Consider the following 109,205-nt stretch of genomic DNA (forward strand, 5'->3'; position numbering starts at 1 on the left):
CCGGGCGCTACGGTGCGGCCACCGCCTCCGGGCCGAAGACAGTCGCCGTCGTCACAGGCTGGGGCGGCAAGGCAAAGGCCACCCTCGGCAACTGGATCGTCCTCACCGAACGCGACTACGACTGGAACGTTCTGGACATCCAGTCGCGGAAGGTCGATGGCGAGACGATCAAGGCTGACACCTTTTACGCGCTGCGAGGCGGCCAGGTGGTCGAGGCGTGACCTCAGCCCTCAGAACGAGGGATGGTGTAGTTCACGATCTGCCGGAAGCGGAGTACCACGTTGGCCCCGAGTTGTCTTCAACCGGGGCCAAACTGTTGCTCCGTTCCCCCGCCACCTTCCACTACCACCAGTCACATCCACGGAAGGCGAAGCCCGAGTTCGATCTCGGAACAGCTGTCCACTCGAAGGTGCTGGGGGTTGGCGCACAGATTGAGGTCATCCCCACCGAGTACCTTGCCGTCAACGGGGCAACTTCAACGACGGCGGCGAAGGCATTTATCGCGGATGCTCGCTCGGCCGGTCTGATCCCCGTGAAGCAGGACATAGCCGACAACGTGAACGCAATGGCCGAAGCCGTCGTGGCGCACAAGACGGCTCGGCGTCTAGTCGAGTTCGGGCGGGCCGAGGTGTCCGTGTTCGCCACCGATCCCGAGACCGGTGTGCGGATGCGGGCCAGGTTCGACTACCTCGCCGACACCGCCGTGGACCTCAAGTCCATTGGCACCACCGCTGACAGCGAGAACTTCTCCAAGCAGGTGGCGACCATGGGCTACGACGTTCAGGAATCCCACTACCTGCACACCCTCGGGTGCGCGACCGGGGACTTCTCCACCGGAATGCGCTTCATCGTCGTGGAAACCGAACCCCCACACCTTGTGCAAGTCCACGAACTGTCGAACGAGTTCGCCGAGATCGGCGCCGCACGAGCACGCGAAGCGAGACGCAGGTTCAAGGCCGGTTCTGAAACCGGCATCTGGGGCGGGTACGAACCCGAACCCCTCCCCCTTCAACCGCCCTTGTGGCACATCTACGGCAACCAGGAGCTACTGCAATGACTCTGAAGACACGCAAACCGACAGGCAGACCATCCTGGCCCCTCACGGTGCTCGCCGGCCGAGAAGGCGCGGGCAAGACCTGGGCGGCGCTCTCCGCCTCCGCCTCTCCCCTCGTCGGCCGCACTCTCGCCATGACGATCGATGAAGACCAGCCAGACGAGTACGGCGCCATCCCCGGCGCTGACTTCGAGATCGTGGACCACGACGGCACCGCCCGCGGCATCATTGCCACTCTGGATGAGATGGAGAAGGAACCCGATGTGGGCGGGCTCCCCACCCTGTGGGTCATCGACTCGGGCGGCCGCTTCTGGGACCTTCTCTCCACCAACGCGCAGACGAAGGCGAACTCGAAGAAGCAGAACTCGAACCGCACCGACGACTCCCCTGTGTCCGTCGAACTGTGGAACGAAGCCGCGAAGCAGTGGAAGCAGTTCTACGACAAGCTGCGCCGCCACAACGGGCCCGTGATCCTCACCTCCCGCCTTGAGCAGGTAGTTGTGATGGACGGGCACCGTCCGACGACGGAGAGGGAATGGAAGATCCAGGGGTACAAGACCCTCCCGTACGACGCGCAGGTGATCGTGGAAATGCCCGAGCGGGGTGAGTACCTGATCCGCAAGGTGAAGTCCACCCGGTTCACGCTCACGAAGAAGACCCCGAAACCGGACTTCACCATGGATTGGCTGTGGGGCGTTCTGGGCCTCGCAGACGGCGCCGACGCACGCACATACGGGGGGACTGTTCCTGACCCGGACGATGCCCCGTCAGACACGTCTGGGCGCGACTGGATGGCCGAGCTCAAAGAGGCAATCCCGATCGGCACTAGTGCTATCGCCGCGCTCGGTCTGGCAGCGAAGGCTGCACACGCGGACCCGGAGAAGGTCATCGAACCGATCTCGAAAGCGTGGCGTGAGGTCAACGCCAAAGAGAAGGCCGCCACGGCGGCAGAGCAGGAGAACGCAGCATGACCGAATTGATCGAGGACACAGACCGCCTCGAGGCGACTATTGCGCTGGCAACCGCACACAGCGCCGCCTATGCCCAGATGCTCGTCTACGACGAGGGGGTGGGAGGCCTAGGCGTGCGCCATCCCGAGATGTTCGCCGACATGCTGGCCTGGGATGGTTCGACCGAAAATGACCACGCCGACACCGTTCTCTGGCTCGCGGGCCTCGTTGCGCGCGCCTGGGACCAGGGCATGCGTTCGGGGATGAGCCGGGCCATGCGCAAGATGTCGGACGAACCCGGCCTGTCGCTCGAGATCGCGAACCCATATGAGGTGTCCGCATGAGCCGCTCCAAGGCGAGAGGCACGGCTTTCGAGAGGCTGCTCGCAGATGGCTTCGCTGCCGCACTCGATGACGACCGGATCGACCGTGCCGTCATGCGTGGCTCGGCCGACCGCGGCGACCTCACCCCTATTCGATCCCCCCACGGGCTGATCATCATCGAGGCGAAGAACGTGAAGCGTCAGGCCCTCGCCGAGTGGGTGGGTGAAGCGCAGGCCGAGGCGGGCAACGCGGACGCCCTGGCCGGGTTCGTTGTGCACAAACGGCGCGGTAAGGGCCAGTTCCAAGACCAGTACGTGACAGCCACGGTCAGAGAACTCCTGGCGGCCGTTTGGGGCGTGCAGACGGAGGCCCGCCCGTGATTTGCCGAACCTGCAACCACCCCCTGTACGTCCTGTTCACCGACCCGGTGGTGCCCATCTGCCTCCACGGATGCGAGGACGGCAACGAGTGACCATCAGACCGAAGTACGAGACCACCCCGAGGAGACCGCGCCAGGCCCGCCACGTCCCACCCGCGGCTCTCGCAGCACTCACGAACCGCGACGGCCACGTGAGTGCATGGACGGGCCGGGATGTTCCCGAGCTCGTTCCGCAGCACCGTCAGGGTGGGGCGGGTGGCCGGCGCGGGAAGCACCGCCTGTCGAATCTGGTGTGGTTGGAGTCGAGTATCAACGGGCTGATCGAGTCGGACTCTGGGTGGCAGGCGGAAGCCATGCTGCGGGGTATCAAGATCAGCCTCCACGCCGACCCCGAAGCCGTCGCGATCCGGCATGAGGTTCACGGGGCGGTCCTACTCAAAGACACCGGGGAGGTGATTCATGCCGAGAGATCAACGCCTGTACATGACGTTCCCGAACGACTTCTGGATGCACCCGAAAGTTGCCCCGCTCTCCGTTGAGGCGAAGTGGGCGTTCGTGGAAATGAACGGGTATTCGCGCATGCAGGACCTCGACGGGCGCATACCGGAGGTCATGGCTCACCGCCTGTGGGACCCGGCAACGCTCGCGCTCCTCGTGAGCTCGCACCCAGAGAAGCCGCTGGTGGTGGTCTCGGATGGCGCCTATGTGATCCGTGACTACGCCCAGCATCAGCAGACGACGGATGCTCGCGAGAAGTTGTCGCAGGCCCGTTCTGAAGCGGGTAGAGCGGGTCGCGCCAAGCAATTGGCGGGCAAAGGGCAGACACCTGCCGGGCAAGAGTCCGGGCAAGTGCCCGGGCAAAGCTGGGCAGAGTCAGAGTCAGAGACAGAGTTAGAGACAAAGAGATCTCCTTCTAACGAAGGAGATCCTTCTTTGTCCGAACCTGACGGTTCCGACTCGGGATTCTCTGCTGATGTCCATCGACTCTGCGACCTGCTCGCCGACCTGATCCGCCTCAATGGCAACAAGGTCGGGACGGTCGGCAAGGTCTGGTGGACCGCATGCGACCGACTCGTTCGGATCGATGGCTACACCCCGCAGCAGGTCGAGTGGGTGATGCGGTGGTCCCAAGCGAACGAGTTCTGGCAGGGCAATGTGCTGTCGATGCCGAAGCTGCGCGAGAAGTTCGACCAACTCAAGACCCGCGCCATGGCTGAGGCCGCAAGCAAGACCGCTTCAGCTGCTCCCCGGCAGACGGCGGCCCGCCGCAACCTCGGCACCGTCGCGCACTTCCAGGAGAAGAAGAGATTGGAGCTAGACCAGTGATGGATGAAGTGCAGGTCGCGGAGTTCCTGACGGTGGTCTCGATGATCGACAACCGAATTGTGGAGCCCGAGACGGTCACGGCGTGGCACAGGGTCATCGGGCACCTCGACTACGACACCGCCCTAGCAGCGATGGAGATGCACTTCGGTGAGTCCACCGTGTACCTGCTCCCCGCACACATTGCAGGTAACGCCCGCAGGGTGCGGGAGCAACGGCACCCGGCATCCCTGCCCCCTCAACGGGAGTACGAAGCCCACCCGCGCCCGGACAACTACGAAGCGATGGCTGCTGCGGCCGGCGACCCGGTTCGGTTCGCGGCAGAGGTCGCGATCTACAACGACCAGTTGCGTGCTGCGGGGTTCCCGGAAGTGCACCTCAACGAAAGGAGACGGTGATGACAGCCCTGATTGAAGAGCTATCGCCGGTGGTGACGATCTGCCGCGGTCCGGCGATGGAGGAGCGGGTTCGCGATTCGATGGGTGAACGGTGGTGCTTCAAGTGCCGCAAGCGCGCCGAGTTCGTCTGGGTCGTGATGACACCCGTCATCAATCTCGATGACCCGGACAGCCTCTACGCCGCCATGTGGGGTCCTTCAGCATTCAGCAAGTGCGGGAACTGCCATCAACATGACGGGCAACTGTTCCCCGGCTGGTCCTACCGCTGGGAAGACGATTGAGCGAACCGCGGGTGGACTGGGATGAGGTGGCGCGCCTCACCCGGGCCGGGTTTTCCGCCCAACAAATCGCTGTCATCTGCCGGTGCAGCGCCCGCACCGTGGCCCGCATCCGAGTCGAGACCGGAACCAGCAGCCCGCTCCGACCCCACCAGAGCGAACCCATCGACCGGGTGCGTCTCGCCCAAGCACAAACCCTTCTCGAGGACGGCGCCTCGTTCAACGAGATCAGCCGCACCCTCAACATCAGCCTCCACACCCTCCGCAAGTACTTCCCGGGCCGAGCGCTTTCCCGGGATGAGGCTGACGAGCATCGGCGCATGCAAATCGAATTCAACCGAATCCCCAACCACCTGAACAGAAAGGCCGCGTAATGGCAGGCGAAACCAACATCACCGTCGTAGGCAACCTCACCGCAGAGCCAGAACTGAGGTACACGCAGAACGGGCTGGCGGTCGCGAACTTCACGATCGCATCGACCCCCCGTACGTTTGACCGCGCGTCGAACGACTGGAAAGACGGCGAGGCGCTGTTCCTCCGCGCGAGCGTGTGGCGTGAATTCGCCGAGCACGTGGCCGGTTCGCTGACCAAGGGCATGCGCGTAGTCGTCACCGGGGCCCTGAAGCAGCGTAGCTACGAAGACAAGGAAGGGCAGAAGCGCACCTCGATCGAGCTCGAGGTTGACGAGATCGGCCCTTCGCTCCGGTACGCGACCGCGCAGGTGACCCGCACCTCGTCAGGTGGTGGCCGGCCGCAGCAGCAGGCCGCTGAAGAGCCGTGGGCGGCGGCCGAGCCGGGGTCGGGAGAGGTTCCGTTCTGACGACTACGGACTTCCGAACGCCCGAGCGATGGAACTCGGTCCCCGTCCCGGAACGCGTCGCGTACCGAGCAGTGAGCAAGGTTGACGAGTCGCCCGAGGGCTGCTGGATCAGCCGCTATTCCACGGGCTCGCACGGCTACTCGCAGATCGGATGGCAGGAAGGCGGGAAGACGCACATGGTCCTCGGTCATCGCGCCGCTTGGACTTTCGCCTTCGGTCAGGTCCCGCTTGGGATGACGATCGATCACACGTGCAAGACGAGACGATGCGTCAACCCGCTACACCTGCGCCTGCTCCCCAACTACGAGAACGCGCGCCGCGTATTCGGCGAGGACTGGGCGTTGGGCTACTGCAAGCGCGGCCACCCTTCGAGCGAGCTCCGCGAGTATCCGCGGAACGGCCGCATGTCGAAGGAATGCCGCATCTGCCGATCCGAACGCTACGCCCGCAACAACTGGCGCGTACGCCACCCCGGCGAGCCTTTCCCGGGCCGAGCGAACCCCACCCCAAACAACTCCACAGAGAACAGGACACCATGACAGCACCCACCATCACCGTGTACACCAAGTCCAACTGCCGCCAGTGCGAGGCCACGAAGAGATACTTCGGACGCAACGCCCTCACCTACGCCGAAGTGGACCTCGAGCAGTCCCCCGGTGACATGGCCGCCGTGAAAGCCCTCGGCTACCAGGAAGCACCCGTCGTCATCGCCTCCCTCGACGGGGTGCCCGGCAATGAGGTGCACTGGTCCGGGTTCAACCCCGGCCGCATCGACTCTTTGGTGGCCGCGTGATCGGCCGCCGTAAGAAAGTCGAGGCCGACAGGCCGGTCAAATGCGCGACCTGTGGAGGGAGCGGCATCTATCACTTGATCCGCCCTGACTTCGAGCAGTGTTTCACCTGCGGTGGGTGCCAAGGAACTGGGGTGAAACCATGAAGCCCAAGATGCTCGAGTTGTTCTCATGTGCGGGAGGTTCTGCCATGGGATACCACCGCGCGGGGTTTGATGTGTACTGCGTGGACATCGACCCGCAGCCCAACAACCCGTTCCCATTCCATCAGGGCAACGCCCTCGAGGTGATGACTCGCCTTGTGGAAGGGGGCCAATGGAACTTTCACTCTAATTACGACGACCAAGAGTTGGGTACTGTGCAGCACTGGGAATACTTAAGCCTCTCCGACTTCGCTGCCATTCACGCTTCGCCTCCGTGCCAGGGGTACACGAACCTGAATAACCACGACAAGAGCAAGTGGCCGCTGTTGATCCAGCCGGTGCGTGAACTACTTGAGCAGGCCGGCCTCCCGTTCGTGATCGAGAACGTGCAGGGGGCTCCCATCAGGCGCGACCTCACGTTGTGCGGGGAAATGTTTGGTCTGGGTGTAATACGGCACCGCTACTTCGAGCTCGGTGGCTGGTCGATGGAACCACCTGAGCATGTTCCGCATCGCGGTCGTGTGGCTGGGTGGCGTCACGGCGTCTACTACGACGGCCCATATGTCGCCCCGTACGGCAATGGTGGGGGTAAAGGTTCGGTGAAGCAGTGGCAGGACGCAATGGGCATCGACTGGACCGATGACCGCCACGAGCTAGCCGAGGCCATCCCCCCGGCTTACACGGAGCACATCGGCGCCCGGCTTCTTGAGCATGTGCGTCAGGCGGTGCCAGCATGAACGGCTCCGCGGCCGAACGGCTCCGCGCCGGCCTCCGCCTACTCATGGGTTCGGGCGACATCACCCCTCAGGGTGTGCGCGTGCTCGAGCAGATCATTGAGGCGGAGACAGCATGACGGATTCGCGTATCCGCCTGGTGTCGAAGGTGGGCGGTGGGGCCGAGTTGCGTGTGTCTGCGGATGCTGCGGCGGAGCTCGGCCAGGCCGGCATGGTCTCCTACCTGACCGGCCTGGGTATCAGCCCGCTACAGGTTGGCGCCCCAACGTTTCAGAAGACCCGGGGGTTGTGGATCATCCCCATCAGCAAGAAGGACGACTGATGGCAAGCGTGAAGATCGAAGTGACCGTAGGCGCCAGCACCTACGAGGTCACAAAGGTGGTGCCGATTCGGACGACTTACGCCGACCGCGACGAACCGAAACAGCCTGCCATCCGCGCGTTGAACGCGGCCGTCCGCGACATCAAAGCGGCCATCACGGCAGGTGAGGCCGGATGAAGCATCCTCTTGCCCCGCGTGTGAGCGCCCCGAACCCAACAGCGGATCGGGGCGTTTCCCATTCCCGGTGCTGCCGGAAGGCGTGCTGGACCCCGTACGGATGCCGCAACGAGAACTGCCCGTGTCACACGAAGGAGACCAGATGAGAGACCTTGAGGATGCGGTCACCGCCCTCACCCGACCCGTGGTCGAACACTTCCAGCAGACCGCCGATGACGGGAAGCTGATCAAGTTGCATTCGGCTGAACTGCCGTGCCTGTTCGACCAGTTGTACGCAGCTGTAGCACCGGGGGCGGAGACGGCGGCGGGGTCAACATCGTTGGCGTCGACCCGCAACCTGATCGACGGTGACGCCCTGTTTGAGCACGCGAAGATGGCGTCTCAGATCGGCGACTGGTGCCGCATGGTGTTCGTGCGGCCGACCCGGCACCCGGCCCCGGACTTGAAGGCGTGGTTCGACGCCTACAAGCACACCGACTCAGACCCCGACTGGTATGTGAGCACCCTGCGGAGGTGGCGTCATGTCATCGAAGCGATCCTCGACAAACCAAAAAGGTTCGAGGTGAGCTTGTGCCCGGTGTGCAAGTCGACCACGTGGACGGATGAGGCCGGCGCCACGTTCACTCACCCGATTCTGGTGGAGTACAAGGTTCCGAAGGATGGGGCGAAGATCTATCCGAAGGCGACGTGTCGGGCGTGTGATGCGGAGTGGGGTTCGTTCGCCGCGATCGAGGAGCTCGGCAAGGAGCTTGAAGAAGTCGCGCCCTGATGTATACCGACGACGCAGAACGGTGGAGAGATCCAACCCCAGCCCACTGGCACACGAAATACCTGCGGCCGTGGACACGCGAGAAGACGGAGCAACGACAAAGGCTGGTTGCCGAGTATCACCGAGTCCACGCAATCGAACACGCACGAGCCAACTCACTAATCCGGTGTCGCTTCTGTAACGGGTGGCCCGACCAAACGAAAGAACCCATTATGACCAGCAACGAACAGCCCATCACCTACACGATGCCCGAGCTCGAGGCTGCCAGCGATTTGGTCGCTACCCTCGACGCCGCATTCAACACGCTCAAGCACTGAGCCCGTGGATTGGAACGAAGCATGAACGAGAACGAAGAGAGCCAGCGCCGTCTTGCGGAGGTTGTTCGCCTGTTGAAGGAGATGCCGATCGTGTCTGCCTCCTCGGCGAAGGAGCCGCTTGTGGAGTTCCGGATGATCGACTTCACGCAGGCTATAGCGGTCGCTGTGGGCGAAACCAACCCGGCTGACTGGGTAAGCGTGTCATGTCCGAACACCGAGAGCTTCGAACACAGCCCGCACCATTGGAACGAGTACCGCGAAGGCCAGACTCCCCTCCGCGTGCCGCACTACTGCGACGGCATCTTCGCTGAGGGGGTGTCCGCATGACCGCCGAGAACGAGATCGAGCGGGAGCTGTTCCGGCGGGCCCTTATCAAGATCGAAGCCGACTTAGCCGAAGCGCGGTCGGTGACTTGGACTCTCGGCGCGGGAATGGAGCCGGCTCTCGAAGTGCGCCTTGCCAATGGGGCTGAACACCTCATCGCTCGCGTGCGTGGTCTCGAAGTTGACCTTGCCGCTGCTGAGGTCAGGGCGGCAGAAGCGGAAGCCGTCATCACGGAAGCGCCACACGCCATGTATTCGGATGAAACGTATTGCGCGACATTCGCCGGCGAGGACTGCGACTGCTGGAAGTCTCGCTACCGGGCAGGAGCCAACCAGTGAGCGTCACCATCACCCTGCGCCTGTCGGAAGCTGAAGCGAACGCTCTGCTCCGAGTTGAGGGCCGATCTGGCTGGCATGCGAAGCCATCGGTCCCTTTGCAGACCGCTGACATGAAGATAGTGCAGGCCATCGCTGGGGTGCGCGCAGATCGAGAGAGGAACGACCATGAGCAGTGTCCGAGACGACCTCGCGCGCGTGATCCGCACTGGCTTCTTCGGCCTGTTCGACCCCGACGTTGACGAAGAAGACCTCCAGATAGCGGATGCGGTCCTCGCTTCTGACTGGTTTGCCAGGGTCAAGAGGGAAGCGGGAGCCGCATCACTCGAGCAGGCCGCCCAAGAATCCGTGGAATCAGAGTTCAGCGGTGACGAAATCCTCGACCTGCTTCGTGCTTGTGCCGCCAAACTCAGATAGGGAAACGAATGACACCCGCGTAATTCTCGTGATAAGGTGAGAGAGCTTTCCAGGAGTCTGTCAACTTCCGGGAAGACCAAACACTTCAGAAAGGGCCTCTACTTCGGTAGGGGCCCTTTCGCATTTAACCCACGAGGCCAACGCCTCAACTCACAGGGCAAGAGGCCCGAAGAGGTGAACAGCACATGGCGACTCAAACGTTCACCGAAGAAAATCGCGCACGGCTTGTGGCGCTTCATGGTGAGGGCAAGTCTTGTCGGGAGATTGCTACCGCGTTGGGGTTCTCGCCGGCGACGATCTCGAAGCATGCGAAGGCGCTGCAACTGGACTTTGATCGGTCGCAGACGGACCTTGCTACACGGGCGCGGGTCATTGACCTAGCTGAGCAGCGCACCCTGTTGGCGCAGAAGATGCTGGTGGTTGGTCACGAGCTTCTCGACACGGTGGATAAGCCGTTCATTGTCTTCAACTTCGGCGGCAAGTCGAACACGTACCGTGAGCACCTTCTCCCGCGCCCCACACCTGACGCTCAACGGTCGATGGTGACGACGGCGGCTATCGCCTTCGATAAGGCCACACGCATTCTCGAGAAGTCCAATGGTGGGCTCGAGACGGCTGAGGGTGTTCTGGACAAGCTGGCTGAGGGGTTCAAGGCTGCCGCTGAGCAGTACCGGACCCCGGAGATGCCCGTTGAACCTGTCTGATGTTGAGCGGATCGTTTCCCGTAACCAGATCCTCTCCATTGTGGATTCGGCGAAGGCTACGATCGCGCTCTGGTCGGGTGCGGTGTCGGCGGGTAAGACGATTGCTTCGCTGTTTGCGTTCCTGCTGGCCGTTCGGGTGGCGCCGCGTAACGGTCTGATCGTTGTTGTGGGTCGCACCATGAACACGGTGTACCAGAACATTTTCGTGCCCTTGCAGGATGCGGGGCTGTTCGGGTCGCGCATCACGTCGCAGATCTTCTACACGCCTGGCGCCTCGTCAGCGATCGTGTTGGGCCGCGAGGTCATGGTCATCGGTGCGCACAACGCCGAGGCTGTGGGACGCATTCAGGGCGCCACTGTGGGCCTCGCCTACGTGGATGAAGCGGCCCTCCTCCCTGAAGAGTTCTGGAACATGCTCGTGTCGCGTCTTCGCGTCAAGGGTGCCCGCCTGATGGCGACCATGAACCCTGCCTCGCTGAACCACTGGATTCGCAAGAAGTGGATCATGCAGGCCGCCGAGAAATCGGTCATCCACTTCCACTTCACGATGGCCGACAACCCCGGCCTCGAACCCGAGTACATCGAACGCATGAAGCGCTCCTACTCGGGCGTGTTCTTCAACCGGATGATCAAGGGCGAGTGGACGAACGCGGCCGGCGCCGTGTACCCCATGTGGGACCCCGCCAAACATGTGATCCCGTTCGACCAGATGCCGCGCCTGCACGACGTGCTGGGTATCGGCATGGACTACGGAACCACCAACGCCACGACGGCGCTCATGCTGGGGATCACTGCGGAGGAAACGCCGCGGATGATCCTGATGGATGAGTGGGGTTACGACTCGAAGGAGAACGGCATCCGCCTGACGGACGCTGAACTGTCGAAGCGTTTCCGGAAGTGGTTGCCGCTCGAGCACACCCCATACCCGATGGTCGTGAACCCGCGGTTCATCATGCTCGACCCTGCCGCTGCCTCGTTCCACGAGCAGTTGTACGCGGACCTTGCCGGTACCGGTCTTGCGCCGTGGCATGCGAACCATGAGGTCCTGCCTGGTATTGCGACGATCGCGAACCTTCTCGACAACGACAAGCTGCTCGTCACCGACCGGTGCAAGGGCTGGCAGTCGGAAGTCACCGAGTACCAGTGGTCCGAGAAAGCCACCGACAAGGGTGTTGACGAAGTGGTCAAAGAAGACGACCACTACCTTGACGCCGGCCGGTACATCGCCCACTCCACCAAGCACATCTGGGAACACCAGCTTCGCTACTCACTAGCCGCATAGGAGGCACCGTGCCGCTTCCTTCGCCCAACACCGCCTGGCCGCCCGCACCATGGGACACCGCCTACCAGGCCTACCGTGAGAACGAAGCATGGTACCTCGGCGACGTGAAGACCCTCGAGTCGCTGTACGGCAACTCGCAGGCCGTGCGCCCTTCCCATCAGGTGAAGGGCCAGCCGCGTGCTGGTGGTGTGGTTGGTGCCATGTCGCGGTTCTTCTGGGGGCGACCTGTCCCGGATGGTGAGAATCGCACCCGCCTGCACGTGCCTGCCGCGGCCGATCTCGCGTCGATCGCGTCGGATGCGGTGTTCTCGGACCCGCCCGAAGTGCAGCTGCTCGTGGACACGAAGATCCCCAAGGAAGCGCAGGCGCGCCTTGACCTGATCGCGAACTCTGACGCCGCTCACGCCATGTTCAACACCATGGGTGAACTGAAGTCCGTGTTCGGCGCCACAGTCATCGTGTCCGAGTGGGACACCGCGATCGCGGACAACGTGTGGCTGTCCACCTACGGGGTGGACATTGTGATCCCCGAGTTCCGTAAGGGCAAGCTGGTCGCGGCCACCATGTGGACTGAGTACCGCGATGGGAGCGTGTACTGGCGTCACCTTGAGCGTCACGAGCCGGGCATGATCGAACACGCCTTGTACCAGGGGTCTGCTGACAAGCTGGGCCGCCTGGTGCCGTTGCAGGACCGTCCGGAGACGGCGTACCTCGCAGGTGTCGTGAACGCTGAGTCACGCATCCTCACAGGCATTGACCGGTTGACGGTCTCGTACAACCTGAACGCGCCCACGAGGGCGTGGAGGAAGAAAGGCGAGCTCGCGTATGCGGGCCGTTCCGACTTCGCCGGCATGCATCCGCTGTTCGACGCGCTGGATGAAACCATGTCGTCGTGGATGCGTGACCTGAAGCTCGGTGGCGGGCGCGTGATCATGCCCCAGGCGTTCATCGACTCTGGTGCTGCGGGTGAGGGTGGTTCGTTCGACTTCGGTCGTGAAGCGTTCCTCGGAATGCCGGGTCTTCCTGGCACGACGAGTGATGGCCTCACGAAGATGGAGAAGGTGCAGTTCGAGATCCGTGTGGATGACCACGAACGGACCGCGAACTACCTCCTGAAGAAGATCTTCCGGTCAGCCGGTCAAGGCGTCCGCGGTATCGGCAACGATGAGGCCGGCGACGTGACCGCTACGGGTGAGCTCGCGCGTGACAAGCGTGAAGAGATCACCCGGAACAAGAAGATCCTCTACGACAAGCAGGCCATCGCTGAGCAGTCGTCGGTAGCGCTCGAGCTCGACGGGAAGCTCTTCCCGGGCAAGGGTGGCGGCCGGTTCGATCTCCCCATGGTGATCTTCCCGGATGTGTCGCAGGTTGACCCGGAGAAGAACGCCCGCACGATTCAGCTGTTGGATGCGGCTGCGGCTGCGTCGATTCAGCGAAAGGTTGAGTTGGCGAACCCGGATTGGGATGAGAAGCAGGTGGCCGATGAGGTTGCTCTGATCAAGGAGGAGCGTGGCTCGATGAGTCCTGACCCGTCCACGTTCACCGGTGTTGACGAGGCCGCTGATGATGACGAGGTTGTGGTGCCGTGAGGTGTCTCATCCTCGTGACATTGCTCGCATGTCTGGTTTGGGCGGCTTCGCCGTCTGATCCTCGTGTGACCGTTCGCTCACATCAGCGGATGTAACCGTTCGTCCACACATGGAAGCAGGCCGTTTTGGTGTCTCTGGCTGGTAATCAGGCGTGGGCTGAAGCTGTAGCGGATCTCACCAAGTCGGAGCGGGACATCGCGGCGGAGTTCGGGGTTGCTCGTTCCACGGCCCATGACTGGCGTGTGGGGAAGGTGGGCAAGCGGAAGCCTGCCGCCGCACCTGAAAACGTGTCAGACACGCTCACGGGGCGTGCCGAGGTCGGTTCTGATGGTGGCGAGTTCACCGATGTGCAGACCGATAAGCCGGTCACGGACTGGACCGGGATCTTCGAACGGTTCAACCTCGACCCGGCCGTGTTCGAGATCATCGATGACACTGTGCGGATGTCCACGTGGGAGCAGTCGAAGCGGCTCGAGAACGGTGACCGGGACACGGTGCAACTGTTCTCGTACCGGGCCCGGTTCCGGCGCCGCACCCAGGACGCGCAAGAGTTCGCGACCGTGTTGGACCGTATCCGCACCTTCGAGTTCAAGCCCTCAGTGAAAGCCGTACAGGCCGCGTCGCTGGTCGTGATGCCGTCTGATCTTCAGGTAGGCAAGGTCGATTGGAACGGCGGCACCGCGGAGACCAGCGTGCAAGCGCTCGAGTCCTTCGCCCGTGCGGCTGAGTTCGCCCGCGAGTTCCGGCCTGCCGAGATCTGCATTGTGGATGCCGGCGACCCGATCGAGAACATCTACAACACGTCCTCCCAACTGGGGACGAACGATCGTGACCTTCCCGCCCAGGTGGAGGTTGCGCATCACATCTTCCTCACGGGTCTCGAAATTCTGTCACCGTTGGCCCCCAAGGTCCGGTACGCGGCGGTCTCAAGCAACCATGGGGCGCAGCGTCTCGGTCCGAAAGCACCAGCTGGTGATGCTCACGCCGACTACGGCCTTGGTATCGCCAAGATGATCCGTAGGGCGTTGCAGTTGAACCCGGCCGCGTTCGGGCACGTGGAGGTGCAGACGCCGGAACCGTTCATGGAGTCGCTGTACTTCGAAACCTCCGGGTCGCGAATCGGTGTTGTCCACGGTCATCAGGCCGGTAGCGCAGACAAGCTCGGGGAATGGTGGAAGGGTCAGTCGCACGGGCGCATGCCTGTTGCCGAGGCCCGCATCCTCCTCGCCGGCCACTTCCACTCCCTCCGCTACTACCAGTCGGGTGACTCGCGGCATGTGTTCGTGGGGCCTGCCTCGGATCGTGGGTCCTCGTGGTTCACGAACCTGCGGGGTGAGCAGGCGCAGTCGGGGATGCTGATGTTCACCACGGCCGATAACGAGTGGGACGACCTCCGTGTGGTGTGACGATCGAGACCGCGTATATGTGGATCGCCCGATCATGCACGCCGCCTGGCCGGGCCCGTCGTACTGGGACTGGCGATGCCGGGTGTGTCATCAACCCGTCGTAGATCACGCCCCTTGGTGGCTCCTGCTCTGGCATAAGCTCACCGCTTCATATCGCTGAGTATTAGTGCTCGGCTTATCCGTTCCACCCTTCGATGGGCAGAATGTTGCCCGTAATGAGGCACACATCATGCAGCGTCCCTGGGATGGCGAAGGCGAGTGGCAGTTGCCCACCGACGACCACGTGGGAGAAGACGATGAGTAAGCCCTCCGACGAAGAGGTGGCTCGTGCTCTCCACGATCGCATGGCCCACGATTACGTGCACGGCGGGCCTTTCGACTTTTTCGTGATCAAGGACGACGACCTCACGGACGCCTGTGTGGATGGGCATGGCGACCTCGTTGAGCTAGTCCGATTCGTGCGAGCTCATGGCTGACGCGCTGTGGTCGGGTCATAGGGAGCAGAACCCGCACCGCCCCGACTGGGAGACTCCGAAGGGTGCCATCAACGCTGATGTCGCCGCTGTGACTGCTGCCGCTGACGCGATTGAGTGCCGCATCTGTGACCCGTGCCTGTGCAGGTCGGGCCCGCAAACAGACTGAGTGAGGGGTTGGCGTGGCGTTCTACGTACCCGACCCTGACATCACCTCCGAAGACCTCATCGATGATCTCGGGTTCATGCTTTCCGAACGGTACGTGAACGCCGAAGACGCTCTCATTCAAGAGATCGCGCAGCGCGCCTACCGTGATATCGAGTTGCAGGCCAAGCTGGCCCGTGCTGAGGACGCCGACCGTGCAGGCCTTCGCTACGCCATCAACCGCAACCGGGAGTTGGCCGAGCTAGCCGCACACCGCGCCCAATCCATCCGCGACCTCAACTATCTCGCTCAACAGACCGTGGCCCGCATCCGCGAAGAACGCCTCGCACAACAGGTGATCGACGTGGCCGCCCAGCAGGGCGAAGCGGAAGCCGCACACAGGCTCGCGACGGCCCGCAAACTGCCAAAGACCACCACGCTCACGGGCACGTCTTCGCAGGCCGTCGCGCAGGTCACCCTCTCGCTGCAATCCCGGCTCGAGGTGTTGAACGCGCGCATCACCCGGTTCCCGCAGGACGCCTACCAGCGCATCGTATCGATGACCTCCACCAACGTGCTGCTGGGCGCCCAGACCAGGCAGTTGGCGCAACGCCAGGCCGTGCAGTCGTTCCTGACTGAGGGTATTGACGGGTTCGTGGACGCGAAGGGTCGCCGTTGGCGGATCGGTACGTACGCGGAGATGGCCGGCCGCACCTCAGTGGCTCGCGCGTTCAACGATGCGGGCACCTGGCGGATGCAACAGTCCGGCCTGAACATTGTCACCCCTGTGGGTGCGGTGTCGTCGTGCAAACTGTGCGCCCCGTGGGTGGGTAAGAACCTGTCCACGGACGGCACCACGGGCGTTGTGACGCTCCCGCACGCCACGGACGACCGCCAGGTCACTCTGGTCATTGCGGGGACGGTACAGCAGGCGCGTAACGCCGGGTTCGGTCACCCGAACTGCACCCACAAGCTCGTCGCCGTTCTGCCCGGCCTGCGGAACCCCCAGGCCGATTTCAAGTACGACCCGAAGGCCGAAGAGGCGCGGGAACGGCAACGAGAGATTGAGCGCGAGATTCGGGCCGCGAAACGGCGCCTATCCACTGCGGGTGACCCGGTGACGGCACAGCGTGCACGCCGCGACATCAAGGAACTGCAAACCCGCATGCGTGACCATCTCTCGGCCACGGGGCGGAAACGGAATTCCGCCAGGGAGCAATTGAGCTTCGCTGACGGATAGCCACCACGCCCGCGTGGGGCAACTCGGCGCCCATCGCGGCGCCACATATCTGACAGGTGCCGCTCGCCTCACTGCCGGCGGCACCTTCACCAAACGTCCAGGGGCACTCTTCCCCCATTGCCGGGTAGCTCACCCGAAGAGACGACAACGAGCGTTCAAACGCGCGGCCCATGGCTGCGCCCGCCTAGAGCGGGGCCAGGAGTAGAGCCATTCAGTTGGCCCAGCATCGACGGTGAGATGCCGTCCGGCCCCGCTTCTAGTGCCCAACTTCTCTCACGTCATGGGCGGGCCCTGCAACCCCCGTGGCGTGGGACCCAACACTTCCCACCGCAGGGGTGGGGGCACACGAGCAGGAGGCTCACTTGAAGAACCACACCATCCACCCGGCACGCCGTGACGCTGACGGGTTCGCGACCATCGGCCGCACCCTCCACGACCTCCGAGGCATCCGCTTCGAAGACGGAGAGAACGGCAACGCCCCAGCGGCACCTGCCGCACCCGCAGCGCCGGCTGCACCCGCGCCGGCTGCACCCGCGGCTCCCGCCGCACCTGCTCCTGCCGCGCCCGCCCCCATCAACTACAAGGGCGACCCCGACGAGTACGTTCGCGAGCTCCGCGCCGAGAACAAGACCGCCCGAGAAGCCCGCGAAGCCGCCGAGAAAACAGCAGCAGAAGCCCAGGCCGAGCGCGACACTCTCGCAGGCCGCTCCACCTCGCTCGAACGCGAGAACCACCTACTCCGCAACGCCTCCAAATACGGCGCCAACGCGGACCTCCTGCTGGACTCCACCAGCTTCATGAAGACTTTCGCCGACGTTGACCTCTCGAAAGAGGAAGCCGTCAAAGAGGCGATCGAGAAAGCGCTCGAGAAGAACTCGGCGTTCAAGGCAGCACCAGCAATTCCTTCCACAAGCGGTGGTGGGCATCAGGGCGGCCAGGCAGCACGACCCAAACTCACCCTCGACGGGGCCGTAAAAGCGGCTCTCGCCAGCTAGCTCCCTAAGGAGATGAAATGCCCGTAACTATCGCAGAAGGTAAGTCCAACTCGACTACCGATCTGGACCTGACCGTCATTGACGAGTTCCGCAAGGAGTCGGCGATCATCGATTCGCTGATCTTCGATGACGCCGTGAACCCCGCGGGTGGAGGTGCCACGCTCACGTATGGCTACCGTCGCCTGCTCACGCAGCGCAACGCATCGTTCCGTGCGCTGAACACCGAGTACACGCCCGAGCACGTCACCACTGAGCAGAAGACGGTCAACCTGACCCCTCTGGGTGGTTCGTTCGAGGTGGACCGTGTGATCGCGAAGATTGGCCCCTCCGCTTCCGGCGCGGTCACTCTGAACCTGTCGCAGACCATCAAGTCCACGCGGACCAAGTTCCAGGACGCCGTGATCAACGGCGACGTGGCGACTGACGCGAACGGCTTCGACGGCCTCGACAAGGCCCTCACCGGCTCCACCACCGAGATCGGTACCGGGGCTGTGACCGACTGGTCGGACTTCGACACCAACCCGCGTGCGGAGCACAAGGCCCTCGACAAGATCGATGAGTTCCTGTCGCTCCTCGACGGCACCCCCACGGTGATCCTCGGCAACTCGCGTGCACTTGCCCGCGTTCGTGCCGCAGCCCGCCGCGCAGGCCAGTACACCAAGAACCCGGTGGAAGACCTGATCGGCGACAACGGTCGCCCGGTGGAGCGCGAGACCTACGGTGGCGTGATCTTCGCCGACCCGGGCAACAAGCCCGGAACCAACAACCCGATCATCCCGATTCGTTCGGCGACGGTCGGCGGCTCCGCAGCCACGGGCCTCACCGACCTGTACGCCTACCGTGTCGGCATCGATGGCTTCCACGGTGTCTCCATCGTGGGTGGGCAGATCATCCAGACCTGGCTTCCTGACTTCTCCGTCGCCGGGGCGGTCAAGAAGGGTGAGGTCGAGATGGGCCCCGTAGCCGTGGCGCTCAAGGCAACCAAGGCAGCCGCCGTGCTGCGGAACGTGAAGGTGAACTGACCATGGGGAAGCAGAAGATCGAGTCCCCCGTAGAGGGGTTCAACGGTTCCGTCGTCGGCGTGCAGTTCACCGATGGTGTCGGCCACACCGATGACGAGGCGGCGCTGAGCTACTTCGATCGTCAGGGCTACAAGGTGGCCGGTGTGGTCGATGAGGACGTGAAGCGGGACTACCCGCTGGGCGATCCGTCCGACAAGTGGACCGTCAAGGAGCTCACCGCGTACGCGGCTGATCGCAAGATCGATCTCGGCAAGGCGAAGGGCAAGGACGAGATCTGGAACGCGATCAAGCCGGGAGGCACCCCCTACAAGGGTGTGACCACCCCTGAGGGTGAGGCGCTCGTCAATGACAGCACCGACCCGAAGGACGGCGAGGTGAAGGACCAGACGGACCTTCCCCCGAACGCCCGCTAACACCATCCGGGCCAGCCTTCCCACAAGGCGGGCTGGCCCACCAATGCTCTCTAGCTCAGCGGCAGAGCAACCGCCTGTTAAGCGGTCGGTCGCAGGTTCGAATCCTGCGGGAGCAGCAAACCCTAAACGACTCTCAGGAGGCACATCATGGCGCGCATCACCCACCCGAACCCGCAGCCCGGGAAGACCCGCCCGCAGGTGGGGGGTGTCGTGTTCGTTGATGGTGTGGCCGAGGTGAACCTTCACGGCAAGCCGGTCCTGCGGGACTACTACGAGAAGCACGAGTTCGGTATCGAGGAATCGAAGCCGCACAAGTCGAAGGCTGTCGTGGTGCCCGCTGAGGGCATCCTGAAGATCGAGGGCTGAGCATGGCGCAGCGTGTGTACGCGACCGCGAGCGACTACGAGGACCTCGCCGAGGAACCATTCCAGGACCCGGGCGAGAACGATGCGCGTCTCAACAAGCGGCTCCGGTCGGCGTCCATCGAGATAGAGTCCCTGACCCGCCTCGCCCTGTACGCCACCGATGACGACGGCTACCCCACCGACCCCGACATTTCGGACGCCTTCACAGAGGCGACCGTGGCCGTGGCCGAGTACTGGGAGGGCACAGGCGACTCGATGGGCGTGGACGCGAACGCGGGCGCCGTGTCAATCGGTTCCGTGTCTCTCGGCACAACCTCGTCCAGGGTCGCATCCGGTGACGAGACTGCTTCACGCACCGGCCGGAAGGCGCTCACGATCCTGCGTAACGCAGGGTTGTCCAACAGTCTGGGGTACTGATGCCACGCCTTCAGAAACGGCACCTCCCACACCGCGTCAACATCACCCGCCTAGCCGGCGAGGGTGCTGAAGGACCCACCTACTCCGACCCGGATATAGCCGTCCCGGCATATGTCGAGCAGAAAGCGAAGCTCGTCGTGGACCGCCGCGCAACGTCTGGTACCTCCGGTCAGGAAGTCACCTCGAGCACGTTCGTGGTGCTGCTCCCCGGTGATGACACCGCGCCCGGCTCCCTCGTGACTGTGTGGCCGGGGACGCCCCGTGAGCGCACCTCCGAGGTCATCGCCTCCGACTTCTACGACTACCGCCGCACCCCGTCTCACGTGGAGTTGCGTCTCGAATAGGAGACCCCATGGGATACCGGGCGCGAGTGCAGCAAACGGTCTCCATCGGGCAGGTAGCTGACGACATCCTCGTCAGGCTCGTGGTCGGGCAGAACAAGGCCGCCGAACGGCTGCTGGCCTTGTCCTCCGCGAAGGTCCCCTTCCAGGACGGCGATCTCAGCAACTCGGGTCACGTCGATCCCGCTACGGACGCGGACGAGTCCGCAGATGTCGTCTACGACGATGTGAAAGCCGCCCGCTGGCATGAGGACCAACCACTGATCGACTCCCTCGGCCGCAAGTACAAGGGCAACAGCAACTTCCAGAACGGCCGCTCCTCCCACTACCTCTCCGAACCCGCCGAGCAGAACAAAGACGAGCTCGTGGGCATCATCCGAAAGGAAGGCCGCGGTGGCTGACTCGTACCCGGTGCTGCTGAAGAAAGCGATAGCCGCCGATCTGGACGCTAACGGCCTGGGAATCTACCAGCCGACCGCGGCGTACACCAACGCCTCTACGGCCGCCCTGCCGGGCGTGGTGACCGCTGGGCCCGAACTGCCGACCACCTTCGACCGGTGCATTGTGCTGACGACCCTCACCCCCTTCGATGAGGGCCGCGGAAACCGGGTCACCCCCGTGCAGTTCACCACCCGCCTCAAGGGTGGGCGCACGGACGCTGAGAACCAGTTCGAGGAACTCCGGAACCACTATCACGACCGCCACAACGTCATCCTCGGCGGGCTGTCATTCCAGAAGGTGCTCCTCAACTCGTCCCTGTTCATCAGCGCCGACACCCAGGGCCGCACCGGCTACTTCCTCACCTTCCACTTCCACGGCCGACACATCGTCCCCTAAGAACCTCCCAAGCCTGGGATAACCCACGCCCCGTCGCGGGCACCAACCATCACAGAAAGAAGAAATGATGCCGGATACCACCATCATTGATGCGATGGTGCCTACCGATGGCACCCTCGGTAACGCTTTCGAGCGCATCCTTCAGATGAAGCGCAACGGCGTCTACGAGACCATCCTCGGTGACGCCAACAACTTCAACCCCGTCCCCACCCCCGTCACGCAGACCCGCGAGAACTACGGCAACAAGGGCCTCCCCGCCGTCGAGAAGATCGGCGACTCCTGGGTGGTGTCCTTCAACGTGGAGGTTGTCCGCAACCCCGTCACGAAGGCTGTTGCCGCGGCCATGCAGTGGTACGTGGAGCTCCTCAACATCGCCAACTCAAACGGTGCAGGCAACAAGGCCGACTTCCGTTGGTTCGACGCCTACGACTCCGCGCTCCCCGCCCACGAGGGCACCTTCTCCGTGACCGCCGTTGACCAGTTCAACGCCTACAACGAGAAGCTCGGCTCCACCTTCACCCTCACCTCCGATGGTGTCGTGGCCGACATCGTGTCGCCCATCGCAGGCACCGGCGTTCCCCTGATCGAGTCGGTTCTCACCCCGGCCGGTAAGACGGTGGGTGACGTGATCGTGATCCGCGGGTACAAGTTCGGCGGCACCGTGTCTCTCACGATCGACGGGCAGGCGACCCCGAAGTTCCAGGTCATCGACGCCCGCACCCTCACGGCGATCATCCCCACGGGTGTCACTGGTGCGGCGCCGATCGTGATCACGAACGCGGCCGGCGCTTCGACCGCCTTCAACTACGCGGCGGCCTGATCCGCATGATTTCGGTAGCACGGCAGGGGTGCGACCTAGCGATCACCATCGAAGGGCGGGATGACCTACAGCCGTATGTCATCCCCGCCCTCCCTGGGCGCATGGGTAAGCAGTTGACCCTCGAATACATCCGAACGCTCAACCGCGACCTTCCCGCTACGCGCATGGAAGAGATTCTGATGATCTCCGTAGATGGCGGCCGGTGGGAAGGCGATGGCGACGAGGAACGGCTTGTGCCGCTCCCGCCCGAGCAGCGCACGAACTACGCCCGCCTCGAGCGGGAACTGTCCACTAGGGCCGCGCAGGATGTCCTGCACCCGGCGTTCTTCTGGCAGACCGTCCTCGAGATCGACGCCGTGAACATTTACATCGGCGCCGGAGGTGGCTACGAAGGCGGCCTAAAAGCACTGGGGTCACTGGTGCAGACTTTGGGGCTCTCACCACTCGTGACATCGCCCAGTACGGAATCGGTGACCCTGACCCTGAAACAGGCGAATACGTCGCCTACAAGTTCCCCCCAGGATGGGCCGACAGTCGCGAGGCTGCCCTCAAACAAGCAGTCCCGGAAGCCCAAAAAGGGCCGGTAGGACCCGAAGTCCACGACGTGTGGCCGCTCATCATGGGCGAGCTACACGGCGAAGTCGAACTCGACCTCTCGCAAACGGGCCTCATTCGCGACCTCGCGCAGGCACTCGACACTCACACATGGCACTACATCCGCTCCGCCATCCGGCGACTTCTCTCACTCGATGGCACTTGGTTGCGGAAAGAGGTGATGGCGGTTGAACACAGGCGCGATCGTCTACCAAATTCTGATGCAGGGCGCGGCGGTCTTCAAGAAGGACACCGCTGACGCCGAGCAGGCAGTTGAGAAGCTCGGCACCAAAGCCAAGGAGTCCTCCGAGAAGGTCTCCAAGGCTGGTGACGAGGTTGACCAGCTAGGTAAGAAGGCCAAGGAGTCGAAGGCTCCCCTCGACGCCACGGCCAAGTCCGAAGAGGCCATTGGTAAGAAGGCAGACGAGACCAAGCCGAAGGTCAAATCGCTCCGCGAAGAGATTCGTTCCCTCGGGGACGATGGCACCAAGACCGCCGTCTCTGCCACGGATGCGGCGAAGTCGATCGGTGTTGGCCTCCTCGGGATCGGCGCAGCTATCGCCCTCGTTGGCGGCATGGCGATCGGCTCGTACGCGAACTTCGAGCAGGGCATGTCTCGTGTTGCTGCGGCAACCATGGCGACAGCGGAACAGCAGAAGGCCCTCGGCGAATCCGCCGTACAGGCCGGCGCCGATTCGGTGTTCTCCGCACGTGAGGCCGCTGACGCGCAGACCGAGCTCGCTAAGGCGGGTGTCTCGGTCGATGACATCCTCAGCGGCGGGCTGACCGCCTCTCTGGCTTTGGCAGCTGCCGGCGAGCTCGACATTGCTCGTGCCGCCGAGATCGCGGCCACCACCCTGACCGTGTTCAAGCTCAAGGGTGAAGACGCGGGCAAGGTCTCTGACCTTCTCGCCGCTGGTGCGGGCAAAGCGCAGGGCTCCGTCGATGACCTCGCGCTTGCGCTCGAGTACGTTGGTCCGACCTTCGCGCGCCTCAATGTGCCACTCGACCAGACTGTGGGCACCCTTGCCCTGTTTGCCTCGAATGGCATCCTCGGCGAGAAGGCCGGTACCGGCCTCCGAGGGGTTATCTCCTCGATCACCGCCCCGACTGCTAAGGCGTCGGAGACGATGAAGCAGTACGGCATCAACGTGTTTGATGCTCAGGGCAAGTTCATCGGCATGCAGGGGGTAGCCGGTCAGCTTCAGTCAGCCCTCGGCGGGCTGGACGAGGAGACCCGTTCCGCCGCTCTCGGCGCCATCTTCGGTGCTGAGTCGGCTAATGCGGCCGGAGTGCTGTACGCCTCAGGCTCGAAGGGCGTCGCCGAGTGGACGCAGAAGGTGTCCGATCAGGGGTACGCCGCTGAGCAGGCCTGGCGGATGACCGACAACCTGACTGGTGACATTGAGCGTCTCGGTGGTGCTTTCGATTCGGTGCTGATCCAGTCCGGGTCTGGCGCCAACGAGGTGCTCCGCGACATGGTTCAGCTGGTCACGGGCGCGGTTGACTTCTTCGGCCAACTGCCTCAGCCGTTGCAGGAAACCACCCTTTGGGTGGGCCTCGGCGCAGCCGGTCTGACACTGATGGCCGGCGCGTTCCTCGTGCTGTTCCCGAAGGTCATGGACGTTCGCAAGCAACTCGATGTCCTGAACGAGACCGCACCTCGCACGGCCGCTGTGACCCGCCGAATCGCTGTCGGCTTGGGTGTGGCGACGGTTGCGTTCACTGCCGCCATTCTGGTGGTTGGCGCGTTCGCCGCATCCCAGGCGGAGGCAACGGCGAAGGCGAAGACGTACGAGTCGTCGCTTGATGACGTGACGGGTGCGATCACCAACACGACCCGGGCTATGGCCGCGGACAACCTTCAGGCGAAGGGCGGCTGGTGGATCTTCGAGAACACCGACTCCGCTGCATCCGCTGCGAAGAAGCTCGGCCTGTCCCTCGATGTTGTGACCGAGGCTGCTCTTGGAAACAAGAAGGCCCTCGAAGAGGTTCGTAAGGTCACCTACGACCCGTCCTCCACGAACGTGGATAGGGGCGACTTCGACGCAAAGCTGAAGGCTTCGGGCCTCACCATGTCGGAGTACATCCAAGTGAACCGGGACCTCCGCAACGGTCTCGAGGCCGAGGGCGTCGCGGTTGAGGAAGCGACGACTCTGCACGCCGACAAGGCGAAGGTCACCAAGGACGACACCGAGGCGACCGAGCAGAACGCGGTCTCAACCGACACGGCTGCTGCCGCCTACCTGGCTGCCGCTGATGCGTCGAGCTCGCTTCAGGATCAGTTGCAGCAGTTGCTCGACGTGGTGAACAAGTCGAATGATGTCGGCCAGGACGCCGTGTCCTCGAATGCCGCGTACCGGTCGTCTCTTGAGGATGTGCAGAAGACCATTGCCGAGGCTCAGGCTGGGGCGGAGGGCTACTCCACATCGGTGGATGAGTCCACTGCTGCGGGTGCCGCCAACGCGGACATGTTCCGCGGGCTGGCTGCTGATTCTCAGGCGGCAGCCGAGGCGCAGTTCGTGCTCGACCAGAAAACGATGTCCTCGAAGGATGCCACCGATAAGTACATCGGTGCGTTGCAGACCGGCCGCCAGGAGTTGTACGACCAGATCCTTGCCCTCACTGGGAGCGCGGATGCTGCGCAACTGCTGACCGACAAGGTGTACGGCATCCCGGACGCGAAGCAGGTGGAACTGCTGGCCTCGACGGCGGCGGCTTCGGCGGCGATCGATCAGTTCGTGGCGAAATACAACGGCATCAAGATCACTGCTGACCTATTTCTGGATTCGTCCGGGGGCGACAAGGGGTTGGCTGCTTCGGCGGCCAGGTACACCGGTCAGGCGTACGCCCAGCTGGCGCAGGCTGATGGCGGGAAGGTCAACTTCTACGCCAACGGCGGCCGTGAAAACCACATCGCCCAGTTCGCTCGCGCCGGCACCATGCGGGTGTGGGCGGAACCAGAAACGGGCGGGGAGTACTACATCCCCATGGCCCCTTCGAAGCGTGGCCGTTCCACCCAGATTCTTGCGGCTGCGGCTGCGGAGATGGGTTACGGGCTCGCGCCGGCCGGGGCTCAGTCGTTCGCCGATGGTGGGCGTGCTGGGGACACCATCTCGACCGTTGGTGGAGACACCAACGTGAACGTCGAAGTAAAGGTGGACGGCAACGCAGACCCGTACGAGATCGGGTACGAGACCGGCAGGCAGACAGCTAAGCGACTGAGGGGCAAGAAAGCATGACCGTCACTCAGTCTGTGAACAACCGCTGGAAGGCGGTGTCCCAGCCAGCATTCTCGCGCGGATTCAACCTCGAGCGGTTGGCCGGGTGGAAGCCCGGCTCGGTCGGGGTGCGAGGCGAGTCCATCGAAGTAGAAGAGGGACACGGGGAATACGACCTTCCCGTGTACCGTGGACGCCGCATCATCGAATCCTCCGGATATGTGGTGGCGGCGAATAATGCCGAACGCAACCGGATGAGCGACCGCTTCTCTGGTGTTCTCGCGGATGGGTCGCTGGGCCGAGTAACGATCGAAGACGAGGGCGAGCGGCGGTGGGCGCGCGTCCGCCTACAGTCCGCCTCGTTTGAGGACACGTACCCGGCCCGCGCCGATTGGGAGCTTGCTCTTCGCGCACCGGACCCCCGCATCTTCGGGGACTTGGAGGAGTACACGGGCGGCATTGTAGATGTCATCAACCGGGGCTCGTTCCCCTCCTCGCCAGTGATCAAGGTCTCTGGTGCCGGGACGAACACGTACGGCGTCTACGGCCCCAGTGGCCGCCGTTGGCTGGTCGAACAGGACCTCGTTAGCGGACACCCTCACTATCTGAACATTGAGACCGGTGAGTTGATCATCGACAACGTGCTCTTCATCGGTCAGACCCCTGAGGCAGATTCCTGGGTATGTCCGCCCGGCGTGCGTACCCGCCACACAATTGACCCGAATGGCAACAACGCCGTCATGACGGTCCTGAACCGAAACACGTGGATCTGATGTGGTCATGGTGGATAGTTGATGGTTCCTCGGGGCGGAAGCTGTACCGGGCTCGGTGCGTGGCCGACCGTTCATCGCCCAAACTCAACGGGGTAGGTGACGGGTCACACTCGTTCCTTCTCCGAGGGGCAAAGACCAGCCGGGCGCAGAACCAAGACCTGTTCGCGGCCGATTGGCGCCGCCTGGTGGTGAAGTGCTGGGATGGTGTTCCGAAATACGCCGGCTACATCACTGATGCAGAGTGGCGAGGCGATACCGGAATAGTTGATGTCGATACCGTCGAGTTCCGGGCAATGCTCGCGGCGCGCATGCCTTTCGGGATTGGTACGTACGCGGGCGGGACCCTCACCTGTGTGGGCCAGTCACGGCGCGGCATCATGTACCAACTCATCAACCGCGGCACCCGAGGCAACCTATCCCCCGTCTGGGATCTGCCCGTGTACCTACCCGCCGCGTCCGAGGCAGGCCCCCATACGGTCGAGTTCCCGAACTACAAGTTCTACGACATAGAAACGGCCATCACCGAACACCAGAACGTTGCCGGTGACGTGGACTTCCAGCCGCGATGGTCTTCGGCAGGCACCCTCGAGTTCGAGGTGCGGATTGCTCCGGACTGGGCACCGAAACTCTGGGGCAACGCCATTGAGCTCACGAAAGCGGCTTTGGCGCCGTCAGCTATCGGTCTGCGGAAGAAATGGTCGGGAGGTCGAATCCAGACCGGCTCGTTCACCCCAGGTGACGGTGCTGAGGTCAACCGCCCGCATGGTGAGGCCGCGACTGTAGCGGTAGCCGGAGGAATCCCTTCCCGTGACATCGCGAAGGCATTCTCCAAGATCGAGTCCGTTGACGAACTCAACGTTCTCGCGTCCGCAGAGGTTGCCGCATTCAAGGCGCCGACCACGCAGTACACCATCTCGGTTCTCGCCAAGAAGGTGATGCCGCAGCTTCAAAACGGTTCCCCAGTGAGGGTCTATTCGATGGGCGACGAGATGATCGACCCCGGCTGGATCAGTCTCCGCGTGATCGGCTCCACCCACACCACGAAGAACAAGATGGATCTGAGAGTGCAGGTGATCTGAGTTGGGCATCATCCATGACCTCGATACCGACGACCCGATTGCAGAACTGTTTGACCGGGTGAAAGCGCTCGAGCGGAACGCGCCCACCCGTAACTCGTCGGTGACGCAGGGGCTCTTCCAGTTCTACGGCGGCAAGCTGTTGGGCATGGCCGGCGCGGTGCTCGAATGGATCGGAACCATTCTGTTTACCGGGTCGGTCACAACTTCGGGCCCATTCTCGAATACGGGCCCGTTCACCAACTCCGGGCCGTTCTCGAACTCTGGCAAATTCACCAACTCGGGCGAGCTCGAGCAGAACGGACCGACCCGCCTTGTTGGCGGTGTGGACATCGTTGGGTTGACGCGGCTGCTCAACAACCTGCTCGTGGCGCCGGGCGGTTCGATCACCGTGGAAGACGGACCGATCGTCGTTCGCGGCGGCGGCAAAATTGAGGTCGGAAACTTGACGCTCACCCCGGGTGGAGGGTTCGGCGGACAGATCGACGTAGGCGGGGTAGGCGTCCTCTACCTGAACGCCGTCAACGTGGTGTCTGCCGGCGACTTCACGGGCAAGAACATCTACGCATCCGGCGACATCAACTCGATCGGCGATGTGACGGCATTCGGAGACCTGATTGCCAATGACGACGTAGTGGTGGGCGGCCAGATCGTCAACGAAGGCATTCAGTCGAAGAGTGGCGTCGCGGCGAACGTCTACTACGACCCAGCCGACAGCAAATTCAAAGTCGTGATCTAGGAATCATACTCCGGGCAGTATGCCTGAATCGCTGAGATAGTCACGCGCTTGTTATTGAACGCGGCATCCTCGCCATCGCCCTGCACCGCCACAACGGCGTCCCGGGCGGCTCCGGCTTTCAACTGCGAGCACGCCTCAACGCCGGCACCAATCAATTCAGCGTCACTCGGCACGGTCCCTCGCCAAAACGCTTGGACGCTTTTCACGAAGAACTCGTCCTGCGTGTAGTCGCCATAGGGCGATGCCGTCTCGGTGACTTCGGCCGGCGCCTGGGTGATGGGTGCCGCGGTGGGCGCCGCCGTCACAGGCGTTTCGCTACCCGCCACGGCGGTCTGACCGGCGCACCCGCCAAGCATCAAAGCCAAAGCCGTGACCGCGATAAGCCCCATCTTCTTCATGCCCCGAAGCGTAACGCTTCCGCGCCCTATTTAAAACCCCTCACGGAGGCCCCATGCCCACAGTCACCGGCTCATGGAAGGACCTCGGGCTTCAAGTCGTAGATAGCATCTACGCCCCCCGCCTCGCCTTCCGGCTTTCCTCAGCAGCCATCTCCCCGGCAGGGGTGATCATGTTCACCACCCCGAAGTACGTCACGCCAAACCCGACAACGGGAGCGTTCTCTGTAGTCCTCACACGCACAGACAACCTCCGGCCGGGCGACCCAACTCTCTCCGACGTGTGGATCAACGTCTACGCGGACTGGCTCGAGGACTCCTCTGACCCCAACTCTGGGTTCAGTCAGTTCATCGCCAAGATGCGCGTCTACAACACCGACGCCGTGATCACTGACCTCATCCAGGCGCCCGGTACACCGGCGCTTCTGTACGTGGGAACAACGCCGCCTCCAAACGCCACTCCAACCCAACGGTGGATCGACACATCCCCCATCGCCCAGGGCGGCAAGCCCCTTATCAAGAGAGCGATTGCCTGATGGTCACTTGGATCACCGAAAGCGAACTTTCGATCGCGGATGACATCACTACCGCGGGTGCCATCAACGCTGATGGTTCGCTCAGCCGCACAGCGGTCGAGACACGGGTGGATGCGCGCCTAGCGGGCTCGGCAACTGTGGTGGCAGCCGCGGCCGCTGCCGCTACCACCGCCACGGCAGCTGCCGTGCCTCCTGCCGTGAACGCTGCCATCACCCAGGCCGGCGTACCGATCACTGTTGGCGGTTCTGGTGGTGCGGTGTTGTATGACGCCGAGCTCGGTCTCACCTTCGGGGATGGCACCGGGACCTGGCTGCTGTCCCGCGCTGACGGAGGCGTGCCCCGCTACATCGCAGAGAACCTGATCGGCGTCGTGGTTCTCGACTCGCCCGTGTGGGCGTGGGCCCTCTACTACCAGGACTCCGGCACCGTACTGATGGGCGTCATGAAGGACGGCACCCGGTTTGGGTTCGGGACGGCGAGCCCCCGCCAGGCGCGGTTCTTCGCAATCGGCGGCCAGTCCAACGCGGTCGGCAAGGCAGACGAGGCCAACATTTACCTCGACCCGCCGAACTCGCGCGTGTTCATGGCCGACGCGACGGGCAAGATTGTGCCCGCCGCGGACCCGATCATCTCGGCCGACTCCGTGGCGCGCAAGGGGTTCGTGTTCGAGTTCGGCCGGCTGATGGCGGAGAAGTACCCGAACGACGACATCATCCTCTGCCTCTACGCCCTCGGCGGCACCGGCTTCTATCACCCTGACGCCACCCCGGCGCAGCGGTGGAACCCGACCGCTGGCGGGAACCTGTACAACGGGTGGCTGAACAAAATCGGCCTCACTCTCGTGCAGGCCGCCGCGAAGTACCAGTCCGTTGTTATCGACGGCATCCTGTGGCACCAGCTCGAGGCGGACCGCTCGCACCCGTACGCGGAGATCGTCGCGATGCTCGACCCGCTGGTAGACGGTGTGCGCGGCTACCTCGGAGACCAGACCATCCCGTTCATTGCCGGGCAGCCTGCCCGCGAGTACATCGACACGTGGACTGAGAAGACCGGAAACACGGCTCTGATCGACCTTCCGCGACGAAAGACCCGCACCGCGTTCGCGCCCTCCGAGTACGGGTGGGTGGGGCCTGACGGCATTCACTTCAACCGGGCCGGCTACGACCGTCTCGCGCGCTCCTACGTGGCCGCGTACTCGCGGGCCATCCGCAACGTGACCGGGCAGTCCCCGGAGCAGGTGCTTCGCCTCGGCGCGCGCCGGGTCGGCGCCAACGTGCTCGTGTCCTGGGAGGCGCCGATTGGTCGGGTGGAGTCGTACTCCATCGACTGGAACCCGTCCGCGACCGCGACCGACGCTACGTCCGGATGGGTGACCACAGGTGTCACTCAGATCACGGCCCTCGATGTCGCAGCAACCATCACTGCCCCGGTTGCTTCGCCTGTTGGCGGGGCGATCACCGTGCGGGTGCGGGCCGTCAACGCGGCCGGCACGTCCCTCTCCAACACCTACGTCGTCTGAGAAAGGACGCACAATGCCCAGCTTCATGCCCGTTCCCGGCTCCCAGCCCGCGGGGGCGCTGCTCCCGTCTGTCGGGTACTCTCTCGACTCCGTGACGAGCCTCTTCGCGGCGTTCGCCCCTCACCGGCTTCGCAAGGGGTACGCCGGCAAAGCGATGAAGGTCCGGAACTCCTCCGGCGCTCTGCTAGATATTGGGTTCACCACCAATGGCGAGCTCGACCAGACGGCGCTCCTGGCGCACTGCGGGTCCGGCGATGGATCGGTGAACGTCTGGTACGACCAGTCCGGGAACGCTCAGGACATCAGCGACGACACAATTGCTGCGTCACTGTCGATCACGGATGGGTCGATTCAGCCGCGCATCGTTACCGCAGGCGCGGTGGAGAAGATCAACGGCCGACCCGCCGTCCGTTTCCGCGGAACCGATATCCTTCAGCGCGCATCCGTCGCCTTCCCCACGGCCGCATCGGGTGTGCTCTTGCAGCAGCCCGTTGCAGACGCCGGAACCTCCGACCTCTACGTGGTGTCCTGGGGTCACGCCTCGACGCCGCACTACGACCCGTTCCGTCACAACCCGGCGAACCAGTCGCAGCAGTTCAACTACTCCCCGTCCACCGGTTCGGTGACTCTCGTGACCGTTGCTGGCGCCGCCCTCGCTGGGGTTCCTGCTGTGCAGTCGTTCCGCGACGACGGGTCGAGCGTGAAGATCTCCAACAAGGGCGTCCAGATCGGGTCCGGCACCATCACCCGCGCCGGTACCGCCCCGAACCGCCTTCAGATCGGCGGTCACTACACGACGACCATCACCCGAGGACACCTCGGGCTCGTGGGAGCCGTCGTGCTGACCAACAACGACCAGGCGCTCACTAACGTGATCGCTGATCTCATGCTGCGCTCCGGGCTGCTGACCTAGGCAGCACCCCCACCCATCACCTGGCTCGCCATTCGGCGGGCCTTTCGTCGTTCTAGGGAGAACTTATGGGCTCGTACCCCAACGGCCGCGCGCCGTCCCCGCCGCTGGTCGAGATCTTCGGCTGCATCGCCATGCCCGACATGGCCCAGCGCGTCTACGCCACCAAGCGAGACTTCGAGCTCGAGACGCCCGCGAAGCTGATCGTCAACGAGATCTACCGCACCTACGAGCGGCAGATCGAAGAGAAGCAGCGTTGGACCGATCTCGGCCAGCCAGGCAACGCAGCAACGCCGGGCGGCTCCAAGCACGGAGACGACGAGGTGGGCGCCGTTGACTGGGCTTGCCCGGATGCGTGGATACCGGCCCGCCGCAACATCGCGCTCCGCTACGGCCTCCACCACGACATCGCCAACGAGTCGTGGCACGCCACCAACTGGGGCGACGAGACGCACCCGCTCCCGTCCCTCGAAGAGGCGCTGAACAACGGCGCACCCACCCCGATCACCCTCGCAATGCTGGAAGAGAGAGAATTCATGACCATCGCCGAAGACCTGAAGAAGTTCATCGCCCGTGAGGTCGGCCGCGGGGCCGGCGTCCTCTACTGGGACAAGGAGCAGAGCAAGGTGTACCTCGTGTCACCGCGCTTCGCGAAGCACATCGTGGATGAGGCGCGTATCAACGTTGCCCTCCGCGACACCGGCACCATCGACGAGATGGCGATCTCCTCGACCACCGAGGAGATGGTGATCACCTTCTCCAACAACGGCATTGGCGTGACTGCGGCCGACCTCCGCGCGGCCAAGCCTGGCGCCGAGTGGCGCAGCTGACCCTCTCAACCCTGAGAGGGGACGGCATGAACCTGCCACAAATCAACGGAGGGCGCGGCGTCGCCCTCCTAGTAGGCGGCGCGTACTGCTTTGTGCGCGGCATCGCCTACACGCCCCTCGGCGGCCCCCCAGGCGAACTCCCCGGGGGGCTCGCCCTCATCTCCTCCTTCGCCTCCATCGAGGTCTGGGCGGGCATCTGGATCATCGTCGGCATCGGCTGCATCCTGCGAGCATTCTCGAAAGCCGACGCGCTCGCCTGGGGCATGCTCACCGGCATGATGACCGCCTGGGGTGCCGCCTACACGATCGGATGGTTCTTCGACATCGCCGCAGGCGAACCCTCCCGCCAATGGCTCAGCGCATCCACATACCTGCTCCCGGCAGTCATCATCATGATCCTCTCCGCACGCACCCGCAGCCGAGGGAAGCCGACCGAGCCTCAGGAGTAGCCCATGCAGGACTGGCTCCCCCTCCTCGTACCACTGATCGTCTCAGTGATCGGCGGTTCTGCCGCGTACATCACCACCAAGATCAACAAGCGGGGAACGCAAGAGAACACCTTCATCGACCAACTACAGGAACAACAGGCCCGTTCCGACGCGAAAATCGAAGCGCTCGAGAAGAAAGTAGACGACCGAGACGCTGCCGCCCGCAAACGCGAACGCATCCGCGACGACTACATATACGAGCTCCGCGACCACATCGACATGCGCAAACCCCCGCCCCCTCCCCCATGGCCGGAAGGCCTCACCCGATAGGAGCACCATGACCAGCACCCCACCCAACCTCGGCAACGTCATCCCGAGCGGCATCATCCGCCAGACCATATATGGCGTCTATGCCGGTTCCGCCGTTGTCGTCGGTGGTATCGCCGCCTACTTCCTCGGCATCGGCTCCGTCATCCCCGAGGGTGTCACTGGCGCACAGGCAGTCATCGCCTACCTCGCCATCCCCATCGGCGGCCTCGCTCTCGCGAACACCGGCTCGAGCGCCCGCCACGCCTGACCCTCTAAGGGTCACGCAAAACTACTGAAAAACCAACGCCCCGTCTGAGACTTACTGAGTCTTGGGCGGGGCGGTTTCGTCGTTCGTGCGTGCCTTCGCGACCATGCGGAGCACGAACTTCTCAAGCTCCGGATCGGTGTATTGATCACGAATCGCCGACCTGACGCCTGCCCGGATTACGAATGCAAGCACCGCCAACCCGATGACGAACAGAACGATGGAAAGAACAACCCCACCAGCATCCACAACATTTCCCCTGACTGTCGAGGGTGAAAGCCTATCGAATGCTCTCGAGATGCTATAGCGCTTGCAACGCTGGCGGGTCCTATTTCGGGTCCACCTGTTCTTTTGTCCTGTGCGCCCTAAGGGATTCGAACCCCTGGCCTTCTGATCCGTAGTCAGACGCTCTATCCAGCTGAGCTAAGGGCGCATCATGCGGATCACATCACCGCACGAGTATCAGAGCCTAGCATGTGGTTTCGGGTCGTCCAAGTCGGCGGCGTCGCGGGGGCGATGCCGCAGTGTCGGAGCCGGATGAGACGATGGGGACATGCCCCCTTCCCGCCCCTCCGCCGAACGCGGCTGGCGCGCGATCGTGGGGGTTCCCGCGCGCGCCGAAGCCGAAGCGGGCTCGGCGAGCACCTCCATGGGGCTGCAGTTCGAGGTGCGTGAACTCGCTCCACGCACCCACGACCGCTGGCGGGGGCCGACCTCGGTGACCGCCGTCGATCGAGCCGACGCCGACGAATCCGGCGAGCCCGACACCGCCGACCGGCTCGACCACTCCGGCAACACCGCCGAGCGGCCGGCCCGCCGGCTCGCCGTGCGGCCGGTCATCCGCGCTTCGACCGGCGCCTTCGTGAAGGCCAACGTCACCTGGGGCTCGTTCACGCACCAGGTGAACCGCCTCAACCTCGACCCCGAGCACCATCGCTGGTTCGCCCAGTTCGCCGCGCTGCACCGTGCCGGCCGCCCCACCACCGCGGCACCCGAGACCGACTGGCTCACGCTCGACGAGTTCACCAGCCCCCTTCTCTGGCCCCTGCTGTCCGAGGCCGCGCGCATCGGCATCGAGCTCACCTCCTCGGCACGCGGCGGATCGGTCGCGGTGGCGGCGAGCGCCGCCGTCACGCTCGACGCGCAACGGGCGCGCGGCGGTGCGCTCACGATCACGCCCTTGGTCGCCTTCACGGCGGAAGCGCCGGCGGGCACGGGCACGGGCACAAACACGGGTGAGCCTCCGGCGACGGATGCGACGGCCTCCCCCGCCTGGCCCGCTCACGATGCTGGCGCCATCGGCACCCACGGCGTGTACGCCTACCGCCTCGGCACCGGCGCCGGCACCGGCAAGGGCACGAAGGCCCACGGCGGCGCCATCGTGCTCGCCCCGGTACAGCATCCGCTCTCCCCCGAGCAACAGCACCTGCTCGGCTCCCCCGCCACCACCGTGCCCCGCGACGAGACCGAGCAGTTCTTCCACGAGTACTACCCCACGCTGCGCCGCGGCGTCGAGATCACGAGCGCCGACGCCTCGGTGGAGCTGCCCGACGTGCCGCCGCCCACCCTCTCGCTCACCGCGCGCTTCCGCGCCGACGACGTGCTGCACCTCGACTGGGACTGGCTCGGCCACCGCGACCCCGACGCCGAGCGCCGCATCCTGGGCGAGGTCGCCGCCGAACTCGACGCGGTGCTCACGCGGTTCCCGCCCACGGTCGATCCGCTGGCCCCCGGCACCGTGCTGCGCGGCATCGACGCGGCCGCCTTCGCCGAGAAGGCCCTCCCGATGCTCGAGGCCTCGCCCGACGTGCGCGTCGAGGTGATCGGCCCGAAGCCCGCCTACCGCGAGCTCACCGGGCATCCCGACATCACGATCACCACCGTCGAGACCCTCAAACGGGACTGGTTCGACCTCGGATTCGTGATCAACATCAACGGCTACCGCGTTCCGTTCGGCCCCCTGTTCAAGGCCCTGGCGCAGGGCCGCAAGAAGCTGTTGATGGTCGACAAGACCTACCTCTCGCTCGACCACCCCGCCTTCGACCGCCTGCGCGAGCTGCTGGAGGAGGCCGGCACGCTCGACGAGTGGGAGACGGGGCCGCGCATCTCGCGCCACCAGGTGAGCCTCTGGGCCGACTTCGACGACCTCGCCGACCAGAGCGTCGAGGCCGAGAGCTGGCGCGAGGCGGTCCGCGGCCTCCGCGACCGGCAACTCGAGGGAGTAGAGGGCGGCACGGTGCCACCGGTCCCCCTCCCCGACGGCGTCGACGCCACCCTCCGCCCGTACCAGAAGTCCGGTTTCGACTGGCTCGCCCTGCTCTGGCAGCACCGGCTCGGCGGTGTGCTGGCCGACGACATGGGCCTCGGCAAGACCCTGCAGACCCTCGCCCTGTTCACCCACGCCCGGAACTCCGGCGAGACGCGCCCCTTCCTCGTGGTGGCTCCCACGTCGGTCGTCGCCAACTGGGCCGACGAAGGTGCCCGCTTCACGCCGGGGCTGCGGATGCGCACGGTCACCGCCACCCAGGCCAAGGGCCGCAGCACGAGCGCTGGATCACTCGCCGAACTCGCCCGGGGAGCGGATGTGGTGGTCACCAGCTACGCCCTCTTCCGGCTCGACGCCGAGGCCTACCAGAGCATCCGCTGGGCCGGCCTGGTGCTCGACGAGGCCCAGTTCGTGAAGAACCACACCTCGCGCCTGCACGCCTGCGCGCGCGAGCTCGACGTCGACTTCCGGCTGGCCATCACGGGCACCCCGCTGGAGAACACGCTGATGGAACTGTGGGCGCTGTTCGACATCGTGGCGCCCGGCCTCTTTCCGAGCGCCCGGCGTTTCGCCGAGCAGTACCAGCGGCCGATCGAGCGCGGGCTCGACCCGAGCCTGCTGCCCCGGCTGCGGCGTCGCATCCATCCCTTCCTGCTGCGCCGCACGAAGGAGGCGGTGGCGCCCGAACTGCCCGAGAAGCAGGAACAGGTGCTGCAGGTCGAGCTCGCCCCGGCGCACCGGCACCTCTACGACACCGTGCTGCAGCGCGAGCGGCAGAAGCTCTTCGGCCTGATCGAAGACCTCGACCGCAACCGGTTCATCGTGTTCCGGTCACTCACCCTGCTGCGCATGCTGAGCCTGGACGCGACGCTCATCGACGAGGCGCACGAGAACATCCCGTCGTCGAAGCTCGACGTGCTGGTCGAGCACCTCGAGGAGGTCGTGGCCGAGGGTCACCGCTCGCTCGTGTTCAGTCAGTTCACGAGCTACCTGGCCCTGGTGGCCGCCCGGCTCGACGCCGAGGGCATCGCGTACGAGTACCTCGACGGATCCACCCGCCGGCGTCCCGAGGTGATCGAGCGGTTCAAGGCGGGCGAGGCCCCGGTGTTCCTGATCAGCCTCAAGGCCGGCGGGTTCGGGCTCACCCTCACCGAGGCCGACTACGTCTACCTGCTCGACCCGTGGTGGAACCCGGCGAGCGAGGCGCAGGCGATCGACCGCACGCACCGGATCGGCCAGACGCGTCCGGTGAACGTCTACCGGCTGGTCGCCACGAACACCATCGAGGAGAAGGTCATGCAGCTCAAGGAGCACAAGGCCCGGCTCTTCGACGCGGTCTTCGACGACGCCGCCTTCGCCCGCGCGTTCACGGCCGACGACATCCGCGCCCTCCTCGCCTGACGAGGGCACGGATGCGGCGCCCCAGGATGCGGCGCCCCAGGATGCGTCGCCGCAGAAAGCCCCGCCGCAGGAGGCCCCGCCTCAGGAGGCGAGGTCGCGCAGGTGGCGGTACTTGCCCTTGAAGTAGAGCAGCGGCTCCTCCTTGTGCCAGGAGGCGGGGCTCATCTCGTTGACCTTGCCGATGACGATGTAGTGGTCGCCGGCCTCGTGCTCGGCCCAGATGTCGCAGTCCAGCCACATCAGGGTGCCGTCGATCACCGGGTTGCCCGCGGCCGTCGGCGTCCAGTCGATGCCGGCCCACTTGTCCGTTCCCTTGCGGGCGAACTGGTTGGAGATGGAGTCCTGGTCGTGCGCGAGCACGTTCACCACGAACTTCCCCGTCTCGCGAACGCGCGGGTAGGTGGTGGAGTTGGTCATCACCGAGAACGACACCAGCGGCGGCTCGGTCGAGACCGAGTAGAACGACTGGCAGGTGAACCCGATCGGGCCCTCCTCGTCGATGCCGCTGATGATGGTGATCCCGGATGCGTAGTGCCCCAGCGTGTCGCGGAAGACCCGGGGGTCGAACGCGGGGCCCGTGGCGATGTCGGGTGATCCGGATGCGGACGGCGTTTCGATTGTCATCTTCAGCTCCTATTGCGGTTATGCAACCGGCGAGGCGGCGAGCGCAGGGCGGGTGGAGGCGGCGACGGCGGCCAGGCGGCCGAGGTTCGCGCCGTACTCCTGGGCGGCGGACTCCACGATCTCCTCGAGGTGGTCCATCTGCCCGGCGACGAAGTAGAACCCGCGGCCGGGAACGACCGCACCGAGCTCGACGAGCAGCGGTGCGAGGTTCACGGTGGGTCCCATCGAGTGGGTGAGGTCGGCCCCGGTCAGCACCGGGATGGCCGTCACCCCCGCGAGCCCGTTGGCCGGGTAGCGGTCCAGGAACGCCTTGAGCAGGCCGGTGTAGGTCGCCTTGTAGGTGGGCGAGGCGAACACGGCCAGGTCGCTGTCGGCGACCCGGGCGTTCAGGGCCGCCATCTGCTCCGAGGGCCAGGCGAAGATCTCGGCCGTGTGCTCGGCCAGATCGATCACCTCGAGCTCGTAGGAGCCCTCGGCCAGCAGCTTCTCCACGAGGGTTTCAGCCACCTTGAGGGTGCGGGACCTGGGCTTGGGATTGCCCACGACGATCGTCACTTTGAGTGCCATACTGCTTCTCACTTCATACCGGTTGTCAGGAAATGAGGGATGGCGGGGAATCACCCGGAACGGCCGTGCGCACGCAGGCCAGGGCGGAGACTCCGACATCTCTCACACACCACCGAGATTTTGTGGCCCGGTGGGCCCGCAACGGCTTACGTTGCCCCACCAGTATCGCGCTGTCGCGTTTCGGGCGTATTACAGCGGGTCATTTTTCTTCACGGAAGAAGGATGTTGCGTCGTCCGGACTCTTCGGGCTTTCCGGGTTCCCCGGGCTCTCCGGGTTCACCGGACTCCCCGGGGCTCGTCGCTGCGGCTCGCCCGTCAGCGAGTGCGCACCGGCGGGGCGAGCGGGTCGGCGCCCGGGTGCCCCAGGTCGCGCTGCAGCCAGGCCACGTCGAGCCAGCGCCCGTCCTTCCAGCCCACGGCGCGGTAGAGTCCCGCGTCGGTGAAACCGAAGGCGCGGTGGAGCCCGAGACTGGCGTCGTTCGGGAGGGTGACGCCGGCGAACGCCCGGCGGAGGCCGCGCTCGACGAGGCGGTCGAGAAGGGCGCCGTAGAGCATCCGCCCCACCCCGTGCCCACGAGCCGTGGGGGCGAGGTAGATGCTCGTCTCGCACGACCAGTCGTAGGCGGCACGCCCGTTGAAGCGGTGGGCGTAGGCGTAGCCGAGCACTCCGCCATCGCTCTCGGCCACCAGCCACGCGTGCTTCTGCTGCGCGTCGGCGATGCGCTCCGCCATCTGGGTGGCGCTCGGCCGCACCGTCTCGAAGGTGATGACCGACCCGTCGACGTACGGGCCGTAGACCTCGGCGCAGGCAGCGGCGTCGTCGGCGCCGGCCGAGCGGATGAGCAAGGAGGACATCATGCGCCGATAGTAGCGCAATAGCCACTATGATGACACCCATGATGGAGACGACTCGGACGGCGGATGCGACACCATGACGGATGCACTCACCCTCTCCCTCGCGGAATCGCTGCAGTCGATCCGGCTCGCGCGCGGGCTCACGGTCAGCGCCCTCTCCGCGGCCTCCGGCGTCTCCCGCGCCATGATCGCGAAGATCGAGCAGGGCGAGGCGCAACCGACCGCGGCGCTCCTGGCCCGGCTCGCCGGCGCACTCGACGTCACCCTCTCGGAGCTGATCGCGCGAGCGGAGGAGCGCACCGAGCGGGTCGCCCGGGCCGCCGCGCAGCCGGTGTGGATCGACCCCGCGACCGGTTACCGACGCCGTGCGATCTCGCCTCCCGCGGGGGTCGAGCTGCAGCTGATCGAGGTCGAGCTGCCGCCGGGGGCGCGGGTGCCGATGCCGGTCGAGAGCTATCTGGCGATCGATCAGCAGATCTGGGTGTTGTCGGGCATGCTGCGCTTCACCGAGGGGACGGAGGTGCACGAGCTCGCCGAGGGCGACTGTCTTCAGCTCGGCGCACCGCAGCCGTGCGAGTTCGCCAACCCCACGGGCGAGCCGTGCCGCTATCTCGTCGCCCTCCGGAGGCGCTGAGCGAGCAGCGGGCATCGATGCCCCGGCGGCGGCAGCGTCAGCGGATGGGGTGTCCGGGGTTCGCGGAGTCGTAGTCCTGCCGCGCTGCAGCGATCACGGGCCGATGCTCTATCGACCAGTCGGCCAGCGCCTTCACGAGGTGGGTCAGACTGCGGCCCGATTCGGTCAGCGCGTAGGACACCTGCGGCGGGACCGTCGGGTACACGGTGCGCTCCACGAGGCCATCTCGTTCCAGCCGGCGGAGGGTGAGGGTGAGCATCCGTTGAGAGATGCCGTCGATCGCCCGCTGGAGCTCGCGGAATCGCCGGGTGCCGGAGGCGAGTTCGACCACGACGAGCACCGACCACTTGTCGCCCACCCGGTCGAGCACGTCGCGGATGCCGCAATCCGGATGCTCGGCCTTTCCGCACGACTCGAGGCCTGCGGTTACTTCCGTGTGCGTGAGTGACATGAGAGTGCCTTCTTGTGACGGTCGGGGCTGGCAGAACAGGATCAGCCTAGTTACCGAACAGAACCACGAAAGGCGATCAGTTGATCCTCGTCACCGGCAGCACCGGCCAGCTCGGCCACGGCATCCTGACCCATCTCCGCGAGCGCGGCGCCTCCGCCACGGGCAGCAGCCGCAGCGGCGCCGAGGCGTCCCGCGTGCTCGACTTCGACCGGCCCGTGACCCTCTCGCTGGAGGGCGTCGACACCCTGGTGCTCGTGTCCGCCGGCGAGGCGGAGGACGACGTGGTGATCGGCCGCCACGAGGCGGTGATCGCGGCGGCCGAGCGCGACGGGGTCGCTCATGTGGTCTACACCAGCCTGGCGGGCGAGGGCGATCATCTGGCGTTCGCGCTGGCGCACCGGTGGACGGAGCGGCGGCTGCGGCGGAGCGCGGTGTCGTGGACGATCCTCCGGAACGGGTTGTACGCCGAGCTGTTCGGCTCGCTCCTGCAATGGTCGGGGTCGCAGCTGACCTCGGCGTTCGGCGAGGGAGCCCTGGCCGCAGTGACGCGGGACGACCTCGCCGAGGCCGCCGCCGTGGTCGCGACGGCACCGCGCGCGCACGCCGGGCGCACCTACGAGCTCGTCGGCACCCCGATCACGGCCCGCCAGGTCGCCGCGCGAGTTGGAGTGTCGCCGGTCGACATCCCGCTGCACGAGCGACGCACGCAGCTGGATCACGCGGGGCTGAAGCCCTTCCAGCCGGCCATGCTGATGTCGATCCACACCGCGGTGCGGCACGGATTCCTCTCCCGCACCGGCGAGGACCTCGCCCGGCTGCTGGGTCGTCAACCCGCCGACTCGCTCGGCGTCGCGGGGGCGGCGGTACGCGCATCCGCCCCGCAGGGAGTCTTCGACCGGACCCCCGACGGATGCTCGAACAGGACCACGGCCGAGCGCTTGCACGGGTGCCTCGTCGGCGGGTGAATCGGGCGGGCCCGCGCCGATTGGCCGCCTGCGCCTCCGGTGGGCGACGATGGTGTCATGAGCGCTCTTCACGGGATCGACGTCGCGGCCGAACTCCGACAGGTCGAGGCGCACTGGACTCCGCGCGTGGTCGGGCGGGTGAACGACCAGTACGTCAAGGTCGCGAAACTGCTGGGCGAACTGGTCTGGCACGCCCACGACGCCGAGGACGAGATGTTCCTCGTCGTCTCGGGCCGGCTCCGCATCCAGCTCCCCGACGACGAGGAGGTCGTGCTGACGCCGGGACAGTTCTACGTCGTGCCCCGCGGGACGCAGCACAACCCGATCGCCGACGAGGAGGTGGAGATCGTGTTGATCGAGACGGTGACGACCGCCCACACGGGCGACGTCATCGTCGAGGGGACCGTACCGGTCGAGCGCCAGCTCGGCTCCTTCCGCTGACCGGAGCCTCGAGCAGCGGGGTGCGGGGCTGCGGTCGCCGACGGATCGCCTTCGGGCGGGGCGCCCGTGCGACGGGCGGCCCGGCTCTCAGCGCCGGTGGCGCCAGCGGTGGATCCCGGCGCCCACGATGACCACGGCGACACCCGTGGCGAGGAGCGGCGCCGTCGGCGCCAGCGCAGCGGCCGTTCCGGCGAGGCCCGCGAGGATGACCCCGTCCAGTGCCCACGCCAGACGCACGGCGGCCATCGGGTCGCCCATCGCGGTCGGAAGGGGAGTGAGCAGCACGGGTGGGAGCGGGCCTTTCAGCGCGGTGCCGATGCGGTTCGCCACCGCGAGGGTCACGAGCACGAGAGCGCTCGCCGCCGCGGAGCCGGGCAAGGCGCCGGTGACGAGCCCGATCACGGCGATCACGACGGCGATGACGATCAGGGCAACGGCGAGCGGGAAGAGAGCGTGCTGGGCGAGCAGCCGTTCGTCGCTGATGCCGTACAGGGGGAAGTCGGCGGCGACGCTCGCGGCGTGCCGGATGCCGTCGGTGAGCGGGCCGAGGGCGGCGAAGGCGACGATCCCGGCGGCCGCCCCGAGCATCCAGCCCGGAGCCGCGGGGGCAGCGGCGACCGCGACGAGCACGGCGGCGAGGGCGAGCGCCAGGACTCCGGCGATGAACCGGCCGGGTGTCCGCAGCGCTCCGACGGCATCGCGCACGAGGAACGTCCGAGCGAGACCCGCCCCGGGCCGGACGGATCGGGCGGCACGGTCGGGACTGGCGGCACGGACGGGACTGGCGGCACGGACGGATCGGGTGGCACGGACGGGCCCGACGGCCTGGAGGCGACGGCCCACCTGCGGGTGCGCCTGATAGGTGCGGGCGGCGGCGTCGAAGTCCATCCCGGTCGCGAGCGACGTCGCCGAACTCCACCGCGAGGCCTGCGCGACGAGCTCGGTGACGTCGATCCGGTTCATCAGCGACGGCACGGCCGCGACGAGCGCGATCGCCAGGGCCGTCAGGGCGACCAGGGCCACGGATGCGACGGGCACCACGGATGCGACGGGAACGGATGCGACGGGAACGGATGCGACGGGCACGATCGGCGCGGCGGCGATACCGTGCAGAGGGTACGCGAGCCCGACCCACCCCCACGGCGTGACCGCCCGCAGCGAGGGCGACGCGACCGTCGCCGCCCCGAGCACGGCCACCACGAGTGCGATGAGCACCGAGGCGCGCGGCACCGCCTGGCCCGCCAGCCAGCCCACCGTCGTGACGACGCCGACGACCAGCCCGACCGCGGCGAAGGCGACGGCCCCGGGCGCCTGCGTCAGCCCGGCGCTCACGAGACTCGCGCCGACGAGTCCCGCCACGCTCGCACAGACCGCCGCCACCACGGCTCCGGAACGCAGGAATGGCCGGCGGAAGGCCTCGGCGACCGGGACGTCGCTCGTCGCGAGCGCGTGGGCGAGGAACGGGGGCCGGAGCGCCGGTCCGCGTTCCCGGCCGAGAAGCAAGGCACCCGCCCACAGGCAGACCGTCACCACGATCGCGACCGTCGGCGCCGGGGCCGCGGAGAGGACGGCGACACCCTCCGCGCTCGACGCACTCAGCCACACGGCTCGGCCCACCGGGGCGATCGCGACCAGCGCGATCATCAGCCCCAGGTAGACGACGAAAGGGCGGTCCCCGCGCGTCCCGGCCGCGCGGGAGTTCCAGATGGCGATCGCCGCCCGCACCCGGGTGCTCACGCCGCCCCCTGCAGCTCGAGCGTGCGATCGGCCACCGCATCGGCGAGCACCGTGCTGTGGGTGGCCAGCACCACGGTCGCGCCCGCATCGCGGCGTGCGCGAAGCACACGGGCCACCATCGCGAGGTGGTCGGGATCGAGACGCTGCTCCGGCTCGTCGAGCAGGAGCACGTCGAAGGGCCGCGCGAGCACCAGGGCGAGACCGAAGAGCTGCGTCTGCCCCGACGAGAGTTCGTGCGGGAAGCGATCGGCCAGCGCGTCCAGCCCCAGCTCGCCGAGCAGCGCGCGTTCGGACACCGGCCGTTCGCCTTCACCCGGGGTCCAGGTCGCCGCGACCAGCCTGACGTGCTCCAGAACCGTCAGGTCGGGAGCCGTCGGCGGCAGTCCGATCATCGCGGCCACCCGTCGCCGGAACCGGCGGTCCCGGCTGTCGACGATCTCGCCGCCGATCCGCGCCGTACCGTGCGACGGCTTCCGGGCACCGGCCAGCACGCGCAGCAGCGTCGACTTGCCCGTGCCGTTCCGGCCCCGCACGGCCAGCACCTCGCCTGCCCGGAGCGTCACGGAGACAGGATGCAGGAGCGTCACCTCGGCGGAGACGACGTCCACCCGCTCGACCTCGATCATCGTTCCATCCTCTCAAGTCCCGCGTTGAGACTGGAAGTCCCGGCGGCCCGCGGGTTAGCGTCTACAGATGTATTACAACGACTGGACCACCATTCCGTACACCGTTCTCATGATCGCCCTCCTCCTCGGCACCGTGGTGTTGCTGGTCCTCCTGGGCCGACTGATGGTGGTGGCGACCAAGGCCTTGCAGAGCTACCGGCGCGTGCAAGAACTCCGGATCGACCTGCTCATCGCCGACGGCACCGACGACCAGAAGCTCTGACTCCCCTCCCCTCCCCGAACCTCGGCCCGGCGAGTCGCCCCGGCATCCCGTCTCAGAGGCGCTTCTCGTGGTGGACGGGCTTGAGCCGGGCGGGCGCATCGGTGGCCGGCGGGAAGTCGCAGGTGAACCAGCCTTCGTAGCCGAACAGGAAACCGAGCAGCCGGTTGCGCACCTCGAGCGCGACGTGGAACTGGCCCCGCTCCTCGTCCCAGCTCTCGTGCAACTCTGCCGAGCCGGAGAACACCAGCGGGAAGCGGAAGCCGAACGGCCCCTCGTAGAAGCGCTGCTCGGTGGAGCGCAGCACCAGCCCGCCGCGCTCGTCCACGTCGAGATCGAGGTCGACGGCGAGGTGCTGGTGGGTGCCCAGGTAGTCGACGACGGTGCCGCGCCGAGCATCCAGCACCATCGTCGCGTCGAAGCGGGCCGGGCGGCGGCGCACCCGGTACTCGCGCACGAAGGTGATCGTCTCGCGCCCGAACGGGTCGAGGTAGGGGTAGTTCTCGATGGTGAACGGCACCTGGTTCCCCGTGTCGGCGACGAGGATGTGGCGCAGCCGCCCGATCAGCAGGAACGGCACCGTCCACCAAGGCCCGCGCCGGATGCTCTGCATCGTGCCGTGCCCCACGCACGCGTAGCCGGCCTCGAGCGAGACGCCGAAGCGGCGCTGCAGCATCGGGTGCAGCCGGGCGAAGCGCTCCTCGCCCAGCGCGGTCCGGAAGATGGACGCCGTGCGCACGTCGGGCGCGCTCACGACAGCTCTCCGAGCGTCGCCGGTGCACCGGCCATCGCTCCGCCGCGGGGCGGGCGGATGCGGCACCGGGCCGCGCGCGGCCGCTCGGCCCGCCACCAGGCCGGCACGCTCCGAAGCCCCCACCGCTCGGGCGGCGTGCCCGTCTCCGCCCAGATGCGCAGCCGGTCGAAGCTCCACGCGGTCATCCACCGCACGATCGGACGCAGCAGCAGATCGGGCAGTCGGCCGAAGCCCGGGACGTAGTCGTAACCGGTGATGAAGCGCACCCCGTCCGGCGTGGGCACGTACCGCCAGTAGCCTCGTCCGCTGCGCAGGGGCGACAGCCGGTCGTCGGTCTCGAAGGAGAGGGCGGAGGTGCGGGTCCCGTCGGGCCGGCTGCGCTCACCCAACGACACACCGCTGCCGTGGATGCGGTGAAACGGCAGCGAGCGCTCGTACCGGAACCGCATCCGGCCCCGAGCATCCGTGCCCGTGGGGATGATGGCGCTGAACCGCAGATCCCAGCGGGGGTGCAGCGAGGGGTCTTGCGTGAGCCGCCAGACCGTCTCGAGGTCGGCTCGGATGACGGTCTCCACGTACAGCGCCCGCCCCGCCCTCACACCCACCCCATGGGGCCATTATCTCTGCACGGTCGGCACCGGGCCTGATCGCGAACGCACAACACTTATTGCGCAATGTTCGTTGTGCACATATCCTGAGGTCATGGCCGCCGACGAGACCACCCGCTCCACGCTCACGACCGCCGCCTCCATGCGGGTGCTCGCCCACCCGACGAGGCTGCGGCTGCTCGGCCTGCTCCGGGAGCGCGGCCCGCAGACGGCGGCGCTGCTCGGCGATGTGGTGGACGAGGCCCCGGGCACCATCAGCTATCACCTGGGCAAGTTGGCCTCCATCGACCTGATCGAGCCCGCGGATGCGCAGAGCAGCGACCAGCGCGAGCGATGGTGGAAGGCGACGGCCGAGCTGACCAGTTGGGAGCCCGCCGAGCTCTTGGCCGACCCTGCACAGCTCGCCGCGTCATCCGTTCTGCAGAAATCGATCGCCCAGGCCTACGCCGCCCGCTACAGCGACTACATCGACGCGATGCCCGAACTCCCGGTGGAATGGGTCGCCGCGGGGGCGAGCGGCGATCGGATGCTGCGCCTCACGGTCGCCGAGCTGGCGCAGATGCGTTCCGAGCTCGAGGAGCTCGTGGGCCGCTGGGTCGAGACCAGCGCACGTCACGACGGCGCCGGCCAGGATGACGCCGGATTGGACGACGCCGGGCAGGCCGACTCCGATCCCGGCCACGGCGCCGGGCAGGGCACCACGGGCACCACGGGCACCACACGGCACGACCTCGCCGAGCGCGTGGCCGTCGTCTACCAGGCCTACCGCCGGCCATGACCCGGCCGACGGCATCCGAGCCCCAGTCCTCGCCCACCGCCCCGCCGCGGGATCGCCGCGCGCTCGGCTCCCTCTCGGCTCTCCTGACCGCCCACGCCATCTCGCAGACCGGCAACGTCGTCACGGCCTTCGCCATCCCCTTCTACGTTCTCGGCCTCGGCGGTTCGGCCGTGGAGGTGGGCATCGCCGCGTTCTTCGCAACCGCGCCGATCATCATCGGCGGCGCGTTCGGCGGCGTGCTGGTGGACAGGGTGGGCCATCGCCGCGCCGCCATCACCGCCGACATCATCAGCGGCATCACCGTGCTGGCCATCCCGGTGCTCGCCCTCAGCGTGGGACTGCCGTTCTGGGCGCTCCTGCTGCTCGTGTTCGCGAGCGGCCTGCTCGACACCCCGGGCCAGACCGCCCGGCGCGTGATGCTGCCGGAACTCACCGCCCGCGCGGGCGTGCGGCTGGAACAGAGCGTGGGCCTGCTCGACGGCTCGGAACGGCTGGCCAAGCTGATCGGCGCCTCGATCGCGGGGCTGCTCGTGGCCCTGATCGGTCCGATGGCCGCCCTCTTCGTCAACGCGGCCACCTTCGCCGTCTCGGCGCTGGTGACCTGGCTCTTCGTGTCGGCCGCATCCGTTCGCCCGCCCGTCGCGACACCGGATGCCGGTGCGGATGGGGCACCGGATGCGGGCGAGCCGCGCTCCTCCTACTGGGCCGAGCTGCGCGCCGGTCTGCGCTTCGTCGTCCGCGATCCGCTGATGCGCCTGATCGTCGGCCTGGTGCTGATCACCAATCTCTTCGATGCCGCCCGCGGCTCGACCCTGCTCCCGCTCTACGCGCACGACCGCCTCGGCGGGGCGGCGGCGCTCGGCGTGCTGGTCGCCGTGATGGGCGGATGCGCGCTGGCCGGGAACATCGCCTTCGGGTTCGTCGCGCATCGGCTGCCTCGACGGATCACCTTCGTGCTGTGCTTCGCCCTCGCGGGCGGTGCCGCCAACACCGCGTTCGCGTTCGGCGCCCCGTTCCCGGTACTGGTGGCGGTGACGGCCCTGTCGGGCCTCGCGTCGGGCGCCCTCAACCCCATCCTCGGCACCGTCGAGCTGGAGCGCGTACCCGCCCCGATGCGCGGCCGCGTCTTCGGGCTGATCAATGCCGGCGCCTGGGCCGGCGTGCCCTTCGGGGCGCTGCTCGGAGGCATCGGCGCCGAAGCCTTCGGGCTGCCCACGACCTTCGCGCTCATCGCGATCCTGTACACCCTCGTGACGCTCACGCCCCTGACCGGCGGTTCCTGGCGGCTGATGGAGCGCACGCCGCCTGGGGAGTCACGCTCGGAACGCGAACTCGGACGTGAACCCGGAACGCGAGCCCGGCGAGTGAACCCGGAACGCGAATCCGGCGCGCGAGGCGGCACCGATCGGCCGGATAGGCTCCAGGGGTGACACCGGCGATCGAAGCTCTGACGCGACCGTACAATCCCGCGCTTCTGGTCGTCCTCGGAGCGGGCCTCCTCGCCGCCGGTCTGCTGACGCTGATCTTCCCGCGCTTCTTCACGCGGCTCAGGGCACGGCAGTGGCGCGGCGCCGTGCGCCCGACGGAGTTCGACGGCCTGCTCGCTCGCATGGCATCCGTCTGCCTCCTCGTCGCCGGTGCGATCTGCCTGCTCGTGGTGCTGGTGCGAGCCGCCACCTGAGCGACGGCGACCGCGGGCCTGCGGGCGAGGATGCCGCCCGAGAGCCCGGCGAGTCGCACGTCCGGATCCATCCGTCGGAACGCGACTCTCCCCGGCCCCTACAGTGGACGAGTGCGGACGGATAGGCGTAGAGAGGTGACGGCTGCGGTACTCGCCTGGGCACTGACTGCAGCCGGATTCAGCCTGTGGTCGTACGGATGGTTCCACTGGTCGACCCTGAGGCGCCCTGAGTGAGGGGGATGCAGCGCGCCTCGGGAGCCGTGTCGATCGCTATTCTCGCGCTGGCCGCAGCCGGCTGCACCACCGGATATCACGGGTACGACAGCGGGATCGACGGATGGTTCTGGGACCGGATCGCGTTGCACAAAGACCCGCTGTCGCAGAGCATCTACGGGCCCCTGGATGCGACGATCGCGATCAAGCACCGCCTGGCACCGGATCTCTACCCGCCTGCCGTGTCCGATGCCACCGAATACATGGCCGGAGTGGTGGGAACGCGATGGGATGGCTCGGTGAGGTCGATTCCGGGTCTCGGACTCGTCGACGGCGGCGCGATCCTCTACGACGTCGCCACGACACCGTCGGTTGCGAGCTTCTCGGTCTTCATCACCTCGGGCGCTCGTCCGGGAGGTGTCGGGCGGGAGCATCCAGGCCCCAGCGAGGTGTACACGTGCTACTCGGTCGAGGTCGTGTTCGACGGAGCATCCGAACCGCACGCGGCACGGACCGCTCTGGCGGAGTGCCCGTCGCCCCTCGTCGACGATCTCACGGAGGACGCCGCGTTCGCGAGCGTCGAGGTCTTCGACGGCTGACTGGCCTACGGCGGCGGTGCGCGGTTAGCGTGGACGCATGGCCTCGACGCGCTCCCGCAGGATGCTTCTCCTTCCGATCGCTTCCGTCGTGGTGATGATGGCGGGCGTAGTCGGGATCATCGTCGCGACCCCGCAGACCGCCACCTTCGGATGGTTCGCCTACGCGCCCCTCTCCGGCACCGCCTTCAGCCCTGACGGCGCGGTGGTCGTCGGCTGTGGCGCGATCGCGGGGGCCGCTGCCGTGGCACTCGGCGTCGCGGGACTCGCCTTCTGGGCGGGCTTCGCAGTCGCGGTGTTGAGACGACACCGCGCTGAAGCCTGATCGGAGCCGTGACGACGAAAGCGGACTCCCGCCCGCGGTGGCTCAGTGCTGCGGATGCAGGCTCAGGTCGGCGGGCTCGGTGCGCCACGACGTGAAGTGCACCGTGAGGTCGCCGCGCGTCGGGGCGCAGCACATCGGGCCCGCCTGTACGACCACGTCGGGATCGAGCGGCGCCACCCGCACCAGGCGCCACGGCTCGTCGTCGACCCGGGCGCGCACCGTCAGGGCGTTCCCCGACCGGCTGGCGCGGATGGTGACGCCCCTCCCGCTCCAGTCGGGAACCGGGGAGAGCGACCAGTCGGAGACCTCCCGGGTGACGACGGCGCCGAGACTCTCTTCTCCGTCGCTGCGTTCGACCCCGGCCTTGATCCAGGTGCGGTCGTCGACCTTGACGAAGATCCCGGCCTGGTCGAACTGGCCCGAGAAGTCCAGCCGGAACGACACCTCCATCGCGCTGTCCTGCGCGAACGGCGCGAGCAGGGCGTGCTCGGTGTCGTGGATGAAGCCGTAGGAGGTGAGTCGCCAGGCGTCGCTCGTCTCGACGGCGGTGACGCGCAGGCCGTCGTCGGTCAGGGCGACCCGGGCGGGTTCGTTCGTCCAGGATCCCGCGGTCCAGTCGATGTCGGTCATGGTCTCCATGATGGCCGCCCCGCCACCCACTTGCCATATTGGAAAGTACTTGCGAAGATGGAGGAACGGCAAGGAAGGGACACCTCATGGACACCACGCCCACCATCTCCGCCCCCGAGGCGCAACGGCTCCTGGATCGGGCAGACCGCCTGAGCCGATCCGCCCACAACGCCACCCGGTGGCCCTACATCACGTTCATCCTCGCGCTCGGCGTCGCGACCTCGATGGGCACGTTCGCCATGGCACTGGCCACGGGCAGCGCCTTCGGCCTCGCCTACACCGGCACACTGGCGGTGATGTTCGCCCTGCTGATCTTCTTCATGATCAGCATCCAGGGCCGATCCGCCTTCGCACGGAGCCGCCGCTGGACCACCTACATCGCCAGCTGGTTCGTCAGCTATGCCGCCGCCATCGCCGTGGTGATCTGGGCGCACGGATCCGTTCTCCTGGCGGGGCTCGCATCCGGCCTGGTGCTCGTCGTGGCCTTCGTCTGCGCCGCACGGGAAGCCCGCTCATGACGACCACCGAGCACCACCCCCGCCACCGGCTCGACGACCTCCTCCAGAACCCCGTTCGCTTCTCGATCATGGCGGCGCTGGACCGCGCGGCCACCCTGAGCTTCAAAGAGGTGCGTGACGCCGTGGAGATCACCGACTCCGCGCTCAGCAAGCAAGTGTCGGCGCTCGAGACGGCCGGATACCTCGCGGTCGGCAAATCGTTCGCCGGGAAGATGCCGCGCACCTCGCTCACCCTCACGCGCGAGGGCCGCGCGGCGTGGAGAGGCCACCTCGCCACCCTGCGGGAGATCGCGGGCGGGCTCGGCTAGCGCTTCGGCGGCCGCGCCGCCGGCTCGCGATCGCGATGCTCGGCCTCGGCGGCCGCGCCGCCGGCTCGCGATCGTGATGCTCGGCCTCGTCGGCGGCGCCGTCTTCTTCCGCTTCTTCTCCGACTTCGGTATCGGCATGTCGATCGCCGATACGTTCGCGATTTCGGGAGGCGACGGATCCGGGGTCTCCGCGATCCTGCCCTACGTGGGCCAGCTCGCGCTCGCCGGTGCGGCGATCGCCCTCGGCTGGGCCCCGCGCCGCTCGCGCCCTGGAGCCCATCCCCGGTCGACGACCGAAAAGCCCGATGTCGGTGGCTGCTGATTGAATTATTCTCATGAAGCAGTCGAGGGTGGTGTTCACCGAATCCAGTGGCACCCCACCAATCCAGAGGCCTTTACGGGCACTGCGATCTGGCGCGCCTGCGCCTCGGGTTTCGCGTGGACGGGCGTCGGGATTCGGATCGGTCTTCGCGCACCCGTCCCTGCGGGACCGGCTCGACGAGGTGCTCCGGATGCTCCAGAGCGACGAGCGAGACATCGCGGCGATAGAGGCGCGGCGGGCCCGACACCTCGCGGAAGCTGCCGCGATCGCGGACCAGATCGCGTTGGCGGAACCCGGCGACGACGTCGACGGGGCACCCTCACCGCCGGTACGGACCGGTGTCGGCAGGGATTCGACTCTTCTCGACTGGGGCCGCCGCTCTCTCGCCGCGGAGATCGGCTGCGCGCTCCGCCGCCCCGAATCCACCATCACCCGGCTGATCGGTGACGCAGAACACCTCATCGACCTCTTGCCCGCCACCCTCACCGCGCTGGAGGCCGGGGAGATCTCCTACCAGCACGCCCGCAAAATGATCGCCCACGCCCAAACCCTCCCCCGGGACGCTCAGGGCCCATTCGAGCGCGACGTCCTCCCGACCGCCCTGACCGAGACCGCCGCCCGGTTCGACGACCACGCCCGCCGTGTCCGGGAGAACGCCCACCCGGAGTCGATCATCGAACGCGCCACCCGAGCGAGAGACCTCCGCGGGGTGTGGCTGGAACCCGGCCTCGACGGCATGGCCACCCTCCACCACCACCTCCCCGCCGTTGACGCCATCGCGATCGACGACCTCCTCGACCGCATGGCCCGAAACCTCCGCGACCCGCAAGACACCCGCACCCTGGAAGACACTCGCACCTTCCGCACCGCGGAGGACATCCGCACCCTCCGCACCCCGGAAGACACCCGAAACTTCCGCAACCCGGAGGACATCCGCACCCTCCGCACCCCGGAAGACACTCGAAACTTCCGCAACCCGGAGGACATCCGCATCCTCCGCACCCCGGAAGACACCCGAAACCTCCGCAACCCGGAGGACATCCGCACCCTCCGCGCCCCGGAAGACACCCGAAACCTCCGCAACCCGGAGGACATCCGCACCCTCCGCGCCCCGGAAGACACCCGAAACCTCCGCAACCCGGAGGACATCCGCACCCTCCGCGCCCCGGAAGACACCCGAAACCTCCGCAACCCGGAGGACATCCGCACCCTCCGCACCCCGGAAGACACCCGAAACCTCCGCAACCCGGAGGACATCCGCACCCTCTGCGCCGCGGAAGACACCCGCACCCTTGCGCAACGCCGCTGCGACGTCCTCACCGACCTGATCCTCGGCCGCGACGGCAGCGGACCGCGCCTGCAACCCACCGTGATCATCACCGTCCCCGCCCGCACCATCGCCGGCGACAACACCCAGCCCGCCGACCTCCACGGGTACGGGCCCATCGACCCCGACACCGCCCGCGAGTTGGCCGCGACCGCACCGACGTTCCTACGCGCCTTGACCGCGCCCGACACCGGGCAGATCTGTAGCGTCAGCCGTCGCCGCTACCGGCCCACCGCAGAACTGCGCACCGTCCTGGCGATCGACGACCAGACCTGCCGGTTCCCCGGCTGCCGCCGACGCGCCACCGCCTGCGAACTCGATCACACCGTGGACTGGGCCCACGGCGGCCCCACCACCCCCGACAACCTCGCCCACCTCTGCCCCAGACACCACCACCTCAAGCACTCCACCGCCTGGCGCGTCGAACCCGACCCCACCGGCAACCGCACCCTCCACTGGACCAGCCCAGGCGGCACCACCTACACCACCACCCCCACCGGACGAACACCCACCCCACCTGTTGCGCCCGCTGATCGAGCGCCGGCCCCGCCCACCGGACGGAACACCGACCCACCCGCCGGACGGCATCCACGGCCACAGGTCGACATCTTCAGCACACCGGCTGATCTACCGGATGGTGACCCACCTCCCTTCTGATCTCGGTCGCCCGCCGACACCCGAACGATCCGCCGGCGCCCGGGGCGCGTACTGTGCCGCCTTCGCCATCGGGCGCCGTGCACTTGGACACGCCGATCGGCGGCGGCTTCGAGAGGGTCCCCACCAATCTCAGGGCCGGTGTGGAGTCACCCTCGCCCTCGCCCGGGCTTTGATCGCGACGATGACATCGGTCTTCGCATCGGAGTAGGCATTCATGTCGCCCCAGCTCCGAGTGAGCAGGTCGCGTTTGGTGCCCTCGTAGAGGGCCCGGTCGGCCGCATCCGTTCTCAGGTGGTCGCGCAGCAGGAGATACTCGCCGATCGCGGGATCGTGCCGTTGATACACATGCACGTGCACATCGCGCGCGGGCGTGCGCACGAGACGGTGCCCGGGTTCGCGCACCCGCAGCTCGTAGCCGGCCGCCAGAAGCGCGTCGAGGTAGTCCTCCTCGGCAGTGATGTCGTCGACCGCCACCACGATGTCGATGATCGGTTTCGCGGCCAGACCCGGAACCGAGGTGGAGCCGATGTGCTCGATCTCGACCGGCACGGCGACGAGGGCGTTCCGGATGCGCTCCAGATGCTCGCGAAACAGACCCGCCCACCGCTCGTCGAAGTCGCACAACGTCATCTCGCGCACCTCGACGCCGCCCACCAGCTCGACGGTCGTGACGTCGGGCCGGCGTCGCCGACCGCCCAGGCTCGTCCGGCCCTCGTCAGACGGCATCCGGCCCTCCCGGCGCGACGGTGTACTTGAAACCGACGTGGGAGTCGACGAAGCCCAGGCGCGTGTAGAACCGATGCGCGTCCACCCGGGCCGCATCCGAGGTGAGCTGCACGAGCGACGCACCGAGCTCCCGCGCAGCCGTTCCGGTGACCCACCGCATCAGCGCACCTCCGATCCCCGAGGAGCGCTCCGAACTCGCCACCCGCACCGCCTCGACGAGGAGTCGGGTGCTGCCCCGACGGGCCATGCCGGGGATCAGCGTCAGCTGCAACGTGCCCACGACGCCCTTCGTCTCGTCGACCGCCACGAGCAGGTCGTTGCCGGGATCGGCGAGGATCCGGTCCAGACCCGCCGCGTACGCCGGCTCGTCGGCACGGCTCGCGGTGTCGCCGCGCCCGGCACTCACCGGGTCGTCGGCGAGGAGACGCATGATCGCTCCCAGATCGTCCCGGTCCGCGCGACGTATGAGCACGGAGGCGCGCGTCGCCTCGACGGAGACGGGGAGATTCAGCGGATCGAGCACAGCCTATTCTCCCGCGATCCGGCACCCGCCCTGCCCTGCCCTGCCGTGCCCTGCCGCGATCCGGCACCCGCTTTTCCGCGATCCGACGCCCAGCCACCCCGGCGCCCAGCCACCCCGGCACCCCGCCGCCCAGGCACCCAGCCACCCCTGGGCCGCGCGATCAGCGCAGGATCTCCACCATCAGAACCCACGCGTTCACGATCGACACGATGAAGATGGCGATGAAACCCCAGGCCACGTGCACGAGCCCCGCTCCGTCGCCCGTGATCAGCAGGATGCCTCCCACGACCACGCCCGACATCTGGCCGATGTGCAGCACGATGGTGGGGATGGTGCGCGCGAGGCTCGGTCCGTCGTGGCTGCGCAGCATCCGTATCGCCGCATCCACTTGGAAGCCGAGCGCCACGAGCCCGAACAGCAGCAGCTCGATGCCGAGCGACAGGGCGGACTGCTGCGGGATGAGCATCGCCAGTGCCGCGACCAGGATCACCGCGATGGCGGCGACGGTGGACCCGGCCCGGGCGGGCAGCGCCGAGCCGGCGATGATCTGCTTCACGTTCACCGAGATGGCGACGATGAGCAGGCCCGCGAGCGCTCCCGCGGTTCCGGCACTGGCCGCGGCGAAGCCCTGCCACGCCGCGAGGTCGAATCCACCCATGGCCGAATCGTAACGGAGACCGCGACCTGGGCCGAGGCCCGCGCCCGGGTCCGCGCCCAGGCCCGAGTCCGCGCTCAACCCCCGTCTCAGGCGCGGTCGTGCAGGGTGACGTGGTACCCGTCGGGGTCGGCGAAGGTGAAGGTGCGGCCGAACGGACCGTCGATCGGAGCGGAGACGATGACGTGGCGGGCGTCGGCGAGCGCGTCGTGGATGGCCTGTACGTCGGTGGCGTGCAGCCAGATCGCCGCACCGATGCCGGGCTGGGCGACGGATGACAGGTCGGTACCGGGAACGATGTCGCGCAGGGCGAACGCGATCGGCGCGGTCTCGAAGACGACCGCGTGCGGGGGGCCGGCCTGCGAGCGGACGAGACCGAGGTACTGCTCGTAGAACGCCTGCGAGGCGTCGAGGTCGCGAACCTGCAGCGAGATGAAGTCGGGGCCGGTGACGGGCATGATGTTCCTCCTGGATTTCGTGTCAGTTAGCTGACACGAAACAATCTATGTCAGAATACTGACATGAGTCAAGACGACCGCAGCATCGATCTCGAGACGTCACTGGGCTACCTGCTGAAGGAGGCGTCGAGCGCCCTCCGCTTTGCCATGGAGGCCGTGCTGCGCCCCTTGGGCATGACCGTCACGCACTACTCCTGCCTCGAACTGCTCGCGCAACGCCCCGGACTGTCGAACTCCGAGCTGGCCCGGGGCGCCTTCGTGACGCGCCAGTCGATGAACGTGCTGCTGCAGGCGCTCGAACGCGACGGCTTCGTGACGCGCCCGGCCGAGCCCCCCGTCGGCAAGGCCCTGCCGGCTCAGCTCACCCCGAGCGGACGGCGCAGCCTCGCCGAGGCCACCGCCGCGGTGCGAGCGGTCGAACTCCGGATGCTGGGCGGCCTGACACCGGAGGAACAGTCGAGCGCCTTCCGCGTGTTGCGCAGCATGGTCCGCTCGCTGCACGACGACGGCGAGCATCCTGCCCCCGCGGCCGACGCCCCCTCCGCGAGCTGAACTGCACCCGCCGCCCAGGGCATGGGGGCCGGCTCGAGATGCCGGTACGGTCGTGGGCATGGGATTCTTCGATTTCGGTGGCGCCCGCGGCGCCTCGGTGATGACGGCGGATGAGGTCGAGGCGGCGAGGTTCACGCAGACGCGCTTCCGTGAGGGGTACGATCTCGGAGAAGTCGACGCATTCCTCGCCCGGTGCGCCGCCACCATCCGCGGAAAGGAAGGCGGCCCGCAGCCCACCGATCCGGTCTCGGCCGAGGACGTGGTGGCGGTGCGGTTCCGTCCGACGAAGTTCCGGGAGGGTTACGACCAGGATCAGGTCGATGATCTGCTCGACCGCGTGGTCGCGACCCTCCGAGCCGAGCCCGCCGGAGCCTGAACCGGGCCGGGCGATAGGCTCGTCGGGACGGAATGACACCGTGGCCGGCCGGGCGCCCGCCACCAGGATCGCGGGGGGCGATGTGCCGGTACTCAGGCGCGGAACGAGTCAGCGCGCGACGGATCGGCGCGCGACGGATCGGCGGCTAGGTCGTCGGCGCTTGGCCCCGCGGTGGGTGACGGGGTGGGGCCTCGTCCTCGCGGTGGGGGCGCTGCCACTCGCCTCCTCGCCGGCGTTCGCCACGGAGGCACCGCTTAGCGCTCCCGCCCCTGCACTCGCATCCGCGTCTGCACTCGCATCCGCAACCGCACTCGCACCCGCATCCGCACCCGCAGCCACGGTCCCCACCGGCGCCGCGGCCGGCACGACCGCCGTCACCCCGGGCGTCACGCACGCGCAGAACCCGAGCGTGCCCGCCGGGGCCGCGTGGACCGAGGAGTACTTCCCCTCCTCCGTCCCCTCGAACAACGGCGACCCGGTCGAACTGCACGCCGACGTGCTGCGCCCCGCCGGCCTGGCGCCCGGCGAGAAGACCCCGGTGATCATGTCGATCGGGTCGTACTTCTCGCACTCGGGCATGAACAACGACACGCATCCCCCGCACACCGGGCCCTCGCAGCGCTTCACCGACCTCATCGACGGCGCCGGCCTGATGGCGCGCGGCTACACCTTCGTCTACGTCGACCTGCGCGGTTTCGGCGGCAGCACCGGCTGCATCGAGTGGCTCGGAGCCGGCGAGCAGGCCGATGTCGTCAGCGCGGTCGAGTGGGCCGCGCAGCAGTCGTGGTCCACCGGCTCGGTGGGCCTCTACGGCAAGTCGTACGACGGATCGACCGGACTCGTCGGCGTCGACCTCCAGCCCGAGGGCCTGAAGGCCGTCGTCGCGCAGGAGCCCGCCTGGAGCGGATACGACTACCTCATCACGAACGGCGTCTCCCGCCAGAACCAGGTCGACACCCCTCTGGCCTACCTCGGCATCGCCGACCTGCCGGGCGTCGAGCGCACCTACCACCAGGACGGCTACGACATCGCGCCCGACACCGAGCACTATATGCAGAACGCGGCATACGAGACCACGCACCCGGAATGCGCGCAGACCCTGATCGCCGAGACGAAGGAGATGGACCGGCAGAGCGACTTCTGGCGCATCCGCGATCTTCCGGCGAACGTGAACGGATCGACCGTGCCGCTGATGTTCACGCAGGGCCTCACCGAGCAGAACACCAAGCCCGAGAGCATGCAGTTGTTCCTGGCCAACCACGCGGGCGAGCAGCGCGGCTGGCTCGGGCCCTGGGATCACGTGCGCGGCAACGAGGTCGATTCCACCGGCGCGCTGCAGATGGGCCGGGCCGGCTGGTTCGACGAGGTGATGGCGTTCTACGACGCGCACCTGAAGGAGCACACGACCGAGATCTCGTCCTCCTTCTTCGTGCAGGACAACCTCGGCGCGTGGCGGGTTCAGGATGCCTGGGGCACGACCGACAAGACCGCGACGGTCTCGCTGCGGCCCGGCTCCTACCTCGACACCGGACGCGGCACCGTGACCGACGACGACGAACCCGGCCCCGCCAATCCGGGCCTGCTGCCCGACGGCAGCGACGACGGCAGCGGCGACGGCCACGCGCATGAAGTCGGCGATCCGAGCCGAGACGGCGACTCGAGCCGAGACGGTGACGGCGACCCGGAGGGCGACGGCCAGACCGCCGACGCGCCCGACTCGCACGACCCGAGCCTGGGCATCCTGACCCTCTCGCAGCCACTGCGCACCGACGTCCGCCTCACCGGAACCCCGACCGTCGAGCTGCACACGCAGGGCAGCGGCAACGTGGCGGTGCAGCTTTTGGACGTGGCGCCCGACCTCAGCGCCGTGGCCATCAACCACAGCGTCGCCCGGCTCTCCGACGACGGCGTCACCCGCTTCGGCCTGCTCGGCATGGATTGGACCCTGCAGGCCGGCCACCACCTCGCCGTGACCGTCGCCACGATCGACTGGGGCTACTGGGTGCCCGAGCCGAGCGGAACCGAGGTCGTCGTCTCGTCGGGCACGGTGGACATCGCTGTCGAGTCGACCGTCGCGGACGTTCCGGCCGAAGGCGCGCGGGCCCCGTTCCTGGACGAGTACCTGCACGACTTCACCCGCGACCTGCCGCTTCCCGCCACGGCCGAGACGTTCACCCTGAGCGCCGCGCTGGGCCAGATCCGAACGGATGCCACGACGGTGCGTGCCGGCGACGAACTCGTGATCGCGGGTGCAGGCTACGACCCGGGCGCGCCCGTGACGCTCATCCGGCAGGACGGGGTGGGTTCGACGGCGACCACCGAGGCGGACGGGTCGTTCCGCGTCGCGGTCCGCATTCCGGAGACGACTCCGGCCGGGGTCACGACGATCTCCGCCGTGGCGGAGGACGGTGGACGCTCAACGGTTGAGGTGGAGGTCGAGGTCGTGGCCGCGGCGGTCCCGGCGCCGTCGCCGACGCCCTCCCCCTCCGTTCCGGTTCCGGCGGACGCCGGCATCCCTACCCCGCAGCTGGCCCGCACGGGTGCCTCGACGGATGCGCTCGCCCCGCTCGCGGCGGGCGCGGCCCTCGCCCTCCTGCTCGGCGCGACCCTCGTGCGGCGGCGCCGGAGGGCGGCCGCCGGCCCGCTCGACCGCTAGCCGCGCCATGACGTTCGAGCCCCTCGCCTCCGGTGATCTCGGCCTGCTGGAAGACTTCCTGCGCGAGGCCGACCTCACACTCGCCGGCCTCGACGCGCCGACCGTGCACCTCTGGATCGAGCGCGCCGACGACGGTTCGATCGTGGGGAGCACGGGCTACGAGCTGAGCGAGGACGGGGAGCACGCACTCATCCGCAGTGTCGCCGTGGCACCCGCCCGGCGCACCGCCGGCGCCGGCTCACGGCTGGCCTCCTTCGCCATCGCGGAGGCCGCCCGCTCCGGCGCCGTACGGGCGTGGCTGTTCTCGCGCCGTTCGGGCCCGTTCTGGCAGAAGCTCGGCTTCGAGCCCGCCGATCGCGAGGAGCTCGCCGCCGCACTGCCCGACACCCACCAGGTGCGGCTCTTCACCGAGACCGGGCAGCTCCAGCGCGAGGTGGCGTGGTCGCGCGGGCTCAAGCGTGAGTGATTCACCCGTGAGTGATCTGTCGATCCGGATGCCGCCGGGTCGACACTTCGGCCACCCGCGGCCGGCGTGCGAGTTCTAGGGTGGGCGTATGACCACCACCCCCGCCTCCGCCTACGGCCTGGCGATGCGCGGCGACCGCGCCGAGATCGCCGCCTCGCTCGCGGGCGTGTCGACCGTGCCGTTCTGGCTCGACGGCCCGCGCCCGGATGCCCTCCCCGCCCTGCGCGAGACCCTGACCGCCGATCTCGTGGTGGTCGGCGGCGGCTTCTGCGGGCTGTGGACGGCGCTGATCGCCAAGGAGCGCGATCCCGCCCGGCGGGTGGTGCTGCTGGAGGGCAAGCGGATCGCCTGGGCGGCTTCTGGCCGCAACGGCGGCTTCGTGGAGGCCTCGCTCACCCACGGCGAGGAGAACGGCAAGCTGCACTTCGCCGCCGAGCTCGAGGCCATCGAAGAACTGGCCCGCGAGAACTACACGGCCTTCCGCGACACCCTCGAGCGCTACGGCATCGACGCCGAGTTCGAGGAGACGGGCACCCTCGTGGTGGCCACCGAGCCGCACCAGGTCGAAGCCTTGCGCAAAGAGGGCGTCGACCTGCTCGAGGGCGAGGCCCTCGCCGCCGTCACCTCCTCGCCCGTGGCCCGCGCGGCCTTCTTCGAGCGCGAGGGAAACGCCCTGGTGCACCCGGCGAAGCTCGCCTTCGGGCTGCGCGACGCCTGCCTCTCGCTCGGCGTGAAGATCTACGAAGACACCCCCGTGACCGGCATCTCGGATGCCGGGTCGGAGGTGACCGTGAGCACTCCGGTCGCCCGCATCCGGGCCCGCCGGGTGGCGCTGGCCACGAACGGCTTCCCCTCGCTGCTGCGCCGCAACATCCTGCGCACGGTGCCGATCTACGACTACGTGCTGATGACCGAGCCGCTGACGGATGAGCAGCTCGAGAGCATCGGCTGGGTCCAGCGGCACGGCATGACCGACATGTCCCGGCAGTTCCACTACTACCGCAAGACGGCCGACAACCGCATCCTGTGGGGCGGCTACGATGCCGTGTACCACCGCGGCCGCCGCATCCGGCCCGAGCACGACCAGCGGCAGGAGACCTTCGAGCGGCTGGCGGATCACTTCTTCCTCGCGCACCCCACCCTGCGGGGCATCCGTTTCACCCACGCCTGGGGCGGCATGATCGACATGTCGACCAAGCTCGTGGCCTTCCAGGGCACCGCGCTCGGCGGCAAGGTGGCCTACAGCTCGGGTTACACCGGGCTCGGAGTGGCGGCGACTCGATTCGGCGCCGAGGTGATGCTCGACCTGCTCGCGGGCGAGCAGACCGCCCGCACCCGCCTCGACTTCGCCACCGCGAAGCCGTTCCCGGTGCCGCCGGAGCCGATCGCCTACCCGGCGATCCAGCTCATGCGGGCCGCGGTCGCCCGCTCCGACGAGAACGGCGGCAAAGACGGGCTGCTGATCAAGACGGCGGGCCTGTTCGGCATCAGCTTCGATTCCTGAGCCGGCGCGGCGCCGCTGAACGCGGCGGTGCCGAGCGCATGTGGTCGCGCACGGCGCCGAGCGAGCGCGCCAGCTGTTCGACGTCGTCGCGGTCCAGCGGCGCGAGGAACAGTCTCTTGAGCTCTGCGATGTGCCCGGGGAACACCTTCGCGAGCACGGCCCGGCCGGCATCCGTGATGGTCACCGTCACGCTGCGCTCGTCGTCGGCCGACGGCGCTCGCGTGACGAGGCCGGCCGCCTCGAGCAGCCCGGCCTGGTGCGTGAGCCCGCTGCGGCTGTAGACGACCCCGTCGGCGAGGTCGGTCATCCGCTGGCGGCCCTCCGGCGCGTCACCGAGCGTGGCGAGCAGTTGGAACTGCACGTAGCTGAGGCCGCCGGCCTCTTTCAGCTGCTGCTCGATCGCGTGCCGCAGCAGGCTGCTGACCTCGATCAGGGCGAAGTAGGCGCCCAGTTCGACGGGGGCGAGGGATGCGGATTCGTCAGCCATGCCGTCAGTCTAGTTGCTTCGATATCGCATTACTTGCTTCGATGTCGAAGCAGTGTTACAGTCGCTCTCAGTTGCTTCGACCTCGAAGCATTCCGGTCACACAAGCGAAAGAGAGAACGCCATGAAGGCAGCACGATTCCACGAGCACGGCGCACCCGAAGTTCTGCAGGTCGACGATGTCGAGACGCCGGATCCGGGGCCCGGCCAGGTGCGCATCGCCGTGGCCGGCGCCGGCTTCAACCCCGCCGACAACGGCATCCGGGCGGGCTTCCTGCCCATCCCGGTCACCCTGCCGCACACCCCGGGCTTCGACGTCTCCGGCACGATCGACGCCCTGGGTGACGGCGTGACGACGTTCGCCGTCGGCGACACGGTGATCGGCTTCCTGCCGATGACCGAGCCGGGCGCCGCGGCCGACTACGTCATCGCCCCGGCGACCGTGCTCGTGGCCGCTCCGTCGAGCATCCCGCTCCCGGATGCCGCCGCCCTCCCCTCGGGCGCCCTCACCGCCTGGCAGTCCCTCTTCGAGCACGCCGACCTGAAGCCCGGCCAGCGCATCCTGATCGTCGGCGCGGGCGGAGCGGTCGGCGGCTTCGCGGTGCGGTTCGCGAAGCAGGCCGGCGCGCACGTCATCGCCACCGCCAGCCCCCGCAGCAGCGCGAGCGTGCGCGAAGCGGGTGCCGACGAGGTCGTCGACCACACGGCATCCTCGGTGCTCGACTCGCTCGCCGAGCCGGTGGACGCGCTGCTCAACCTCGCGCCGATCAGTCCCGAGGAGTTCACCGCGCTGGTCGGCCGGGTGCGCGACGGCGGCGTCGTCGTGAGCACGACGGCGTGGATGCCCGCGCCGGGCGACGAGGAGCGGGGCGTGCGCGCGGTCGTGGTCTACGTGCGCAGCGACACCGAGCAGCTGGCGCGGATCGTCGACCTCGTCGACCGCGGCGAGCTGCGTGTCGAGGTCGCCCGCCGGGTGCCCCTCGCCGAGCTGGCGAGCATCCACCAGGAGGCGACGGATGGCACGCTGCGCGGCAAGGTCATCGTGCAGCCGAACGGCGAGTGACCCGTCGCCTGGAGGCGGCGCCGAGTTCTGCACCCGTCGCCGCCTCCGTACCTATGATCGGCGTCCCACCCGACCTATGATGTGGACAGCGTTCACAAACAAGAGTGGTGGTGGCCGTGCGAGAGCTCGTTCTGAAGATGTCCCTGTCGCTCGACGGCTTAGTCGCCGGCGATCGCGCCGAGTCGGACTGGATGTTCCGGGCCACCACACCCGACTCGGGAGCCTGGCTGATCGGCACCCTCGCGGGGGCCGGCACGCACATCTCCGGTCGCCGGCTGTTCGAGACCTGGGCGGGACTGTGGCCGGTCTCGCCGAGCCCCGTGGCCGCGCCGATGAACGCGCATCCGAAAGTCGTGTTCACACGGCAGGCGGGCTATCGCCCCGCCGACCACGTGGCGGCGGATGCACCGGCCGACCTCGCCGCGAGCTGGGCCGGGACCCGGGTGGCCGGCGGTGATCTCGCCACCGAGGTCGAGCAACTGAAGCAGGAACCGGGTGACTACATCCTCGCCCAGGGCGGGGTGGAGTTCGCTCGCAGCCTCCTCGCCGCGAACCTAGTCGATGAGCTCAGGCTGGCCGTCCTCCCTGTCGCTCTCGGCTCCGGTGAGGGCCTCTTCGCCGGCCTGCCGAACGAACTCGACCTCACCCTCGTCGATTCCACCCGCTTCGCCGGCGGGGTGATGGCGAACACCTACCGCCCGGTACGCTGACGGCGTGAGCACGGCGAGCGACGATCGCAGGTGGATGCTGTTGCACGGCACGCCGCTGGCCCCGGCCGTCTGGGGGCCGGCGGCCGAGCATCTCGACGGCCCCGTCGCCGTTCCCGACTGCACGGTCACGCCCGCCGGGCCGAACCCGCAGGCGACCACGGCGGTCCGCCTCGCCGAGGAGATCACGGGCGAAATCGACCTGGTCGGCCACTCGTTCGGTGGCCAGACGGCTCTCGAACTGGCGCTGCTCATTCCCGAGCGGGTCAGGTCGCTGACCATCCTGTGCAGCCGCGACACCCCCGTGCCCGCCTTCGCCGCCGTGGCCGCGGCGGTGCGTGCCGGCACGGGGCCCACCGTCGAGGCGACGCTGCAGCGCTGGTTCGCTCCGGCGGAGCTGGCGGCGGGCGGCCCCGTGGTCGACGAGGTGCGTGCCGAGCTGGCAGCAGCATCCGTGCCCGACTGGGCCGCCGCCCTCGACGCCATCGCCCACTACGACAGCGCGGCCCGCACCCCCGGCCTCCGGATGCCCGTCACCCTCGTCGCGGCGGGCGGCGACGCCGTGTCGACCCCCGACGCCATGCGGGCACTGCAGTCACGCATCCCGCATGCCGACCTCATCGTGCACGACGCCTGGCACCATCTCTCGCCCTTCCTCGATCCGGCCGCGCTGGCCGGACTGCTCGCCCGATCCGCCGCCCGCGGTGGCCGTCGACCGCCTGGCGGCCACACGATCGCCCGGCTTGAATGAGAGCCAGGCTTGAAAGAAAGCCCGGCTTGAAGGAGAGCCCGGCGAGAGTGAGAGCTAGGAGAGGACGGATCCGGTGAGCAATTCGGAGGTGCGCCCGTGGTGGCTCCTCGTGGCGCGGCCTCTGGGGTTCGTGCTCGCCCTGCTGGGCGCCCTCGGGTTCTTCGCGACCGTGGGCCAGCTGGGTGCGGCGCCGGGCGCCGCGACGTTCCTCGGGCTCGTCGGCGGGCCGCTGATCGTGCTGGCCGGGTACCACGTGGGCAGCAGCGGCGCGACGGGGCGCCCGCGGCCACGCGTGCGCGTGCGGGCGCTGGTGTTCGTGGTGTTGCCGGTGGTGCTCGCGGGGATGCTGGTGCTGCTGACGGGGAGGTAGAGAGGCCAGTCCCTGCCTTCAGACGGCCGGCTCACCGGGTCCGACGGAGGTCAGGAGAACGACGACGCCGGGCTCGGTACCGGCCGTCGGGCGCGCTTCGACTCAGCGACCGGAGAACTCGCCGGCCACGATGGCGTCGGCGTACTTGCGCACGTCGGGGCCGGGTTCGTAGTCGATGAAGCGGTCCTTCAGCTTCGCGTTCAGCTCGGCGTACACCTCGTCCGAGTCGGGGGCGGCGTCGGCGTCCTGATGCGAGCGCGCGGTCGAGAGAACCGCCTCGCGGAGCACGCCGTCCGCGTCGTCGAGGATCTTGGCGCGCGCTTCGTCGTTCCACTGGATGTCGGGTGTCGTGTCATCGGTCATACTCAATCCAACGGCGACTACGTGCCGGCCGCGCGCCCTTGACAGGATTCGCTGCTCGTGCCGTGCGCCGAGGGGCAGCGCCTTCGTCTCCCCCGATCGGCGGCTGTGCCACCGAGCCCGGATCGCACGCGCCCATCTCAACCAGGGGAGTTCGCGAGGCCAGTGCACGGCCACCGTCCGGAACCCGCGGCGGAAGCGCCTGAGCATCGACGCGGGGTCGGTGAACGGCCGGTGCGAGATCTGCACGCTCAGGCCGCGCACGAGGCGCACCCGCACGCGCGGACCCAGGTGATAGGAGAGATCCAGATCGTCGTGCAACTCGGAGTCGGTGCGGTGGACGGTCCAGCGGGCCGACTCCCAGACGTCCCGGCGCATCGCGAAGTTCGAGCCGAACAGGGGCACGTGCCCGAGGGCGGGCGCCAGAGCCGCGTAGTAGGCGCCGAGATAGAGAACGGCCCCGATCCGGCGCAGCCAGACCGGCCCCCCGGAGAAGGATGCTCCCCCGGTGATGCACCCGACGTCCGGTCGTTCGGCGAAGCGCCGGGCGACGGTCTCGACCCAGTCCGCCGACACGATGCTGTCGGCATCCAGACGCGCGATCACGTCTCCGATCGCGGAGTCGTAGCCGCACGAGCTCGCTGCGGGAATCCCGGCACGGGACTCGACGACGACCCGTGCGCCGCCGGCACGGGCCACGGCCGCACTCGCGTCGCTCGACCCGTTGTCCACCACGATGATCTCGAGCGGCGGCCAGGACTGCCGTGCGAGCGCGTCGAGGCAGATCGCCAGCCGGGCGGCGTCGTCCTTCACGGGAATGACGACCGAGACGGTCACCTGTCGTGCCGAGGCGCTGAAGAGCTCATGGGCTTCATCCCACTCCCCCGCCCCGATGCCCACGAGGGGTTGCGCCGCCGAGCTCCGCCTGCGTCAGATCCGCACCCGGGCATCGAATCGGCGCGGTGACGCCGGATCGGCCTCGATCAGCGGCTCGGCCGGCGGCGGCTCGCGCGGTTGGCCGCACCGATTCGGCGCGCCGTCAGCACGCACAGGACCACTCCGGCTGCCAGCATCACCCCGGCGACGGCCAGGGTCGTATCGAGGATGCCGCGAAGCACGTCCTCACGTGCGGTGTAAAGGAAGACGAGCGAGGCGAGCACGCCCAGTGCACCCACCATGGCGAGGATCAGTGCCGCGAGGAAGCGATGGGTGAGTACGTCGCCGCCCTCGGATCGTGGCCCTCGAGTAGTTGACACCCGTCAATCATACGGCCGAGGAAGACGCTGCCCCTCAAGCAGTGACGGACTCCGGAGCGGTCAGCTCGGCGAGGGGGGTGAAGCCGAAGTGCGGGAAGGCCTCCGCGGTGCCGGCGTGGGTGAGGCGGCCGTCGACGGTGGAGACCGCCGGCACGAGCGCCGCGTTGCGGGCGACGGCCTCGCGCCAGCCCAGGTCCGCCAGCTGCACCACGTAGGGAAGGGTGGCGTTGGTGAGGGCCGAGGTCGAGGTCGAGGAGACGGATCCGGGCATGTTCGCCACACAGTAGAAGGTCGAGCCCTCGACGGTGTAGGTCGGGTCGTCGTGGGTGGTGGGACGCGAGTCCTCGAAGCATCCGCCCTGGTCGATGGCGATGTCCACGAGCACCGAGCCCGGCTTCATCCGCCCCACCAGCTCGTGCGAGACGAGCTTCGGCGCCTTGGCCCCGGGCACCAGCACGGCGCCGATCACCAGGTCGGCCGCGAGCACCGCCTTCTCCACCTCGAACGCGTTCGACACCACCGTCTTCACGCGGCCGGCGAACACCTCGTCGAGGTGGCGCAGGCGCGGGATGCTGAGATCGAGCACGGTCACGTCGGCCCCGGCCGCGACGGCCTGCTGCACCGCGTTGGTGCCCGCCATCCCACCCCCGAGCACGGTGACCTGCGCGGGACGCACCCCGGGCACGCCGCCGAGAAGCACGCCGCGGCCACCCTGCGAACCCATCAGGTGGTAGCTGCCCACCATCACCGAGAGGCGGCCGGCGACCTCGCTCATGGGGGCCAGCAGCGGCAGCGATCCGTCGGCCAGCTGCACGGTCTCGTAGGCGATCGAGGTGGCCTTCGACTCCAGCAGCGCCGCCACCAGCGGCTCGGCGGCCGCGAGGTGCAGGTAGGTGAAGATCAGCTGGCCTTCGCGCATCCGCTCGTATTCGGGCGCGATGGGCTCCTTGACCTTCACGATCATCTCGGCGGCCCACACCTCGTCGAGCCCGACGAGGCTCGCCCCGGCGGCCTCGTAATCGGCGTCGGCGATCGCGGCGCCCACACCGGCGCCCTGCTGCACGAGCACGGTGTGGCCGTGACGCACGAGCTCGAACACTCCCGAGGGCGTGAGGGCCACGCGGAACTCGTTGTTCTTGATCTCTTTCGGAACTCCGATGATCACGGATGCTCTCCTTCAGGTGTTCGGCTCCGGGCACACGCCCTCGGTCATTCGGTGGGACTGCGTCGATTATCGAAGCGATTCTTTGTCTTGTCATCAGTTCCGAATATAATTCGGTGAGTTGCTGCCAGGAGGCCAACGGATTCCGGAGACGAGCACTATGGATGCCACGGGCGAAATCGACGAAGTCGACGAACGGATCGTCTGGGAGCTCTGCCGCGAGGGGCGCCTGCCGAACAAGGAACTCGCCGAGCGCGTCGGCCTCGCCCCCTCGACCTGCCTCATGCGGGTGCGCGTTCTGCAGCAGAACGGCGTGCTGCGCGCCTTCCACGCCCAGCCCGACTGGGCCTCCCTCGGGCTGCCGATCGAGGCGATCGTGGCCGTGCGGCTGAAGGCCCAGGCCCGCGCCGAGATCAAGACCTACGCTCAGCGCGTGATCACCCTGCCGAACGTGCTGAATGTGTTCTTCCTGGGCGGTGCCGACGACTTCCTGATCCACGTCGCCTGCACCTCCACGGGGCAGCTGCGCGACTTCGTGGCCACCGAACTGAGCATGGACAACGCGGTCGCCGCCACCCAGACCAACATCGTGTTCGACCACCTGATCGGCGTCGACAACATGCAGCCGGGCGGCTCCTGGAGCGCGCTCCGGGAGTGAGGCGCCGGCCTCCGTCGACAGCGCACTCTGACTCCGGCTGCGGCCGCCGTCAGAAGCCGGCTGAAGCGACGGTGGCCTCGCGATCGATCCGGAGGAAGGGTCCGTAGCGCTCGAACAGAGCGGCGACCTGCTCGTCGCCGGGATGATCGAGGCCGAGGTCTTCCACGCCGTCGACATTCACGCCGAAGGAGAGGATCTCGATGCCTTCGGCGCGGAGCTCGTCGTAGTCCGCTTTGATCCGGGCGTCGACCGCCGCCGCCGCTTTCGCCGACTGGTACGCGCGCTCGAACCGCAGCTTCTCCGGCGGGAGACCGAGGCTCGACCGGATGCCCTGTTCGAGTCCGGTTGTGGAGCCGGCAAGGAAGATGACGAGCACGTCTTTCGACTCCGGCGTTCCGGATGCCACACCGGCATAGTTGTCCGGGTAGAGGCCGGGCGCCTCGTCGCGGAACCGCAGCAACCCACCGACCACCTCGCCGGAGAGTTCGCCGGGCGCGTCACCGCTCCAGGCGGGCGAGGGGATCGGTTCGGGCAGGGCGACGGCCGGGGCGCCTGTCACGCCCGTGACGCCCGACGCAGACGGTGCAGGCGAGGCGTCGCCGCCGGATGTCGCACAGCCGGCGAGCGCTGCGATCACGACGGCCGACAAGAGCGAGCTCATCGCCCGCCGAAGGACCGTCCCGCGCATCCCTTCCTGCCCCATCCGCCGGCTCAGTCCCAGAAGCCCCGGTGCACCTGGGCGGCCTCGGGCAGCGCCACCGGCCCGACGACCTCCACCGGCCGGCCGCCGCGCGCGAAGACCTCGCGGCTCGGGAGCGCCAGCGTCGGCACACCCGACTGCTCGCTCACCATCGTGCCGAGCTCCGCCTCCGAGAGCGCGAAGACCACGCGCGGGATGCCCGCCCAGTAGATCGCGCCCGTGCACATCGCGCAGGGCTCGGTGCTCGTGTACAGCACGCTCTCCGCGAGGTCGGCCATCTCGAGGCGCTGCCCCGAGTCGCGCACGAGGTTCGTCTCGGCGTGCCCGATCGGGTCGTGCCCGGTGTTGACCGTGTTCTTGGCCTCGATGACGGTGCCGTCGCCCGCCACCAGCAGGGCGCCGAACGGATGATCCCCCCGCGCCCGCGCCTCGCCCGCGAGCTCCACGGCCCGCACCAGGTGCCCCCGGTCGACGTCGGACAGGTCAGCAGGGTCGAGCGCAGCATCCATGGATCAACTGTGGCACATCGGCCGCCACCTCTGGAGGCCGTGACGCTCAGCCCTCGACGGGCACGTGCACGCCGGCGTCGGGGAGGTTCGGGCGCCCGCCGAGGGAGCGCCGCCGCTGCATCAACGCGATCAAGGGGAACAGCAGCACCGAGAGCATGCCGGCCCCGACCAGGGCGGCGGCGGTGCCCGGCTGGAGGATGCCCTCGTCGAGGCCGATCGAGGTGACCGCCACGATGATCGGCAGTCCGGTGGCACTGAACAGGGCGATGGCCGTGCGGTCGTGGCGCGTGGCACCCTTCGGTGCGGCGAGCAGACCCGGCAGCCCGCGCACCAGGAGGAACAGCACCAGGAAGACCGGGAGCAGCAGCAGCGCGTTCGGCTCGGTGAGCAGTGAGTTCAGGTCGAAGGTCACCCCGGTGTAGATGAAGAAGACCGGCACCAGGAAGCCGAAGGCCACCGCCTCGAGCTTGGACTCGATGAACTCCAGGTCGGGCTTCTTCGCCCCCGAGAGCAGCACCCGGTACAGGATGCCGGCGGCGAACGCCCCGAGCAGCATGTCGAGCCCCAGCACGACGCTGAGCACCACCAGCGCCGCGACGATCAGCAGCACGAGTCGCACCGCGAACTGGCCGCTGGTGTGCAGGGTGGCGGTGACGATGGCGTGCAGCCGCGTGTTCGGGCCGCGCGAGGCGAGCCAGATGCCGACACCCGCGATGACGGCGAAGCCGACGAGCACCGCCGCCGCGAGCAGCGGCGAGCGGCCGCTGAGGAAGAGCGAAACCGCCACCAGCGGACCGAACTCGCCCGCCGCGCCGATGGCCGTCACCGCGAGGCCGAAGGGGGTCGAGAGCTCGCCCGCATCCCGCAGCATCGGCATGATCGTGCCGAGCGCCGTGGAGGTGAGCGCGATGCCGATGAAGACGCCGGCCTCGACGGTGGGAGCCAGCAGCAGTCCGATCGCGAGGCCTCCGGCGAGCGAGATCAGCCAGCCTAGGCCTGCGCGCTTCAGCGGGCGGCCCTTGATGGCTGCGAAGTCGATCTCGTTGCCGGCCATGAAGAACAGCATCGCCAGGCCGAACTGCGACAGCGCCTCGGTGAACCCGCTCTCCGGGATCCAGCCCAGCAGGCTCGGGCCGAGGAGGAGGCCGAGCAGGATCTCGAACACCACGAGCGGCACCTTGGCCACGCGGCCGACGACGGCGGCGATCATCGGCGCCAGCACGGCCAGCAGCGGCACGAGAACCACCGCGATCGTCGTGGCCTGCACGACACCACCCCCCGATGTCACAGCCTCGTGCTAAAGTGACATTCCCTCAGCTACGAAAGATATGAAAGAGATCATCATGAGCACTCCGGCCTACCCCGGCTCGTCCCTTGCAAAGTACAACACACTTTCGATCGTCGCGATCGTCGGCGCCTTCGTGGTGCCGCTGATCGGCGCCGTACTCGGTTTCATCGCGCTGCGGCAGATCAAGGTGAGCAACGAACGGGGGCGTAACCTGGCGATCGCCGCGATCGCCGTGGGCATCGTGATCACCGTCGTCTACGTGATCGTCGCCATCTCCAGCGCCCTCCTGGCCGCCAGCATGAGCGGGTACTGAGCCGGGCGCCGGGCGGCGTTCCGGGCGGCGCGCTCAGACGCCGTCCGGCGCCCACAGTTCCGGATGAGCGAGGCCGAGGCGCACCGCCTCGTCGCGGCTGGTCACCTCGACCTTGCGGAAGAGCGAGCGCATCTGAGTCTTGATGGTGTTGCGGGAGACGTGCTCGAGCTCGGCGATGCGATCGATCGAGTGTCCCTCCACGAGGTGGCGCAGCACCACGCTCTCGCGGTGGGTCAGCGCCGCCCGGGCACGCCGGGGAAAACTGTGCCGGTTGGCGCGGTCGCGCAGCGCGCCGAGCGGGGCGGGCAGCGCCACACCCGTGGCGGCGGTCAGCGCCTCGATCTCGGAGTCGTCGAGGCGCGTCAGCACCGTGTAGAGGCAGTGCTGCTGCACGAGTCGCAGTGCGGTCGAGAACGCGTTCCCGGCCGAGGCGGGCTGTTCGAGCTGCAGCAGGGCAGCGGCGGTCACCGCCCACAGCTCGGCACCGGTGCGGATGCTCTCCGAGCCCGCGAGGTTCTCGACGGCGATCGCCAGCGCTCTGGCCGGCTCGCCGGAGCGCAACTGCGCCCAGGCCGACACCACGGCCGCCGACTCCGCCGCCAGCTCGGCCGTCGAATCGACAAGGCCCTGCACCGCGGCCCGGCTGCCACGGGCATCGCCCACGGCCAGCAGCAAGGTCCCCTCACTGCAGCGCAGCAGCCACTGGTTCAGCCCGCCCTGCGACAGCGCGGGCAGGTGCGAGCGCTGCGCGGCACGCAACCGCACCAGCTGCGCACGGGGATCGCCGAACTTCACGGCGTAGCGCGATTCGACGTACAGGCGCATCGCCCAGTGCTCGGGCGACACGTCGTCGTCCGGGAGCTGATCCAGTGCCGTGCGGGCGGCATCCGGGTCGAGCTCGTCCAACGCGGCCGTCACCCGGGCGAGACCGGCGGCGATGCGGCCCGCGTCCCGGCCCTCGTACTCGATCTGCGGCACCCGGGTCAGCCAGCGCTCGGCCTCGTCGCGGTCGCCGAGCAGCCCGTGCAGAAAAGCCGCCGACCCGGCCGCCACGGCCGCGATCCGCAGGTCGTCGAACACGAGCGCCTCGTCGTAGCTGCGCTCGAAGCCGTGCACCGCGTCGGTCAGGTGGCCGCCGAGTTCGAGCGTGACGGCCCACTGCATCCGCAGTTCGGCGAGCGCCGGACGGATCGCGACCAGCGCCTCCCGGGGCACGTCGGCGATGGTGCTGTGCGCCTCGCGCACGGTCGCCACGGCGCGGTCGAACGCGCCCACGAAACGGTCGGAGCACGATCGGCTGGTCAGCGCGGCCAGCACGTCGAGCAACCCCGTGGGCTGCGACGCCGTGTGCTGGTACCGCACCGGCCTCACCGTCCGTGAATCGGGGATGAAATTGACGTAGTCCTTCGCCGCCACCCACCGGGCGTTCGCTTCGAGCACCTCGGCGGGCAGCGCATTCAGTGTCTCCCGCAGAACATCCCGGGAACCCTGCATGAAGCTCGACCAGTTCGCGTCGAGCAACGCGATGACGGCCGCCCAGTCCCCGGCAGCGCGCGCCCCCCGGATCCGCTCGTCAAGAGTTGACACGAGTCGATCCTAACGGCGACTCCCGCCGCAGCACTCACACCGGGAGGTGCCGCTCGTCGGGCCCGTTGTAGGCCGAGAGCGGGCGGATGAGCGCGTTCGAGGCGAGCTGCTCGCGGATGTGCGCGGTCCAGCCCGTGATGCGGGAGGCCACGAACAGCGGCGTGAACATCTCGACGTCGTAGCCGATCAGGTGGTACGCGGGGCCGGAGGGGTAGTCGAGGTTCGGCTGGATGGCCTTGCGCGACTGCATCGCGTCGTTCAACGCGTCGTAGAGGTCGAGCAGATCCTGCCGGTCGTACTCGGCCACCAGCGTGTCCAGCGCAGCCTTCATCGTGGGCACCCGGGAGTCGCCGTTCTTGTACACGCGGTGCCCGAAGCCCATGATCTTCTTCTTGTTCGCCAGGGCGTCTTCGAGCCACGCCTCCGCGGCATCCGCGGTGCCGATCTCGGCGAAGACATGCATCACGGCCTCGTTGGCGCCGCCGTGCAGCGGGCCCTTGAGCGCGCCGATGCCGGCGACGACCGCCGAGTACAGGTCGGAGAGCGTCGAGGTCACCACCCGCGCCGTGAACGTGGACGCGTTGAAGGAGTGCTCGGCGTAGAGGATCATCGACACGTCGAAGGCCTTGACAACCACCTCCGAGGGCACCTCCCCGAAGGTCATGCGCAGGAAGTTGGCCGAGTAGCCGAGCGACGCATCCGGTTCCACGATCTCCTGGCCCCGCCGGCGGCGCTGGTCGTAGGAGATGATCGCCGGCAGCTTCGCGAGCAGTGTGATCGACTTCGACAGGGTGCCCTCGGGGCGGGCGTCGGCCCAGTCCGGATCGAGCGCGCCGATCACCGAGACGGCGGTGCGCACGACGTCCATCGGATGCGCCGTGAGCGGCAACTCGTCGATCACCCGCTTCACGGCCGGGTCGAGGGCGCGCTGCGAGCGCTCCAGCTGCTCGAACGCGGCGAGCTCGGCGTCGCTCGGCAGCTCGCCGGTCCAGAGCAGGTACGCGACCTGCTCGAAGCCGCACGACGCCGCCAGCTCCTGCACGGGGTACCCGCGGTAGAGCAGCGAGTTCGTCTCGGGGTTGACCTTCGAGACGGCGGTGTAGTCGACGACCACACCGGCCAGACCCTTCTTGATCTCTTCTGCAGGCATATCGGTCACGTCAGGCATATCGGTCACGTCAGGCATATCAGTCACTCCTCAGCGAGCGGTCGGGACGTCGAAATTGAACACGGAGGTGTCGAAGGCGTTGTAGGCCTCGTAGTCGAGCAGTTCGTAGAGCCGGGCCCGCGTCTGCATCGTGGGCACCTCGCTCTTCAGCGAGCCCTCGGCCGCGAGCGCGTCGAGGCCGCGCTCGGCGGCGCCCATCGCGATCCGCAGCAGCGAGACGGGGTAGATCACCAGGTTCATGCCCACGTCGGCGAGCTGCTGGTTCGTGAAGAGCTCGCTCTTGCCGAACTCGGTCATGTTGGCCAGCAGCGGAACATCCGTCGCCGCGCGGATGGTCTCGAACTCTTCGAGCGAGGCCATCGCCTCGGGGAAGACGGCATCCGCCCCCGCATCGACGAGCTGCTTCACGCGGTCGACCGCCGCCCCGAGCCCCTCGGCCCCGCGGATGTCGGTGCGCGCCATGATCAGCAGGTTCGGGTCGCGTCGGGCGTCGACGGCGGCCCGGATGCGCTTCACCGCGGTGTCGGCATCCACCACCGCTTTGCCGTCGAGGTGGCCGCAGCGCTTGGGGTTCACCTGGTCTTCGATGTGCAGTCCGGAGACGCCGGCATCCTCGAGGGTCTGCACGGTGCGCGCCACGTTCATCGGCTCGCCGAAGCCGGTGTCGGCGTCGATCAGCGTCGGCAGGTTCGTCATCCGCGCGATCTGGCCGCCGCGGGAGGCGACCTCGGTGAGGGTGGTGAGGCCGATGTCGGGGAAGCCGAGGTCGGCGGCGATCACGGCGCCCGAGATGTAGACGCCCTCGAAGCCCTTCTCCTCGATCAGGCGAGCGGAGAGCGGGTTGAAGGCACCGGGCATCCGGAGCAGCCGGCCCGAGGAGAGCGCGGCGCGGAAGGCGGCCCGCTTCTCGGCGGCGGGAACGGTGGAGTACAGCATCAGAAGAGTCCCTTCGGGGTGGGCAGCGCCTCGAGCAGGCCGGGGCGGGCGACCACGTTGAGGCCGCGCACCTCCTCGGCGGTCAGCTCCGGCAGGCGCTGCACGAGGGCGAGGAAGCGCTCGATCTCGGCCTCCTCGATCACCCCGGCGGCGAGGGTGCGGAACTTGTGGGTGTAGTCGGCGCGCGCGAACGGCCGGGCGCCGAGCGGATGCGCATCCGCCACCGCGATCTCGTCGGTGATGGTGGAGCCGTCGTGCAGGATGATCTCCACGCGGCCGCCGAACGCCTTCTCGGCCGGGTCGTTGGAGTGGTAGCGGCGGGTCCACTCCGGGTCTTCGAGCGTGCGCACCTTGTTCCACAGCTCGACCGTGTCGGCGCGGCCGGCCCGCTCGGGGCTGTACGACTCGACGTGGTTCCAGGCGCCGTCTTGCAGCGCCACCGTGAAGATGTACGGGATGGAGTGGTCGAGCGTCTCGCGCGAGGCCGTGGGGTCGTACTTCTGCGGGTCGTTGGCGCCCGAGCCGATCACGTAGTGGGTGTGGTGGCTGGTGTGGATGGTGACGCTGCCGACGTTCGCCGGGTCGGCGAGCTCCGGATGCTCGTGGTGCAGCTTGCGGGCCAGGTCGATCCAGGCCTGTGCCTGATACTCGGCCGAGTGCTCCTTCGTATAGGTGTCGAGGATGCCGCGCTTGGCCTCCCCCGCGGCCGGCAGGAACACCTCGTAGTGGGCATCCTTGCCGTCGAGCAGCCAGGCGATCACGCCGTCCTCGCCCTCGTAGATGGGGGTCGGCGAGGTCTGGCCGCGCATCGCCCGGTCGACGGCCTCGACGGCCATCTTGCCGGCGAAGGCCGGGGCGTGCGCCTTCCAGGTGGAGATCTCGCCCTTGCGCGACTGGCGGGTGGCGGTGGTGGTGTGCAGCGCCTGGCCGACCGCCTGGAAGATGGTCTCGGTGGGCAGCCCGAGCAGCGTGCCGATGCCGGCGGCGGCCGACGGGCCGAGGTGCGCCACGTGGTCGATCTTGTGCTTGTGCAGGCTGATCGACTTCACCAGGTCGACCTGGATCTCGTAGCCGGTGGCGATGCCGCGCACGAGGGCCGCACCGTCGGCGCCGGTGTGCTGGGCCACGGCGAGGATCGGCGGGATGTTGTCACCCGGGTGCGAGTACTCGGCCGCGAGGAAGGTGTCGTGGTAGTCGAGCTCGCGCACGGCGACGCCGTTCGCCCAGGCCGCCCACTCGGGGCTGTAGCCGCCGGTGACGCCGAAGACGGATGCGCCCGGGCTGTAGGGGTGGTCGAGCGCCTGCGAGCGGGCCGCGATGCCCGGGCCGCGGGTGATGCTGGCCACCGCGACGCTGGCGTTGTCGATGATGCGGTTGATCACCATCTCGGTCACCTCGGGGGTGACGGCCACGGGGTCGGCGGCGACCTGGGCGATCTTCCACGCCAGCTGGTCTTCGCGGGGCAGGTTCTCTTCGCTCTTGTACACGCGAACGTCGTGCTGGGTCATGGCGTGGGGCCGCCTTTCTCATCGGGGATGTGGGTCGCCGGGGTGTGGGTCTCTGGGGTGTGGGTCTCTGGGGTGCGGGTCGGGTCGGCACTCAGGATGAGCGACCCGAGGGTCGACTGCAGGCTGCGGTAGAGGTGCACCCGGGTGGCGTCGGCAGCCAGCCGGGCGTCGCCGTCGACGATCGCGTCGACGATCAGCAGGTGCTCCCGGGCGGCCTCGAGCAGGCGCGCCGGGTTGTCGCGGGAGAGCCGCCGGATGCGGGCGAGGTGGGTGCGCACGGCGGCGAGCGCCTGCACCAGGAAGGGGTTCTGCACGGCGCCGTCGACGGCGGCGTCGAAGCGGGCGACCAGCTCGTAGTAGGAGTGGTGGGCGGGGTCGGCCTCGGCGTCGGCGAGCAGGGCGGGAACCTCGTGCAGCTCGTTCTGCAGGGCCAGGAACGGCTCCGGATCGCGGCGGACGGCGGCCAGCGAGGCGGCCTGCGCCTCGAGCGCCTGGCGCAGCTCGAAGAGCTCGCCCACGTTCTCGGCCGAGATGGGCGAGACCACGAGGCCGCGGCCGCCAAGCGGCTCGGCGAGGCCGTCGGCCACGAGGCGGGCCAGCGCCTCCCGCACGGGCGTGCGCGAGATGCCGAGGCGGCCGGAGAGCTCGACCTCGGCCAGAACGGTACCCGGAGACAGCTCCCACGAGATGATCTCGCCGCGGAGAGCAGCATAGGCGGTGTCGCTCGCCCTGGCCATCATCGGCGCCGTCTCTCTGTATACATTACGACCAACATATGCTCGCCCGAGGGGACCCGCAAGCATTTATCCGAACGGATGTATACATGGGCGGGACGCGGCGACGCTCCGTCGGCGCGGTGCCACGATGGAGCCATGGCGAGCCGCATCCTGTTCCTGGCCGATACGCACCTGCCGAAGCGGGCCAAGGTGCTCCCGCTCGAGGTGCTCGCCGCGGTGGCCGAGGCCGATGTGGTGGTGCACGCGGGTGATTGGGTCGACCTGGCGACGCTGGAGTTGCTCGAGGCCTCGAGCCGGCGCCTGATCGGGGTGTGGGGCAACAACGACGGAGTCCCGCTGCGCGAGCGTCTGCCCGAAGTGGCGCGCGCCGAGATCGACGGGGTGCGCTTCGCGGTCGTCCATGAGACCGGGGCCGCCACGGGCAGGGAGCGGCGGATGGACGAGCGGTTCGGCATCGACGCCGCGGCGGAAGGATCCACGCCGCCGCAGGTGCTGGTGTTCGGGCACAGCCACATCCCCTGGGACACGGTGACGCCGGGCGGGATGCGCCTGCTGAACCCCGGTTCCCCCACCGATCGCCGCCGGCAGCCGTACCGCAGCTACCTCAGCGCCGTCGCCGACGCGGGTGCGCTGCGGGACGTGGAGCTGCATCTGCTCAGGTGAGGCGCGTCAGGCGGCCGCCGACGGCGACGGCCCGTTCGGGGGCTGCTCCAGCCGGCACCACAGGTGGGAGGATGCCCCTGTGCTCCACGACGACCCGCCCCGCCCTGCGCCGATGCATCCCGACGAACCCCTGCTGCTCGTGCTCGCCCGCCACGGGCGCACCGCCCTCAACGCCGAAGGACGGTTGCGCGGGCTCGCGGATCCGCCGCTGGACGAGGTGGGCGTGGCCGAGGCCGAGCGGCTGGCCACCGCGCTCGCCGGGTTCCGGTTCGAGCGCGTGCTGTCGAGCCCGCTCGAGCGCGCGGTGCGCACGGCGGCGATCGTGGCCGGGGCCGCCGGGGTGCCCGCCGCATCCGACGCCCGTTTCACCGACCGCGACTACGGGCCGTGGACCGGGCATCCGAAAGCCGACGTGGTGGCCGAGTTCGGCAGCGTCGACGCCGCCCCCGGGGTCGAGCCGCGCGAGGAGGTGCTGGCGCGGGTGCTCCCGGCGCTGGACGCCGTGATCGCCGACGGGCCGCTGGTCGTCGTCACCCACGACGCCGTCATCCGGCCCGTGCTCGAGGCGATCGATCCCGAGCTGCGTGGCCTCGTGGTCGACACCGCCAGCTGGAACCTGCTCGAACGCGTGGATGGCGGCTGGGTGGTGCTGAGCACCGACAACAAGCAGGCCGAGCCGTCGAGAGCGTGACGCAGTAGCTTTCTCGGTATGAGCTTCAACCCCGATTCGAAACTCGACCCGAGCAAGGTCTCCAAGCGCACCGGCGGCCGTGGCCGCACCGCCGCGATCGGCGGCGGAGGGGCGATCGTCGTGGTGGGCCTGGTGCTGCTGTCGCAGCTCGTGGGCGTCGACCTCACCGGTTTCGCCGGACTCGTCGGCGGCGGCAGCGACTCGGGGTCGAGCAGCCAGTCGGAGACCGCCCTCGACTGCCAGACCGGCGCCGACGCGAACGCGAACGTCGAGTGCCTGATGGTGGGCGCCGCGAACTCGCTCGACGCCTACTGGGTCACGACCGCTCCGGCGCTGGGCGTGAACTACCACTCCCCCGACGACTTCGTGCTGTTCGACCAGCAGACGAGCACCGGATGCGGCCAGGCCTCGAGCGCCACCGGCCCGTTCTACTGCCCGCCCGACGAGACCATCTACCTCGACACCGCCTTCTTCGGCGAGCTGCGCTCGCGCTTCGGCGCCTCCGGCGGCACGCTCTCCGAGATGTACGTGGTGGCGCACGAGTGGGGCCACCACATCCAGCAGCTCACCGGCACGCTCTCCTCGACCGACCACTCGCTCACCGGGCCCGACTCCGACTCGGTGCGCACCGAGCTCCAGGCCGACTGCTTCGCCGGGGCCTGGACGGGCGCGGCGTCCACCACCGCGGATGCGAACGGCGTCGTCTTCCTCGAGCCGGTCACCTCCGAGCAGATCGCGGATGCGCTGAACGCGGCCTCGGTGATCGGCGACGACCGCATCCAGCAGCAGAGCGGCGGCCAGGTCGACCCCGAGAGCTGGACCCACGGCTCCAGCGCCTCGCGGCAGAAGTGGTTCGAGACCGGCCTGAACAGCGGACCGGCCGCCTGCGACACCTTCTCGGTCGACGCCTCGCAGCTCTGATTCGGTCATGGGCGCGCTCCGGCTTAGGCTCGAACGGTGAGCAGTTACGAGCCCCGATCGCGCGGACGCGCGAGCCTCGAAGTGCTGCGCGCCGAAGCGAACGACGAGCTGCAAACCGTGGTGCACGAGCGCCTGCTGGCCGGCGAAGACCCGTGGGAGTTCATGGAGGAGTTGCCGAGCGTCGACGAGATCGTCGTCTACCTGCTGCGCGCCGACAGCATCGCCGGCGACAACGGGCGGACCCCGACCGCTGCGCGCGACTACCGGGTGCTTCGCCAGATCGCGCTGGAGTACCCCGAGCTCACGCGCACGGTGTGGCGCCTGATCGGGCGGCACAGCTCGAGCATCGACGGCGTCAGGGTGTGAGCGGCAGGGTCTGAGCGTCCGAACCTGGGTATGGCCGCAAAGCCGCCTGGGTTCGGTTGCGGGCTCCCGGCGAAGCGGGAAGGGTGGAGGACTTCTGACCGCACCAACGGAAGGAGAGCTCATGCTCACCCTCACCGACAATGCCGCAGTAGTCGTGAACACCCTGACGCACCGCACCCTCGGGCAGGATGCCGTCACCGCCGAGACCGCGCCCGAACAGGGTGGTCTGCGGATCGCCAGCACCCCGGCCGGCGACAATTTCGAGGTGGCCGTCGCGCCGCATCCGGAACCCTCCGACCAGGTCGTCGAGACCGCGGGAGCCCGGGTGTACCTCGAGCCGGTGGCCGCCACCGCCCTCGACGACAAGGTGCTCGACGCCCAGGTCGACGAGCAGGGCGCGGTGCGCTTCTCGCTCGCGCACGCGGGCTAGCAGGCCCGCCGCCCATCCCCGTAGGATGGTCAGGTCTGGTCGGGCGAGCGACCAGTGCCTGAAAAAGGGGCACGAAGCCGGCAGCCGAGAGGTGCCGCGCGAGACACATACGGATTCTTCCCGTCACTGTCTCGAAAGGCCACGTCATCGTGCCTGTTTCTTCTGCACCCCACTCTTCTGCACCCCGCTCGTCTTCTGCACCCCACTCGGCGACCACCGTCTCGGCGCACGTCGCGCGCACCCTTTCCCGGTTCGTCGATCACGTCTTCGGCGTGATGGGCAACGGCAACGCCTACTTCCTCGACGCCCTCGAGCGTGACACCGCCGTGCAGTACACCGCGGTGCGTCACGAGGCCGGCGGGGTGGTGGCCGCCGACGCGCACTACCGCGCGGGCGGCGGTCTCGCGGCCGCCACCGCCACCTACGGCGCCGGTTTCACCAACACGCTCACCGCACTGGCCGAGGCCGTGCAGGCGCAGGTTCCGCTGGTGCTCGTGGTGGGCGATGGGCCGACCTCGGGGCCGCGCGCCTGGGACGTCGATCAGATCGCCCTGGCCTCGGCGGTCGGCGCCCGCACCTACACCGTGGGGCGAACGGATGCCGCGGCCACCACGGTGATCGCGATCGAGCATGCCCTCACCTACCGCGTGCCCACCGTGCTGGCCATCCCGTACGACGTGGCCACGCTCGAGGCCGGCCCGGTGCCGGACGCGCCCGAGCCCCGGCTGCCGAAGCCGCTGACGCCCGCCGGCCCGTTCGCCGAGGGCGCCGTGCTCGACCTCGCGCGACTGCTGGCCGGGGCCGAACGGCCTCTCCTGCTGGCCGGCCGCGGCGCCTGGCTCGCCGGTGCCGGGCCCGCCCTCGGCGAGCTGGCCGCGATCACCGGGGCCCTCACCGCCTCCACGGCGCTCGGCCGCGGCATCTTCCCCGACGCCCGCTTCGACCTCGGCGTCACGGGCGGTTTCGGTGCCGAGCGCGCGATGGAGCTCATCCGCGAGGCCGACGTGGCCGTGGTGTTCGGCGCCTCGCTGAACCAGTTCACGATGCGCTTCGGCGCGCTGTTCGCACCCGGCACCCGGGTGGTGCAGGTCGACGTGGCGCCCACCGCGACGCACGCGAACGTGGGCGGGTACATCCGGGGCGACGCCGGGGTCGTGGCCGGGCAGCTGGTGGAGCTGCTCCGGGCGGGCCAGACGGGCGGCACGGGCGCTGCCGACACGGCGGGCGAGGCGGACACGGCCGGCGGGTCCAGCGGCACGGGCGGCGCGACGTCGAGCGGATGGCGCGAGACCGCCGATCTCGCGGGCGCCGAGGCGCGGCATCCGGGCGACGCGCTCGCCCCCGACGGCCGCCTCGACCCGCGCGCCGCCGCCCGCCGCATCGGCGAGCTGCTGCCGGAGGACCGTGTCGTGGTCTCCGACGGCGGTCACTTCATCGGCTGGGCGAACGAGTACTGGCCGGTCGCCTCGCCCGACCGGATGCTCATGGTCGGCACGGCGTTCCAGTCGATCGGCCTGGGCTTCGCGAGCGTTCCCGGTGCGGTGCGGGCGAAGCCCGACGCCACCGTGGTGCTCACCACGGGCGACGGCGGCGGGCTGATGGCGCTGGCCGATCTGGAGACCGCCGTGCGCAGCGCCGGCGGCCAGGGCCTCGCGGTGGTGTGGAACGACGCCGCCTACGGCGCGGAGGTGAACCTGTACGGGCTGAAGGGTCTCGCCGAAGCGCCGATGCTCATTCCCGAGGTCGACTTCGCGGCCCTCGCAGCGGCGGTCGGCGCCCAGGGCGTGGTGGTGCGCTCGCTCGACGACCTCGAGGTGCTCGCCGAGTGGACCGCACGCCCCACCGCCGAGCGGCCGTTCCTGCTGCTCGACCTGCGCATCTCGGGCACGGTCGTGGCGCCGTATCAGGAGGAGATCATCCGCGTGAATTCGTGAGCGAGCGCGCCCGCCCCGGCCGCCCTAGGCGAGCGCGGGGGCGGGCGCTGCCGCGGGCGTGACGGCGGGCTGTGCCACCGGCAGCAGGTTGCCGGCGAAGAACTCCGCCAGCTCCGCCCGCGCGGTGAGCGGGAGCACGTGCGCCACGTACTGATCCGGGCGCACCACCACGACGCATCCGTTCTGCCGGTCGATCTCGCGCAGCGCGAAGATGTCGTCGCCCGGAGCGGCCGCGTACACCTTCTCGTAGTCGATGAGGTCGAACGGCCCCGTGCGCGGCAGGAACACCTTCGGCACCCGCGTGATGTCGACCTCCGTGTGCCGCTGCGGGAGGACGGCCTTCACGTCGAACACGGCATCGGATGCCGCACCCTCGGGCGTGTAGGCCACGACCGGTGAATCGGGCGCCGTGGCGAGCCACTCGGCCCACTCGGCGAAGACGCCCTGGTCGCCGCTGCCCGCGGACTCCGGGGCGAAGGCGTACAGGCGCCAGCGGCCGTCGGCCCGCGCGTGGTGGCCGAGGTGGATCGGATTGCCGTCGGCCACCCGCACGGTGGGCACCGACTTGAAGCGCTTGCCGATGGGGAACCCGCCGGCCAGCTGCTGGTGCGCGGCCTCGCCGATCAGTATCGAGGGCGGGTACTGCGTCATGAAGCCGGCGGGGAACTCGATCGTGCGCACGTAGAACTCGGCGAGCTCCTCGGGGCTGTCGAACTCCTCGGGCTTCTTGGCCATCAGGGTCGACCACTCCTTGTCGAAGGCGATCAGGTTCGCGGCGATCACCTGCCGCTCGGCCGAATAGGTCGCGAGCAGGCTCTCGGGGCTCCTGCCGAGCAGCACCTGAGCCAACTTCCAGCCGAGGTTGAAGCCGTCCTGCATCGACACGTTCATGCCCTGGCCGGCCTTCGCGCTGTGCGTGTGGCAGGCGTCGCCCGCGATGAACACCCGCGGGCAGCGCTCGTCGCCGTGCGGCACGTCGTCGAACTTGTCCGTCAGCCGGTGGCCCACCTCGTAGACGCTCGACCACGCGACGTCCTTCACGTCGAGCGAGTACGGGTGCATGATCTCGTTCGCCTTCGCGACCGCCGCCTCGACCGTGGTCTTGCGCACGGCCCCGTTGTCGGCCGGATCGACCTCGCCCAGGTCGACGTAGGTGCGGAACAGGTAGCCGCCCTCGCGCGGGATGTGCAGGATGCTGCCCGCCTTCGACTGGATGGCGCACTTCAGGCGGATGTCGGGGAAGTCGCTGACCGCGAGCACGTCCATCACGGCCCAGGCGTGGAAGGCCTGATCGCCTTCGAGCGTGCGGCCGATCGACTGGCGCACACCGCTGCGCGCGCCGTCGCAGCCCACCACGTACTTGGCGCGCACGCGGCGCTCGCGGCCGGCATCCGGGCCCGCCGTCATCCGCAGGGAGACCTCGACGGGATACTTGCCCGGGCCGCTCGCGCCGGCCTCGTCGATCTCGAGGCCCAGGAACTCGTACCCGTAGTCGACCTCCATGCGGGCCGGTGCGTTGCGCGCCGCTTCGGCGAAGTAGTCGAGCACCCGCGCCTGGTTCACGATCATGTGCGGGAACTCGCTCACCCCGTGCGCGTCGTCGACCGGGCGCGAGGTGCGCACGATGCTCGACGGATCGGCCGGATCCGGCGCCCAGAACGCCATCTCGCTGATCTGGTACGCCTCGCCGATGATGCGCTCGGCGAACCCGAAGGCCTGGAAGGTCTCGTTGCTGCGGGCCTGGATGCCGTCGGCCTGGCCGATCTCCAGCCGCCCCGCCCGGCGCTCCACCAGTCGCGCGTCGATCTCGGGGAACTGCGCGAGCTGGGCGGCGAGGATCATCCCGGCCGGGCCCGCCCCCACGATGAGCACGTCGACCTGCTCGGGGAGCTCGGCCGGGCGGTCGATGCCGACTCCCGCGGCCGGGGCGATCCGTGGGTCTCCGGAGACGTAGCCGTGGTGGTGGAACTGCATGGGATGTCCTTCGGGTCTGTGCAGAACGCTGCGGTCGGGTGGTGGGCGGGTGGCGGATGCCGGGGCGGGGTGCGGGGCGCCGGTTGGGTGGCGGATGCCGGCGCGGGGCGCGGGGTGCCGGGCGGGTGCGAGAACGGTGGCGGGAGCTCAGGCGCGCTTGGCGCCGTAGATCGGGCTCGCGGACTGTTCGGCCTCGTGGTCGGGCCCGAGCGGGAGGCCGCTGCGGTCGCGCAGCAGCAGGGTGGCGAGCAGCCCCACCACCGTCATGCCGGCGAGGTACCAGGTGACCGACATCGTGGTGCCCGTCGCCTGCACCAGTGCGGTGGCGATGGTCGGCGCGAACGCACCACCCAGGATGGCGCCGATCGCGTACGAGATCGAGACGCCCGAGAAGCGGATGGAGGCCGGGAACAGCTCCGAGTAGAGCGCCGCCTGCGGCCCGTAGGTGAGGCCGAGGCCGATGGTGAGGATGGCGACCCCGCCGAACAGCCCGCCGACCGATCCGGTGTTCACCAGCGGGAACAGCGCGAAGACACCGATCAGCTGCAGCACCCAGCCGAGGATGTAGGTGGTGCGGCGCCCGATCCGGTCGGAGATCCAGCCGGCGAACAGGGTCGACAGCAACCAGGTGACCGCGCTGCCGGCCACCGCCCAGAGCACCGGGCCGCGCTCGAGGCCGATCGGGCCGTCGGGGTTGGTGGCGTAGTTCTGGATGTAGCCGCCGGTGGTCATGTAGCCCACGGCGTTGTTGCCCGCGAACACGAGGGCGGCGATCACGACGAGCAGCAGGTGCTTGCGGAACAGCTGCACGATCGGCATCCGCGCCTTCTCCTTGCGCAGGGCGAGCTCTTCGAACACCGGGCTCTCCTCGACCTTGCGGCGCACCCAGTAGCCGATCAGGATGAGCACCACGCTGAGCAGGAACGGCACCCGCCAGCCCCACTCGAGGAAGGCGTCGCCGGGCGCGATCACGGCCATCAGCGCCATGATGCCGGAGGCGAGCAGGAGGCCGAGCGACACACCGAGCTGCGGCGAGGCGCCGAACAGGCCGCGCTTCTTGGTGGGGGCGTGCTCCACGGCCATCAGCACCGCGCCGCCCCACTCGCCACCGGCCGAGATGCCCTGGATGATGCGCAGCAGGATGAGCAGGATCGGCGCGAAGATGCCGATCTGCGCGAAGGTCGGCAGCAGGCCGATCAGCGCGGTGGCGGCGCCCATCAGGATCAAGGTGAGCACGAGCACCACCCGCCGCCCGTACTTGTCGCCGAAGTGGCCGGCGAGGAAGGCGCCGAGCGGGCGGAACAGGAAGCTCACACCCACGGTCGCGAACGAGAGCAGGATGGCGGCCTGCTCGCCCGCCGGCTGGAAGAACAGCTGGCCGAACACCAGGCCGGCGGCCGAGGCGTAGACGAAGAAGTCGTACCACTCCACGGTGGTGCCGATGATCGTGGCGAACACGACGCGGCGGCGATCACCGACCGCGGCCAGAGATCCGGTAGGGGTGAGAGATCCGGTGGGGAAGCCTCGGGTCGAGCTCATGGGGTGTACTCCTTCGTACAGGCTGTCGTCGTCGTCAGTGCCTTCGCGGCTGCGCCTCGTGGGCTGGGTCGCGGTGATCGTGTCGTTCGCGTCTTTGCACGGTCACACGTTCGCGTCGTTCGATTATCGAACGCTCTATTCCACTATCGAACCCATGCTAAGACGGGTTCCCGATCGGCGCAAGCGACTCTTGCGTCCCGTCGCATCCGCCTCCTATTATCGAGCAACCGCTCAATAAAGCAGAGGATGCTCGCATGACCGCTCCGGATCCGCTCCGCCCGTCCCTCTCCGCCGCCGAGATCGACGCCCTCCGCACCGCCGTCGAGTCGGCCGGACTGGGCGGCCCGGGCGTGCGCTACTCCTACGTCGGCGTGCGCGAACCCGACAAGGCGCTCGTGCGGGCCGGCGGCGCGGTGCCGCGCGAGGCATCCGCTCTGCTCACCGATCTGGCGGCCGAGGGCGGCCCGGTGCTGCGCGACGTGATCGTGACGCTCGACGCGACGACCGGCGCCGGTTCGGTGACCGCCGTGCGCGAGGTCGACTCCGCCCGGGAGGGCTGGGGCCCCACCTTCGACGAGGACTTCGCCACCGCGGAGGCCGTGGTGAAGGCCGACCCCGCCTGGGTCGATGCCATCGCCCGCCGCGGCATCACCGACCTCGACCAGGTGCGCGTCGTGGCGCTCTCGGCGGGCGTGTTCGGCTATGCCGACGAGGTGGGGCGCCGGGTGTTCCGCACGCTGGCGTTCTGGCAGGCGCATCCGCGCGACCTTGCCTGGGCGCATCCGATCGACGGCGTGGTCGCCCACGTCGACGTGACCAGCGGCACCATCCTGCGCCTGATCGAGACCGACGTGGTGCACGTGCCCCAGGAGTCGGGCGACTACCTCGACCCGGAGGTGCGCGGGCCGCTGCGCACCTCGCTCAAGCCGATCTCGATCACGCAGCCCGAGGGCGTGTCGTTCACGCTCGAGGACGACGTTCTGGAGTGGGAGAACTGGCGGGTACGCCTCAGCTTCAACGGGCGGGAGGGGCTCACGCTGCACGGGCTGTCGTTCCGCGACGGCGAGCGGATGCGGCCGATCGTCAACCGCGCCTCGGTGTCGGAGATGGTGGTGAACTACGGCGATCCCACCCCGACGCACGCGTGGCAGAACTACTTCGACGTGGGCGAGTACCAGTTCGGGCGGCTCGCGAACTCGCTCGAGCTCGGCTGCGACTGCGTGGGCGAGATCACCTACCTGGACGCGGTCGTGGCCGACGACCTCGGTGCGGCGACGACCATCCGCAACGCCGTCTGCATCCACGAGGAGGACTACGGCATCCTCTGGAAGCACAAGGACGACTTCGCGGGCACCTCGGAGACCCGCCGGCAACGCCGGATCGTGATCTCGTTCTTCGTGACCGTCGGCAACTACGACTACGGCTTCTACTGGTACCTCTACCTCGACGGCACGATCGAGCTCGAGGCGAAGGCGACCGGCATCGTGTTCACCTCGGGGCATCCGGGTGGCGACTACCCGTACGCCACCGTGCTCGCGCCGGGGCTCGGCGGACCGGTGCACCAGCATCTGTTCAGTGCGCGGCTCGACATGGCGGTCGACGGCGACCTGAACGCGGTCGACGAGCTCGACGTGGCGCGCGTGGCGTCGGGGCCCGGCAACGAGTGGGGCAACGCCTTCACCCGCACGGTGACGCGGCTCGCCACCGAGAAGGCCGCGGTGCGCGACGCGGATCCGCTGGCCGGGCGGGTGTGGCGGATCAGCTCGGCCACCGCCACGAACCGGATGGGCGAGCCGACCTCGTACGTGCTGTTCCCGCAGGGGGCGCCGACGCTGCTCTCCAGCAACGACTCGTCCGCACGGGCACGGGCGGGCTTCGCCACGCACCACCTCTGGGTGAGCCGGTACGACCGCGAGCAGCTCTGGGCGGCGGGGCGCACCGTGAACCAGCATCCGGGGCACGCGGGCCTGCCCGACTACATCGCCGGAGATCGCGACATCGACGGGCAGGATCTCGTGGTGTGGCACACCTTCGGGCTGACCCACTTCCCGCGGCTGGAGGACTGGCCGATCATGCCCGTCGACTACGCCGGGTTCACGCTCAAGCCGCACGGCTTCTTCGACCGCAACCCCACGCTCGACGTGCCGGCGACGGAGTCGGCGCACTGCGCGCCGGGGCATCACGCGGGGCAGGGGCACGATCACGCCGGGCACGCGGGGCACGATCAGGCCGGGCACGATCACGCGGTGCACGCGGGACACGATCAGGGCGGGCACGGGCACGCGGGGCACAATCAGGCCGGGCACGATCACGCCGCTCCGGATGACGGCGGGCACGCGCACACCCCGCCCGGGCCCACCGGCCACTGATCCGCCGATGCACCTGCTGCTGTCGGTCGTCATGGTCGCCGCGGCGGGCGTCGGTGTCGTGACGGCCGCCGCGGACCGGCGGCCGCATCCGCTCGCCCTCGCGCAGGCCGTGATCGCGACCGGCGCGATGCTGTTGCACGCCGTCGGACTGCTCGGCGCGGGCTCCCTGCTCGGCACCACCGGGCTGTTCGCCGTGGCCGCGCTGCTGGTGGCGAGTGCGCTCGCGGGCCTGGCGGGTGCGCGCCGCTCGTCCGCAGCGCTGACGCGCGCGGTGATGGGGATCGCCATGGCGTTCCTGCTGGTGGCGACCTCGTCGTACGACGGCCTCGATCCGCTCGGCTCATCGGGGGCGGCCGCCGTTGTCGACGCATCCGTCTCCGCAGACCCCACCGGCGGTACCTCCGTCACCGCGGAGTCCACCACCGGCACATCCGTGACCACAGACCCCGCAGGCTCCGCGATCACCGCCGCCGGTACCTCCGGGGTCGCCTCCGTCACGCACCACTCTGCGATGGCGTCGGGGGCCGGCTCGGGTTCCGCCGTGATCGCAGTGCTGCTCGGGGCGGTCGCCCTGGCCACCGCGACCGCAGTCGGCGTGCGGATGCTGCGCACCCGCCGCTACGGCTCGGGCGTCGAGTGCCTCAGCATGGGAGTGTGCCTGGCCGGCATGGGCGCCATGGCCCTGGTCTGATCGACCTCCGCCCGATCCATTGGTCGCGATTTCGGTCGTTCACTCGCGATTATGCGAACGAAATTGCGACCGAACGCGGCCGTCAGGGGTGCGCGGGCGCGACCTCTTCGCGGCGTTTGCGCGTGGTGAGGTAGAGGCGGTGGGCGGTGATGATGATGGCGAGCCAGGCCGCGCCGAGGATCCAGCCGGCCAGCACATCCGTGAACCAGTGGTGCCCGAGGAACACGCGACTGAGCCCCACCGTGATCGCGAACACCGCCGCGCCCACGGCGAGCGCGACGCGGGCCCGCCGGGTGTGCCGGCGCAGGATGAGCAGGTACGCGATGATGCCGATCACCACGACCGCGTTGAGGGTGTGCCCGCTCGGGAAGGAAGGCGAGTACTCGAACGGCGGCACGGCATCCGAGAGCGGCGGGCGCTGGCGATTGATCAGCTCCTTGCCGGCGACCGTCATGAGCAGGGATCCGCCGCCGGCCGCGACGATCAGCACGACGGGGGTCCACGACTTGCGGTGGATGGCGAGGATCAGCAGTGCGACCACCGCGATGATCGGCATGCCGATCGTGCCCGCGATGTCGGTGTACCCGGTGATCACGGCATCCGCCACCGGACTTCGCAGGGTGAGCGCGAAGTCGAGCAGCGGACGGTCGAGGCCGGCGACGCCGTCGGCATCCGCGACCGCGTCGTACACCGCCACGGCGGCGAGGCTGAGCGCGAAGGCGATGCCGGCGCCGATGAGGATCGTGACGACGAGGGTGAGGTACGGGCCGAAGAAGTCGGACACCCGGCGCGACCCCGCCGCCAGCACGCGGCCGGCGGGGGTGTACCAGTGCGTGAGGTCGGTCTCGCCGACGTAGCGGTCGACCCGCAGCTCGCCTTCGACGCCCGGATCGGGGCCGACCACGGGAGGGCGCTCCGGGAGACCGGGTTTGCGGGCGTGGTCGGGTTTGCCGGCGTGGTCGGGCTTGCCGGAGTTCGCGGTGTTCTCGGTGTTCTCGGAGTGCACGGCTGTCTCGGGGAGGTCGGGGCTCACGAGGCGGTGTCGTCCACGGCGCCGATCGTCTCGGTCGTCTCGGCGGTGGTGTTCGGGGTCAGTCCGATGGCCTTGCCGGCCGGGACGGGCAGGCGCACGATGAGCGAGCCGGCATCCACGCCGAAGCGGCCGCGGGTGGTCTCGCCCACCGGGTCGCCGTCGAGCTCGGCGAGCACGGGCTGGTCGAGCTCGAACTCGAACTCCCGGCCCGGCCACTGCTTGATCGAGGCGAGTCCGTTGCGGTTGCGGGTGGCCACGTCGATCGCGACGCCGAGCCAGCCGGCCACCGCGTTGGGCTGCAGCATCACGAGTTCGAGGTCGCCGTCGTCGAGCACCGCGCCCGTGGCGAGCTCGATGTTCGCGACGACCGAGCTGCAGTTGCAGGCCAGCACCATGAGGGTGTTCGTGGGCTCCTCGGCCTTGCCGTCGACGGTGATGGTCGCCTCGAAGCCACCCTTGAACAGCGCGGGCGCGCCGGCGGCCACGTAGGCGCCCCAGCCCACCTTCTTCTTGAGCTCGTCGTCGGTGTTGTCCATGATCTGCGCGTCGAGGCCCACGCCGCCCATCACCACGAAGACACGCTCCTCGCCGTCGTCGAAGGTGGCGGTGCCCACGTCGATCGCCCGGTCCTGCCCGAGCAGGGCGATCTCGACCGCGTCTTCGAGAGATCCGAGCGGAAGGCCGAGGTTGCGCGCCAGCAGATTGCCGGTGCCGCTCGGCAGCAGCCCGTACGGCACCTTCGTGCCGCGGAGCACCGCCGCGACCGCACGTACCGTGCCGTCGCCGCCCATCGCGCACACCAGATCGGCGCCCGCATCCAGCGCCTCGTGCGCGGCCGCGGTTCCCGAATCCTCCACCGTGGTCTCGAACCACAGCGGCTCGTTCCAGCCGGCGCGCTCCGCCCCCTGGGCCACGGTCGCCTTCACGGCGTCGACATCGGCGAACTTGGACGGGTTGATGACGACGGCGACGGTGCGCTTGGCGGCTTCAGGGGGCATGCTCGGACTCTATCCTGAGTGCCGCTCAGTGGCGACGCCAAGGGCGGAGGGCGTGCTCGACCAGCGACCACTGGCGGGCGGCGACCCCGATCGAGGTTCGGACGACGTACTCGACCTGCTGGCCCGTGGTGAGCACGAGCAGGGTGTCGACGAGGTCGGCGACGGGGGTGTCGGTGCGCAGGGTGCCGTCGGCCACGGCCTCGCCGGCGTGGGCGGTGAGGATGGCGCCCCAGCGGTTCTCGACCTCGATCTGCGTGTGCCCCATCTGCGGTTCGGTGGCCACGCGACCCCAGAAGATCACCACCACGGCGGCCTCCTCCTGGGTGACGCGCTCGAGCGGGAACATCTCGCGCACGGCCGCCTCGAGCGCCGGCAGGCCGCGCAGGCCCTCGGTGCGGTTCAGGATGCGCGCGGTCGTGTTCTCGAAGATGCGGCGGAAGGCCGCGGCGATCACCGCGTCGAAGTCGTCGAAGTAGTGCCAGAGCGAACCGGTGGCCACACCGAGCTCGGCGGCCACCGCCCGGCTGGTTCCGGCGCGACCGCCGTCACGGGCGAGCACCCGCAGGTAGGCGTCGACGATCTCGGTGCGGCGCTGGTCACGGTCGACGATCTTGGGCACGAGGCCATTCTCCCGGATGTGCGCGCGGCCCGACGGCGTGCCCGGGTCGGCCCCGTGGCATCCGTTCGCTCAGCCGAGCTCGTTCGGGTACGGCGGGTCAGCCTCGCGGCATCCGTTCGCTCAGCCGAGCTCGTTCGGGCACAGCGGGTCGGCCCGTGGCATCCGTTCGCTCAGCCGAGCTCGTTCGGGTGCTCCTCGGCCCCGTGGCCGATCTGCGCGTAGACCCGCGGGTTGCGGCGGCGCAGCAGCAGGCCCCAGACGATGCCGACGAGCCCCGGCACGATGATCACGGCGGGCAGGATGAACGTGGTCGCGGTGGGCGGGGCCGTCGGGTCGCTGGTGAGCAGCACGGTGAAGTTCGCGATGATCAGCACCAGCACGGTGCCGAGCGCGACGGCCGCGAGAGCCGGGGCGATCACGCGTGACCAGATCCCCACTCCCGCATCCCGACGCCGCCGGAAGAAGCCGATCACCGCGATCGACACCACCGTCATCAGCAGCACCAGGCCGAGCGCGCCGGCATTGGTGAGCCACGTGAACAGCGTCAGCACCGGGAAGAGCTCGGTGGGCAGCCCCTCCGGCGGCACCCAGGAGGCACCCGCGATCGCGAAGGCCGCGACGACCACCACGGCGAGCACCGTCTGAGTGAGCGATCCGACCACCGGCGCCCCGCTGCGCTCGCGCACCCGGCCGAGCGCGGCGGGCAGCACGCCCTCGCGACCGAGGGAGAAGAAGTAGCGGGCCACCGCGTTGTGGAAGCTCACCAGCGCCGCGAACAGGCTCGTGATGAACAGCACGTGCCCCAGGTCGGCGACGATCTGGCCGAGGTGCAGCGCCATGAAATTGAAGATGAGGTCGGGACCCTGGCTGGCCGACTCGCCGATGACGGCACTCGGCCCGATTCCGACCGTCATCGCCCAGGCGGAGACCATGTAGAACAGTGCGATGATGCCCACGGCGAGGTAGGTGGCGCGGGCCACCGTGCGCTGGGGGTCTTTCGACTCCTCGCCGTAGATGGCCGCCGACTCGAAGCCCATGAACGCGGCGATGCCGAAGGCCAGAACGGCACCGATGCCCGGCACGAAGAGGTTCGCGGGATCGAGCGCCGCCACACTCTGGCCCTCGGGCGCCACGGTGAACGAGGCCACGTCGAACACGATCACCACCACGAACTCCAGGGCCACCAGGATGCCGAGCACCTTCGCCGAGAGATCGACCCGGTTCACCCCCAGCACGCCCACCACGGCGATGCCGACGAGCACCGGCACCCACCAGGGCAGGCTGATGCCGAACCACACGGCCAGCTGCGAGGAGACGGTGAAGCCGAACAGTCCGTAGATGCCGATCTGCATCGCGTTGTACGACACGAGGGCCACGAGCGAGGAGCCGACACCGAGCGGGCGCCCGAGCCCCTGCGCGATGTAGGCGTAGAAGGCGCCGGCGTTCACCACGTAGCGGCTCATCGCGGCGTAGCCGACGGCGAACACGGCCAGCACCAGGCCGAGCAGAAGGTACAAGAGAGGGACGCCGATCACCCCGGTGACGGCGAAGGCGGTCGTCACGCCGCCTGCCAGCACGGTCAGCGGCGCCGAGGCCGCGATGATCATCACCGTGACCGCCGGCACGCCGAGGCGCCGCCGGCTCGCCGCGCCCGTGCTGCTGGCTGCGGCCCCGGTGGTGGCCGCACTCGCGGCGGTAGATCCTGTGCTCGTCATGGCGTCGCACCTCCAGCTCTCCGGCACCGCTCCGACGCGATCCCGAGAGCCATTATCGAGCGGATGCTCATAAACGGACCCGAGCAGAGCGCTCGCCTCTTGACTCAGAGCGAACGGATGCATGCACCGAGCGGCGCGCGGCGCGGACGGATGCGACGGGGCGGCGTCAGGCGACGTCGGCGGCGATGCGGGCGGCGGCCTGCTGCAGGCGCTCGGCGATCGCGGCGGCGGGGACCTCGTGGTGCACGTAGACGACGGCGAGGGCGGCGGCCGCCCGGCCGGGCACGCGGAGCGGGACGGCGATCGCCGAGAGCCCCGGAATGACCTCGTCGTGGCTCGTGGCGAAGCCGCCCTCGAGCGGGCGCGTCGCGAGACCTGCCTCCTCGGGGCCCGCCTCGCTCAGCGCCGCGCGCTCGGCCGCCGTGAGGATCGACTGGATGGCGGCACCGGGCGCCCCCACGAGCAGCGAGTGCCGCGTGCCGGGGCGCTGCGCCACGGTGGCCCGGCCGTGCCGCGGCTCGACGCTGAACAGCGTCACGACCTCCGAGCCGTCGAGGATGGTGAGGAACGCCGTCATCTCCAGCTCCGCGGCCAGCGCTCCCAGCTCGGGCAGTGCCGCACTCTGCAGATCGCGGGCCACCGAGCGCGCCAGCGCCGCGAGCCGCGGCCCGAGCTCGAGCAACCCGCCGGCGTCGCGCACCACGAGCCCGTGCTCCTCGAGCGTGCGCACGATCCGGTAGGTGATCGAGCGGTGCAGGCCGAGCCGCTCGCTCAGCTCGCCGATCGAGAGCGGCTTCTCGGCGTCGGCCAGCAGCTCGAGCGCCGTGATGCCGCGCGACAGTGTCTGCGATGCGGCGGCCATGCCCACCATCTTGTCGCATCCGCAGGCGAGCGGATGCTCTCCCACGGTGAGCAGGCCGGTCCGGCTGAGAAATGACTACACAATGCGCAACTTTGCATGGCCGCAAGCTTGCACATTGTGCAATAATGCAGGTATGCAAAGTTCAGCGGAAATGGGTCTGCGCGAGCGCAAGCGCGCCCAGACCTCCGAGGCCATCCACGTCGCCGCGGCCGAGCTGGTGCTCGAGCGCGGGCTGGAGGCGACCACCATCGACGCCGTCAGCGAGCGCGCCGACGTGTCGCCGCGCACCTTCTTCAACTACTTCTCGTCGAAGGAAGACGCCGTGCTCGGCATCGACGAGATCGCCGTCTCGGCCGAGCTCGACCGCGAGCGCGACTACGCGGGCGATCCGCTCGCCGCCACCTTCGACCTCGTCTACGCCCTGTTCGAAGCCAGTGGCGGCCGTCACGCCAAGACCGCCCTCAAGCGCGAGGTGCTGCAGAAGAACCCGCAGCTGATGACCCGCCAGATGGTGCGTGTGGCCGAACTCGAGGGCCGGCTCAGCGGCATCCTGGCCGGCTGGCTGGCCGACGACCCGCGCTTCGCCGGCGGCTCCGACGCCGAGCGCCTCGAGGAGGCCCAGGTCATCCTCGGCATCTGCCTCGCCACCGTGCGGGTGAGCATGCGGCGCTGGGCCACGCAGAGCGACGGCGACCCCGGGGGCGCACCCACCGCATCCGCCCCCGACCCCCGCAGATCTTACGAGCAGGCCATCGCCTCGCTCCGAACCGTATTGGAGAAGCTCTCATGACGACCACCGTCGCCACGCACTCGAAACCCGCACACCCCGCCGAACCGGCCGATCCGCACGCCGAGGGCACCCCTTCGACCCGCACCGTGCTGCTCGTCTTCGCCGGCCTCATGGTCGCGATGCTGCTCGCCTCGCTCGACCAGACCATCTTCAGCACCGCCCTGCCCACCATCGTGGGGCAGCTGAACGGCGTCGAGCACATGCTCTGGGTCACCACCGCCTACATCCTCGCCTCCACCATCGTGATGCCGGTCTACGGCAAGCTCGGCGACCTCGTCGGCCGCAAGTGGCTGTTCGTCGGGGCGATCTCGATCTTCCTCGTCGGCAGCGTGATGGGCGGCCTGGCCGACTCGATGGGCACGCTCATCGCCGGTCGTGCCGTGCAGGGCCTCGGTGGCGGTGGCCTGATGATCCTGGCGCTCGCCATCATCGCCGACGTCGTGCCCGCCCGTCAGCGCGGCAAGTACTCGGGCATCATGGGCGCGGTCTTCGCCGTGTCCAGCGTGGCCGGGCCCCTGCTCGGCGGCTTCTTCACCGACGGACCCGGCTGGCGCTGGGCGTTCTGGATGAACATCCCCCTCGGCATTCTGGCCATCGTCTCGGCCATCTTCTTCCTCAAGCTGCCCAAGCGCGCCTTCAGCAAGCCGAAGATCGACTTCCCCGGCATGATCGTGCTGGCCCTCGCGGCCACGAGCCTCGTGCTCTTCACCACCTGGGGCGGCACCACCTACGACTGGAACTCGCCGATCATCATCGGCCTCATCGTCGCCACCGTCGTGTTCGCCGTGCTGTTCGTGGTCATCGAGAGCCGCGCGGCCGAGCCCGTCATCCCGCTGAAGCTGTTCAAGAACCGCAACTTCAACCTCACCACCGCCGCCGGCCTCATCACCGGTGTGGCCATGTTCGGCGCCCTCGCCTACATGCCCACCTACCTGCAGATGGTCACCGGGGTCGGGGCGACGGATGCCGGCCTGCTCATGATCCCCATGATGGGCGCTCTGCTCGTGGCCTCGATCGGCTCCGGCCAGATCGTGTCGCGCACCGGCAAGTACAAGCTCATCCCGATCGTCGGCATGTTCGTCACCGCGCTGGGCCTCTTCCTGCTCTCGACCCTGACGGCCACGACCGCCATCCCGATCATGTGCCTGTACCTCGCCGTGATGGGCCTCGGGCTCGGCATGTCGATGCAGATCCTGGTGCTCGTCGTGCAGAACTCGTTCCCCCGCGCGATCGTGGGAACGGCCACCTCGTCGAACAACTTCTTCCGCCAGATCGGCTCCTCGCTCGGCGCCGCCATCGTGGGAAGCCTGTTCGTGTCGCGACTCACCGACATCCTGTCGTCGAGCCTGCCGGCCGGATCGACGGGCGACACGGGCACGAACTCGCTCACCCCGGCCATCGTGAACGCGCTGCCGGATGCGGCCCGCACGGTGATCGTGAACGCCTACAACGACGCGCTCACGCCGATCTTCCTGCTGATGGTGCCGCTCGTGCTGGTGGCCGCCGTGCTGCTGATGTTCGTGCAGGAGAAGCCGCTGGCGACCCGCATCGAGAAGACGGACGCGGAGAGGGCGGACGGCGAGACGACGGATGGCGGGACGACGGACGGCGACGCGAACGCCACCGCCGCGGCATCCGGAGACGACGAGATGTCGCTCAGCCGCGAGCTGCTCGACGAGTCGCTCTCGACCGGGGCCAACCCCACGGCCGAGCCGGTGCTCTCCGGCCGCACCGGGTCGATCCGGGTCACCGACTAGCACCCTCCGCCCCGAAGGGCCCGGCCTCCTCATCGAGGAGCCGGGCCCTTCGTCGTGAGGTGCCGAGGTGAGCCGAGCCGCGCATCCGGGCACTCCTGCACAATCCTCGTTCCCGCAGAGACAAACGGATGCCCGCCCTCCCCGCCGACACTGGACCGACGGCGCAGCGAAGCGCCCGGAACCACGCGCAAGGGAGCAGACCATGGCGAAGAGCCTGTACATCGACGGAAGCTGGCAGGACGCCACCGGCGGGAGCTTCGAGACCATCGACCCGGCCACCGCGAACGCGATCGAGGAGGTCGGCAACGCCTCCGAGGCCGACGTCGACGCCGCCGTCGCCGCGGCGAGGGCCGCTCTGTCGAAGCAGGAGTGGGCTGGCCTCCTGCCGGTGCAGCGGGCGCACCTCCTGTTCAAGCTCGCCGACGCCATCGAGGCCCACGCCGAAGAGCTCGCCCGCCTCGAGACGCTCGACCAGGGCCAGCCGCTCGGCGTCTCGCGCAGCGTGAGCGTGGCGGGCGCGGCCGAGCACTTCCGCTACTACGCGGGCTGGGTGACGAAGATCCAGGGCACCACCAACCCGGTCTCCTTCCCCGACACCCTGCACTACACGCGGCGCGAGCCGGTGGGCGTGAACGCGCTGGTCACGCCGTGGAACTTCCCGCTGATGATCCTGGCCTGGAAGCTCGCTCCGGCGCTGGCGACCGGCAACACCGTCGTGATCAAGCCCAGCGAGGTCACGCCGCTCACCAGCATCCGTCTGGTGCAGCTGGCCGAGGAGGTCGGGTTCCCGGCCGGCGTCATCAACCTCGTCACCGGCGGCGGCGATGTGGGCGCCCTGCTCTCCAGCCACATGGATGTCGACCACCTCTCGTACACCGGGTCGACCGCCGTCGGCCGCATCATCACCAAGGCCAGCGCCGACTCGAACCTCAAGCGGCTCACGCTCGAACTCGGCGGCAAGGCGCCGAGCATCATCGCGGCCGACGCGGACATCGACGCGGCCGTGGGCGGCAACCTGATGGGCGGCACCCTCAACAGCGGCCAGGTCTGCGCCGCCTACACGCGGTTCTACGTCGACAAGAAGCGCGAGCAGGAGTTCGTCGACAAGCTGTCGGGCGGCCTCTCCGGCCTCACCCTCGGTTCGGGCCTGGACGAGTCGAGCCAGCTCGGCCCGCTGGTCTCCGAGAAGCACATCGGGCACGTCGAGCGGCTCGTGCGCAGCGGCCTCGACGAGGGCGCCTCGCTCGTGACGGGCGGCAACCGCACCGGCGAGAACGGCTACTTCTTCGAGCCCACCCTGTTCACCGGGGTGACGGATGAGATGACCATCATCCGCGAGGAGATCTTCGGCCCGGTGCTGGCCGTCACCACCTACGACGACGCCGACGAGCTCGACGCGCTGATCGCCCGCGCCAACGACTCGCAGTACGGCCTGGCCGCCACCATCTGGACGCAGGACATCGCCACCTCCCAGCGCCTGGCCAACGGCATCAAGGCCGGCGCCGTGTTCGTGAACATGCCGCCCATCCCCGACATGGCCGCGCCCTGGGGCGGGTACAAGGCCTCCGGATGGGGCCGCGAGATGGGTCCGTGGGCGATCGACGCCTACACCGAGGTCAAGTCGGTGTGGCTGCACTACTGATGAGCGCCGCATCCGTGACCCCTGCCGCATTGGACCCGTCCGACACCTCCACCTGGCTGCCGCTGGACGGCCTGGCGCCCGGCTTCGACGCCAACCGGGCACCGCTCTCTCGCGCGCTGGCCGGTCGCACGATCACCGTGACCGACCCACGCGGCACCCGCATCGTGCACCGCTTCGGCGCCGACCGGGTCGAGTGGGAATACCACCCCGGCGAGGGCGACCCGATCGCCGCCACCGCGCACGGCGACGACTACGAAGCCTTCGACGTCGACGACGAGCTCGTCTACGTGCAGTTCCACCACGAGTACCTGCCCGAAGAGGCGGTCTCGATGGTGCTCGATCTGCGCTCGGGCGAGGTGCTGACGGTGATCAGCATCGTCGGGCCCGAGGGGCAGGTGCCGCGCGTGCAGCAGGTGTTCGTGCCCGGCCGGATCGAGGAGGTGGCCGGGCGAGCGGATGTCACGACGGCGGGCGCCCCGCAGGTGGATGCGTCGGAGGCGGATGCTTCGCATGCGGATGCTTCGGCGGCGGATGCTTCGGCGAGCGCCCCGGCGCCGGCCGGCCCGGCCACCTCGGCGGCGCCGCATCCGTCGACCGAGCTGATCGGGCGGCGCGCGTTCTGGGTCTACAGCCCCGAGCACGCCTACGAGCACCTCTACCTCTCGCCCGAGTGGTACACCTGGCAGTGCCTGGCCGGCCCCGAGCGCGGGCTCGCCGACACGGATGCGAACACGGTGTGGCAGGTGCGTCCCGGGATCTACGTGTTCGCCTGGCGCGAGAAGGTCATCCCCTGTGCCTCGGTGACGATCGCCGACCACCGCAGCGCGCACGCCCTCCGCTCGCACGGAGCGCTCTTCGGGCTCGACGGATCGGGCGAGGGGTACGTGCACTTCACGTTCGGGGCGCACGGGCGGCTGCTGTCCACCACCGTGCACCCGGAGGGGTTCTCGCCCGAGGATTTCGGCGGGGCCGAGCGGTCCGGTGGGGCCGAGCAGTCCGGCGAGGCGGAGGCCTCATCGTGAGCGTGCCCGCGCCTGTGCCGGTGCACGCACCCGCCGTGCGCCTGTTCACGAACGGGCGCATCTTCACCGGGGACCCCGGCGGCGAGCGCTTCGTCGAGTCCCTGGCGGCGAGCACGGCCGACGGCCGCATCCTGGCGCTCGGCGGCGAGGCCGAGGTGCGCGCGGCGGTCGAAGCGTGGGTTCAGGATGCCGGTGCGCCCGATCCGCACGCCGGCACGGCCGACCGGACCAACCGGATCGACGTCGTCGACCTCGACGGCGCCTTCGCCATGCCCGGCTTCGTCGACGTGCACAACCACCACGCCCTGGCCGGCCGCAGCGCCATGTTCGAGCTCGAGGTCTCCCCCACGGCCTCGCTCGATGAGCTGCTGCAGGCCGTGCGCGGGCAGGCCGCCACCCTCGGCGCCGACGACTGGGTCGTGGGCGGAGCGTGGGGCAGCACCCTGCTCGAGGAGCTGGCCACGCAGGCCGCGCTGAGTCGCCTCGACGAGGCCGCCGGCGGGCGAGCAGTGATGCTCGCCGACGACAGCCGGCACAACCGCTGGGTGAGCTCGCGCGCGCTCATGCTGGCCGGCATCGGTCACGACTTCGTGCCGGAGGGCGGCGGAGTCGCACTCCGCGATCCGTCGACCGGTGCGCTCACGGGGGTGCTGCTCGAAGCGGCCGGGATCCCGGTCGCCGAGGCGCACGCCCGCGACGGCGGCCTCGACGCCGCGCAGCACCGCGCGAGCTCGAAGAAGGGCGTCGAGATCCTGTCGGGCTTCGGGGTGACGGCGTTCCAGGACGCGGCGGCCTCGCTCGACATCCTCGCCGCCCTCAAGGGCCTCGACGACGACGGCGAGCTTGATGCGTGGGTCGTCAGCTCGGTGCTCGTGAACGACGAGATCTTCGGCTTCTCCCCCATCGGCGACGAGCTGATCGCGCGCGCGGAGGCCTTCCGCAGCGCGCACCACCGGCCCGACTTCGTGAAGATCTTCCTCGACGGGGTGCCGCCGGCGCGCACGGGCGCCTTCCTCGAGCCATACCTGCCCGACGACGCCCACGGCGATCACTTCCACGGGCACAGCACGATGGATCCGGACGAGCTGTACGACTGGCTGCGCCGCACCGCCGCGCGCGGGCTGTCGGCGAAGATCCACTGCACGGGCGACGCCTCGGCCCGCCAGGTGCTCGACGTGGTCGAGCGCTTGCGCGCCGAGGGCGTGACCGCGCGGTACCAGATCGCGCACGGCCAGTTCGTCTCCGACACCGACATCGCGCGCTTCGCCGCCCTCGACGTCTCCGCCGACATCTCGCCGTTCATCTGGTTCCCGGGGGTGATCCCGGATGCCATCGCCGCGGTGCTGCCGCCGGACCGCGCGTCACGGATGCAGCCCAATCGCGCGCTGCTCGACTCGGGCGCGCTGGTGGCCGGCGGATCCGACTGGCCGGTGAGCGAGTCGCCGAACCCGTGGGAGGGGATCGAGGGGCTGGTGACGCGCGCCGACCCGCTGGCCCGCGCATCCGGAACCCTCTGGCCCGAGCAGGCCATCTCGCTCGAGGAGGCCCTCGCGGTCTTCACCCTCTCGGCCGCCACCGCGATGGGGCTCGGTGCCGAGACCGGCTCGCTGGCGGTCGGCAAGTCGGCCGACCTCATCACCCTCGACCGCGACCCCTTCGAGGTCGCCCCCACCGCCCTGCACACCCTCCGGGTCACATCCACCCACTTCGCCGCCCGCCGCGTGCACTGATCCCCTCGCCCCGCACCGCGCGCCGCACCGCGCGCCGCACCTCACCCACCCGTCACATAGTCCCGCTTTGGCCAGCGAATAGCGGCACTGAGTGACGGGTCGACGGGGTTTGCGCTAGCCTCGCGCGCATGATCGAACTCGCGCGGCCGCCCGCGCTCCTTCCTCCCTCGGGCTCCGTGAAGACCTCGTACCTCGTCGGGGAGCAGGCCGACATGCTGCACCGCGGCTCGGAGACGGCGTGGCTGCGGGAGGCGAGTCGCGACTTCGACGCGTTCGTGGCCGCGCGGGTGGGCGTGCGGGAGCGGTGGGGCGTTCCGTCGGAGCTCTTCTGGTACACCTCGGGCGAGTACTACCTCGGCTCGCTCGTCATCCGGCACCGGCTGACCGACGACGAGGGCGGCGGGCACATCGGGTACCACGTGGTCTACCCGTGGCAGCGGCAGGGGCACGCCACACGGATGCTCCGCGACGCCCTCGCGCGCTGTGCCGACCTGGGCATCGAGCGGGCGCTGCTCACCGTCGCGCCGGACAACGCCGCCTCGCTCGAGGTCGTGCGCCGCAACGGAGGCGTCGCCGACGGCATCAACCACGAGGGCGAACTGCGCTTCTGGGCCGACACCCCCCGCTGACCGGCATCCGCCCCTACGATGTGGAGCATGAGGGCGTACGTGATCACCGGGCCCGGCGAGGGCGCCGTGCAGGATGTGGAGGCGCCGATCGCGTCGGCCGGGACCGTCGTGATCGACGTCGAGCGGGTGGGCGTCTGCGGCACCGACTCCGCGTTCTACAGCGGGGAGATGCCGTTCCTGCACAACGGGCTGGCGGAGTATCCACTGCGCCTCGGCCACGAGTGGAGCGGCACGGTCACCGCCGTCGGCGAGGGGGCGGATGCGGCGCTGCTCGGGCGACGGGTGACCGGCGACACCATGCTCGGCTGCGGAACCTGCCGCCGCTGCCTCGGTGGCCATCAGCACGTCTGCGAGTTCCGCTTCGAGGTGGGCGTGCGCGGGGGCTTCCCGGGCGCCCTCGCCGAGCAGCTCGCGATGCCGGCGCGGGCCATCCATCCGCTACCCGACGAGCTCGACCCGGCCCTGGGCGCTCTCGTCGAGCCCGGCGGCAACGCCCTGCGCGCGGTCTGGGGTGCGGCGCTCACCGAGGGCGACCGCGCCCTCGTGCTCGGCGCCGGAACCATCGGGCTTCTCGCGGCGATGTTCGCCCGGGCGCAGGGGGCCGAGGTGCACCTGATGGGCCGCTCCGAGCGATCCCTCGAGTTCGCCCGCACGCTCGGTTTCGACGGGGTCTGGACGGCCGACGAGCTGCCGGATCTGCCCTTCGGCGCGGTCATCGACGCCTCGGGAGGGCACTCGCTCCCGGCGAAGGCCCTCGAACTCGTGGAGCCCGCCGGGCGGGTCGTCTACATCGGGCTCGCGAGCTCGCCGAGCCTCATCGACACCCGGGAGCTGACCCTGAAGGATGTCACAGCCGTGGGCGTGCTGAGCGGCTCGCCCAGCATGAGCGCGGCGATCGACCTCTTCGCCGCCGGCGCGATCGACCCGCGCCCGCTCATCGGCGCGACGGTCGGCCTGTCCGAGGTCGGCTCCGTGCTCGCCGGCGAGCGCCCCGCCGAGGCGGGCCCCGGACCGAAGATGCTGGTCGATCCCACCCTCCCCTGAGCCGCCGGCGTCTCCCGCGCTCGCCCCGTCCCCGCACGCGCCCCGTCCCCGCGCGCCCCGCCCCCGCGACTTGCCACAACTTGTGGCAAGTCGGCGCGAAAACCGGCGACTTCTGCCAAGTCGCCACGGCCGGCACGAAAACCGGCGACTTCTGCCAAGCCGCCACGGCCGGCGCGAAAACCGGCGACTTCTGCCAAGTCGCCACGGCCGGCGCGAAAACCGTCGACTTCTGCCAAGTGGCGGTTTCGGGAGGCGCGTGCGGGCCGCGCGGGGTCAGCCCAGGTAGGCCTTGCGGAGCGTGTCGGGCTCGTCGAGCAGGCGGGCGGCGGGGCCCGCGTAGCTGACGCGGCCGCTCGTGATGACCAGGGCATCCGTCGAGATGCCGAGCGCCAGCTGCGCGAACTGCTCCACGAGCAGCACCCCCACCCCGGTCGCCGCGAACCGCTGCACGATCGGCAGCAGCCGCAGGAACACCACCGGCGCGAGCCCGAGCGACATCTCGTCGATCAGCAGCACCTTCGGCCGCGCCGCGAAGGCCCGGGCGAGCACCACCATCTGCTGCTCGCCGCCGGAGAGCAGCGCGGTCGCCGAGTCGAGCCGCTTCTCCAGCTCGGGGAAGTACTCCAGCGTGCTCTGAACGACGGATGCGTCGCGCGAGGCCAGCTGCAGGTTCTCGCGCACGGTGAGCGAGGGGAAGATCGCCCGCCCCTGCTCCACGTGCACGATGCCGAGCTTCGCGCGCCGGCGCCGGGAGAGCTTGGTGATGTCGACGCCGTCGAAGACGGCCGATCCGGATCCCGCCTGGATCACCCCCGAGATCGACTCGAGCAGGCTCGTCTTGCCGGCGCCGTTCGGGCCGACCACCGCCGTGATCGACCCGGGCACGACCGCCAGCGACACGTGCGAGATGACGGGGCCGATGCCCCGGCTCACCGTGAGGTCGTCGAGCACCAGGGTTCCGGATGCACCGGCCGGGCGGTCGGCGCCGGCCCCGGTGTTCACGTCAGCGCGCTCGTTCACAGCATCTCCGTCTCGCCCATGTAAGCCTTCAACACCTCGGGGTCGTTCATCACCGTCTCCTGCGGCCCGCTCGCGAGCACGGCGCCGAAGTTCAGCACCGTGATGCTCGAGCAGACGCTGCGCACCAGATCGAGGTCGTGCTCGATGATCAGGATGCTCGTGCCGTAGCGCGCCGGGATCATCCGCAGCCGCTGCCCGAACGCCACGTGCTCCTCGTGCGAGAGACCCGCGGCGGGCTCGTCGAGCACCAGCAGCCGGGGCTTCGCGGCGAGGTTCGCCGCCACCTCCACGAGCCTGCGCGTGCCGACGTCGACGTTCACGATCCGGGTCGAGGCCGGCGGGCAGCCGAGGAACGCGAGCACCTCGGCGATCGCCACCGGCTCGGCCTCGCCGCGCGCGATGAACGCCACGTAGTCGCCGACAGTGAGGCTCGGCGGCACGCGGTCCTGCTGGAAGGTGCGGCGCAGGCCGAGTCGCGCCCGCTTGTGCGGGGGCAGCCCGTCGAGCGCATCGCCGCCCAGCCGCACGGTTCCCTCGTGCTGGGGCAGGAAGCCGGCGACCGCATCCACGAACGTCGACTTGCCGGCGCCGTTCGGGCCGATCAGCCCCACGATCGCACCCTCGTCGACGGTGAGGTCGACGTTCTGCAGCGCCTTCACCTGCCCGAACGACACCGAGAGCCCGGTGACCGTGAGCAAGGGCGTGCCGGACGCCGAGCCGGGGCCCGATCCGGCGCCCGACGCCGACGGCTGATGGCTCGCCGCGAAGGCCTCCTCACTCAGCGGCACGAGCCCGGTCGAGGTGCCCGCACCGCGCCGGTGCCGCCGCTTCGTGAGGGCGTTGCGCAGATCCTGACCCAGGTTCGAGTTGGTGGTGAGCGCCTGGATGCCGAGCGCGCCGAACACCACGAAGCCCCAGTCCTGCGGGATCCCGAAGCGCTTCAACAGCTCGGGGATGAGAACCCACAGGATGCCGCCGAACACCGCCATCTCGATCAGGTACGCGCCCGAGACGATCGCCAGCACGTAGAGCGCGAGCGACTGGATGGTGCTGAAGCCCGCGGGGTAGGCCGTGCCCACCTGGCCAGCGATCAGGCCGCCCGCGATGCCCGCGATCGCGGCGCTCACGGCGAAGGCCGAGAGCTTGGCGAGCCGCACGCTGGTGCCGGCCGAGGCGGTGCCGCGCTCGGAGAACGCGACCGAGCGCCATCCGCTGCCGAACCGGCTGCGCTGCAGGTAGTGCACCGCCACCGCGATCACCACGAGCACGATCGCGCAGAAGAAGAAGAACCCGCGGTCATCGAGAAAGCCCTCCGGCCGCGGCACCTTCGTGCCCTGCGGAGCCCCGGGGAACTGGGTCTTGAGAAGGGTCGCATCCGCCGCCGCGGCGAAGCCGAGCGTCACCACGGCGAGGTTCACGCCCCGCAGCCGCAGCGCCGGCAGCCCGATCACGACACCAGCCAGCCCGGCCACGACCCCGCCCGCCACCAGCCACAGGATGTAGCCTCCCGGCACCTCCAGCACGGTGAACAGCGAGACGATCCAGGCGCCGACCGCTGCGAAGGTGAGCTGGCAGAGCGCGATCATGCCGGCCGTGCCGGTGACGATGCCCAGGCCGAGCAGTGCGATCGTCGCCACGATGGCGGTGATGGCGAGATACACGAGGTAGGTCGGCAGCAGCGCACTGAGCGCGAACGCCACCAGCACGGCGACGATGCCGAAGACGAGGGGCGAGATCCGGCGGGAGCGGAAGAGCGTGTCAACGAGCGGCATCCCACACCTCCTTGCGCTGGTTCCAGAGAAGGAAGACGACGATGAGCACGAGCGGGACCCAGTCGCGCACGAGCGACAGCTCGGGGAACTGGGCGGTGGCCCCCTGCAGCATCCCGAGCCCGAGGCCGCCGATGACGGCGAGGTCGAGCCGGCGGAAGCCGCCGACCAGCGCTGCGGCCGAGGCCGGGATGACCAACAGCGAGAGCGAGGCTGCGTCACTGGTCTGGGTGGGGGCGACGATGGCGATGGCCACCGCCACGATCAGGCCGGTGACCAGCCAGACGCCGATGGCGAACGGCTTCACCGGCACGCCCATCAGCTCGGCGGCCACCGGCCGGTCGGCGATCGCGCGGAGAGTCGTGCCGACCCCGGTCTTGGAGAGCACGATCTTCGCGGCGATCGCCACCACGACGGCCAGCACCACCATCACGACGGTCACCTGGCTGACGACCACTCCGCCGATCTCGAACGCCGGGCCCGGGAAGACCGCCCGGAAGGTCTTCGGCTTGGTGCCGAACAGGATGTACGACATCGAGATGAGCAGCAGCAGCGAGGCCACCGTCACCGCCGAGCGGGCGCTGATGGATGCCTCGGGCAGCCAGGTGGCGATGATCCAGCCGATCAGCCCCGAGAGCACCACCCCGCAGAGGATGCCGAGGAAGACGGCCAGCCCCTGCGGGACATCCGCCTCGGCGAACATCACGGCGATGAATGCGCCGAACATGCCGATCGCGGCTTGCGAGAAGTTGATGACCTTCACCAACTGCGCCATGAGGGTGAGGCAGACGGCGATCACGGCGTACACGCCGCCCGCCGCCAGCCCCGCCAGTGCTCCCTGAAGCATCTGAGCTCGACGCCTTACTTCGCGAACGACTCGGCGGTCACCCAGGTGTCGGCCGCGTTCGACCAGGTGGTCGCTCCGGGCTCGATCACGATGGGCCAGCCGGCCGTGTTGGAGGAGTGCGACTCACCCGGGCCGAACAGCCACGGGGTACCCGCCATCGGGGTCTCGTAGCCCTCGGTCTGCGCCTTGAACGCCGCCGTGACGGTCTCGCGGGTGATGTCGCCGTCCATGCTCTTGAGCATCTCGATGAAGTTGTTCGCCGCGAGGTAGCCGCCCTGCGCGAACGAGGTCAGCGGCACGTCGTGCTTCTCCATCAGCGCCCGCCAGTCGCTGTTCGCCTCGTTCGACTCGTCGGTGTAGGGCGCGAACTCGGCCGGCACGTACACGCCCTTGCCCACGAAGCTCGCCGCCTCGGCGAACTGCGCCGAGTAGGCCGAGGTGAGGAAGAGGAAGGTCATGTCGGTCATGCCCTGCGCCTCGGCCGCCTTCAGCACGCCCGCGGCATCCGGCTCGACGCCGTTGCTGTAGATGGCGTCGCAGCCGGCCTCCTTGGCCTTGATCACGTAGGGGGTGTAGTCGGATCCGCCGTAGGGCACGGTGTCGTCGAGCATCTCGAAGTCCTTGCCGGTGGTCTTCGTCCAGTTGTCGAAGGCCTCCTGGTAGGCCGCCCGGGTGGAACCGGCGATCTCGAGCAGGCCGCAGATCTTCTTGAGGCCGAGCGTCTCCGATCCGTAGCTCAGGGTCAGCTGCGTGTCGAGGTAGGGGCCCGCGTTCGTCGGCGAGATGTTCGGGGTGCTGAAGCAGAACGGGTCGACGCCGGTGCCCTGCACCGAGACGATGCCGCTCTGCTCGTAGTAGTCGGCGTTCACCTCGCAGTCGAGCAGGCTGGCCGAGCCCACGAGGGCGACGGCGTTGGTGCTCTCGACGGCGTCGCGGGCGGCGGAGGAGGCGGCCGAAGGGTCGCCCTTGTCGTCGAGCGCGGTGTACTCGATCGGCCGGCCGTCCAGGCCGCCCGCCGCGTTGAACTCGTCGAACACGGCCTGCGCCGCGGCGGAGGCCTCGGGGAAGGTCGCGGCGCCGCTCAGCGCGTTGACCGAGGCGACGGCGATGGGGTCGCCGGTCGCGGTGGATTCGTCGGCGTTGCTGCCGGAGCATCCGGCCAGCACCAGGGCGCTGCTCGCGGTGATCGCCGCGAAGACGATCGTGCGCTTCATGATTCGCATGTGCGTTACCTCTCGGGATTCCGTGCGCGACCTCGGTGTCGCGCATCGGCACTGCTCAGCTGTGGGAGCTGTGGTTCTGGTTCACAGTAGGGACGGCCATCCGTCGCCCGGTTGTCACCGGCGGCACACGTCTTGACTCTCCGCGAAGTTCCGCTGCGCTGCCGTCACGCCGCCCGGCGGAGCCGCGGGGGGTATCCAGGGTGGGATTGGTGGTGTGATCCTTGCTTGTATCGTCGGTGACGTGGCGGTAAAGTCGAGGATATGTCCACGACGATCGCCGCTCCCGAGCTGAAGGCCTACAACGATTCCATCCGGCACGCCCTGCCCACGGTCGTCGGCGATCTGCGTCTCGCACTGGGGGCGAAGCTCGTCGCCTACATCGCTGGGGTGACGGAGACGCGAACCGTGCGGGAATGGGTCGAGACGTCGAGGCGGCCGACGCCTTCGGCGGAAGAGCGGCTGCGGCTGACGCACCGGATCGTGACGCTGATCGGCCAGAGCGAGGGCGAGCGGGTGGTGCCGACGTGGTTCCAGGGCATGAACCCGCTGCTGAGCGATCGATCGCCGGCGCGCGTGCTGCACGAAGACGACTTCGACATGGCCGCTCCTCGAGTTCTCGCTGCGGCGAACGCCTTCGTCGGCGTCTGATGCCGGCCCCCGCGCTCGCCATCGTCGAGCCCGACGGTGCGACGGTCTGGCGGGTGGGCAGGGCGCCCGACCCCTGGGCATGGATCGACCGGCGGTACGCCGGCCATCAGCGCTGGGATGACTTCGCCGGGGTGTTCCGCACCATCTACGCGGCCGACTCGCTGTTCGCCTGTTTCGTCGAGATACTGGCCTACTCGCGGCCGGATGTGCAGGTGAACGGCGACGACCTCCTGGGCGGGATCCTCGAAGACCCACGAGACGGTCGGGATTACCCGGTACCTCCAGCGGGTGAAATCCCGTACGACTGGGTTCACGGGCGGATCACGGCCGATGCCGCACTCGATGGCCGATTTGTCGACGTGCGCACGGCCGCCACGGTGGCGGCGCTACGACCTCACTTCGCCGGACTGGCAGTCGCTCTTGGCTACCCCGACTTCGATGCGGCGGCGCTGAAGAGCGCAGACCCGCGCGAGCTCACGCAGCGAATCGCCTCGCACCTCTACTCGTTGACGGACGGACGCGGAGACGCGGTCGCCGATGGCATCCGCTTCGCCTCCCGGCACGGCGACGAACTGACGATGTGGGCGATATTCGAGCGACCCGGAGACGAGCCCGCGAGCCTGCTTCTGACTCGAGGCGCCGCCTCGCTCGTCGACGCTCACGACACCGCCCTCGCACGCGCCATGGATCTGCATGGCCTCGCCTGGGCCGATGCTGCTGAGCAGCCTGGCTGAGATCATTCAGCGGTTGTGGCGGCCGGGCGGCGGAAGGCGCGCTCGTTGGCCAAAGCGACCCCGGCGATCACGATGGCGCCGCCGACGAGCTGCGCGACGGTGAACGGATGCCCGGCCAGCACCGTGAAGGCGGCCGTGAACACCGTGATGAGGTTGAGGAAGACTCCGGCGCGGGCGGGCGGGATCACCGTGAGCGCCCGGTTCCAGAGCAGGTACGACAGCACCGAGGGGAACAGCCCGATGAACAGCAGCGCCAGCCACACCTGACCGCCCTCCGGGAGCGTGGGCCCGCCACGGAACGCGGCCACGGGCGCGAGCACCACGATCGAGACGACGGCCTGACAGGCGGTGGAGGCGATCGGCGGGATCCCCGTCACGAGGCGGCCGGCGATCGTGTAGCCGGTCCAGGCGAGGATCGCGCCGAGCATCAGCAGCTCACCCGTTCCGAAGCCGCCCCGGAACAGGGATCCGGGATCGCCGCCGCTCAGCACCACGAGCACGCCGGCGAGTGCCACGAGGATTCCGGCGACTCCTGTGGCCCTCAGTCGCTCGCGCAGCACGAGGGCTGCCGCGATGCTGATCAATGCCGGATTGAAGGCGTTCACCAGCGACGCACTGAGGGCATCGGTGTGTTCGAGCGCCGCGTAGAGGAAGAGGTTGTAGCCGAGCAGCCCGAACCCGGCGAGCACCAGGATGGCCCGCCAGGCCTTCAGCAGGTCCCGCCAGCGCGGCCGCTCCACGAGCTGGGCGATCACGAACAACGGCACCACCGCGATCAGCCAGCGCAGCAGCGCGAGGCTCACCGGATCCATCGCCACCACCGCGGCGGCGCCGACGATGTAGTTGCCCGCCCACAAGACCGTCGCCCCGATCAAGGAGGTGATCGCGACGACGGTCCGCCGGGCGGGTCGGGGCATTCGGTGGTTCTCCGGCTGGGTTCAGGATGTGGTGACGACGGCCGCCCGCGCGTCGACGACTCCGCGCACCGCACGCGCCACCTCCACCGCGTTCGGCAGATCGGAGTGGATGCAG

125 protein-coding genes, 2 tRNA genes and 2 pseudogenes (1 of these 129 running past the window's edge) are annotated in these 109,205 nt (G+C 68.7%); 89 read left to right on the forward strand and 40 right to left on the reverse strand.

Annotation, left to right across the window (positions count from 1 at the left end; all coding sequences use genetic code 11):
• The 39 genes from ACN4JJ_RS04890 to ACN4JJ_RS05080 form a co-directional block, all read left to right on the forward strand.
• A partial coding sequence (locus ACN4JJ_RS04890; RefSeq protein WP_440708792.1) for a hypothetical protein occupies positions 1–221 on the forward strand: 221 nt, incomplete at its 5' end.
• Positions 218–1,057: a PD-(D/E)XK nuclease-like domain-containing protein gene (locus tag ACN4JJ_RS04895; RefSeq protein ID WP_440708793.1), complete on the forward strand. Its 840-nt coding sequence runs from the start codon at positions 218–220 to the stop codon at positions 1,055–1,057. The genes ACN4JJ_RS04890 and ACN4JJ_RS04895, both read left to right, overlap by 4 nt.
• On the forward strand, positions 1,054–2,025 hold the full coding sequence (locus ACN4JJ_RS04900) for an AAA family ATPase (protein ID WP_440708794.1): 972 nt from the start codon (positions 1,054–1,056) through the stop codon (positions 2,023–2,025). Before ACN4JJ_RS04895 ends, ACN4JJ_RS04900 begins: the two co-directional genes overlap by 4 nt.
• Positions 2,022–2,348, forward strand: a complete 327-nt coding sequence (locus ACN4JJ_RS04905) for a hypothetical protein (protein ID WP_440708795.1) — start codon at positions 2,022–2,024, stop codon at positions 2,346–2,348. The genes ACN4JJ_RS04900 and ACN4JJ_RS04905 overlap by 4 nt, the downstream gene beginning before the upstream one ends.
• Positions 2,345–2,707 (forward strand): hypothetical protein, encoded by a 363-nt coding sequence (locus ACN4JJ_RS04910; RefSeq protein ID WP_440708796.1) that lies wholly within the window; start codon positions 2,345–2,347, stop codon positions 2,705–2,707. Before ACN4JJ_RS04905 ends, ACN4JJ_RS04910 begins: the two co-directional genes overlap by 4 nt.
• Before the next feature lie 482 nt (positions 2,708–3,189).
• Complete coding sequence (locus tag ACN4JJ_RS04915; protein ID WP_440708797.1) at positions 3,190–4,032, forward strand: phage replication protein O; 843 nt, start codon at positions 3,190–3,192, stop codon at positions 4,030–4,032.
• Positions 4,032–4,427, forward strand: coding sequence for a hypothetical protein (locus ACN4JJ_RS04920; RefSeq protein ID WP_440708798.1), 396 nt, complete (start codon positions 4,032–4,034; stop codon positions 4,425–4,427). The genes ACN4JJ_RS04915 and ACN4JJ_RS04920 overlap by 1 nt, the downstream gene beginning before the upstream one ends.
• Entirely contained in the window at positions 4,427–4,708 is a 282-nt protein-coding gene (locus ACN4JJ_RS04925; protein ID WP_440708799.1) for a hypothetical protein, read from the forward strand. Before ACN4JJ_RS04920 ends, ACN4JJ_RS04925 begins: the two co-directional genes overlap by 1 nt.
• Before the next feature lie 11 nt (positions 4,709–4,719).
• A complete protein-coding gene (locus tag ACN4JJ_RS04930) occupies positions 4,720–5,079 on the forward strand; it encodes a hypothetical protein (RefSeq protein ID WP_440708800.1) in 360 nt (119 codons plus the stop codon).
• On the forward strand, positions 5,079–5,525 hold the full coding sequence (locus ACN4JJ_RS04935) for a single-stranded DNA-binding protein (protein WP_440708801.1): 447 nt from the start codon (positions 5,079–5,081) through the stop codon (positions 5,523–5,525). The genes ACN4JJ_RS04930 and ACN4JJ_RS04935 overlap by 1 nt, the downstream gene beginning before the upstream one ends.
• Before the next feature lie 71 nt (positions 5,526–5,596).
• Complete coding sequence (locus tag ACN4JJ_RS04940; protein ID WP_440708802.1) at positions 5,597–6,064, forward strand: HNH endonuclease signature motif containing protein; 468 nt, start codon at positions 5,597–5,599, stop codon at positions 6,062–6,064.
• Complete coding sequence (locus ACN4JJ_RS04945) at positions 6,061–6,318, forward strand: glutaredoxin domain-containing protein (protein ID WP_440708803.1); 258 nt, start codon at positions 6,061–6,063, stop codon at positions 6,316–6,318. The genes ACN4JJ_RS04940 and ACN4JJ_RS04945 overlap by 4 nt, the downstream gene beginning before the upstream one ends.
• A gap of 139 nt (positions 6,319–6,457) precedes the next feature.
• Positions 6,458–7,195, forward strand: coding sequence for a DNA cytosine methyltransferase (locus tag ACN4JJ_RS04950; protein ID WP_440708804.1), 738 nt, complete (start codon positions 6,458–6,460; stop codon positions 7,193–7,195).
• 112 nt (positions 7,196–7,307) lie between these two features.
• The gene (locus ACN4JJ_RS04955; protein ID WP_440708805.1) at positions 7,308–7,514 is read left to right on the forward strand and encodes a hypothetical protein; all 207 of its coding nucleotides are present in this window, start codon (positions 7,308–7,310) and stop codon (positions 7,512–7,514) included.
• Entirely contained in the window at positions 7,514–7,690 is a 177-nt protein-coding gene (locus tag ACN4JJ_RS04960) for a hypothetical protein (RefSeq protein WP_440708806.1), read from the forward strand. Before ACN4JJ_RS04955 ends, ACN4JJ_RS04960 begins: the two co-directional genes overlap by 1 nt.
• A gap of 142 nt (positions 7,691–7,832) precedes the next feature.
• A complete protein-coding gene (locus ACN4JJ_RS04965; RefSeq protein ID WP_440708807.1) occupies positions 7,833–8,459 on the forward strand; it encodes a DUF7341 domain-containing protein in 627 nt (208 codons plus the stop codon).
• Positions 8,460–8,797: 338 nt separating this feature from the next.
• Positions 8,798–9,103 carry a hypothetical protein gene (locus ACN4JJ_RS04970; RefSeq protein WP_440708808.1) on the forward strand — a complete coding sequence of 102 codons (306 nt, stop codon included), beginning with the start codon at positions 8,798–8,800 and terminating at the stop codon, positions 9,101–9,103.
• A complete protein-coding gene (locus ACN4JJ_RS04975; protein ID WP_440708809.1) occupies positions 9,100–9,438 on the forward strand; it encodes a hypothetical protein in 339 nt (112 codons plus the stop codon). Before ACN4JJ_RS04970 ends, ACN4JJ_RS04975 begins: the two co-directional genes overlap by 4 nt.
• A 165-nt stretch (positions 9,439–9,603) precedes the next feature.
• On the forward strand, positions 9,604–9,852 hold the full coding sequence (locus tag ACN4JJ_RS04980) for a hypothetical protein (RefSeq protein WP_440708810.1): 249 nt from the start codon (positions 9,604–9,606) through the stop codon (positions 9,850–9,852).
• A 185-nt stretch (positions 9,853–10,037) separates the two neighbouring features.
• Positions 10,038–10,556 (forward strand): helix-turn-helix domain-containing protein, encoded by a 519-nt coding sequence (locus ACN4JJ_RS04985; RefSeq protein WP_440708811.1) that lies wholly within the window; start codon positions 10,038–10,040, stop codon positions 10,554–10,556.
• A complete protein-coding gene (locus ACN4JJ_RS04990) occupies positions 10,543–11,838 on the forward strand; it encodes a PBSX family phage terminase large subunit (protein WP_440708812.1) in 1,296 nt (431 codons plus the stop codon). Before ACN4JJ_RS04985 ends, ACN4JJ_RS04990 begins: the two co-directional genes overlap by 14 nt.
• 8 nt (positions 11,839–11,846) lie before the next feature.
• Positions 11,847–13,427 (forward strand): hypothetical protein, encoded by a 1,581-nt coding sequence (locus ACN4JJ_RS04995; protein WP_440708813.1) that lies wholly within the window; start codon positions 11,847–11,849, stop codon positions 13,425–13,427.
• Between the two features lie 128 nt (positions 13,428–13,555).
• Positions 13,556–14,833, forward strand: a complete 1,278-nt coding sequence (locus tag ACN4JJ_RS05000) for a metallophosphoesterase family protein (protein WP_440708814.1) — start codon at positions 13,556–13,558, stop codon at positions 14,831–14,833.
• A 655-nt stretch (positions 14,834–15,488) separates the two neighbouring features.
• A complete protein-coding gene (locus ACN4JJ_RS05005) occupies positions 15,489–16,691 on the forward strand; it encodes a phage minor capsid protein (protein ID WP_440708815.1) in 1,203 nt (400 codons plus the stop codon).
• Positions 16,692–17,053: 362 nt separating this feature from the next.
• Positions 17,054–17,686 carry a hypothetical protein gene (locus ACN4JJ_RS05010; protein ID WP_440708816.1) on the forward strand — a complete coding sequence of 211 codons (633 nt, stop codon included), beginning with the start codon at positions 17,054–17,056 and terminating at the stop codon, positions 17,684–17,686.
• Positions 17,687–17,703: 17 nt separating this feature from the next.
• On the forward strand, positions 17,704–18,708 hold the full coding sequence (locus ACN4JJ_RS05015) for a major capsid protein (RefSeq protein WP_440708817.1): 1,005 nt from the start codon (positions 17,704–17,706) through the stop codon (positions 18,706–18,708).
• A gap of 2 nt (positions 18,709–18,710) precedes the next feature.
• On the forward strand, positions 18,711–19,121 hold the full coding sequence (locus ACN4JJ_RS05020) for a hypothetical protein (RefSeq protein ID WP_440708818.1): 411 nt from the start codon (positions 18,711–18,713) through the stop codon (positions 19,119–19,121).
• 44 nt (positions 19,122–19,165) lie between these two features.
• Positions 19,166–19,237, forward strand: a tRNA-Asn gene (locus ACN4JJ_RS05025).
• A 31-nt stretch (positions 19,238–19,268) separates the two neighbouring features.
• Entirely contained in the window at positions 19,269–19,487 is a 219-nt protein-coding gene (locus tag ACN4JJ_RS05030; protein WP_440708819.1) for a hypothetical protein, read from the forward strand.
• Between the two features lie 2 nt (positions 19,488–19,489).
• Positions 19,490–19,903 carry a hypothetical protein gene (locus ACN4JJ_RS05035; RefSeq protein WP_440708820.1) on the forward strand — a complete coding sequence of 138 codons (414 nt, stop codon included), beginning with the start codon at positions 19,490–19,492 and terminating at the stop codon, positions 19,901–19,903.
• A 137-nt stretch (positions 19,904–20,040) separates the two neighbouring features.
• A complete protein-coding gene (locus tag ACN4JJ_RS05040) occupies positions 20,041–20,247 on the forward strand; it encodes a hypothetical protein (RefSeq protein WP_440708821.1) in 207 nt (68 codons plus the stop codon).
• 8 nt (positions 20,248–20,255) lie between these two features.
• Positions 20,256–20,645, forward strand: coding sequence for a hypothetical protein (locus ACN4JJ_RS05045; RefSeq protein WP_440708822.1), 390 nt, complete (start codon positions 20,256–20,258; stop codon positions 20,643–20,645).
• Positions 20,638–21,081, forward strand: a complete 444-nt coding sequence (locus ACN4JJ_RS05050) for a hypothetical protein (protein WP_440708823.1) — start codon at positions 20,638–20,640, stop codon at positions 21,079–21,081. The genes ACN4JJ_RS05045 and ACN4JJ_RS05050 overlap by 8 nt, the downstream gene beginning before the upstream one ends.
• Before the next feature lie 94 nt (positions 21,082–21,175).
• Entirely contained in the window at positions 21,176–21,901 is a 726-nt protein-coding gene (locus ACN4JJ_RS05055; protein WP_440708824.1) for a hypothetical protein, read from the forward strand.
• Between the two features lie 101 nt (positions 21,902–22,002).
• Positions 22,003–22,488 carry a hypothetical protein gene (locus ACN4JJ_RS05060; protein WP_440708825.1) on the forward strand — a complete coding sequence of 162 codons (486 nt, stop codon included), beginning with the start codon at positions 22,003–22,005 and terminating at the stop codon, positions 22,486–22,488.
• 195 nt (positions 22,489–22,683) lie between these two features.
• A complete protein-coding gene (locus tag ACN4JJ_RS05065) occupies positions 22,684–25,737 on the forward strand; it encodes a phage tail tape measure protein (RefSeq protein ID WP_440708826.1) in 3,054 nt (1,017 codons plus the stop codon).
• Positions 25,734–26,489 (forward strand): phage tail family protein, encoded by a 756-nt coding sequence (locus ACN4JJ_RS05070; protein ID WP_440708827.1) that lies wholly within the window; start codon positions 25,734–25,736, stop codon positions 26,487–26,489. The genes ACN4JJ_RS05065 and ACN4JJ_RS05070 overlap by 4 nt, the downstream gene beginning before the upstream one ends.
• Positions 26,490–26,548: 59 nt before the next feature.
• On the forward strand, positions 26,549–27,568 hold the full coding sequence (locus ACN4JJ_RS05075; protein ID WP_440708828.1) for a hypothetical protein: 1,020 nt from the start codon (positions 26,549–26,551) through the stop codon (positions 27,566–27,568).
• Position 27,569: 1 nt separating this feature from the next.
• Positions 27,570–28,304, forward strand: a complete 735-nt coding sequence (locus tag ACN4JJ_RS05080) for a hypothetical protein (protein ID WP_440708829.1) — start codon at positions 27,570–27,572, stop codon at positions 28,302–28,304.
• Here the strand turns inward: ACN4JJ_RS05080 and ACN4JJ_RS05085 are convergent.
• A complete protein-coding gene (locus ACN4JJ_RS05085) occupies positions 28,301–28,702 on the reverse strand; it encodes a DUF732 domain-containing protein (protein WP_440708830.1) in 402 nt (133 codons plus the stop codon). The genes ACN4JJ_RS05080 and ACN4JJ_RS05085 overlap by 4 nt on opposite strands.
• Positions 28,703–28,755: 53 nt before the next feature.
• Between ACN4JJ_RS05085 and ACN4JJ_RS05090 the strand changes: the two genes are divergently transcribed.
• The 7 genes from ACN4JJ_RS05090 (at position 28,756) to ACN4JJ_RS05120 (ending at position 33,500) form a co-directional block, all read left to right on the forward strand.
• Complete coding sequence (locus ACN4JJ_RS05090; RefSeq protein ID WP_440708831.1) at positions 28,756–29,235, forward strand: hypothetical protein; 480 nt, start codon at positions 28,756–28,758, stop codon at positions 29,233–29,235.
• Entirely contained in the window at positions 29,235–30,755 is a 1,521-nt protein-coding gene (locus ACN4JJ_RS05095) for a sialate O-acetylesterase (RefSeq protein WP_440708832.1), read from the forward strand. The genes ACN4JJ_RS05090 and ACN4JJ_RS05095 overlap by 1 nt, the downstream gene beginning before the upstream one ends.
• 13 nt (positions 30,756–30,768) lie before the next feature.
• Positions 30,769–31,668 (forward strand): hypothetical protein, encoded by a 900-nt coding sequence (locus ACN4JJ_RS05100; RefSeq protein ID WP_440708833.1) that lies wholly within the window; start codon positions 30,769–30,771, stop codon positions 31,666–31,668.
• Between the two features lie 65 nt (positions 31,669–31,733).
• A complete protein-coding gene (locus ACN4JJ_RS05105; RefSeq protein ID WP_440708834.1) occupies positions 31,734–32,495 on the forward strand; it encodes a M15 family metallopeptidase domain-containing protein in 762 nt (253 codons plus the stop codon).
• A gap of 26 nt (positions 32,496–32,521) precedes the next feature.
• On the forward strand, positions 32,522–32,944 hold the full coding sequence (locus ACN4JJ_RS05110; protein ID WP_440708835.1) for a hypothetical protein: 423 nt from the start codon (positions 32,522–32,524) through the stop codon (positions 32,942–32,944).
• Between the two features lie 3 nt (positions 32,945–32,947).
• Positions 32,948–33,253: a hypothetical protein gene (locus ACN4JJ_RS05115; protein ID WP_440708836.1), complete on the forward strand. Its 306-nt coding sequence runs from the start codon at positions 32,948–32,950 to the stop codon at positions 33,251–33,253.
• Between the two features lie 7 nt (positions 33,254–33,260).
• Complete coding sequence (locus ACN4JJ_RS05120; protein ID WP_440708837.1) at positions 33,261–33,500, forward strand: hypothetical protein; 240 nt, start codon at positions 33,261–33,263, stop codon at positions 33,498–33,500.
• Between the two features lie 356 nt (positions 33,501–33,856).
• Here ACN4JJ_RS05120 and ACN4JJ_RS05125 read toward each other — a convergent pair.
• Positions 33,857–33,930 (reverse strand) — tRNA-Arg (locus tag ACN4JJ_RS05125).
• Positions 33,931–34,050: 120 nt separating this feature from the next.
• On the opposite strand from ACN4JJ_RS05125, the gene ACN4JJ_RS05130 reads away from it, so the two are divergent.
• Positions 34,051–37,164 (forward strand): DEAD/DEAH box helicase, encoded by a 3,114-nt coding sequence (locus ACN4JJ_RS05130; protein ID WP_440708838.1) that lies wholly within the window; start codon positions 34,051–34,053, stop codon positions 37,162–37,164.
• 81 nt (positions 37,165–37,245) lie between these two features.
• Here the strand turns inward: ACN4JJ_RS05130 and ACN4JJ_RS05135 are convergent, their stop codons facing one another.
• From ACN4JJ_RS05135 to ACN4JJ_RS05145, 3 genes are all read right to left on the reverse strand, one after another.
• On the reverse strand, positions 37,246–37,788 hold the full coding sequence (locus tag ACN4JJ_RS05135) for a flavin reductase family protein (protein WP_440708839.1): 543 nt from the start codon (positions 37,786–37,788) through the stop codon (positions 37,246–37,248).
• 18 nt (positions 37,789–37,806) lie between these two features.
• Positions 37,807–38,355, reverse strand: a complete 549-nt coding sequence (locus ACN4JJ_RS05140; RefSeq protein ID WP_440708840.1) for an NADPH-dependent FMN reductase — start codon at positions 38,353–38,355, stop codon at positions 37,807–37,809.
• A 315-nt stretch (positions 38,356–38,670) separates the two neighbouring features.
• On the reverse strand, positions 38,671–39,213 hold the full coding sequence (locus ACN4JJ_RS05145) for a GNAT family N-acetyltransferase (RefSeq protein WP_440708841.1): 543 nt from the start codon (positions 39,211–39,213) through the stop codon (positions 38,671–38,673).
• Positions 39,214–39,286: 73 nt separating this feature from the next.
• Here ACN4JJ_RS05145 and ACN4JJ_RS05150 point away from each other — a divergent pair, with 73 nt between their 5' ends.
• Positions 39,287–39,844, forward strand: coding sequence for a helix-turn-helix domain-containing protein (locus ACN4JJ_RS05150; protein WP_440708842.1), 558 nt, complete (start codon positions 39,287–39,289; stop codon positions 39,842–39,844).
• A 37-nt stretch (positions 39,845–39,881) separates the two neighbouring features.
• Here the strand turns inward: ACN4JJ_RS05150 and ACN4JJ_RS05155 are convergent, their stop codons facing one another.
• Positions 39,882–40,295, reverse strand: a complete 414-nt coding sequence (locus ACN4JJ_RS05155) for a winged helix-turn-helix transcriptional regulator (protein ID WP_440708843.1) — start codon at positions 40,293–40,295, stop codon at positions 39,882–39,884.
• Positions 40,296–40,375: 80 nt separating this feature from the next.
• On the opposite strand from ACN4JJ_RS05155, the gene ACN4JJ_RS05160 reads away from it, so the two are divergent.
• Positions 40,376–41,260: an NAD(P)H-binding protein gene (locus ACN4JJ_RS05160; protein ID WP_440708844.1), complete on the forward strand. Its 885-nt coding sequence runs from the start codon at positions 40,376–40,378 to the stop codon at positions 41,258–41,260.
• Positions 41,261–41,317: 57 nt separating this feature from the next.
• Positions 41,318–41,701: a cupin domain-containing protein gene (locus tag ACN4JJ_RS05165; RefSeq protein ID WP_440708845.1), complete on the forward strand. Its 384-nt coding sequence runs from the start codon at positions 41,318–41,320 to the stop codon at positions 41,699–41,701.
• A gap of 87 nt (positions 41,702–41,788) precedes the next feature.
• Here ACN4JJ_RS05165 and ACN4JJ_RS05170 read toward each other — a convergent pair whose 3' ends face one another.
• Positions 41,789–43,438, reverse strand: a complete 1,650-nt coding sequence (locus tag ACN4JJ_RS05170; protein WP_440708846.1) for a hypothetical protein — start codon at positions 43,436–43,438, stop codon at positions 41,789–41,791.
• Positions 43,435–44,064, reverse strand: a complete 630-nt coding sequence (locus ACN4JJ_RS05175; protein ID WP_440708847.1) for an ABC transporter ATP-binding protein — start codon at positions 44,062–44,064, stop codon at positions 43,435–43,437. The genes ACN4JJ_RS05170 and ACN4JJ_RS05175 overlap by 4 nt, the downstream gene beginning before the upstream one ends.
• A 67-nt stretch (positions 44,065–44,131) precedes the next feature.
• On the opposite strand from ACN4JJ_RS05175, the gene ACN4JJ_RS05180 reads away from it, so the two are divergent.
• Entirely contained in the window at positions 44,132–44,326 is a 195-nt protein-coding gene (locus ACN4JJ_RS05180) for a hypothetical protein (protein WP_440708848.1), read from the forward strand.
• A gap of 52 nt (positions 44,327–44,378) precedes the next feature.
• Here the strand turns inward: ACN4JJ_RS05180 and ACN4JJ_RS05185 are convergent, their stop codons facing one another.
• Complete coding sequence (locus ACN4JJ_RS05185; RefSeq protein WP_440708849.1) at positions 44,379–45,077, reverse strand: DUF4166 domain-containing protein; 699 nt, start codon at positions 45,075–45,077, stop codon at positions 44,379–44,381.
• Entirely contained in the window at positions 45,074–45,652 is a 579-nt protein-coding gene (locus ACN4JJ_RS05190; RefSeq protein WP_440708850.1) for an SRPBCC family protein, read from the reverse strand. Before ACN4JJ_RS05190 ends, ACN4JJ_RS05185 begins: the two co-directional genes overlap by 4 nt.
• A gap of 127 nt (positions 45,653–45,779) precedes the next feature.
• Here ACN4JJ_RS05190 and ACN4JJ_RS05195 point away from each other — a divergent pair, with 127 nt between their 5' ends.
• The 5 genes from ACN4JJ_RS05195 (at position 45,780) to ACN4JJ_RS05215 (ending at position 49,278) form a co-directional block, all read left to right on the forward strand.
• A complete protein-coding gene (locus ACN4JJ_RS05195) occupies positions 45,780–46,463 on the forward strand; it encodes a helix-turn-helix domain-containing protein (protein WP_440708851.1) in 684 nt (227 codons plus the stop codon).
• Positions 46,460–47,893 (forward strand): MFS transporter, encoded by a 1,434-nt coding sequence (locus ACN4JJ_RS05200; RefSeq protein ID WP_440708852.1) that lies wholly within the window; start codon positions 46,460–46,462, stop codon positions 47,891–47,893. Before ACN4JJ_RS05195 ends, ACN4JJ_RS05200 begins: the two co-directional genes overlap by 4 nt.
• Positions 47,890–48,144, forward strand: a complete 255-nt coding sequence (locus ACN4JJ_RS05205) for a DUF6199 family natural product biosynthesis protein (protein ID WP_440708853.1) — start codon at positions 47,890–47,892, stop codon at positions 48,142–48,144. Before ACN4JJ_RS05200 ends, ACN4JJ_RS05205 begins: the two co-directional genes overlap by 4 nt.
• 230 nt (positions 48,145–48,374) lie before the next feature.
• Positions 48,375–48,956, forward strand: coding sequence for a hypothetical protein (locus tag ACN4JJ_RS05210; RefSeq protein WP_440708854.1), 582 nt, complete (start codon positions 48,375–48,377; stop codon positions 48,954–48,956).
• 37 nt (positions 48,957–48,993) lie between these two features.
• Entirely contained in the window at positions 48,994–49,278 is a 285-nt protein-coding gene (locus ACN4JJ_RS05215) for a hypothetical protein (protein ID WP_440708855.1), read from the forward strand.
• A 42-nt stretch (positions 49,279–49,320) separates the two neighbouring features.
• Here the strand turns inward: ACN4JJ_RS05215 and ACN4JJ_RS05220 are convergent, their stop codons facing one another.
• Positions 49,321–49,908 (reverse strand): DUF1349 domain-containing protein, encoded by a 588-nt coding sequence (locus tag ACN4JJ_RS05220; protein WP_440708856.1) that lies wholly within the window; start codon positions 49,906–49,908, stop codon positions 49,321–49,323.
• Positions 49,909–49,994: 86 nt separating this feature from the next.
• On the opposite strand from ACN4JJ_RS05220, the gene ACN4JJ_RS05225 reads away from it, so the two are divergent.
• From ACN4JJ_RS05225 to ACN4JJ_RS05240, 4 genes are all read left to right on the forward strand, one after another.
• Entirely contained in the window at positions 49,995–50,426 is a 432-nt protein-coding gene (locus tag ACN4JJ_RS05225) for a chemotaxis protein CheY (protein WP_440708857.1), read from the forward strand.
• Entirely contained in the window at positions 50,423–50,734 is a 312-nt protein-coding gene (locus ACN4JJ_RS05230; protein ID WP_440708858.1) for a winged helix-turn-helix domain-containing protein, read from the forward strand. The genes ACN4JJ_RS05225 and ACN4JJ_RS05230 overlap by 4 nt, the downstream gene beginning before the upstream one ends.
• Before the next feature lie 76 nt (positions 50,735–50,810).
• Positions 50,811–51,056 carry a hypothetical protein gene (locus tag ACN4JJ_RS05235; RefSeq protein ID WP_440708859.1) on the forward strand — a complete coding sequence of 82 codons (246 nt, stop codon included), beginning with the start codon at positions 50,811–50,813 and terminating at the stop codon, positions 51,054–51,056.
• Between the two features lie 190 nt (positions 51,057–51,246).
• Positions 51,247–53,040: an HNH endonuclease signature motif containing protein gene (locus ACN4JJ_RS05240; protein WP_440708860.1), complete on the forward strand. Its 1,794-nt coding sequence runs from the start codon at positions 51,247–51,249 to the stop codon at positions 53,038–53,040.
• Between the two features lie 129 nt (positions 53,041–53,169).
• Here ACN4JJ_RS05240 and ACN4JJ_RS05245 read toward each other — a convergent pair whose 3' ends face one another.
• From ACN4JJ_RS05245 to ACN4JJ_RS05260, 4 genes are all read right to left on the reverse strand, one after another.
• Positions 53,170–53,766, reverse strand: a complete 597-nt coding sequence (locus tag ACN4JJ_RS05245; RefSeq protein WP_440708861.1) for a GrpB family protein — start codon at positions 53,764–53,766, stop codon at positions 53,170–53,172.
• Positions 53,756–54,289 carry a GNAT family N-acetyltransferase gene (locus tag ACN4JJ_RS05250; protein ID WP_440708862.1) on the reverse strand — a complete coding sequence of 178 codons (534 nt, stop codon included), beginning with the start codon at positions 54,287–54,289 and terminating at the stop codon, positions 53,756–53,758. Before ACN4JJ_RS05250 ends, ACN4JJ_RS05245 begins: the two co-directional genes overlap by 11 nt.
• Before the next feature lie 160 nt (positions 54,290–54,449).
• Entirely contained in the window at positions 54,450–54,947 is a 498-nt protein-coding gene (locus tag ACN4JJ_RS05255) for a hypothetical protein (protein ID WP_440708863.1), read from the reverse strand.
• An 86-nt stretch (positions 54,948–55,033) separates the two neighbouring features.
• On the reverse strand, positions 55,034–55,402 hold the full coding sequence (locus ACN4JJ_RS05260) for a VOC family protein (RefSeq protein WP_440708864.1): 369 nt from the start codon (positions 55,400–55,402) through the stop codon (positions 55,034–55,036).
• 63 nt (positions 55,403–55,465) lie between these two features.
• Here ACN4JJ_RS05260 and ACN4JJ_RS05265 point away from each other — a divergent pair, with 63 nt between their 5' ends.
• The 6 genes and pseudogenes from ACN4JJ_RS05265 (at position 55,466) to ACN4JJ_RS05290 (ending at position 60,956) form a co-directional block, all read left to right on the forward strand.
• The gene (locus tag ACN4JJ_RS05265) at positions 55,466–55,954 is read left to right on the forward strand and encodes a MarR family winged helix-turn-helix transcriptional regulator (protein ID WP_440708865.1); all 489 of its coding nucleotides are present in this window, start codon (positions 55,466–55,468) and stop codon (positions 55,952–55,954) included.
• 100 nt (positions 55,955–56,054) lie between these two features.
• A pseudogene (locus ACN4JJ_RS05270) lies at positions 56,055–56,150 on the forward strand (DivIVA domain-containing protein); the annotation flags it as partial.
• 9 nt (positions 56,151–56,159) lie between these two features.
• A pseudogene (locus ACN4JJ_RS05275) lies at positions 56,160–56,309 on the forward strand (DivIVA domain-containing protein); the annotation flags it as partial.
• A 196-nt stretch (positions 56,310–56,505) separates the two neighbouring features.
• Positions 56,506–58,986, forward strand: a complete 2,481-nt coding sequence (locus ACN4JJ_RS05280; protein WP_440708866.1) for a CocE/NonD family hydrolase — start codon at positions 56,506–56,508, stop codon at positions 58,984–58,986.
• A gap of 7 nt (positions 58,987–58,993) precedes the next feature.
• Positions 58,994–59,452, forward strand: a complete 459-nt coding sequence (locus ACN4JJ_RS05285; RefSeq protein ID WP_440708867.1) for a GNAT family N-acetyltransferase — start codon at positions 58,994–58,996, stop codon at positions 59,450–59,452.
• An 88-nt stretch (positions 59,453–59,540) separates the two neighbouring features.
• Entirely contained in the window at positions 59,541–60,956 is a 1,416-nt protein-coding gene (locus ACN4JJ_RS05290; protein WP_440708868.1) for an NAD(P)/FAD-dependent oxidoreductase, read from the forward strand.
• Here the strand turns inward: ACN4JJ_RS05290 and ACN4JJ_RS05295 are convergent.
• On the reverse strand, positions 60,940–61,443 hold the full coding sequence (locus ACN4JJ_RS05295) for a MarR family winged helix-turn-helix transcriptional regulator (RefSeq protein ID WP_440708869.1): 504 nt from the start codon (positions 61,441–61,443) through the stop codon (positions 60,940–60,942). The two genes, ACN4JJ_RS05290 and ACN4JJ_RS05295, sit on opposite strands and share 17 nt — an antisense overlap.
• A gap of 121 nt (positions 61,444–61,564) precedes the next feature.
• On the opposite strand from ACN4JJ_RS05295, the gene ACN4JJ_RS05300 reads away from it, so the two are divergent.
• From ACN4JJ_RS05300 to ACN4JJ_RS05315, 4 genes are all read left to right on the forward strand, one after another.
• Positions 61,565–62,503, forward strand: coding sequence for an NADP-dependent oxidoreductase (locus ACN4JJ_RS05300; protein WP_440708870.1), 939 nt, complete (start codon positions 61,565–61,567; stop codon positions 62,501–62,503).
• Between the two features lie 116 nt (positions 62,504–62,619).
• The gene (locus ACN4JJ_RS05305) at positions 62,620–63,213 is read left to right on the forward strand and encodes a dihydrofolate reductase family protein (RefSeq protein WP_440708871.1); all 594 of its coding nucleotides are present in this window, start codon (positions 62,620–62,622) and stop codon (positions 63,211–63,213) included.
• A gap of 4 nt (positions 63,214–63,217) precedes the next feature.
• On the forward strand, positions 63,218–63,961 hold the full coding sequence (locus tag ACN4JJ_RS05310) for an alpha/beta fold hydrolase (RefSeq protein WP_440708872.1): 744 nt from the start codon (positions 63,218–63,220) through the stop codon (positions 63,959–63,961).
• A gap of 73 nt (positions 63,962–64,034) precedes the next feature.
• Positions 64,035–64,331: a hypothetical protein gene (locus ACN4JJ_RS05315; RefSeq protein WP_440708873.1), complete on the forward strand. Its 297-nt coding sequence runs from the start codon at positions 64,035–64,037 to the stop codon at positions 64,329–64,331.
• A gap of 102 nt (positions 64,332–64,433) precedes the next feature.
• Here ACN4JJ_RS05315 and ACN4JJ_RS05320 read toward each other — a convergent pair whose 3' ends face one another.
• From ACN4JJ_RS05320 to ald, 3 genes are all read right to left on the reverse strand, one after another.
• Positions 64,434–65,528 (reverse strand): glycosyltransferase family 2 protein, encoded by a 1,095-nt coding sequence (locus ACN4JJ_RS05320; RefSeq protein ID WP_440708874.1) that lies wholly within the window; start codon positions 65,526–65,528, stop codon positions 64,434–64,436.
• A 146-nt stretch (positions 65,529–65,674) separates the two neighbouring features.
• Positions 65,675–65,947 (reverse strand): hypothetical protein, encoded by a 273-nt coding sequence (locus ACN4JJ_RS05325; protein WP_440708875.1) that lies wholly within the window; start codon positions 65,945–65,947, stop codon positions 65,675–65,677.
• Positions 65,948–65,981: 34 nt separating this feature from the next.
• Positions 65,982–67,112, reverse strand: coding sequence for an alanine dehydrogenase (gene ald, locus ACN4JJ_RS05330; RefSeq protein WP_440708876.1), 1,131 nt, complete (start codon positions 67,110–67,112; stop codon positions 65,982–65,984).
• Between the two features lie 157 nt (positions 67,113–67,269).
• Between ald and ACN4JJ_RS05335 the strand changes: the two genes are divergently transcribed.
• Positions 67,270–67,767, forward strand: coding sequence for an Lrp/AsnC family transcriptional regulator (locus ACN4JJ_RS05335; protein ID WP_440708877.1), 498 nt, complete (start codon positions 67,270–67,272; stop codon positions 67,765–67,767).
• Positions 67,768–67,816: 49 nt separating this feature from the next.
• On the opposite strand, the gene ACN4JJ_RS05340 is transcribed toward ACN4JJ_RS05335, so the two are convergent.
• From ACN4JJ_RS05340 to ACN4JJ_RS05350, 3 genes are read right to left on the reverse strand one after another with little or no spacing between them, the layout of a single operon-like run.
• Complete coding sequence (locus tag ACN4JJ_RS05340) at positions 67,817–68,428, reverse strand: hypothetical protein (protein WP_440708878.1); 612 nt, start codon at positions 68,426–68,428, stop codon at positions 67,817–67,819.
• A 50-nt stretch (positions 68,429–68,478) separates the two neighbouring features.
• The gene (locus tag ACN4JJ_RS05345; RefSeq protein WP_440708879.1) at positions 68,479–68,976 is read right to left on the reverse strand and encodes a nucleoside deaminase; all 498 of its coding nucleotides are present in this window, start codon (positions 68,974–68,976) and stop codon (positions 68,479–68,481) included.
• A gap of 46 nt (positions 68,977–69,022) precedes the next feature.
• Complete coding sequence (locus ACN4JJ_RS05350; RefSeq protein ID WP_440708880.1) at positions 69,023–70,264, reverse strand: cation:proton antiporter; 1,242 nt, start codon at positions 70,262–70,264, stop codon at positions 69,023–69,025.
• 55 nt (positions 70,265–70,319) lie between these two features.
• Here ACN4JJ_RS05350 and ACN4JJ_RS05355 point away from each other — a divergent pair, with 55 nt between their 5' ends.
• Positions 70,320–70,577: a DUF4190 domain-containing protein gene (locus ACN4JJ_RS05355; protein ID WP_440708881.1), complete on the forward strand. Its 258-nt coding sequence runs from the start codon at positions 70,320–70,322 to the stop codon at positions 70,575–70,577.
• Between the two features lie 33 nt (positions 70,578–70,610).
• Here the strand turns inward: ACN4JJ_RS05355 and ACN4JJ_RS05360 are convergent, their stop codons facing one another.
• From ACN4JJ_RS05360 to ACN4JJ_RS05380, 5 genes are read right to left on the reverse strand one after another with little or no spacing between them, the layout of a single operon-like run.
• Positions 70,611–72,164: a LuxR C-terminal-related transcriptional regulator gene (locus tag ACN4JJ_RS05360; RefSeq protein ID WP_440708882.1), complete on the reverse strand. Its 1,554-nt coding sequence runs from the start codon at positions 72,162–72,164 to the stop codon at positions 70,611–70,613.
• 34 nt (positions 72,165–72,198) lie between these two features.
• A complete protein-coding gene (locus ACN4JJ_RS05365) occupies positions 72,199–73,314 on the reverse strand; it encodes a bifunctional 2-methylcitrate synthase/citrate synthase (protein ID WP_440708883.1) in 1,116 nt (371 codons plus the stop codon).
• Positions 73,315–73,362: 48 nt separating this feature from the next.
• A complete protein-coding gene (gene prpB / locus ACN4JJ_RS05370; RefSeq protein WP_440708884.1) occupies positions 73,363–74,268 on the reverse strand; it encodes a methylisocitrate lyase in 906 nt (301 codons plus the stop codon).
• Positions 74,268–75,776 carry an MmgE/PrpD family protein gene (locus ACN4JJ_RS05375; protein WP_440708885.1) on the reverse strand — a complete coding sequence of 503 codons (1,509 nt, stop codon included), beginning with the start codon at positions 75,774–75,776 and terminating at the stop codon, positions 74,268–74,270. Before ACN4JJ_RS05375 ends, prpB begins: the two co-directional genes overlap by 1 nt.
• Entirely contained in the window at positions 75,773–76,516 is a 744-nt protein-coding gene (locus tag ACN4JJ_RS05380) for a GntR family transcriptional regulator (protein ID WP_440708886.1), read from the reverse strand. Before ACN4JJ_RS05380 ends, ACN4JJ_RS05375 begins: the two co-directional genes overlap by 4 nt.
• A gap of 132 nt (positions 76,517–76,648) precedes the next feature.
• Between ACN4JJ_RS05380 and ACN4JJ_RS05385 the strand changes: the two genes are divergently transcribed.
• From ACN4JJ_RS05385 to ACN4JJ_RS05410, 6 genes are all read left to right on the forward strand, one after another.
• Positions 76,649–77,176: a metallophosphoesterase family protein gene (locus ACN4JJ_RS05385; protein WP_440708887.1), complete on the forward strand. Its 528-nt coding sequence runs from the start codon at positions 76,649–76,651 to the stop codon at positions 77,174–77,176.
• A 79-nt stretch (positions 77,177–77,255) separates the two neighbouring features.
• Positions 77,256–77,867, forward strand: a complete 612-nt coding sequence (locus ACN4JJ_RS05390) for a histidine phosphatase family protein (protein ID WP_440708888.1) — start codon at positions 77,256–77,258, stop codon at positions 77,865–77,867.
• Between the two features lie 18 nt (positions 77,868–77,885).
• Positions 77,886–78,788 (forward strand): KPN_02809 family neutral zinc metallopeptidase, encoded by a 903-nt coding sequence (gene ypfJ, locus ACN4JJ_RS05395; RefSeq protein ID WP_440708889.1) that lies wholly within the window; start codon positions 77,886–77,888, stop codon positions 78,786–78,788.
• Between the two features lie 36 nt (positions 78,789–78,824).
• A complete protein-coding gene (locus tag ACN4JJ_RS05400) occupies positions 78,825–79,154 on the forward strand; it encodes a tryptophan synthase subunit alpha (protein WP_440708890.1) in 330 nt (109 codons plus the stop codon).
• 121 nt (positions 79,155–79,275) lie between these two features.
• Positions 79,276–79,584: a Fe-S cluster assembly protein HesB gene (locus tag ACN4JJ_RS05405; protein ID WP_440708891.1), complete on the forward strand. Its 309-nt coding sequence runs from the start codon at positions 79,276–79,278 to the stop codon at positions 79,582–79,584.
• A gap of 149 nt (positions 79,585–79,733) precedes the next feature.
• Positions 79,734–81,518, forward strand: a complete 1,785-nt coding sequence (locus ACN4JJ_RS05410) for a thiamine pyrophosphate-binding protein (RefSeq protein ID WP_440708892.1) — start codon at positions 79,734–79,736, stop codon at positions 81,516–81,518.
• A 24-nt stretch (positions 81,519–81,542) separates the two neighbouring features.
• On the opposite strand, the gene ACN4JJ_RS05415 is transcribed toward ACN4JJ_RS05410, so the two are convergent.
• Both ACN4JJ_RS05415 and ACN4JJ_RS05420 read right to left on the reverse strand, forming a co-directional pair.
• Positions 81,543–83,492 carry an FAD-binding monooxygenase gene (locus ACN4JJ_RS05415; RefSeq protein WP_440708893.1) on the reverse strand — a complete coding sequence of 650 codons (1,950 nt, stop codon included), beginning with the start codon at positions 83,490–83,492 and terminating at the stop codon, positions 81,543–81,545.
• Between the two features lie 147 nt (positions 83,493–83,639).
• Positions 83,640–85,031 carry an MFS transporter gene (locus tag ACN4JJ_RS05420; protein ID WP_440708894.1) on the reverse strand — a complete coding sequence of 464 codons (1,392 nt, stop codon included), beginning with the start codon at positions 85,029–85,031 and terminating at the stop codon, positions 83,640–83,642.
• A 215-nt stretch (positions 85,032–85,246) separates the two neighbouring features.
• Here ACN4JJ_RS05420 and ACN4JJ_RS05425 point away from each other — a divergent pair, with 215 nt between their 5' ends.
• Both ACN4JJ_RS05425 and ACN4JJ_RS05430 read left to right on the forward strand, forming a co-directional pair.
• On the forward strand, positions 85,247–87,400 hold the full coding sequence (locus ACN4JJ_RS05425) for a primary-amine oxidase (protein ID WP_440709558.1): 2,154 nt from the start codon (positions 85,247–85,249) through the stop codon (positions 87,398–87,400).
• Positions 87,401–87,407: 7 nt separating this feature from the next.
• Positions 87,408–88,091: a hypothetical protein gene (locus ACN4JJ_RS05430; protein WP_440708895.1), complete on the forward strand. Its 684-nt coding sequence runs from the start codon at positions 87,408–87,410 to the stop codon at positions 88,089–88,091.
• Positions 88,092–88,173: 82 nt separating this feature from the next.
• Here ACN4JJ_RS05430 and ACN4JJ_RS05435 read toward each other — a convergent pair whose 3' ends face one another.
• The 5 genes from ACN4JJ_RS05435 to ACN4JJ_RS05455 all read right to left on the reverse strand — a co-directional run bounded on the left by ACN4JJ_RS05435 (position 88,174) and on the right by ACN4JJ_RS05455 (position 93,318).
• Positions 88,174–89,124 (reverse strand): phosphatase PAP2 family protein, encoded by a 951-nt coding sequence (locus ACN4JJ_RS05435; protein ID WP_440708896.1) that lies wholly within the window; start codon positions 89,122–89,124, stop codon positions 88,174–88,176.
• Entirely contained in the window at positions 89,121–90,122 is a 1,002-nt protein-coding gene (locus ACN4JJ_RS05440; RefSeq protein ID WP_440708897.1) for a diacylglycerol/lipid kinase family protein, read from the reverse strand. Before ACN4JJ_RS05440 ends, ACN4JJ_RS05435 begins: the two co-directional genes overlap by 4 nt.
• A gap of 25 nt (positions 90,123–90,147) precedes the next feature.
• Positions 90,148–90,741: a TetR/AcrR family transcriptional regulator gene (locus tag ACN4JJ_RS05445; RefSeq protein WP_440708898.1), complete on the reverse strand. Its 594-nt coding sequence runs from the start codon at positions 90,739–90,741 to the stop codon at positions 90,148–90,150.
• 170 nt (positions 90,742–90,911) lie between these two features.
• On the reverse strand, positions 90,912–92,456 hold the full coding sequence (locus tag ACN4JJ_RS05450; RefSeq protein ID WP_440708899.1) for an APC family permease: 1,545 nt from the start codon (positions 92,454–92,456) through the stop codon (positions 90,912–90,914).
• A 166-nt stretch (positions 92,457–92,622) separates the two neighbouring features.
• On the reverse strand, positions 92,623–93,318 hold the full coding sequence (locus tag ACN4JJ_RS05455) for an IclR family transcriptional regulator (protein WP_440708900.1): 696 nt from the start codon (positions 93,316–93,318) through the stop codon (positions 92,623–92,625).
• 133 nt (positions 93,319–93,451) lie between these two features.
• Between ACN4JJ_RS05455 and ACN4JJ_RS05460 the strand changes: the two genes are divergently transcribed.
• From ACN4JJ_RS05460 to ACN4JJ_RS05490, 7 genes are all read left to right on the forward strand, one after another.
• Entirely contained in the window at positions 93,452–94,108 is a 657-nt protein-coding gene (locus tag ACN4JJ_RS05460) for a TetR/AcrR family transcriptional regulator (protein ID WP_440708901.1), read from the forward strand.
• Positions 94,105–95,865 (forward strand): MDR family MFS transporter, encoded by a 1,761-nt coding sequence (locus ACN4JJ_RS05465; protein WP_440708902.1) that lies wholly within the window; start codon positions 94,105–94,107, stop codon positions 95,863–95,865. Before ACN4JJ_RS05460 ends, ACN4JJ_RS05465 begins: the two co-directional genes overlap by 4 nt.
• Positions 95,866–96,067: 202 nt before the next feature.
• Positions 96,068–97,507: an aldehyde dehydrogenase family protein gene (locus ACN4JJ_RS05470; RefSeq protein WP_440708903.1), complete on the forward strand. Its 1,440-nt coding sequence runs from the start codon at positions 96,068–96,070 to the stop codon at positions 97,505–97,507.
• Complete coding sequence (locus ACN4JJ_RS05475) at positions 97,507–98,529, forward strand: molybdenum cofactor biosynthesis F family protein (RefSeq protein ID WP_440708904.1); 1,023 nt, start codon at positions 97,507–97,509, stop codon at positions 98,527–98,529. The genes ACN4JJ_RS05470 and ACN4JJ_RS05475 overlap by 1 nt, the downstream gene beginning before the upstream one ends.
• Positions 98,526–100,259 (forward strand): amidohydrolase, encoded by a 1,734-nt coding sequence (locus ACN4JJ_RS05480; protein ID WP_440708905.1) that lies wholly within the window; start codon positions 98,526–98,528, stop codon positions 100,257–100,259. Before ACN4JJ_RS05475 ends, ACN4JJ_RS05480 begins: the two co-directional genes overlap by 4 nt.
• A 128-nt stretch (positions 100,260–100,387) precedes the next feature.
• Positions 100,388–100,888, forward strand: a complete 501-nt coding sequence (locus tag ACN4JJ_RS05485) for a GNAT family N-acetyltransferase (protein WP_440708906.1) — start codon at positions 100,388–100,390, stop codon at positions 100,886–100,888.
• Between the two features lie 27 nt (positions 100,889–100,915).
• The gene (locus ACN4JJ_RS05490) at positions 100,916–101,932 is read left to right on the forward strand and encodes a zinc-dependent alcohol dehydrogenase (protein WP_440708907.1); all 1,017 of its coding nucleotides are present in this window, start codon (positions 100,916–100,918) and stop codon (positions 101,930–101,932) included.
• Between the two features lie 273 nt (positions 101,933–102,205).
• Here ACN4JJ_RS05490 and ACN4JJ_RS05495 read toward each other — a convergent pair whose 3' ends face one another.
• Genes ACN4JJ_RS05495 through ACN4JJ_RS05510 form a run of 4 tightly spaced genes read right to left on the reverse strand, consistent with a single transcriptional unit; the run spans position 102,206 to position 106,791 of the window.
• Positions 102,206–102,952: an ABC transporter ATP-binding protein gene (locus ACN4JJ_RS05495; RefSeq protein ID WP_440708908.1), complete on the reverse strand. Its 747-nt coding sequence runs from the start codon at positions 102,950–102,952 to the stop codon at positions 102,206–102,208.
• On the reverse strand, positions 102,949–104,724 hold the full coding sequence (locus ACN4JJ_RS05500; protein ID WP_440708909.1) for a branched-chain amino acid ABC transporter ATP-binding protein/permease: 1,776 nt from the start codon (positions 104,722–104,724) through the stop codon (positions 102,949–102,951). Before ACN4JJ_RS05500 ends, ACN4JJ_RS05495 begins: the two co-directional genes overlap by 4 nt.
• Entirely contained in the window at positions 104,711–105,568 is an 858-nt protein-coding gene (locus ACN4JJ_RS05505) for an ABC transporter permease subunit (RefSeq protein ID WP_440708910.1), read from the reverse strand. The genes ACN4JJ_RS05500 and ACN4JJ_RS05505 overlap by 14 nt, the downstream gene beginning before the upstream one ends.
• 14 nt (positions 105,569–105,582) lie before the next feature.
• Positions 105,583–106,791, reverse strand: coding sequence for an ABC transporter substrate-binding protein (locus ACN4JJ_RS05510; RefSeq protein ID WP_440708911.1), 1,209 nt, complete (start codon positions 106,789–106,791; stop codon positions 105,583–105,585).
• Positions 106,792–107,052: 261 nt separating this feature from the next.
• On the opposite strand from ACN4JJ_RS05510, the gene ACN4JJ_RS05515 reads away from it, so the two are divergent.
• Complete coding sequence (locus tag ACN4JJ_RS05515; protein ID WP_440708912.1) at positions 107,053–107,439, forward strand: hypothetical protein; 387 nt, start codon at positions 107,053–107,055, stop codon at positions 107,437–107,439.
• The gene (locus tag ACN4JJ_RS05520; RefSeq protein WP_440708913.1) at positions 107,439–108,173 is read left to right on the forward strand and encodes an RES domain-containing protein; all 735 of its coding nucleotides are present in this window, start codon (positions 107,439–107,441) and stop codon (positions 108,171–108,173) included. Before ACN4JJ_RS05515 ends, ACN4JJ_RS05520 begins: the two co-directional genes overlap by 1 nt.
• A 2-nt stretch (positions 108,174–108,175) precedes the next feature.
• Here the strand turns inward: ACN4JJ_RS05520 and ACN4JJ_RS05525 are convergent, their stop codons facing one another.
• Together ACN4JJ_RS05525 and pxpA are read right to left on the reverse strand one after the other, a co-directional pair.
• Positions 108,176–109,090: a DMT family transporter gene (locus ACN4JJ_RS05525; protein ID WP_440708914.1), complete on the reverse strand. Its 915-nt coding sequence runs from the start codon at positions 109,088–109,090 to the stop codon at positions 108,176–108,178.
• A 21-nt stretch (positions 109,091–109,111) separates the two neighbouring features.
• Positions 109,112–109,205, reverse strand: the 3' end of a protein-coding gene (pxpA, locus tag ACN4JJ_RS05530) for a 5-oxoprolinase subunit PxpA (RefSeq protein ID WP_440708915.1). Its footprint extends 686 nt past the window's final position; only the last 94 of its 780 coding nucleotides appear in the window; its start codon lies off the right edge, out of view — the gene reads right to left on this strand; it ends in the stop codon at positions 109,112–109,114.

The sequence above is a fragment of the Herbiconiux dendrobii genome, assembly GCF_052048175.1.
Taxonomy (GTDB): domain Bacteria; phylum Actinomycetota; class Actinomycetes; order Actinomycetales; family Microbacteriaceae; genus Herbiconiux.

Bases quoted from the DNA above. Each gene is read 5' to 3' on its own strand.
- ACN4JJ_RS05140 (WP_440708840.1), bottom strand. From the start codon at position 38,355: ATGGCACTCAAAGTGACGATCGTCGTGGGCAATCCCAAGCCCAGGTCC.
- ACN4JJ_RS05520 (WP_440708913.1), top strand. From the start codon at position 107,439: ATGCCGGCCCCCGCGCTCGCCATCGTCGAGCCCGACGGTGCGACGGTC.
- ACN4JJ_RS04980 (WP_440708810.1), top strand. From the start codon at position 9,604: ATGAGCAGTGTCCGAGACGACCTCGCGCGCGTGATCCGCACTGGCTTC.
- ACN4JJ_RS04920 (WP_440708798.1), top strand. From the start codon at position 4,032: ATGGATGAAGTGCAGGTCGCGGAGTTCCTGACGGTGGTCTCGATGATC.
- ACN4JJ_RS05245 (WP_440708861.1), bottom strand. From the start codon at position 53,766: ATGCCGTCTGACGAGGGCCGGACGAGCCTGGGCGGTCGGCGACGCCGG.
- ACN4JJ_RS05070 (WP_440708827.1), top strand. From the start codon at position 25,734: ATGACCGTCACTCAGTCTGTGAACAACCGCTGGAAGGCGGTGTCCCAG.
- ACN4JJ_RS05500 (WP_440708909.1), bottom strand. From the start codon at position 104,724: ATGCCGCTCGTTGACACGCTCTTCCGCTCCCGCCGGATCTCGCCCCTC.
- ACN4JJ_RS05375 (WP_440708885.1), bottom strand. From the start codon at position 75,776: ATGACCCAGCACGACGTTCGCGTGTACAAGAGCGAAGAGAACCTGCCC.
- ACN4JJ_RS05510 (WP_440708911.1), bottom strand. From the start codon at position 106,791: ATGCGAATCATGAAGCGCACGATCGTCTTCGCGGCGATCACCGCGAGC.
- ACN4JJ_RS05300 (WP_440708870.1), top strand. From the start codon at position 61,565: ATGAAGGCAGCACGATTCCACGAGCACGGCGCACCCGAAGTTCTGCAG.
- ACN4JJ_RS04955 (WP_440708805.1), top strand. From the start codon at position 7,308: ATGACGGATTCGCGTATCCGCCTGGTGTCGAAGGTGGGCGGTGGGGCC.
- ACN4JJ_RS05460 (WP_440708901.1), top strand. From the start codon at position 93,452: ATGCAAAGTTCAGCGGAAATGGGTCTGCGCGAGCGCAAGCGCGCCCAG.
- ACN4JJ_RS05110 (WP_440708835.1), top strand. From the start codon at position 32,522: ATGAACCTGCCACAAATCAACGGAGGGCGCGGCGTCGCCCTCCTAGTA.
- ACN4JJ_RS05100 (WP_440708833.1), top strand. From the start codon at position 30,769: ATGCCCAGCTTCATGCCCGTTCCCGGCTCCCAGCCCGCGGGGGCGCTG.
- ACN4JJ_RS05015 (WP_440708817.1), top strand. From the start codon at position 17,704: ATGCCCGTAACTATCGCAGAAGGTAAGTCCAACTCGACTACCGATCTG.
- ACN4JJ_RS05045 (WP_440708822.1), top strand. From the start codon at position 20,256: ATGGGATACCGGGCGCGAGTGCAGCAAACGGTCTCCATCGGGCAGGTA.
- ACN4JJ_RS05035 (WP_440708820.1), top strand. From the start codon at position 19,490: ATGGCGCAGCGTGTGTACGCGACCGCGAGCGACTACGAGGACCTCGCC.
- ACN4JJ_RS04935 (WP_440708801.1), top strand. From the start codon at position 5,079: ATGGCAGGCGAAACCAACATCACCGTCGTAGGCAACCTCACCGCAGAG.
- ACN4JJ_RS05055 (WP_440708824.1), top strand. From the start codon at position 21,176: ATGGTGCCTACCGATGGCACCCTCGGTAACGCTTTCGAGCGCATCCTT.
- ACN4JJ_RS05095 (WP_440708832.1), top strand. From the start codon at position 29,235: ATGGTCACTTGGATCACCGAAAGCGAACTTTCGATCGCGGATGACATC.
- ACN4JJ_RS05430 (WP_440708895.1), top strand. From the start codon at position 87,408: ATGCACCTGCTGCTGTCGGTCGTCATGGTCGCCGCGGCGGGCGTCGGT.
- ACN4JJ_RS05200 (WP_440708852.1), top strand. From the start codon at position 46,460: ATGACCCGGCCGACGGCATCCGAGCCCCAGTCCTCGCCCACCGCCCCG.
- ACN4JJ_RS05220 (WP_440708856.1), bottom strand. From the start codon at position 49,908: ATGACCGACATCGACTGGACCGCGGGATCCTGGACGAACGAACCCGCC.
- ACN4JJ_RS05285 (WP_440708867.1), top strand. From the start codon at position 58,994: ATGACGTTCGAGCCCCTCGCCTCCGGTGATCTCGGCCTGCTGGAAGAC.
- ACN4JJ_RS04900 (WP_440708794.1), top strand. From the start codon at position 1,054: ATGACTCTGAAGACACGCAAACCGACAGGCAGACCATCCTGGCCCCTC.
- ACN4JJ_RS05090 (WP_440708831.1), top strand. From the start codon at position 28,756: ATGCCCACAGTCACCGGCTCATGGAAGGACCTCGGGCTTCAAGTCGTA.
- ACN4JJ_RS05120 (WP_440708837.1), top strand. From the start codon at position 33,261: ATGACCAGCACCCCACCCAACCTCGGCAACGTCATCCCGAGCGGCATC.
- ACN4JJ_RS05255 (WP_440708863.1), bottom strand. From the start codon at position 54,947: ATGGGTGGATTCGACCTCGCGGCGTGGCAGGGCTTCGCCGCGGCCAGT.
- ACN4JJ_RS05195 (WP_440708851.1), top strand. From the start codon at position 45,780: ATGGCCGCCGACGAGACCACCCGCTCCACGCTCACGACCGCCGCCTCC.
- ACN4JJ_RS04915 (WP_440708797.1), top strand. From the start codon at position 3,190: ATGACGTTCCCGAACGACTTCTGGATGCACCCGAAAGTTGCCCCGCTC.
- ACN4JJ_RS05345 (WP_440708879.1), bottom strand. From the start codon at position 68,976: ATGGATGCTGCGCTCGACCCTGCTGACCTGTCCGACGTCGACCGGGGG.
- ACN4JJ_RS05085 (WP_440708830.1), bottom strand. From the start codon at position 28,702: ATGAAGAAGATGGGGCTTATCGCGGTCACGGCTTTGGCTTTGATGCTT.
- ACN4JJ_RS05215 (WP_440708855.1), top strand. From the start codon at position 48,994: ATGGCCTCGACGCGCTCCCGCAGGATGCTTCTCCTTCCGATCGCTTCC.
- ACN4JJ_RS05155 (WP_440708843.1), bottom strand. From the start codon at position 40,295: ATGTCACTCACGCACACGGAAGTAACCGCAGGCCTCGAGTCGTGCGGA.
- ACN4JJ_RS05260 (WP_440708864.1), bottom strand. From the start codon at position 55,402: ATGCCCGTCACCGGCCCCGACTTCATCTCGCTGCAGGTTCGCGACCTC.
- ACN4JJ_RS04925 (WP_440708799.1), top strand. From the start codon at position 4,427: ATGACAGCCCTGATTGAAGAGCTATCGCCGGTGGTGACGATCTGCCGC.
- ACN4JJ_RS04945 (WP_440708803.1), top strand. From the start codon at position 6,061: ATGACAGCACCCACCATCACCGTGTACACCAAGTCCAACTGCCGCCAG.
- ACN4JJ_RS05175 (WP_440708847.1), bottom strand. From the start codon at position 44,064: ATGATCGAGGTCGAGCGGGTGGACGTCGTCTCCGCCGAGGTGACGCTC.
- ACN4JJ_RS05450 (WP_440708899.1), bottom strand. From the start codon at position 92,456: ATGACGAGCACAGGATCTACCGCCGCGAGTGCGGCCACCACCGGGGCC.
- ACN4JJ_RS05295 (WP_440708869.1), bottom strand. From the start codon at position 61,443: ATGGCTGACGAATCCGCATCCCTCGCCCCCGTCGAACTGGGCGCCTAC.
- ACN4JJ_RS05240 (WP_440708860.1), top strand. From the start codon at position 51,247: ATGCTCCAGAGCGACGAGCGAGACATCGCGGCGATAGAGGCGCGGCGG.
- ACN4JJ_RS05235 (WP_440708859.1), top strand. From the start codon at position 50,811: ATGCTCGGCCTCGTCGGCGGCGCCGTCTTCTTCCGCTTCTTCTCCGAC.
- ACN4JJ_RS05355 (WP_440708881.1), top strand. From the start codon at position 70,320: ATGAGCACTCCGGCCTACCCCGGCTCGTCCCTTGCAAAGTACAACACA.
- ACN4JJ_RS05165 (WP_440708845.1), top strand. From the start codon at position 41,318: ATGAGCGCTCTTCACGGGATCGACGTCGCGGCCGAACTCCGACAGGTC.
- prpB (WP_440708884.1), bottom strand. From the start codon at position 74,268: ATGCTGTACTCCACCGTTCCCGCCGCCGAGAAGCGGGCCGCCTTCCGC.
- ACN4JJ_RS05265 (WP_440708865.1), top strand. From the start codon at position 55,466: ATGAGTCAAGACGACCGCAGCATCGATCTCGAGACGTCACTGGGCTAC.
- ACN4JJ_RS05380 (WP_440708886.1), bottom strand. From the start codon at position 76,516: ATGATGGCCAGGGCGAGCGACACCGCCTATGCTGCTCTCCGCGGCGAG.
- ACN4JJ_RS04910 (WP_440708796.1), top strand. From the start codon at position 2,345: ATGAGCCGCTCCAAGGCGAGAGGCACGGCTTTCGAGAGGCTGCTCGCA.
- ACN4JJ_RS05440 (WP_440708897.1), bottom strand. From the start codon at position 90,122: ATGCCCCCTGAAGCCGCCAAGCGCACCGTCGCCGTCGTCATCAACCCG.
- ACN4JJ_RS05145 (WP_440708841.1), bottom strand. From the start codon at position 39,213: ATGATGTCCTCCTTGCTCATCCGCTCGGCCGGCGCCGACGACGCCGCT.
- ACN4JJ_RS04905 (WP_440708795.1), top strand. From the start codon at position 2,022: ATGACCGAATTGATCGAGGACACAGACCGCCTCGAGGCGACTATTGCG.
- ACN4JJ_RS05365 (WP_440708883.1), bottom strand. From the start codon at position 73,314: ATGCCTGCAGAAGAGATCAAGAAGGGTCTGGCCGGTGTGGTCGTCGAC.
- ACN4JJ_RS04950 (WP_440708804.1), top strand. From the start codon at position 6,458: ATGAAGCCCAAGATGCTCGAGTTGTTCTCATGTGCGGGAGGTTCTGCC.
- ACN4JJ_RS04960 (WP_440708806.1), top strand. From the start codon at position 7,514: ATGGCAAGCGTGAAGATCGAAGTGACCGTAGGCGCCAGCACCTACGAG.
- ACN4JJ_RS05475 (WP_440708904.1), top strand. From the start codon at position 97,507: ATGAGCGCCGCATCCGTGACCCCTGCCGCATTGGACCCGTCCGACACC.
- ACN4JJ_RS05225 (WP_440708857.1), top strand. From the start codon at position 49,995: ATGGACACCACGCCCACCATCTCCGCCCCCGAGGCGCAACGGCTCCTG.
- ACN4JJ_RS05060 (WP_440708825.1), top strand. From the start codon at position 22,003: ATGGGTAAGCAGTTGACCCTCGAATACATCCGAACGCTCAACCGCGAC.
- ACN4JJ_RS05105 (WP_440708834.1), top strand. From the start codon at position 31,734: ATGGGCTCGTACCCCAACGGCCGCGCGCCGTCCCCGCCGCTGGTCGAG.
- ACN4JJ_RS05230 (WP_440708858.1), top strand. From the start codon at position 50,423: ATGACGACCACCGAGCACCACCCCCGCCACCGGCTCGACGACCTCCTC.
- ACN4JJ_RS05290 (WP_440708868.1), top strand. From the start codon at position 59,541: ATGACCACCACCCCCGCCTCCGCCTACGGCCTGGCGATGCGCGGCGAC.
- ACN4JJ_RS05465 (WP_440708902.1), top strand. From the start codon at position 94,105: ATGACGACCACCGTCGCCACGCACTCGAAACCCGCACACCCCGCCGAA.
- ACN4JJ_RS04985 (WP_440708811.1), top strand. From the start codon at position 10,038: ATGGCGACTCAAACGTTCACCGAAGAAAATCGCGCACGGCTTGTGGCG.
- ACN4JJ_RS04970 (WP_440708808.1), top strand. From the start codon at position 8,798: ATGAACGAGAACGAAGAGAGCCAGCGCCGTCTTGCGGAGGTTGTTCGC.
- ACN4JJ_RS05335 (WP_440708877.1), top strand. From the start codon at position 67,270: ATGGATGCCACGGGCGAAATCGACGAAGTCGACGAACGGATCGTCTGG.
- ACN4JJ_RS05030 (WP_440708819.1), top strand. From the start codon at position 19,269: ATGGCGCGCATCACCCACCCGAACCCGCAGCCCGGGAAGACCCGCCCG.
- ACN4JJ_RS05405 (WP_440708891.1), top strand. From the start codon at position 79,276: ATGCTCACCCTCACCGACAATGCCGCAGTAGTCGTGAACACCCTGACG.
- ACN4JJ_RS05485 (WP_440708906.1), top strand. From the start codon at position 100,388: ATGATCGAACTCGCGCGGCCGCCCGCGCTCCTTCCTCCCTCGGGCTCC.
- ypfJ (WP_440708889.1), top strand. From the start codon at position 77,886: ATGAGCTTCAACCCCGATTCGAAACTCGACCCGAGCAAGGTCTCCAAG.
- ACN4JJ_RS05150 (WP_440708842.1), top strand. From the start codon at position 39,287: ATGACGGATGCACTCACCCTCTCCCTCGCGGAATCGCTGCAGTCGATC.
- ACN4JJ_RS05415 (WP_440708893.1), bottom strand. From the start codon at position 83,492: ATGCAGTTCCACCACCACGGCTACGTCTCCGGAGACCCACGGATCGCC.
- ACN4JJ_RS05525 (WP_440708914.1), bottom strand. From the start codon at position 109,090: ATGCCCCGACCCGCCCGGCGGACCGTCGTCGCGATCACCTCCTTGATC.
- ACN4JJ_RS05490 (WP_440708907.1), top strand. From the start codon at position 100,916: ATGAGGGCGTACGTGATCACCGGGCCCGGCGAGGGCGCCGTGCAGGAT.
- ACN4JJ_RS05115 (WP_440708836.1), top strand. From the start codon at position 32,948: ATGCAGGACTGGCTCCCCCTCCTCGTACCACTGATCGTCTCAGTGATC.
- ACN4JJ_RS05135 (WP_440708839.1), bottom strand. From the start codon at position 37,788: ATGACAATCGAAACGCCGTCCGCATCCGGATCACCCGACATCGCCACG.
- ACN4JJ_RS04965 (WP_440708807.1), top strand. From the start codon at position 7,833: ATGAGAGACCTTGAGGATGCGGTCACCGCCCTCACCCGACCCGTGGTC.
- ACN4JJ_RS05340 (WP_440708878.1), bottom strand. From the start codon at position 68,428: ATGAGCTCGCTCTTGTCGGCCGTCGTGATCGCAGCGCTCGCCGGCTGT.
- ACN4JJ_RS04975 (WP_440708809.1), top strand. From the start codon at position 9,100: ATGACCGCCGAGAACGAGATCGAGCGGGAGCTGTTCCGGCGGGCCCTT.
- ACN4JJ_RS05455 (WP_440708900.1), bottom strand. From the start codon at position 93,318: ATGGCCGCCGCATCGCAGACACTGTCGCGCGGCATCACGGCGCTCGAG.
- ACN4JJ_RS05180 (WP_440708848.1), top strand. From the start codon at position 44,132: ATGTATTACAACGACTGGACCACCATTCCGTACACCGTTCTCATGATC.
- ACN4JJ_RS05515 (WP_440708912.1), top strand. From the start codon at position 107,053: ATGTCCACGACGATCGCCGCTCCCGAGCTGAAGGCCTACAACGATTCC.
- ACN4JJ_RS05020 (WP_440708818.1), top strand. From the start codon at position 18,711: ATGGGGAAGCAGAAGATCGAGTCCCCCGTAGAGGGGTTCAACGGTTCC.
- ACN4JJ_RS05385 (WP_440708887.1), top strand. From the start codon at position 76,649: ATGGCGAGCCGCATCCTGTTCCTGGCCGATACGCACCTGCCGAAGCGG.
- ACN4JJ_RS05505 (WP_440708910.1), bottom strand. From the start codon at position 105,568: ATGCTTCAGGGAGCACTGGCGGGGCTGGCGGCGGGCGGCGTGTACGCC.
- ACN4JJ_RS05130 (WP_440708838.1), top strand. From the start codon at position 34,051: ATGCCCCCTTCCCGCCCCTCCGCCGAACGCGGCTGGCGCGCGATCGTG.
- ACN4JJ_RS05470 (WP_440708903.1), top strand. From the start codon at position 96,068: ATGGCGAAGAGCCTGTACATCGACGGAAGCTGGCAGGACGCCACCGGC.
- ACN4JJ_RS05420 (WP_440708894.1), bottom strand. From the start codon at position 85,031: ATGAGCTCGACCCGAGGCTTCCCCACCGGATCTCTCACCCCTACCGGA.